We start from the raw sequence: 115,343 nt of genomic DNA, 5'->3' as shown, positions 1-115,343 counted from the left end.
TCAGCGCCTGTCGGCCGCTGAAAGTGCGGTGCTCGACCTCCGTCACGAACTTGCGCGCCTCGCCGTCCCTGAGGATGTGCAGCCGGCCTTCGCCGACGACCACCTCCAACTCGCCCGCCGTGAAGGTCCCGACGAAAACCACCTTCTTCGCATTCTGCGAGATGTTGATGAAACCCCCGGCGCCGGCAAGACGCGGACCGAACTTGGAGACGTTGAGGTTGCCCTGGCGATCCGCCTGCGCCAAGCCGAGGAAGGCGATGTCCAGCCCCCCGCCGTCATAGAAATCGAACTGGCTGGGCTGGTCGATGACGGCTTGGGTATTGATGGCTGCCCCGAAACTCAGTCCACCCGCAGGGATACCGCCGATCACCCCCGGCTCCGCAGTGAGCGTCACGAGATCGATAACGCGCTCCTCGGCCGCGACGCTGGCGATGCCTTCCGGCATGCCGATCCCCAGGTTCACGACCGCGTCGCTCCTCAGTTCCATCGCCGCACGACGGGCGATGACCTTGCGTTCGCTCATCGGCATCGGGGCCACGACCGACATCGGCACCCGAACCTCCCCGGAATAGGCCGGATTGTAGGGCTCGATGAAGGTCTGCATGTGGTACTCCGGCTTCTCTGCAACGACAACGCAATCGACGAGCAGCCCGGGAATCTGCACCTGCCGGGCGTTCAATGAGCCACGCTCGGCGAGCCGTTCGACTTGCGCGATAACGATTCCGCCGGAGTTCCTCGCCGCCATCGCAATCGCGCGCGCCTCCAGCGTGAGCGCCTCCTTCTCCATCGTGATGTTGCCGTCCGGGTCGGCCGTCGTCCCGCGAATGATTCCGACGTCGATCGGGAAGGCCTTGTAGAAGAGGTATTCCTCGCCGTCGATTTCCATCAGCCGGACCCTATCCTCGGTCGTGCGCGCATTGAGCTTTCCGCCCCCGAAGCGCGGGTCGACGAAGGTGCCCAAGCCGACGTGCGTCAGCGTGCCGGGCTTGCCGGCGGCGATATCGCGGAACAGATGGCTGATCACCCCCTGCGGCAGATTCCAGGCCTCGATGCGGTTGGCCACCGCGAGTTGCTGGAGCTTCGGCACCAGCCCCCAGTGGCCGCCGATGACATGGCTCACCAAGCCCTCGTGGCCCAGGTGGTTGAGGCCGCGCTCCTTGCCGTCACCCTGACCGGCGGCATACACCAGGGTCAGGTTGCGGGGACTACCGAGCCCCCAGGGGCCGGCTTGCGCGCCCTCGAGAAAGCGCTGTTCCAGCGCCACGGCGATGTTTTCGGGAAATCCGATCCCGACGAAGCCGCCGGTGGCGACGATGTCGCCGTCGCGGATCAATCTCACCGCGTCCTGCGCGGACATTACCTTGCCGCTGTCAGTCATGGCCATGTTCCGTCTCCTCAGACGATGCCCGTCAGATAGAAGGTCGTGATGACCACGAATACCGCCAGGGTCTTGATCACCGTGATCGCGAAGATGTCCTTGTAGGCCACTTTGTGGGTGAGGCCGGTGACCGCCAGCAAGGTGATGACGGCACCGTTGTGCGGCAGCGTGTCCATGCCACCGCTCGCCATCGAGGCCACGCGATGCAGCACTTCCAGCGGAATCCCGGCGGCGTGCGCGTTGCTGATGAAAGTCTCGGCCATGGCCGCCAGCGCGATGCTCATCCCCCCGGAAGCCGAACCCGTGATGCCGGCCAGCGACGTCACGGTGATCGCTTCGTTGACGAGCGGATTGGGAACGGAGCCGAGCGTCCTGGCGACGACCAGGAAGCCGGTGAGCGCCGCGATGATCGCTCCGAACCCATACTCCGAGGCCGTGTTCATCGCAGCGAGCAGCGAGCCCGCGACCGCCGACTTGGATCCGTCCGCAAATCGCGGCACGACCGTCTTCCACGCGAAGGCCATCACAGTGAGGATGCCGACCAACAGCGCGCCCTCGACCGCCCAGATCGCAGCAACCTTCGACACCTCCTGCACCACCGGGGCCGCCTTGCCGATCACGGCCGGCACGAAGGAATGCGAGCTGCCGTAAAACTGCGGAATCGCGAGGGTGAAGAGCTTGTTCATGACGCCCACCATCACGAGCGGCAGGATCGCGACCGCCGGATGCGCCAGCTTCTCGTGGTCGAAGGGTTCCGGCTCATTCACGAGGTTCGTGCCATAACCCTCGTTGTTCGCCAGTGCCTTGCGCCGCTGCCATTCCAGGTACGCGAGGCCGGTCGCGAGGATGAACACGGCACCGGTCACGCCGAGCCAGGGAGCGGCCCAGGTGTCGGTCTTGAAGAAGGTGGTCGGGATGATGTTCTGAATCTGCGGCGTGCCGGGCAGGGAATCCATCGTGAAGGTGAAGGCCCCCAGCGCGATCGTGCCGGGAATCAGACGCTTGGGGATGCCGCTCTGGCGGAACATCTCGGCGGCGAAGGGATAGACCGCGAACACGACGACGAACAGCGATACGCCGCCGTAGGTCAGGATCGCGCAGACCAGCACGATGGACAGCATCGCGCGCTCTGCACCCACCATCCGGATCACCGAGCTGACGATCGCTTTCGAGAAGCCGGACAGCTCGATCACCTTGCCGAATACTGCCCCAAGCAGGAAGACCGGAAAGTAGAGCTTCACGAAGCCCACCATCTTGTCCATGAAGAGCCCGGTGAACATCGGCGGGACCAGCGCGGGATCGGTGAGCAGCACGGCCCCGAGGGCCGCCACCGGTGCGAAGAGGATGACGCTATAGCCGCGGTACGCGACGAACATCAGGAAGCACAGCGCTCCCAGGACGATGAGGAAATCCATGAATTTGTCTCCTTGTTTTGGGGGTGCAGCGGGAGACATAACGCAGGGAGCGTGCCACTGATATTAACTGATTGAATAATAGGCAAAACGCGCTTTATGGCGCGTTTTCATCACGGCTGGGGTGTCCGCCCGGGCAGACAGGGCGTCTGCCGTGGCGGACACCCGGAGCGTAAAGGGCATCAGCCGACCGGCTGTGTATCCAAGCCCAGCGCCGCGATCTTCTCGTAGAGCGCCGCCCGCGAGATACCGAGCGTCTTCGCCGCCTGAGCCTTGTTCCCGCCGTGACTGCGCAAGGCAGTGTGGATCGCGCGCCGCTCGGCCTCGGCAACCGCTTCAGAGAGGCTGACGGCTGCTGTCGCCGGTACGTTCTCCGGACTGGCGACCTTCCGCGGTGCGGGCATCACCCGCTCCAGATCCTCGACATCCAGGACTTCGCTGTCGGTCATCAACACCGCCCGCTCCAGCACGTTCGAGAGTTCCCGCACGTTGCCGGGCCAGTCGTGCCGCTCCAGACGCTCGATCGCGGCCGGCGTGATGCCGACCACCGGCAGCCCCTGATGGCGACACGTCGCGTCCAGCAGATGCTCGGCAAGCACCCGCAGATCCTCCGGACGCTCCCGCAGGGGGGGCGGCACCAGCGTGATGACATTGAGGCGGTAGTACAGGTCGGCACGGAAAGCGCCTTCCGCGACCATGCGCTCCAGATCGCGGCTGGTGGCCGCAATGACCCGCACATCGACCTGAATGAGCTGGTTCGAGCCCACCGGCTCAACCTCTTGCTCCTGCAGCGTCCGCAGCAACTTCGCCTGGAGCGCGAGCGACATGTCGCCAACCTCGTCGAGGAAGAGCGTCCCGCCGTCGGCCAGCTTGAACTTGCCGTCGCGCCCCCTGCGATCGGCGCCCGTGTACGCCCCGGGCGCCACCCCGAAGAACTCCGCCTCCAGCAAGGTCTCCGGTACGGCCGCGATATTCACCGCGATGAACGGACCATGGGCGCGCGGGCTCGCGGAATGGATGGCGTGGGCGAGCAACTCCTTGCCGGTGCCGGTCTCCCCCAGGATCAGTACCGGGGCCAGCGCGCGCGACGCCCGCCGCGCGGCCTGCTTCACGGCCTGGCAGCGCTCGCCGATCCCGACGAAACTCGAAAACGTGTACTTCGTGCGCCGCGCTTCGGCCAGCCTGCGCTGGGCCTGAGCCAGATCTTCCCGCAGCCGCTGATAGCGCGACACGACCGGTGCCAGGTGCCGCGGATCGTCGTAGAGGATGAAGCCCACCCCGCCGATCACCTTGCCGTGGTCGTCTCGCAGCGGCAGCCGCGTGACCACGAAGGCTTCCTTGCCGAAATCCATGATGTCCAGCATGATCGGCCGCCCGGTTTCCACGACCTGCCGCATCTGGCTATTGGGGATCACTTCCTCGACCGGCCGCCCGATCGCGCGGGACGGATCGTCGATTCCGAGGTGAAGCGGATAGCGGTCGTTCATCCACACGACGCGCGCCTGCGCATCGACAACGACGACGCCCTCGCACAAATCGGCGAAGTGCGCGAGCAATGAGCGCGTCGCCAACTCGCGCAGTTGTGCGCTGTCCGCCGCCACGTCCTTGCCATCCCGGCGCCGGCCCTCGATCCCCTGCAGCATCCTCGTCCCCAACCCGATTCTGATTATGTTTTTATCTTAGCTCCTCATACGCGCCCTTGAGTGCGGGATCTCTCTCGCTCGATGCCAACTAGGGTGCGCGGCCCGTCGCCGCGCCGAAGGCATGTTTCACCAATCCGCTGGCGCGGACCTGGAAGGCGTCGCCGAATGCTCCGAGCGTCCGCGCGAAGAGGGCAGCCCAGAAGCCCGCGAGCCTGCGTTCGACGAAGACGTGAATCGCATAGGCCACGATGAACACCGCCGCGAGGATCAGTGGATAGACCATCGCGCGGTTGCCGTCATCGGCGAAGCGGGACAAGAGCATGTAGCCGAAGTGGGCATGGATAAGGTAGATGGGGTAAGTCAGCCCGCCGGCGAGCTTTGAGCCCGGCAGTTTGAGCTTTAGTCCGGTTCCAGAGCTCAGGAAAACGAAGAACAGGAACTGGCAGACGACGATCGCGGCGATCACGATTGCCGAGAATTCCACGCCCTTGTTGATCGTGAGACTCGCCGCCTTGCCGGCCGAAAAGGAGACGCACAGCACCAGGCTGACGATCAGCGCCGCAAGCGACGCCCTGCTCTTCTCTTCCATCTGCAACGCGAACAGCGCACCAGCCGCGAAATAGCAGTAATACGCCGACGCATAGGGGAGCTTTTCGAGGCCGACCAGCCGCATCACGAGGATGTAGAACGGCCACAAGAGCAACAAGCGATTGAGCTTCGACTGCAGGCCCGCCGCGAGCAGGAGGAAGACGGCGAAATAGAAGCTCCATTCGTACTGCAGCGTCCAGTACACGCCGTCGACAAAGGGCTGGCCGAGCGGCTTCGGCAGCATCGTGAGATTGACCAGCACCTGCGGGAGCGTGACGGACATCTTTTCGCCGCCCCAGAACGACGCGAACAACGCAGTGAAAGGCACCGCGGCCCAGAAGGCGGGAAACAGCCTCACCGCGCGCGAAGTCAGGAATTCGCCGGCCGTCTTGTCCCTTGCGGAAAAGAAGATGACAAAGCCGCTGATCATGAAGAAGAACTCGACGCCCAGAAAGCCGTACTTGGCGAAGGAGACGAGTTCCGGCACATGGCTGATCGATGTGACCTTGCCGTTGCTGATTCCGTTGAAGAAGTAGTGGTACGCGACGACAGCCAGCCCTGCGCCGAATCGTGCGTAATCGAGCAGTTCGAGTCTCTTCATCGGCGGCTCCCGTTACACGGGCGCCTCGGTCTCCGGGCTTTACGGTACATCAACGACACACATTACCGGAGCACGATTCGCCCTTACAGGCATGGAACTTAGCAGAAGGCGGTAGGCGCCTCTCCCGCTTGGCGTTTCAAGATTTATCGAGTGCAGAAGGCGTCGCAAATGGCGGAAGGCTGCGCCACGTCCAGCTTGCATCGGCGACACGAGGCGGATTGCGCTCGCCTTCGCCGCAAACAATTCTTTCCGCGCCGATCCCCTTGGCTGCACGCGCGCAGGCCATACTTCTTTTATGCGTTCAATGAGCACAGCCAACCCGGACCGTCGTCCTGACCTCCCGACGCGAGGATGCGCAGCGTTTTTCGACTTCGACGGCACGCTCGTGGATCTGGCGCCGACGCCGGAAGAGATCGTCGTTGCGCCCGGCCTGCCGCAGTTGCTTGCCGACCTGCGCCACCAGCTAGTGGGCGCGGTGGCGGTCGTCAGCGGTCGACCGGTGACCGCGATCGACGCCTACCTCTCGCCGCAGCGCTTTTGCAGCGCTGGCGTGCACGGGGCCGAATGGCGCGGCCCGGACGAGGAAATCCATCGCATGCCGGCACCGCGGCTGGACGCGGTCTACGAACCACTCGAAGCGCTGCGCATGCGGTTTCCGGCCCTTCGAGTCGAGCGCAAACCCGGAGCGATCGCCCTGCACTATCGCCAGGCCCCCGAGCTGGAAGCCGTCTGCCTGGATGCGATGCACGCAGCGCTCGAGCGCGTCGAGGGGATGGTTCTACTGGGCGGCAAGTTCGTGATCGAGCTCAAGCCGCAAGGCGCCAGCAAGGCAGCAGCGGTGCGGCGCTTCATGGAACAGGCGCCCTTCAAGTACCGTCGTCCATGGTTCTTCGGCGATGACGTCACCGACGAAGGCGCCTTCGAAGCAGTACGCGTCGCTGGCGGCGTGACGATAAAAGTGGGCCCGGGCGAGACCATCGCCGACTATCGCCTGGACGCCGCGAGCGACGTCCTGCGCTGGATCGATCATGCCATCAGGCATCTTGAAGCCGCATCGAGCGAAGGAGCGCCGTGAGCCGACTCGTCCTCGTTTCCAACCGCCTCGCAGATCCGCGCAAGCCAGCAGCAGGCGGCCTGGCTGTCGCGCTCGGCGATGCCCTGGCGGCATCTGGCGGGCTGTGGTTCGGCGCGGATCATGAAGTCATCGAGGACGGAGATCCTCGCGCCGGCGAGTTGCGGGTGCAACGCGCGGGCCGCGTGACGCTGGTCACGGTCAAAGTCGCGCGCGGGGACTACGAACGCTATTACCGCGGCTACGCCAACGGCGTCCTATGGCCCGTCTTCCACTACCGGCTCGACCTGGCCCAGTTCGATGCCGGCCACATGGATGCCTATCGGCGCGTCAATCGCCTTTTCGCGCAGAAGCTGCAGCCATTGCTGCAACCCGACGATGTGATCTGGGTGCACGACTACCACCTGATCCCGCTCGCGGCCGAGCTGCGTGCACTCGGCTGCCAGCAGCGCATCGGCTTCTTCCTCCACATTCCGTTGCCGCCGCCGCTGATCCTCGCGGCGATTCCTGCCCACGAGTGGCTGATGCAGGCGCTCTTCGCCTACGATCTGGTCGGCCTGCAAAGCGAAGCCGATCTGAATCATTTGCGCAGCTACCTCAGCTCTGAGGCGCGCGCCGAGGTGTTCTCGAGTCATCGCTTCGGCGCCTTCAATCGAGTGCTGCGCGCGGGGGCCTTCCCGATCGGTCTGGACGTCGACGCCTTCGCCGCGCTGACGCAGGGCGCGGCGGCGCGAAAGACCCTGGCGACGATGCGCGAGCAGTACGCCCACCGTCGCCTGCTGGTCGGGGTCGATCGGCTCGACTATTCCAAAGGCCTACCGCAACGCCTGCGAGCGATTCGTACCCTGCTCGAACGCCATCCCGAGACACGCTACAGCGCGACACTGATCCAGATCGCAGCGCCCTCACGCGAGGAGGTGGACGCCTACGGCGACATCCGCCGTGAGCTGGAGGGGCTGGCCGGGGCGATCAACGGCGACTTCGGCGATCTGGACTGGATGCCGATCCGCTACCTGCACCGCACCGTCGCGCGGAACCGCATTCCCGGCCTCTACCGCGCCAGCGCCGTCGCGCTCGTCACGCCACTGCGCGACGGCATGAACCTGGTGGCCAAGGAGTACGTCGTCGCGCAGGATTCGGCAGATCCGGGCGTCCTGGTACTGTCGCGCTTCGCCGGCGCCGCCGAGCAACTGACCGACGCGCTGCTCGTCAATCCCTATGATACGGAAGGCACCGCCGAAGCGATCCGCCGCGCCCTGGTGATGCCGCTGGAAGAGCGTCGGCAGCGCCACGAACGCCTGCTGGCAAAGATTCGGCGCTACGATGTCCATTGGTGGAGCAAGACCTTTCTCGACAGCCTGCTCGAGGCACACCCCTGACGCCTTGCGGACTTGATCGCCACCTATTCGGCGCCGGCGTGCGGAAGCAGCCGGTCGAACTCCCGCTTCACCACCGCGTAGCATTCACAGGCCCGTGCTTCCAGCCCCGGCCGGTCGAGCACGGTGATGTGGCCCCGCCGATATTCGATCACACCCGCCTTCTGCAGGTTGCCGGCCGATTCCGTGACCCCTTCGCGACGCACGCCGAGCATGTGGGCGATCATCTCCTGGGTCATGATCAGCTCGTTCGCGGGCAAACGATCGAGGGTCAGCAGCAGCCAGCGGCAGAGCTTCTGCTCGAGCGAATGATGGCGATTGCACACCGCCGTCTGTGCAATCTGGGTCATCAGCGCCTGGGTATAGCGCAGCAGCAGATCATGCAGCGCGCCGGAACGTCGCCCGCCGACCCGCTCGAGCTCATCCTTCAGCGCCTGTGCCTGCAAGCGGTAGGCGTGCCCCGCGCTTTGCACCAGGCCCCGGCTGGGTGTCGTCTCGCCGCCCATGAACAAGGAGACACCGACCATGCCCTCGTTGCCGACCAAGGCGATCTCGGTCGTCGCGCCGCTTTCCATCACGTAGATCAGGGACACCACCGCATCGGTCGGGAAATAGACGTACTGCATCGGAGCCCCCGACTCGTAAAGCACGCAGCCGAGGGGCAGCTCGACCAGCTCCAGCTGCGGAAGCAGGCGCATGGACTCGTTCGCCGGGAGCGCGGCGAGAAGGTGGTTCTGCTGCGGCGCTTCAGAAGTCGTCATCGGGCCACCTCGCACTGATCGACTGCGCCCCTTGAGTCTAAACCATCGACGCGGCCGTGGATGACGATTCGCTATGTGCGCCAGCAGACAGACGGCAAGTAAGCCTTCCCCTAGGATCGCCCCATCCGGGCCCCAACCGTGAACGCTTCGTACCGTGACCGCAGTCGAGTCCGGCAAGCAATCGCCCGATGATCACGGCGGCAACCGTATTCCCGCGCCCTGTCGCGACCCGCCGTATCGCCACCTCTTCCGGCCTCATCGGGCGCTGCCGGACCCGCACTGCAGCTCGATCCCTTGAGCGCGCACCGCGGCAGAAGCATCGGCAATCGCACTTGCCGACGCAGCCATCTTTACCCCACCGCGCTCATTTCCCGCTCGCGTACCGGACGCGCCCGGCCGCTCCTGCCAAAACACAGGAATCGACCATGAATGCACGGCGTTCGCCGATCGGCACCATACAGCCCAACGACACTTCCGATAGCACGGGCGGCCGCACTTGCCCGCGCTGCAAAGGTTCCGTGTACCGCATCCCGCGCCGCCTCATCGATCTGCTCCTGAGCACCGTCGTGCCGACGCACCGCTACCGCTGCGACACGATGGGCTGCAATTGGGAAGGCAATCTGCGCGTGGCGCGCGACTTCCGAAAGAGTCGTGGTCGCGAAAAATCACAGGCCCGAGGGTATCGATGAATCCCGTCCCGGCCGCACCGGCCGCCATCGCCCGGCCGACGCCGCAGGAGTTCGCGCTTTCGGGGGCCTGGACTGCACGCGGGATGGGCGCAATCGCCGTACAACTCTCCAGCCTGGCGACCCCCGCCGGCGAGGAACTGATCGTCGATGGGGCGCGCATCGAGGCGCTCGATACGGCAGGCGCCTGGGTGCTGCAAAGCCTGCTGCAGCAGCTGCGCATGGCAGGCAGTGCCGTCGAGCTGCGCGACTTGCGCCCGGAATTCGCCGCACTGCTCGAAGCGATGCAGCATGAAATGGGCGAGTCGGAACGCAGCCTGCCGCCGCGCGCCCACGCGCCCTCTATGCTTGCAGCGCTCGGCCGACAGGTCGTAGCCGCTGCGGAACAGGGCCTTGCGTTGCTCAGCTTCGTCGGTGAATGTGCGCTCGCGCTCCGCCAATGCATCGCGCACCCGACACGCTTCCGCTGGCGACCGATCCTGTACAACGTGCGTACGGCCGGATTCGACGCCCTGCCCATCGTCGGCCTGCTGTCCTTCCTGCTCGGCGTCGTCGTCGCCTATCAGGGCGCGAACCAGCTGAGGCAGTACGGCGCCAACATCTTCGTTGCCGACCTCGTCGGCTTGTCGATGCTGCGCGAATTCGCCCCCCTGATCACGGCCATCATCGTCGCCGGTCGCTCGGGTTCGGCCTACGCCGCGCAGATCGGCACGATGGCGGTGACCGAGGAGATCGACGCGATGCGCACGCTCGGTATCCCGCCGCTGGAAATGCTGGTGTTCCCCAAGTTCTTTGCGCTCCTCATCGCGCTGCCGCTGCTGACCGTGTTCGCCGACGTGCTCGGCGTGTTCGGGGGCATGTTCATGGCCGGCCCGACACTCGGCGTGGGCCTGGACGACTTTCTCGACCGTCTCGTCAAAGCCGTCAGCGTCACCTCCTACCTGATCGGCGTCGGGAAGGCGCCGGTGTTCGCCGCCATCATCGTCGTGGTCGGCTGCTTCCAGGGCTTCCGCACGCACGGCGGTGCCGACAGCGTCGGGCGACAGACCACACGTAGCGTCGTGCAATCGATCTTCCTCGTGATCGTCGCCGACGCCCTGTTTTCCGTCGCCTTCAGCGCATTGGATCTTTGACATGCCCTCCCCGAGATCAAGCGACGAATCCGTCATCGAGATCAGCAAGGTGTCGACGCGTTTCGGCGACCACGTCGTGCATTCGGAGCTCGACCTCGACGTGCGGCGCGGCGAGATCTTCGCGCTGATCGGCGGCAGCGGTTCCGGCAAGTCGACGCTGCTGCGCGAGATGATCCTGCTGCAGCGTCCCGACTCGGGCTCCATCCGCGTGCTGGGCGTCGACCTGGACAAGATTGCGGATGGCGACGTCGACCGCGACGCGCTCGCGCTGCGCCAGCGCTGGGGCGTGATGTTCCAGCATGGCGGCCTGTTCGGATCGCTGACGGTGCATGAAAACATCGGATTGCCCTTGCGCGAGCACACCGAACTCGACGACGCGCTGATCGACGAGATCGCCGCCTGGAAACTCGCGATGACCGGGCTCGCGCCGGAAGTCGGCGCGCAATACCCGTCCGAACTCAGCGGCGGCATGATGAAACGGGCCTCGCTGGCCCGCGCGCTGGCGCTCGACCCGGAGCTGCTGTTCCTCGACGAACCGACTGCCGGCCTCGACCCGGAAAGCGCCGGCGAAGTCGACCGGCTCGTGCGCAAGCTGCGCGACCGCTTCGGTCTGACAATCGTCATGATCACCCACGATCTCGATCTCTTGTGGCAACTGGCCGACCGCGTGGCTGTCCTGGGCGACGGCACGGTGCAAGGCACCGGCTCGATGTCCGAGCTCGCGCAATCGGACAAGCCCACCATCCGCAAATTCTTCGAGGGCCCGCGCGGCCGCGCGGCGCACGCGCAAGACGAGCAAAACGGGACGGCATCATGGAAAGCAAAGTGAACTACGCGGTCGTCGGCGCGTTCGTGCTCGTCCTCGGGGTCGTGCTCGTGGCGGTCGTGCTGTGGCTTGCCTCGGGCGGCGCCTTCCAGAAGAAATACGACCCCTATCTCGCGGTCGAGGACGAGTCCGTGGCCGGTCTCAACCTGAATGCGCCGGTCAAATACAACGGCGTCGACGTCGGCAGAGTACGGCAGATCCAGCTCGATCCACGCGACCCGAACCGGGTGATCCTGACCTTCGCCATCGAACGCGGCACCCCCATCAAGGAGGACACCGTCGCGGTGCTGAAGACGCAGGGCCTCACGGGCATTGCCTATGTCGAGCTCAGCGGCGGCACGCCGAGTGCGCCGCTCCTTCGCGCCACTGCCGGAAATCGGTATCCGGTGATCCGCACCACGCCCTCGCTCGCCGCGCGGCTGGAGAACGTGCTCACCTCCGTGCTGGCGAAGCTCGACAGCACCTCAAACAGCATCAATGCCCTCCTCAGCGACGAAAACCGGGCCGCGTTCTCGAGCGCGCTGGCTGACATCGCGACCGTCGCGCGCACCATTGCGGCCCGCAAGGAGGCGCTCGACGCAAGCATTGCCCGCGCGGCCACCACCTTCGAAAACAGCGCACGCGCCGCGGCAAAGGCCGGCCCCGTGATCGAACGCATCGGCCGCAGCGCCGCGGCCGTCGAGAAGATGGGCGACGAGGTCGCCCGCACCAGCGCCAGCGCCGGAAAGACGGTCGACACCGTGGGAACCGATCTGAAGCGCTTCAGCGAGGAAACGCTGCCCGAACTCGAACGCCTGCTCGGGGAACTCAGTGTGCTGTCGGGCTCGCTACGGCGGCTCAGCGAGCAAACCGAGCGCAACCCGAACGGGATCCTGTTCGGCCGCACGCCGGTGCCGGACGGGCCGGGAGAGTCGGCAACAACAACACCAACGGGACAACCACAACGATGATCCGCTTATCCGACAAACGATCGCGGCGCACTTGCGCGCTTGCTCTGTTGCTGGCGCTCGCCCCAGGATGCAGCGCGCTACGCCAGACGGCCGCCCCCCCGCCAGGATTCTATTCGCTCGACGACGCCCACCTCGAAGCGCGCTCACCATCGGCCTCCCCGGCGACGTTTTCGATCGACAAGCCCACCCTCATCGTCAACCCGCCGCATGCGGCATCGGGTTTCGACAGCCAGCGCATCATCTATGTCCGCGAACCCCACAAACTCGAATACTTTGCCCGTAGCGAATGGGTCGATACCCCTGCGCGCATGCTCGCTCCGCTGATCGTCTCCGCGGTCGAGACCCGGGGGGGGGCGTTCCGCGCCGTCCTGCTGACGCCCAGCGCGGCGACGGGTGATCTTCGCCTCGACACCGAGATCACACGGCTGCAGCACGATTTCACCAGCCAGCCGAGTCGCGTCCGTTTCACGCTGCGCGCCAACCTCGTCGACAACCGGTCGCGGCGAGTATTGGCATTGCACGAATTTGACGAAACCGTTGCCGCTGCGAGCGAGACACCCTACGGCGGCGTCATTGCCGCCAATCTCGCCGTGCAGACCGTGCTCGAGCAGCTTGCGCGATTCTGTGCCGACGCGGCGGCGAACTGGCACCGGTCGGGGGCGGAAGCGCCGAAGGCCACCGAAGACGGGGCAACATTCTCACCAACGGGCGCAAATTCGAGGATCGACACAAGATGAAAGCCACCCTCATGACCGGAGTCGTATTGATCGTCCTGGGCGCAGCCGCGCTGGGCTATGACCATTTCAGCTATACGACGACCGAGAATATTCTTCAGATCGGACCGATCTCGGCAACCGCCGAAGAGAAGCATACGGTCTCGATTCCGCCCCTTGTCGGCTGGCTGCTGATCGGCGGCGGCGTGTGCGTGATCGCGATTGCCACGTTATCGAAGAAGGACTGAAAAGGAGACATCCCATGACGGCCATATTGAGAAGCGGATTAGCGGCGCTCGGCATTCTTGTCGCCACGCAGGCGGCCGCGCAGATCACCTTTTACGGGCGAGAGGATTTCGAAGGCCGCTCTTTCACGACCGAAGAACAGATCCGCAACTTCGAAGGCACCGGCTTCAACGACCGCGCCTCGTCGGTCATCGTCCAGGGCGGCCGATGGGAAGTCTGCGAGGACGTCGGCTTCAGCGGCCGCTGTGTCGTCCTGCGCCCCGGCCAATACCCGTCGCTCGCCGAAATGGGCCTGAACAATCGCGTGTCGTCCGTACGCACTGCGGGCAGGGACCGCGACCGTAATGAGGCCCCACAGATCACCTTCTACTCACATGAAGACTTTCGAGGCGAGTCCTTCAGCACCGACGAACAGATCAACAACCTCAGGCGCAAAGGCTTCAACGACCGCGCCTCGTCGATCATCGTTTTCAGCGGCCGATGGGAAGTCTGCGAGGACGAGCGCTTCAACGGCCGCTGCGCCGTCCTGCGGCCCGGCCGATACCCTTCCCTGGCCGCGATGGGCTTGAACAACAGCGTGACCTCCGTGCGCGTGGCGAGCAGGAACGCGTATCTCGACGACCGCCGTCGCGCACCGGGTCCCGCCAGCTACCAAGACTATCGCCGGCGTGATGACGAGCGCCTGTACGAGGCGGACGTGCTGGCCGTGCGCGCCGTGGTCGGCCCGCCCGAGCAGCGATGCTGGGTCGAGCGCAGGGAAGTCGTTCAGGATCGGAACGATGCCAGCGCGCCGGGCGCCATCGCCGGTGCCGTCATCGGCGGCATCCTTGGCCACCAGATCGGCGACGGACGCGGCCGGGACTTCGCCACGGCCGGCGGTGCCGTCGCCGGAGCCGTGGTGGGCGCCAACGTCGGTCGCAACTACGGCGACAGGGAAGTCCGCACCCAGGACGTGCGGCGCTGCGCCAACGTGCCCAGCCAGGCCCGACCCGACTACTGGGACGTCACCTACAACTTCCAGGGACAGGATCATCGCGTCCAGATGACCGCGCCTCCCGGACGCACCATCACCGTCAACGAACGCGGCGAACCGCGGGAATGAGAAAAGCCTAGCGTTTTGAGGCGTTAGGCTCGATTGGGATGGGTCGCGGCCCTGCCCCTCACGGCCTGGCGAGCGCGTTGGCGACGTGGAAGCCCGACGCGCCCGACAGGCCCGGGCCGGGGTGGGTCGAGGCGCCGATCTGGTAGAGGTTCTTCACCGCCGTCGCGTGGTTCTTCACGCCACGCAGCGGGCGCCAGAACATGTACTGGTCGATGCTGCATTCGCCGGAATAAGGATCGCCGCCCACGAGGTTGATGTTCATCGCCTCCAGATCGGCGGGCGAGATCACCTTGCGGCCGAGGATGCTCGACTCCAGACCCGGCGCCTGACGGGCGATTCTCGCGACGATGCGGTCGGCGTAGCGTTCGGCGACGTCGATGTTCCAGCGGCCGTCGGCGGGGGCCGCGATTTCACCGGCGGCGTCGCCCTTGATGTGCCGCGGGCACTCCGGCAGTTGCACCCACAGCACCCACTGGCCCGCGGGCGCGCGCGACGGATCGACGGCGCAGGGCTGGGCGACACAAATCGTCCCTTCGGCGGGCAGCAGGCCGCGCTCGGCTTCATTGACGGCGCGCGAAACGCCGTCGAGGCCGTCGGTGAGATGCAGGTAGATCACGTCGCGCAAGTGCGCTTCCGGCCACTGCGGAGGCGCCGACAGCGCCAAGTGGATCTGCATGTTGCCCTTGCCGTAGCGGTATTCGGCGGCCTGGCGGCGCAAGGGCTCGGGGGCGCTGCCGTTCCTGAGGAGCCGCCCGTAGAGCTGGGTCGGGGTGACGTTGGCGACCACCTGCTTCGCTTCGAATACCCGTCCGTCCGCGAGCCGCACGCCGCGTGCCTTGCCGTCTTCGACGAGGATTTCCTCGACGTCGGCGCCGCTGTGGAATTCGCCGCCTCGGGATTCGATGTAGGCGCGGAAGGCATCGACGGTCCGTGCATTGCCGCCCTGCACGATGGGCAGGCCGACCGCTTCCAGCGTGAAGGCGACGACCTTCGCCATCAGCGCGGACAGTGCGCTCTCCGGTCCGAGCCCGGTATGGAGGACCCAGGGCGCCAGCAGCGCCTTCGTCACGGGTGAACGAAATTGTGTTTCCAGCCAGGCGCGGCAGCTTTGCATCGCGGGACCGAAGAAGGCGACCGTCTCGTGCGCCCCCTGCTTCCACAGGCGCCCCGCCATCGTCTTGCCGACCTGCGTGCTCCACAGCTCGTTGCCGAGGAGCGCGAAGATCAACGGCGAGTTCTGCTCGACGAAGCTCATCGCGTTGCCATACGCGTCGCCGTCCCCGGTGGCGAGTGCGTTCATCGCCCGCACGTTGGCGTCGCGCGAGGTGTGCAGCACGAGCGAGCGGCCGTCCGGCAGCAGCACGCCGGTGGGGGTGGCGTTATTGCCGTACGCGAGGCCGCGCTCGTGCAGCACGTCCTTGAGTTCCGCGTAGCCGGGCGAGGTGACGAAGAGCGGATGGGCCGTGGACATCGTGTCGTGGAGGAAGCCCGGGACGGTCAAGTGCTCGCTGCGGATGCAGCCGCCCAGCACCGCGTCGCGCTCCAGCACGAGGACTTTCTTGCCCCGCTTCGCCAGCAGTCCGGCACACACGAGTGAGTTGATGCCGCTGCCGATGATGAGGACGTCGGACTTGCTCATCGCCCGCTCCTCAGGCCGCCGCGGCGGCCATCGCCCGCAGCAGGCCAGCGAAGGGCTGCGCGGCCTCCGTTTCCGGTGTCGCGTAACGGCCGCGGTAGAAGAGCAAGGGCGGACGCTCCTGGGTGCTGAAGCGCTGCACCCGTCCGACGAGGATCACGTGGTCGCCGCCGTCGTAACGGAACTCCATGCTGCATTCGAAGACCGCGGCGCAGCCAGACAGCAGCGGTACGCCGCCGAAGCCCTCGCGCGGTGTGGCACCGGCGAACTTGTCGGCGCCGGCGCGGGCGAAGCAATTGGAGAGTTCCTGCTGGTCGCTTGCGAGCACGTGGACGGCGAAGGCCGGGTGGGTTTCGAAGGCGGCGAGGCTGTACGACTTCTTCGCGAGGCTCCACAGGATCAACGGCGGATCGAGGGACAGCGAGCTGAAGCTGTTGACGGTGACGCCGACCGGTTGGTGCTGCGCGTCGCGCGTGGTGACGACGGTGACGCCGGTGGCGAAGTGGCCCAGCGCGTCGCGGAATTGACGGGGATCGGTCATTTCGGGTCTCCTTCTGAAGGGCCGCCTTAGAAGCGGATGCCCAGGCTTGCCGACAGCCAGTGCTGGCCCATGTAGGGATCGGTGATGCCATCCGGCGCGGGGCCGCTGCCGTCGACCCGCTCCTTCAGGGACTTCGCGTAGGCGAACGAGAGTTCCTTGTCCTTGGCGAGCAACCAGCTCGCACCCACGGTGTAGTGGCGGCGATTGGCGGACGGCGCGAGCACGCCGAGGAAGGTGTCGCGACGGTCGAGGATCTGCGTGCCGTGGCTGTACCCCGCGCGCAGCGTTAGGGCTTCGTTGAGCGCGTACGCGACGCCGACGCGCCACACGGTCTGATCCTTCCAGCCGAAGCCCGGCGTCTTGCCCGGCTGCACCTGCGTGACGCCGTCGTTGCCGAGGGCAGGGACGTCGCTCCAGTTGATCCGCAGCACGTCGGCGCCGAGGGTCAGCGGGCCGCTGCGGTAACCGATGCCGACGCCGTAATGCTCGGGCACATTCAGGTCGCCCTTGCCCGGCAGCAGACCGTCGAATTCGTTCATGCGCCCCATGTCGATCTTGCTCGACCAGGTGGCGCCGAGGCTCAGCGCAGGGGTGATCTGCCCGATCCAGCCCAGCGTCATGCCCGCACCGGTCGATTCGTCGGTGCCCTGCGGCAGGCCGAGTCCGGCAGGGCCGCCGATGCTCAGCTTCTGGCGCGCCAGCAGCAGTCCGAGGCCGACCGAGTGCACGTCGTTCAGCCGGTGCGCCAGGCTCGTCGTGATGACCATCTGCTTGAGCTCGGAGCGCGGACCTGCGATGCCGCCGATGTTGGCGTCGTTGTCGTAGTCGGTACCGACGCCGTTGCCGACGACCGACACGCCGAGCGAGGTGTCGTCGCGCAGCATGTAGTTGTAGCCCAATTGCGGGATCAGGTAGAGGCTGCGGTCGTGGCTGCCGTCGTAATCGACGCCGGCGAAACGGGCGCCGTTGTCGACCTTCAAGAGCGCTGCGCCGAGGTCGAGACGCGCACCGACCGCGACCATGCCGGCCGGGTTGTTCGCGCCGACGAGCGCGTCCTGCGGCAGCGCGATCGAGACGCCGCCCATGCCTTCGGCCTTGACGCCATAGCCGTGCGGGAAGGTGCCTTGGGTTGCCAGGGCGGGGATCGCGACCGAGATCGTGCCCAGTGCCGCGACGCATTTTGCTGCTTTCTTTTTTGCAGCGTGTCTTGTCGTTTTCATCCTGCTCTCTCCGTTCGGGGTACTGCGGCGCTCAGGCCGCGACGCTCAGCTCGGCGGCGATCAGCTCTTCGGCGCGCGCCTCGTCGAACCAGTACTCGGCGAAGTCGCGGGGATCGTTGAACCCGTTGGCGATGCGGTAGGCGAGCGAGGGCGACTGCTGGGCGGCCGCGAGCAGCTTCACGATGTAGGCCGGAGGCGGGAAAAGCAGGCTGTTGGTCCAGCGGACGACCTTTTCGGCGTAGCCGTCGTAGAGCGTGTCGAAGGTCCGGTTCATCCAGGCTTCGTCGAAGCCGCCGCGGCCGCGCGCGAGGATCGCGTCGAAGTAGTGCTTGGCGCTCTTCGTCGCGTTGTTCGAGCCCTGGCCGGTGATCGGGTCGTTGACGAGGATGGCATCGCCCAGACCCATCACCTTGCGGCCGGACGGCAGGGTCAACACCGCATTGCGGACGGTCGGCGTGATGCGGCCGGCGATGAGGCCGTTCGCGTCGGTGAGCTGGCAGTCGCGGCTGCGCTCGTATTCCCAGGGGACGAAGGTCCGGAGGATCTCCAGGCTCTTCTCGAGATGCTGCTCGGGCGTCTTCACGTCGCCCCAGCAGTCCATCGGGCCGCCAGGCACGCCTTCGAAGACCATGATGTCGCAGGCCTGGGTGTCCGAGCTACCCTGGGTGGTTAGCGCCGGGAACACGAAGTACTCTCCGACGCCAGGGATCAGGTTGAAGTTGATGCTTTCCTGGCGGTCGTGGCGCTTCATCCCGGTAACGTAGGTCAGCGCGAGCTGGCGCATCGGCTGGCGCACCGGCGAGCGCGCGTCGTTGCGACCGAAGAGATTGACGATCTCGCCCTTGCCGCCTGCGAGCAGGACCAGTTCGTGGCGCGCCGCGAGCGCTTCGAGCTCGGGGATATCGACATTCTCGATGCGCAATTCGCCGCCGCGCCGCTCGAACTCCTTCATCCAGCCAGGCATCTTCACGCGCTGGTCGATGGACTGGCCGCAGGCGTAGAGGCTCGCGTTCCAGTCGACGGCCGGCCGGCCGGCCGGGCCGGGAATGGAGAGATTCACGCCGGTGACTTTCGGACAGGCGGCTTCCCACTGCGCCATCTTCCAGCCGCGCTCGATCTGCAGCGCAGGATCGAACATGAACTGCGAGGAGAGCACCTTGCCACTCCAGACCTCTTGGGCCGTCCGATTGGTGACGAGCGTCACCTCGTAGCCCTGGTCGAGCAGCGCCGTCCCGAGCAGCAGCCCGGCCTGTCCCGCGCCGACGATGGCAATGCTGCGGCCGCCATTATTGTTTGTCATGCGTGTCTCCTTTGGTTTGGGTAGCTTTTGAAAGCGTTGTTGTTATCGAGGCCGGATCAGCCGGTCAGGCGCGGAATCGCGGGCGTCGCCGCCTCCGGCCCGAGCGCGCCGTAACCGCCGTCGCAGGCGTACTCGGCGCCGGTCACGAAGCTGGCGTTCTCGGAAAGCAGGAAGGTGACGACCTGGGCGACTTCCTCGGGCAGGCCGAGCCGGCCGAGGATGTGGTAGTCGGCGGCGACGCGGTCGGCCTTTGCCTTGTCGTTGCCGGAGAGCGCGGCGATGGCCGAGGACCAGGTCCAGCCCGGTGCAACCGCATTGACGCGGATGCGGTCGGCGGCAAGGTCGAGCGCCGCGTTGCGGGTGAGCTGGACGATCGCGGCCTTGCCGACGGGATAGAGCCAGCGGCCGGTTTGTGCCGCGGCCGCCGAGATCGACGAGAAATTAACGACCGCCCCGCCGCCGCGCCGGACCATCTCGGGGCGGCAGGCCTGGATCATCATCGCGGCGCCGACGACATTCACGTCGAGCGAGGCCAGCCACTCCGCCCGGCTCGACGCGCCGCCGTTATCGACGTAGCTGCACGCGCAATTGACGAGGAAATCGACGCCGCCGAAGCGCTCGACCGCCGCCGCGACACAGGCCGTGATCTGCGCGTCGTCGGTGATGTCGGTCGCCTGGAAGAGCGCCGCCGGCCCCAGCTCCCGCCCGACCTTCCGGCCGGTTTCGGCGTTGATGTCGGCGATGACGACCTTCGCCCCGCGCTGGACGAGGTCCGCCGCAACGGCCTCGCCGATCATGGTTGCCCCGCCGGTGATGACGGCAACCTTCCCTTCGATGCCTTTCATGTCTCGCTCCGTTGTGTGTGCAGCAACGGGCTCAGTTTCGCGATCGGAGGGATCCAGCTCTATCCGGAATCCGCGCTCGTCGTATCCGAAAAACGCGGAGTTCAAATGCGGACGAAAAAGACGGCTTCAGGTTGACGACGACGCGGCTCCGCCGCTGACGGAACGCCGAAAGCGATGGGACGATCCTGACGAGGATCGACGAGGATCTATTTGCTGGAGGTCCGTCAGGCGGACAGAACGGCTGACCGCGCGGTATCCGAAGGCGACTCGCCGATGCGTTCCCGGTAGTAGGCCGAGAAGCGTCCGAGGTGGTTGAAGCCGTGACGGAAGGCGATTTCGGTGATCGTTTCGGGCGAGCCCGCGAGGGCGTTCGCAACGATGGCCGAGCGGGCCTGGTCGAGACGTTTGCCGCGGAGGTAGAGCATCGGCGTCGTGCCGTAATGCTTGCGGAAGCCCTCTTCCAGAGCGCGCACGCTGAGGTGGGCGTGCTGGGCGATATCGGCGACGGTGACCAGCGCGCTACAGTCGATGTAGTCGAGCGCGCGCTGCAGTTGGCGGGAATGTGCCGGCAGGGCCGGCTTCAGCAGTCGTTCCGAATAGTTGTGCGGCTGCTGGTAGATGAGGCCGCGGATCAGGCAGTCCTCCAGCGAACTCACCGCCGGGCGGAAGCGCAGCCAGTCGATGCCGTTCTCGTCGATGTTGCGCGCGAGATCCTTGAGCATCGTGCACCACGCGCTCGTCATCCCGGCGCTCTGCCGCAACTCGACGTCGAAGCGCAGCGGCTGCTTCGGCGCTTCGCCCAGGATCTCGGTCAACCGCCGTTCGATCGAGCGCCGCGGGATCCACAACAGCAGCTGCCCGGATTCGCCGCTCCAGCGCATCCGGATCCGCTCGTCGGGATTCAGGATCACGGCCGAGCACGGATTGGACTCGACCGATTCATTGCCGGATGTCACCAGCGCGGAGCCCGTGAGCGGCAACTGGACCAAGTAAAAGCGGTCGAGGCTCCCGGGCAGGATCATTACGTCGGACCCGTAGGTCAGGTAGTTGAGTGCCGTTTCGCCCAGCTTCACCAGATTGTGGACGGTATGGAGCGGCTGCCTCGTGTCGAGCGGCTCCAGCTCGTGCGGGCAAAAGACGCGGGACACCTCCGCCCTCACCTGCTCGCGATCCGTCGAACGGAATAGCGGAAACGCGCTCAGCAACTCCCGCGAGGAAGGCGGGGCGGCTTGCGACGGGTTCACATGCACCATGGCGATGCTCTGTCTCACATTGGGGTGGGACCCATGTCTTCTATGGACATTTCCGGTCTTATCATTTTCTGCTCGGGTACTTACGAGCCTCGGATTCTCTTGGCGGAATCCTGTATTACCGTTTTACTTTATATCTAAACTTTTCCTTCAGCAACCATAACACGCAACACCGGAATTCAAACGCGTGAGTCCTTTTCGTCCGTCACGCCCTGCGCAGGGTGCAAGGCCAGCAGGTCCTTCAGCATCGTGATGAGCATGCGGGCGTTGTCTTGCCCGAAGGGCTCCAGCACCGCTTCCTGATGACGCCTCGCGCGCTCGCGCAGCGCCTCGGTGACGCGGTGGCCTTTGGCGGTGATGCGTACGACCGTCTGGCGGCGGTCCTTCAGCGCACCGGTGCGCGCGACGAGGCCCTCGGCCTCCATGCGCTGGACCACCTTGGAGAGGGTCGGCTGCTTGGTAAGCGTGAGTTCGCTGAGCACGCCGATGCTCTCGCCCGTGCTGCCCTCGAGACTCGCTAGGACCCGCCACTCGGTGATCGAGAGTCCTGTGGCTTCGACCTCGCGATGAAACTCCCGCGAAATACGGCTGCTCGCCTGGGCCAGCAAGTAAGCAAGGTAGTTATCGACGAACCGCACCGGCGCCTCTTCTCCGCTCTCGTCAAAGCTGTCCTGTGCCGAATCCTCACTCACGTCCGATCTCTCCGAGAAACCCAATAGGTGGTGGTTTCACGATAAGTGCGTCTGGCGCATGGCGCAACGGCTGCGGGTCAAGGCGGCCTTTTCCAGCCGCGACGCTACCTCTGACGTGGTGCATTGCATCAATAAGATGCGTTGCAAGAAGCTGATTTTACGCATATAAAAACATAATCCATGAAATTTCATATTTCTTCTTGACAGGAGAATCGTTCATACATAAAGTTTTCTCAACGAGACGACGTGCGATCGACGAGCCCGATCAAGAAGGCAACGCATCGCGCGATGACGCTCCGGACAACAGGAGACGCATCAATGCATCACCCCCAACAAGAGTCCTCGCGCAGTCGTGCGAGGAGCAAGGCTGCAGGCTCGCTCCGCTCGACCGAGGCGGTGCGCCATGGCTGAGCGATCGTTCAAGAAAGAGGTCCAGCAGCTGCGGATCCCCGCCGGCGAAGAGTTCCGCGGCGAGGGCATCCTCGCGATCACCAAGGCGCTGCTGCAGTCGGGTGTAGGCTATGTCGGCGGCTACCAGGGCTCGCCGATCTCGCATCTGATGGACGTGCTCGCGGACGCGAAGGAGATCCTCGAGGAGCTCGACGTCCATTTCGAGACCAGCGCTTCGGAAGCGTCCGCCGCGGCGATGCTGGCGGCGTCGGTGATGTACCCGATCCGCGGCGCGGTGACGTGGAAGTCGACGGTCGGCACCAACGTCGCCTCGGACGCGCTCGCGAACCTCGCCTCGGGCGGGGTCACGGGCGGTGCGCTGGTGATCATCGGCGAGGATTACGGCGAAGGCTCCTCGATCATGCAGGAGCGCTCGCACGCCTTCGCAATGAAATCGCAGATGTGGCTGCTCGATCCTCGGCCGAACCTGGAGTCGATCGTGAAGTCGGTCGAGGACGGGTTCGAGTTGTCGGAAGCGAGCAATACGCCGGTGATGCTGCAGGTGCGCATCCGCTCCTGCCACGTGCACGGTCGCTTCGTCACGAAGGAAAACCGTCGGCCGCGCTACACGCTCAAGGAGGCGCTCGCGAACCCGCGGCGCGACACGAGCCGCATCGTGCTGCCACCGGCGTCCTTCCAGCACGAGCACGAGAAGATCGAGCGGCGCTGGCCCGCAGCGGTCGAGTTCATCCGCGAACGCAAGCTCAACGAGGTCTTCGACGGCGATTTCGAAGAGGTTGGGCTGATCCTGCAAGGCGGGCTCTACAACGGCGTGATCCGTGCGCTGCAGTTGCTCGGGCTCGCCGACAGTTTCGGCAACAGCCGCATCCCGCTCTACGTGATGAACGTCACCTACCCGGTGATCGACGAGGAAGTGGTCGCGTTCTGCCAGGGCAAGCGCGCGGTGCTCATGCTCGAGGAAGGCCAGCCCGACTACATCGAGCAGAACCTGCACGCGATCCTGCGGAAGAACCGCGTCGACACGCTCCTGTCCGGCAAGGACGTGCTACCGATGGCCGGCGAATACTCGACCGCGGCGATGAAGGCGGGCATCGAGGCTTTCCTGAAGGCGCAGTTGCCGGAAGCGCTCGCGACCCACGCGCCGGTCGCGGTCGACGAGGCGGCCACCACGGCCGCTGCGAAACCGAAAGCCGCCGCGGTGCCGATCACCTTCCACCCCAAGGTCAAGGCGCTCGCGGAGGTCGTGCCGCCGCGTCCGGCCGGCTTCTGCACGGGCTGCCCGGAACGGCCGATCTTTGCCGCGATGAAGCTCGCGCAACAGGACCTCGGCGAACACCACGTCTCGTGCGACATCGGCTGTCACCTCTTCTCGATCCTGCCGCCGTTCAATCTTGGCGCGACGACGATGGGCTACGGCTTGGGCGCGGCGTCGAGTTCGGCCTTCAACGTGAAGTCCGGCAAGCGCTCGATCTCGGTGATGGGCGACGGCGGCTTCTGGCACAACGGGCTCACGTCAGGCATCGCCAACGCGGTGTTCAACAAGAACGACGGCGTGATCGTCATCGTCGACAACTACTACTCGTCGGCGACCGGCGGCCAGGACATCCTCTCCTCGCGCGCCGACAACCCCGACCGCGCGACGAAAAACCCGATCGAGGCCGCGATCCGCGGCGCGGGCGTGAAGTGGGTGCGCACGATCGACCGTACCTACGACGTCGCTCGCGTGCGCGACACGCTCGAAGAGGCGCTGACGACGACGACCGACGGCCCCAAAGTCATCATCGCCCAGTCCGAGTGCATGCTGAACCGCCAGCGCCGCGAGAAGCCGCTCTTCGCGCAGAAGGTCAAGGCGGGCGAGCGGGCGGTGAAGGAGCGCTTCGGCGTCGATCCGGATGTGTGCACGGGCGACCACGCCTGCATCCGCTTGTCCGGCTGCCCGTCGCTCTCCGTCAAGGACAGCGGCGATCCGCTGAAGGAAGACCCGGTCGCGCACGTCGACAACAGCTGCGTCGGCTGCGGCAACTGCGGTGAAGTCGCCGAAGCCGCGGTGTTGTGCCCGTCCTTCTATCGCGCCGACATCATCCACAACCCGAGCGGCACCGACCGTTTTCTCGCCAAAGTGCGCGGCGCAGTGATCGGCTGGCTGCAGCGGCGGCGTGCCGCGCGCCTCGCTCGTTTCGCCCTGTGAGAGAGCAAGCCGACATGAACCAGACCCTTCTTCACCCGGGCACCCCCATCAAGATCGCCGTCCTCGCGATGGGCGGCCAGGGCGGCGGTGTGCTCGCCGACTGGATCGTCGAGCTGGCCGAGCACGCCGGCTGGTGGGCGCAGACCACCTCGGTGCCGGGCGTCGCCCAGCGCACCGGGGCGACGATCTACTACCTCGAACTGCTGCCGGAGTCGGCCGCCGCGGCGGCGGGCCGGCCGCCGATCCTCGCGATGATGCCCACGCCCGGCGACATCGACCTGGTGGTGGCCGCCGAGCTGATGGAAGCGGGTCGCGCGATGCAGCGCGGTCTCGTGACGCCCGAGCGCAGCACCCTGATCACCTCGACGCACCGCAGTTACTCGGTGACCGAGAAGGCCGCACTCGGCAATGGCATCGGCGACCCGAACACGGTGCTCGACGCGGGCCGCGAGGCGGCGAAGCGGCTGATCGCCCTCGACCTGCAGGCCTTGGCAGAGCAGGCCGGCAGCGTGATCTCGGCGAGCCTCTTCGGCGCGATCGCCGGATCGGGCGCGCTGCCTTTCGGTCGCGAGGCTTTCGAGGCAACGATCCGCGGCGGCAGCAAGGGGGTGGAGCCCAGCCTGCGCGCCTTCGCGCTCGGCTTCGAGGCCGCCGCCCAGGCGCCAGCTGTGCCCGCGGCGATCGACACGCGCCGTCCGTCGGTGACGGTGCCCGACCACGCCGCGCATCCTGAGGTGCAGCGGCTGCTCGGGAAGATCAAGGCGGAGTTTCCGCCCGTCACCCATGGCCTGCTGGTCGCCGGCGTGCGGCGCCTGATCGACTACCAGGACGTCGCCTACGCCGCCGAATACGTGCAGAAATGCGCCGAGCTGCGTGCCCTCGACGAACGCCATGGCGGCACCATGAAAGGATGGGCGCTGACCCAGGCCGCCGCCCACCGCCTCGCGGTCGCGATGAGCTACGACGACGTGATCCGGGTCGCCGATCTCAAGACCCGCGGCAGCCGCTTCGCTCGCGTGCGCGAGGAGGTTGGCGCCAAGGCGGACCAGCTCGTCTACACGACGGAGTTCATGCATCCGCGGCTCGAGGAAATCTGCGGCACGCTGCCGGCCGGGCTCGGCCGTTGGCTGGAACACTCGAAGACGATCGGCGGTTTCGTCAAACGCAAGATGGAGCACGGCCGCCGGGTGCAAAGCGGCACGCTGACGTGGTTCCTCGCACTCTACACCGTGGCCGGCCTGCGCCGCTTCCGCCGCAGTCTCCTGCGCCACGAGATCGAAACCGCGCAGCAGCGCGAATGGCTCGGACGCGTCGTGCGCCTTGCCGAGACCGGCGACTACGACCTCGCCGTCGAAATACTGCACTGCCGCCGCATCGTCAAGGGCTACAGCGGCACGCACGATCGCGGCGACAAGCGCTTCGCGGCGCTGATGCAGGCCGCGGACGAGCTCGCCGGCCGGGCACAGGCGGCCGCCACACTGCACAAGCTGCTCGAAGCGGCGATGGCCGACGAGCAGGGCCGCGAACTCGATGCCCAGCTCGCGATGCTGCTCCGGCACCACGCGGCCGGCAGTCCGCCGATGGCTCGCCAAGCTGCCTGATCCGCGAAGACGGACGCAACACGACAAAAATGGAGGAGACGAAAATGCCGGAACTGGAACTCACGATCACCGCGATCACGGCGGAAACGCCGCTGATCCGCAGCCTTCACCTGCGGGCACCGGGCGGAAGTGGACTCCCTGCCTTCACCCCCGGCGCCCACCTGCAGGTGAGCATTCCCGGCCTCGCCGATCCGCGCTGCTATTCGCTCGTCTCCTTCGACCCGGATGCAGCCGCCTTCGACGCGCCCCTCGCCTATCGCCTCGGCATCCGCCTTGAGGATGGCAGCCGCGGCGGCTCGCGCCATATGCACCAACTTGCCGTGGGCGATACCGTCCGGGTGGCGGGCCCAAAGAACGATTTCCCCCTGCACGCTGCCGAGCCGGGCGAGCGCCCCATCGTGCTCGTCGCCGGCGGCATCGGCATCACGCCGATCGCGGCGATGGCGGCTTCGCTGCAGGCGGCCGGCCGTCCCTACGTGCTGCATTACAGCGGCCGCAGCCGCGAGCAGCTCGCCTACGTCGATGAGCTGTCGGCGCTCGCCGGCGACGCGCTTTTCGTGCATGCCGACGACGATGCCGCCAGCCGCCTCGACATCAGCTCCCTCCTCGACGGTCTCGACCCGGCCCAGCACCTCTATGTGTGCGGTCCCAAGGGAATGATCGACGCCGTGATCGAAGGCGCCCGGACGCGCGGCTGGCCACCCGAACGCGTGCATTTCGAACTCTTCGCCACCGCAGCGCCGATCGCGGGTGATCAGGCTTTCGAAGTGACGCTCGCGCAATCCGGAAAGGTGCTCACCATCCCGGCCGACAAGACCATCCTCGACGTGCTGGAGGCCGAAGGCTGCGACCCGATGTACGACTGCAAGCGCGGCGAATGCGGCGTGTGCACGTGCGCGGTGCTGGAAGGCGTGCCGGAGCACCGCGACTACTTCCTGTCCGACGCCGAGAAGGCGGGCGGCAAGTTGATCCAGATCTGCATCTCGCGGGCGAAATCGCCGCGTCTGGTGCTCGATCTCTAAACAAGAAGGGGGACAGCAATGAGCCAATACCGCGGCAATCCGGACGCTATCCGTGCGCTCGTGCGCGACACCGAGGTGCACAAGGACACCTACATCGACCAGGAGCTCTTCGAGCTGGAGATGGAGCACCTGTTCGCCAACACCTGGGTGTATGTCGGCCATGCGAGCCAGGTCCCGAACAAGGGCGACTACTACACGACGACCGTCGGCACCGAGCCGGTGGTGATGGTGCGCCACAGCGATGACAGCGTCCGCGTGCTCTACAACCGCTGTCCGCACAAGGGCGTGAAGGTCGCGGGCGAGGGCTGCGGCAACACCGGGAAGTTCTTCCGCTGCCCCTATCACGCCTGGACCTTCAAGACCGACGGCAGCCTGCTCGCGATCCCGCTGAAGAAGGGCTACGAGAACACCGGCTTCGAAAGCTGCGAGGCGCGTGAGGGCATGGCCCCGGTGCGCAACGTCAAGGTCTACCGCGACTTCGTGTTCTGCCGGCTGAACCCGGGCGGCCCGAGCTTCGAGGAGTACTTCGGCCAGTCGCTCTCCACCATCGACAACATGGTCGATCGCTCGCCCGAGGGCAGACTCGAAGTCGCCGGCGGCGTGCTGCGCTACATGCACAACTGCAACTGGAAGATGCTGGTCGATAACCAGACCGACACCTGCCACCCGATGGTCGCCCACGAATCCTCCGCCGGCACTGCGGTACGCGTCTGGAACGAGGCGCCGGAAGGCACGCCCAAGCCGATGGCGGTCGAACTCTTCGCCCCCTTCATGTCGCCCTATGAATTCTTCGAAGGCATGGGCATCCGCGTGTGGGAGAACGGCCACGGCCACACTGGCGTGAGCAACTCGATCCACGCCGCCTACTCCGCCGTCCCCGGCTACTGGGACCAGATGGTCGCCGCCTACGGCGAAGACCGCGCCCACCAGATCCTCAACGACGTCCGCCACAACACGGTGTACTGGCCGAACATCATGATCAAGGGACCGATCCAGACCCTGCGCCTGTTCAAGCCGATCGCCGTCGACAAGACCCTGGTCGAGTCCTGGACCTTCCGCCTCGTCGGCGCGCCGGACATGCTGCTGGAGCGCACCACCATGTACAACCGCCTGATCAATGCACCCACGTCGGTGGTCGGCCATGACGACCTCGAAGTGTACGAGCGTGCGCAGGAAGGCCTGCATTCCCGCGGCCGCGACTGGATCAACATCGGCCGTCTCTACGACCCGGCCGAAAAGGATCGCAAGAACGTCGTGACCAACGGCACCAACGAGATGCAGATGCGCGCCCAGTTCCGCGCATGGCTCCAGTACATGACCGAAAGCATCTAGGAAGTGGACGAGGCAAGGGATGGGTGCGGCGTTTGTGGAGCCGGGCGAGGACTGTCTGAGCCCGAAGGGCGAGTTCCGCAGCCCGACGGAACAAACGCCGCACCCGTCCCGATCTCCCGCACCGCCTTCGACCGACTCCGACTGAGCGACGCCCGCCGACACGCGCACAAGGACAATACGATGACCCCGATCACCGCCCAGACCCTCACGGACTTCGTCTACGCCGAAGCCCGCATGCTCGATGAACAGCGTTTCGACGACTGGCTCGACCTCTTCACCGACGACGCCTACTACTGGATGCCGCTCGCGCACGACCAGCAGGATCCCCGGCTCCACACCTCGCTGCTGTACGAAGACAAACTGCTGCTGCGCGTACGCATCGAACGCCTCGCCGGCCAGCGCACCTTCTCGCAACAACCCAAGAGCCGCTGCCACCACCTGCTGCAGGCGCCGACCATCGAATCCAGCGATCCGGCCAAGGGCGAGCACGTGGTCCGCACCGCCTTCCACTACGTCGAAACCCGGCAGGACAAGCAGACGCTCTACGTCGGCTGGACCACGCATCACCTCGTCGAGGCCGACGGCGCCCTCAAGATCCGCCTCAAGCGCGTCGATCTCGTGAACTGCGATGCGGCCTTCGGCAACATCCAGCTCTTCATGTAAGCCGGAGAACGCCTTGGCAAACACCGTCCACCAGGCCTTCTCCCTCGCCGCGGAGCGCTGGGCGAAGCAGCCCTTCCTCGGCATCCTGCCGGAGACATCCGAAATCTACGGCATCGCCGCCGGCGAACTGCGCTACGCCGACGCCGCCGAACGCATCGAATCGCTGCGCGCCGCCTACGCCGCCGCCGGCTATGGCCACGGTCACCGGGTCGGCCTGCTGCTCGAAAACCGCCCGGCCTTCTTCCTGCACTGGTTCGCACTCAACGCGCTCGGTGTCTCGGTCGTGCCGATCAACCCCGACCTGCGCGCCGCCGAGCTCGAATACCTGATCGGCCACTCGGAGATCGCCCTCGCCGTCGCACTGCCGCAGCGCCACGCGGATCTGCTCGCCGCCGCCGATGCGGCCCGGCGCCCGTTCAAAGTGATGGCAGCCGAGGACGCGCCGCCGCCCGCCGCCTTCCCGGCACCGCTCGGGGACACCGCGCCGCACGAACTCACAGAGTGCGCGCTGCTCTACACCTCGGGCACCACCGGCCGGCCCAAGGGCTGCATCCTGCCGAACCGCTACTTCCTGCACGCCGGCCACTGGTACGCCACCGTCGGCGGGCTCGCGACGCTGCAACCCGGCAAGGAACGCATGATCACGCCGCTGCCGCTCGTGCACATGAACGCGATGGCCTACTCGGCGATGGCGATGGTGATGACGGGCGGCTGCCTGATCCCGCTCGATCGTTTCCACCCGAAGAGCTGGTGGGCGAGCGTGCGCGAGTCGCGCGCGACGGTCGTCCATTACCTCGGCGTGATGCCGGCCATGCTGATGAAGGCCGAGCCCAACCCCGCAGACCGCGATCACTGCGTGCGTTTCGGCTTCGGTGCGGGCGTGGATCGCACCCTGCACGGCGCGTTCGAGCAACGCTTCGGCTTCCCGCTGCTGGAAGCCTGGGCGATGACCGAGACCGGGGCCGGCGCGGTGATCATCGCGAACCGGGAGCCGCGCCAGATCGGCACGTCCTGCTTCGGCAAGGAAGGAGAAGACGTGCAGGTGCGCATCGTCAAGGATGACGGCGCAGGCAAGGTCAATGAGGCCGGCCCCGACGAACAGGGCGAGTTGCTCGTGCGTCACGCGGGCGACGACCCGCGCTACGGTTTTCTCGCGGGCTACCTGAAGGATGAGGCCGCGACCGACGAAGCCTGGGCGGGCGGCTGGTTCCACACCGGCGACATCGTGCGCCGCGACGCCGACGGCTACCTGCACTTCGTCGACCGCAAGAAGAACGTCATCCGCCGCAGCGGCGAGAACATCGCCGCGGTGGAAGTCGAGGCCGAGCTGCAGCAGCATCCGCTGGTGAAGTCGGTCGCCGTCGCGGCCGTGCCTGACGCGGTGCGCGGCGACGAGGTGATGGCACTCGTCGTCCCGCACGAGCCCCCCGCCGACCACGGCGCGATGGAAGCGGCCGCGGCCGAGCTCGTCGCCTGGACGCTGTCGCGGCTCGCGTACTACAAGGCGCCCGGCTACGTCGCCTTCGTCGAGGCGCTGCCGCTCACGACGACCAACAAGATCCAGCGCGGCGAGTTGAAGACCCTCGCCCCGACGCTCGTCGGCGGCCCGGCCTGCGTGAACACCTGCGCGATGAAGAAACGCCAGGGGGAATCCAAGTGAGCCTCACCCTCCCCCCGCGCCCCCGGCTCGGCTACGACGGCGTCGTGGCTGCGGTGCCGGTCACGATCCCCTACGTGCGCTACTCGACCCACAGCGCACACTGGTGGCTCGGTCGCGCGCTGGCCGAACTGATCCGCGGCGCCGGCCTCGCCAAGAGCGATGTCGACGGTGTCTGCGTCTCCAGCTTCACCCTCGGGCCGGACACTGCGGTCGGCCTCATGCAGCATCTGGGCATGAGTCCGCGCTGGCTCGACCACATACCGATGGGCGGCGCCTCCGGTGTCGTCGCGCTGCGCCGGGCCGCGCGCGCCGTGCAGGCGGGCGACGCGGAGATCGTCGCCTGCATCGCCGGCGACACCAACCACGTGGATTCCTTCCGCAACACGGTCAGCCAGTTCTCGCGCTTTGCGCAGGACGCGGTCTATCCCTACGGCGCGGGCGGCCCCAACGCGAGCTTCGCGCTGCTCACCGACCACTACATGCATCAGTACGGTGCCACGCGCGAGGACTTCGGCAAGCTCTGCGTCGCCCAGCGCGACAACGCGCTGAAGAACCCGCACGCGCTGATGAAGAAGCCGCTGACGCTGGCCCAGTACCTGGAAGCGCGGCCGATCACCGACCCGATCCATCTCTTCGACTGTGTAATGCCCTGCGCGGGCGCCGAAGGCTATCTTGTCATGACGGAAGAGCGCGCCCGCGCGCTGAAGCTGCCCATGGTGCGCATCCGCTCGACGATCGAGCGCCACAACGCCTTCCCCGAAGATCCGATCCAGTTCCGCGGCGGCTGGGCGATGGACCGCGACGCGCTGTACGAGCACGCCGGCGTGGCGCCCGCCGACGTCGACTTCGTCGAGACCTACGACGACTACCCGGTGATCAACATGCTGCAGTTCGAGGACCTCGGCTTCTGCGCCAAGGGCGAAGGGCCCACCTTCGTGCGCGAACATCGCTTCACCATTGACGGGTCGTTTCCCTTCAACACCTCGGGCGGCCAGCTGTCGGTCGGCCAGGCGGGGGCGGCCGGCGGCTATCTCGGGCTGGTGCAGGCGCTACGCCAGCTCACCGGCCGCGCGGGCGACACCCAGGTACAAGGCGCCCGCATCGGCCTGGTCTCCGGCTTCGGCATGATCAACTACGACCGCGGCCTGTGCTCGGGCGCGGCGGTCCTCGAACGGGGAGATGTGCGATGACCGAGCCGCTCGCCAAACCGAAAAAAAAGAACCCCGTCCAGCGGACCCGGCTCGCCACCCTGCCGCCGGGGCCGCGCAGCCGCGCCGCACTCGGCCTCACGCGCGCCGCAGCCGAAGGCGTGTTCGAGCTGCAGGTGTGCGCCGACTGCAACGCGGTCCAGTACCCGCCGCGCGAGGTCTGCGGCAGCTGTTTGTCGGAACGACTCGACTGGAAGCCCGTAGACAACCACGGCGAACTGATCGCAACGACGACCTTGCGCCACAGCAACGACCTCTACTTCCGCGAACGCCTGCCCTGGCGCGTCGGCACCGTGAAGATGAACGCCGGCCCCTCGGTGGTCGCCCACGTGCATGAGGACTGCAGCGAACCGGGCGAAGGCGACGTCCGCGTGCGCCTCGCGCTCAAACTCGACCGCAGCGGCCAGGCGGTGCTGCACGCGCTTCCCGAAAAGGACACCCCGAACATGAATGATTCCCCGCAGCTGCGCGAATCCACCTGCGATCCGGAATTCCGCCGCGTGCTGGTCACCGACGGCAAGTCGGCCGTCGGCATGGGGGTGGCCAAGGCGATGCTGGAGGCTGGCGCCAGCACGGTCTTCCTCTGCGATTCCTCGACCTGGAAGACGGTGCCGGCCTTCGACGCCCTGGTTGCATCCGACGAACGCATCCAGGCCGTCGAACTCGACGTCACCGACACCGACTCCGTCGACCGCCTCGCGGCCTCGATTGGCGGCAAGGTCGACATCCTCGTGAATACCGCGGCTCACATGCGCGACGGCGGCATCGTCGGCCGCAAGGACATCAACCTCGCCCGCGACGCGATGGAGGTGAACGTGCTCGGGCTGATGCGCCTCGCCCAGGCCTTCGGTCCCGGCATGAGCTTTCGCGCTGCGGACGGCACGAATAACGCCGTCGCCTGGGTGAACGTCTTGTCGATCCACGCCTTCGCCGCCCTGCCCGAGCGCGGCGCCTGGTCGGCCTCGATAGCGGCGGCGCTGTCGGCGTCCCAGACCTTGCGCGCCGAACTGCGCGGCGCCGGTGTGCGCGTGATGAACGTCTTTCCCGGCCCCATCGACGAGGAATGGGAACAGCTCACCCCGCCGCCCAAGCTCGCGCCCTCCGCAGTGGCGAAGGCCATCGTCAAAGGCCTGCAGGAGGGCCTGGAGGACGTCTATGTTGGCGACATCGCGGAAGAACTCCGCGCCCGCCTGCGCGAGAACCGCAAGGCCGTCGAGCGCGAGTTGGGTGACTCAGTTGGCAACTGAGTGGACACCTGAGTCGGCCAGTAACTCCCCCCCCCCGGAGAACAAAGAACATGACCAACCCCATCCCGAATCCCATCCTGAGCCAATTCCTCGCCGAACTGCTGTCGGGCCGACTGAAACTGGTCGACCTCACGCAGACGCTGACCCCGGAATTCCCGATCATCCAGCTCCCGCCCGAGTTCGGCCAGCCCTGGCCCTTCCGCATCGAGGAAATCTCCCGCTATGACGAGCGCGGCCCAGCGTGGTACTGGAACAACTTCTCGATGTCCGAGCACACCGGCACCCACTTCGACGCGCCGATCCATTGGGTGAGCGGCAAGGACCTGCCGGACAACGCCGTCGATTCGCTGCCGATCGAGCACTGCATCGCCGCCGCCTGCGTGATCGACGTGTCGCAGGAAGCCGCCGCCAACCCGGACTTCCTGCTGACGATCGAGCACGTCAAGGCCTGGGAAGACAAGCATGGCAGCATCCCCGAGCGCTCGTGGGTGCTGCTGCGCACCGACTGGTCGAAGCGGACCACGCCGAAGGAATATCTCAACATGGCGGCGGACGGGGCTCACTCGCCCGGACCGGACGCCGAGGTCGTGCCCTGGCTGATCCGCGAGCGCAAGGTGCACGGCTTCGGCACCGAATCGATCGGCACCGATGCCGGCCAGGCGCATCACCTGAACCCGCCCTACCCCTGCCACTACTACATGCACGGCAACAGCCGCTACGGCCTGCAGTGCCTCACCAATCTCGACCAACTGCCGGCCCAGGGGGCCGTGATCTTCGCCGCGCCGCTGAAGATCCGCAACGGTTCAGGCAGCCCCTTGCGCGTGCTCGCGCTGACCCCCGCGCAGTAGGAGCCCGACCATGAGCGAACGACAGGTCGCAGTGGTCACCGGCGGCTCCGCGGGTATCGGTGCGGACATCTGCAGGCGCATGCTCGACGACGGCTACGACGTGGTGTCGATGGCGCGGCGAGCGCCGGACTGGAGTCACCCCCGCCTCACGACCGTGCAGGTGGATCTGCTCGACGCCGCCGCCACCGAACAGGCGGCGCAAGACATCGCGCGCGATTTCCCGGTGAGCCATTTCATCCACAACGCCGGAGTCATCTGGCCGAAACCCCTCGGCGAGGTCAGCCTGGACGAGCTTCAGGGCCTGACCCAGATCCACCTCGGCGCGGCGATTAGCCTGATGCAGGCGATCCTTCCCGGCATGGTCGAACGCCGCTTCGGCCGCGTCGTGCTGATGTCTTCACGCGGCGCGCTCGGGCTGCAGACCCGCACCGCCTACTCCGCGACCAAGGCCGGCATGATCGGCATGGCGCGCACCTGGGCGTTGGAGCTCGCGCCGAAGGGCATCACCGTGAACGTGGTGGCGCCCGGCCCGATCCAGACCGACATGTACTACGCCGTCATCGAAGCGGGCAGCGAACGCGAAAAGGCGCTCGCCGACTCGATCCCGGTCAGGCGCATCGGCCGCGCCGACGACGTCACCCGCGCGGTGATGTTCTTCGCCGATCCGGCCAACAGTTTCGTCACCGGCCAGACGCTCTATGTCTGCGGCGGTGCGAGCGTCGGCACGATCACGATCTGAATAACAACAATAACGACTCTTTCCGCAGCAAGACTACCCCAACGGAGCCCACCATGATGCTGAAGAAAATCCCGGCCGTGATCGCCCTCGCCGCTGTCGCCTCCTTCACCGGCAGCGCACTGGCGCAGGTCAAGATCGGCGTAGTTGCGTCCTCCACCGGCCCGACCGCGCTGGTCGGCATTCCGCAGAAGAACACCGTGCCGCTGCTGCCGACCAAAATCGGCGACCTCAACGTCGAGTACATCCCGCTCGACGACGCATCCGACTCCACGGCTTCCGTTACCGCGGTGAAGAAGCTGATCAGCGAAAACAACGTGGATGCCATCATCGGACCATCGGGCTCGCCCAATGCGATGGGCGCCATCCAGTTCGTCGCCGAAGCCGGCGTGCCGATGCTGGCTCCCGTCGGCACCGCCGCCGTCGTGCTACCGATGACGGACCAGAAGAAGTGGGTGTTCAAGACCACCCAGAACGACGACATCATCGCTAAAGCCTTGGTCGAGCACATGGCGAGCCACGGCGTGAAGACGCTCGGCCTGATCGGCACCGCCGACCCTTACGGCGAAAACTGGGCCAAGGTGATGGGCGCCCTGACCGAAAAGGCGGGCATCAGGATCGTCGCCAACGAGAAGTTCCAGCGGACCGACAGCTCAGTCACCGGTCAGGCGCTCAAGGTCTTCGGCGCCAAGCCTGATGCGGTGCTGGTGACCGCTCCCGGCGGACCCTCGGTCCTGCCGCAGATCACGCTGTACGACATGGGCTACAAGGGCCAGATGTACCAGACGCACGGCGCGGCGCTGCCCGACTTCCTGAAGCTCGGCGGCAAGAAGGTCGAAGGCACCGTCCTCGCCGCGAGCCTGATGCTGGTGCTGCCCGAAATGCCCGATAGCAACCCATCCAAGAAGGTCGCCGCGGACTACATCGCCGCCTACGAGAAGCTGAACGGTTCCAAGCCCGCCACCTTCGGCGCGAACGTGTATGACGCTGGCCTGTTGCTGCAGCAGGCGATTCCAAGCGCGGCGAAGAAGGCGAAGCCGGGAACCAAGGAATTCCGCGCCGCGCTCCGCGACGCGCTCGAGCAGACGAGGGATCTGGTCGCCACCCAGGGCGTCTACACCATGACCCGCGAAGATCACAGCGGCTTCGACGAGCGCGGCCGGGAGATGATCACCGTCAGGAACGGCAACTGGGCGCTCCTGAAATAGACAGGAAAATATTAGATGTCAATTATTCACCCGGGCGCTACAATCCGGACTGAATGGGGCGGCCCAGCCGCCTCTTCATCCCCTTCCAATCGACATAGCGCCATGTCCAAGAAAGCCCTGCAAGTCGCCCAGGTTTCCGAAACCGAGTCCTCCGAGTCGATCGAGGCGCTCCCCACCGGGGACCACCTGGCATTGCGCCTCTGGCTGCGGCTGCTTGCGTGCCACAACCTGATGGAAGGGGAATTGCGGACGCGGCTGCGTGACGATTTCGAAACGACGCTGCCGCGCTTCGACCTCATGTCGCAGCTCTATCGCTACCCCGAAGGCCTGCGGATGCGCGCCGTGTCGCAGCTTCTGATGGTCACGGGCGGCAACGTCACCGGGCTCACCGACAACTTGGTGAAGGAAGGCCTGGTCGAGCGCCGCGAGGACCCAACCGACCGGCGCGCCTACTTCATCGCGCTGACGCCGGCCGGCAGAGCACAGTTCGCCAAGATGGCCGTGGCGCACGAGCAATGGGTGATGTCGCTCTTCTCGGCGATGGACGAAACCGACCAGCAACAGCTCTGCAAGCTGCTCGGCAAGCTCAAGAGCAGGCTCGTGGAAGCGCGCGCTGCGGCCTGATTTCAGCCGCTGCGCCCAGCCAGGGCGTCAGATTCTGTAAGGCGGAAAAGCGCAGCGCCTTCCGCCGGACGTCGCATCCGGGAGGCGCGGCGCGCATTCGCGCATGATGCCTGCGGCTCATTCCGCCCCACGCAAGCTGCACCACCCATTCCACGATAAGTCCGGATCGAACCCCGTCAATTCTTGTTGACTTGATTGTTTAGATCTGAAATATTCTCATCTAAACGTTGCAGCAAAATCGGACGTCTTGAACCTCGGTTACGAGGGATCGAGCACCCGTCACCACACGAGACAGGAGATAAGCATGCGCATCGTATGTTTGGGCGGAGGCCCGGCCGGACTGTACTTCTCGATCCTGATGAAGAAGGCGAACCCGGAGCACGACATCACCGTGATCGACCGCAACGCCGCCGACAACACCTTCGGCTGGGGCGTCGTCTTCTCCGACCAGACCATGGACGGCTTCCGCGACGCGGACGCGAAGGTCGTCGAGGAGATCGAGGCCAACTTCCACCACTGGGACGACATCGACGTCTTCTTCAAGGACCGCAAGATCACCTCGGGCGGCCACGGCTTCTGCGGCATCGCCCGCCTCAAGCTGCTCGAGATCTTCCAGCGCCGCGCGGCGGAACTTGGCGTCAACATGATCTGGGAACAGGAGATCAAGGACCCGGACGAATACGCCCGCGATTACGACCTCGTGATCGGCTCCGACGGCGTCTTCTCGGCAACCCGCCGCAAGCACGAAGAGCACTTCAATCCGCGCATCGACCAGCGCAAGTGCCGCTTCATCTGGCTCGGCACCAAGAAGAAGCTCGACGCCTTCACCTTCGCGTTCAAAGAGACCGAATGGGGCTGGTTCAACCTGCACGCCTACCGTTTCAACGAAGAGTGGTCCACCTTCATCGTCGAGACGCCGGAAGAAACCTGGCTCAAGGCCGGCATGGACAAGTTCGAGCAGGACGAGTCCATCGCCTTCTGCGAGAAGCTTTTCGCCGACCTGCTCGACGGCCACAAGCTGATCTCAAACGCCCGCCATCTGCGCGGCTCGGCGATGTGGCAGAAGTTCAATCGCGTACTGTGCGAGCGCTGGTACAAGGACAACATCGTGCTGCTGGGGGACGCTGCGCATACGGCGCATTTCTCGATCGGCTCGGGCACCAAACTCGCGATGGAAGACGCGATCTCGCTCGTCAAGGTGCTCAACAGCAGCGACGGCACGGTGCCCGAGCGCCTCGCCCGCTACCAGGCCGAGCGCGAGATCGAGGCGCTCAAGCTGCAGAGCGCGGCGCGCAACCGCATGACCTGGTTCGAGAACATCGAAAGCTACGTGCACATGGCGCCCGAGCAGTTCGCCTTCTCGCTCCTCACCGGCAGCCAGCGCGTCGGACACGCCAACCAGAAGCTGCGCGATGCCGCCTATGTCGAAGGAGTGGATCGCTGGGTCGCGCAGCAGGCCGGCGTCCCGCAGGACCCGAGCCGGCCGCCCGTACCGCCGATGTTCACGCCCTTCAAGCTGCGCGGCATGACGCTCTCCAACCGCGTCGTCGTCTCCCCGATGTGCACCTACTCGGCCACCGACGGCATGCCCAACGACTTCCACTTCCAGCACTACACGACCCGCGGCCTGGGCGGCGCAGCGCTGGTGATGACGGAGATGACCTGCATCTCCCCCGAAGCCCGCATCACCCCGGGATGCGCGGGCATCTGGAACGACGTGCAGGTCTCGGCTTGGAAGCGGATCGTCGATTTCGTCCATGCCAACAGCAACGCCAAGATGGGCTTGCAGATCGGCCACGCCGGCCGCAAGGGCTCGACCAAGCTGTCGTGGGAAGGTATCGACCAGCCGCTCGAATCCGGCAACTGGCCGCTCATCGCGCCCTCGCCGCTGCCGCTGATCGCCGGCGTATCCCAAGTGCCGCGCGAGATGACCCGCGTCGACATGGATCAGGTGAAGGCCGATTTCGTCGCCGCCACGCTGCGTGCCCAGGCCGCGGGCTTCGACCTCGTCGAGTTCCACGCCGCTCACGGCTACCTGATGTCGTCCTTCATCTCGCCGCTGACCAACCAGCGCCAGGATGAATACGGCGGCAGCCTGGAGAACCGTTGCCGCTATCCGCTGGAAGTCTTCCAGGCGATGCGCGCCGTGTGGCCCGCCGACAAGCCGATGTCGGTCCGCATCTCGGCCCACGACTGGGTGCCCGGCGGCACGACGCCCGAGGATGCGGTCGAGATTGCGCGCCTCTTCAAGGACGCCGGCGCCGACATCGTGCATGTGTCGTCGGGCCAGGTCAGCAAGAACGAGCAGCCGGTCTATGGCCGCATGTTCCAGGTGCCGTTCTCCGACAAGATCCGCAACGAAGTCCATGTGCCGACGATCACCGTGGGCAACATCTTCGAAGCCGATCACGTCAATACGATCATCGCCGCCGGCCGTGCGGATCTCTGCGCGCTCGCCCGTCCGCATCTTTCCGATCCGGCTTGGACGCTGCATGCGGCGGCCGAGCAAGGTTACTTCGACGTCACCTGGCCCAAGCAATACGTCGGCGGCAAGGTCCAGCTCGAACGCAACCTCGGCCGTGCCGCGCAAATCGCGCTGAACGCCTGACCGATCCGAGGACACGATGATGCCCCCCTCCCCCAACGACAACACGGTCCTGCCGCTCGCCGGCCGCCACGCGGTCGTGACCGGTGCCAACGGCGGCATCGGCGAAGCGATCTGCCACGAGCTCGCCCGACACGGCGCCACCGTCACCCTGCTGGCCCGGGATCGCACAAGCCTCGAAGCCGCCCGCGACCGGCTGCCCGGCAGCGGCCACGGCATTGCCGTCGCCGACATCACCGACCACGTCGCCGTCAACGCCGCCATCGCGGACGCTGTGGCGGCGCGCGGCCCGGTCATGCTGCTGGTCAACAACGCCGGCGCTGCCAAGAGTGCGCCATTCACCAAGACCGATCCGGCGCAGTGGAAGCAGATGCTCGACGTCAACCTGACCGGCACCTACAACTGCATCCACGCCGTGCTGCCGGGCATGATCGAAGCCCGTTGGGGGCGTATCGTCAATATCGCCAGCACGGCGGGCCTGCACGGCTACGCCTACGTCGCGTCCTACTGCGCCGCCAAGCACGGCGTCATCGGCCTGACGCGCGCGCTGGCGCTGGAAGTCGCCAAGCGCGGCGTCACCGTCAATGCCGTCTGCCCCGGCTACACGGACACGCCGCTGCTCGCCGGCGCCGTCGACAACATCGTCGCCAAGACCGGCCGCAGCGTCGACGAGGCCAAGTTCGAGCTCGCCGCAACCAATCCCCAGGGCCGCCTCGTCCAGCCGACCGAAGTCGCCAATGCCGTCGCGTGGCTGTGCCTGCCCGGCGCGGAAGCGATCCACGGCCAGTCCATCGCCGTCGCCGGCGGCGAAGTGATGTAAGCACCCCCACCCCAACAGGATAAGGAAAACATCATGGCCGAACTTTCGATGCGTGATCACAAGCGCCCCTTCAAGGACTACCGCGCGACCCACTTCAAGTGGACGTGCAGCGACGACGGGCGCGTCGGCACCATCACGCTGAACCGCCCGGACAAGAAGAATCCGCTGACCTTCGATTCCTACGCCGAACTGCGCGACCTCTTCCGCGACCTGACTTACGCCACGGACGTGCGCAGCGTGGTCGTCACCGGCGAGGGCGGCAACTTCTGCTCCGGCGGCGACGTGTTCGAGATCATCGAGCCGCTGACGCGGATGTCGATGCCCGAACTGCTCGAATTCACCCGCATGACCGGCGACCTCGTCAAGGCGATCCGCCGTGCTCCGCAGCCCGTGATTTCGGCGATCGAAGGCATCTGCGCCGGCGCCGGTGCGATGGTGGCGCTGGCGTCCGACTTCCGCCTCGGCACGCCCGGCACGAAGACCGCCTTCCTCTTCACGCGCGTCGGCCTCGCCGGTGCGGACATGGGCGCTTGCGGCCTGCTGCCGCGCATGATCGGCCAGGGACGCGCCAACGAGCTGCTGATGACCGGCCGCAGCATGAGCGCCGACGAGGGCGCCGCCTGGGGCTTCTTCAACAGCCTGCATTCCGCGCAGGAGCTGCTCGGCAAGGCCCACGAACTTGCCCACAGCCTCGCCGACGGCCCATGGTTCGCCCACACCGTGACCAAGACGATGATCAATCAGGAATGGGCGATGGGCATCGACGAAATGATCGAGTCCGAAGCGCAAGCCCAGGCCATCTGCATGATGACCGGCGACTTCCGCCGCGCCTTCGACGCCTTCGCGGCCAAGCGCAAGCCGGCCTTCGAAGGGAACTGAGAGGCCCGACATGGACCGCTCCCTCCTCGACCTTCCCTTCTTCGGACCCGAGCACCGGCAGCTCTCCGATGCCCTCCTCGACTGGGCATCGGCGCTGCCGGCGATCGACCACCACGATACCGACAACGCCTGCCGGCAGCTCGTGCGCCAGCTCGGCCGCGCCGGCTTCCTGCGCTACTGCGTGCCGGCCGAGTTCGGCGGCGCCCTGCCCGAGCTCGATTCCCGCTCGCTGTGCATCGCCCGCGAGACCCTCGCCTACCACGATGGCCTCGCCGATTTCGCGTTCGCGATGCAGGGCCTCGGCACGGGCGCGATCACGCTCGCGGGCACGCCGGAGATGAAACGCCGCGTGCTGCCGAAGGTCGCGGCCGGGGAATGGATCGCCGCCTTCGCGCTGACCGAACCGCTCGCCGGGTCGGACGTCGGCGCGATGAGCTGCGGGGCGCGCCTCGACGGCGATCACTACGTCATCAATGGCGAGAAGACCTGGATCTCCAACGGCGGCATCGCCGACGTCTACTGCCTCTTCGCCCGTACCGGTGAGGCGCCGGGAACACGCGGGATCTCGGCCTTCGTGATCACCCCCGACATGCCCGGCTTCGAAGTCGCGGAGCGCCTCGAAGTCATCGCACCCCATCCCCTCGCCCGCCTGCGCTTCACCGACATGCGGGTGCCGGTCGCCAATCGCCTCGGCGCACCTGGCGAAGGCTTCAAGGTCGCGATGCGCACGCTCGACATCTTCCGCGCGTCGGTCGGCGCGGCGGCTCAAGGCTTCGCCCGCCGGGCCCTCGACGAGGCGCTTGCCTACGTCCGCAACCGCCCGATGTTCGGCCAGACGCTTGCGGACTTTCAGATCACGCAAGCGAAACTCGGCGAGATGGCGACCGACATCGACGCGGCGGCACTCCTCACCGCCCGCGCCGCCTGGCGCCGCGACGTGCAGAAGCTGCCGACGACCCGCGAGGCCGCGATGGCGAAGATGACCGCCACCGAAAACGCCCAGCGCGTCATCGACGCCGCCGTCCAGATGCATGGAGGCCAGGGCGTGCGCATCGGCGTCGTCGTCGAATCGCTGTACCGCGAGATCCGCGCGCTGCGCATCTACGAGGGCGCGACCGAAGTGCAGAAGCTCATCGTCGCGCGCGAGCTCCTCAAGGGCTGACATCAGTGCCTCGTCGCGACGTCCCTGGAGACGCATCGCTCCATTCCGTGGCCGGAGGACATCCGCCAGGCCATCACCCGCTTCAAGGAGACATCATGAGCAACAAAGTCATTCAACCGGAAGGCTGGATCGCCCCCAAGGGCTACGCCAACGGCATCGAGGCACGGGGGCGCCAGGTTTTCGTCGGGGGCCAGATCGGCTGGAACGCCGAGTGCAAGTTCGAATCCGACGACCTCGTCGACCAGATCCGCCAGACCCTGCAGAACTGCGTCGACGTCGTCCGCGCGGCCGGCGGGGGCCCGGAGCACATCGTGCGCATGACTTGGTACCTCAAGGACAAGAAGGAATACGTCGCCCGGCTCAAGGACATCGGCGTCGTCTATCGCGACGTCGTCGGCCGCAACTACCCGGCGATGAGCGCGATCCAGATCGCCGACCTGGTCGAGGACCAGGCCAAGGTCGAGATCGAAGTCACGGCCGTCATCCCGGACTGAGCCAACCGAACCGACCGAGCGAAGCCATGACGCATTACCTCGCCGACGAATCGCTGCTGTTGGTCGCCGGGCCGGCGGAAGGCGTGCTCGAAATCACGCTCAACCGCCCGCAGGCCCGCAACGCGCTCTCCACGCCGCTGCTCCGCGCGCTGGTCGCCCTGCTCGACACCGCCGAGGCGGACGAGGCCGTGCGCTGCGTCGTCCTCACCGGCGGCCCGCGCATCTTTGCGGCCGGCGCCGACCTCGCGGAAATGGCCGCGAAGGACATGCAGGCCGTGCTGCTCGAAGAGCGTCCCCGCCTCTTCGCCGCGGTCGCCCGCTTCCCCAAGCCCGTCGTCGCGGCCATCTGCGGCTACGCGCTGGGCGGCGGCTGCGAGCTCGCGATGCACGCCGACATCCTCATCGCGGGCGAATCCGCCCAGTTCGGCCAGCCCGAGATCAACCTCGGCATCATTCCCGGCGCCGGCGGCACGCAGCGGCTGACCCGCGCGGTCGGCAAGTCAGTCGCGATGAAGCTCGTGCTCGCCGGCGAATTCCTCGGCACCCGCGAAGCGCTGGCCGCCGGACTGGTCGCCGAAGTCACGGCGGACGACGCCTGCCTGCCGCGCGCCCGCGAACTCGCGCACAAGATCGCGAGCAAGGCTCCGCTTGCGGTGCGTCTCGCAAAGGAATCGGTGCTTCAGGCCTTCGAAACCCCGCTCACCACCGGCCTCATGACGGAGCGGCGGAATTTCGTCCTCCTCGCCGGCACCGAAGACCGCCGGGAAGGCATCGACGCCTTCCTCGAAAAACGCACGCCCCACTGGAAAGGCCGCTAGCCCCGATATTCACCGGACCAGCCCGCGATCCAGAGACGAGTCACGTCTTCATACGATCTGCAAGCCACGGCGGTCAGATCCCTCTTGGACCGCTGGCCTTCGCGGGTGCTGACGAGTCGATGGAATATCCGGACTTGAGCCACTGCTAAGCCACCGCCCCCCAACGGAGATCCCATGACTAACCCTTTGCCCCCTTCCTGCCCGGTTTCCGTCATCGGCAGCGGCGCGATGGGCAGCGGCATCGCTCAGGTCGCCGCCCGCGCAGGCCATCCGGTCCGGCTGTTCGACGCCCGTCCCGGCGCCGCTGCCTCGGCCGTCGATGCCGTCTGCCAGCGGTTGTCGACGCTCGCCGCCAAGGGCAAGCTGTCCACGGACGAGGCTAGAGCAGCAGCTTCGCGACTGTCCGCCGCCGCGAGTCTCGCCGACCTCGCCGACAGCGGACTCGTCATCGAGGCCATCGTCGAAGACCTCGAAGCGAAGCGCGGCCTCTTCCGCGAACTCGAAGCGCTGGTCGGCGCGGACTGCCTGTTCGCGACCAACACCTCGTCGATCTCGGTCACCGCAATCGCCGCTGGGCTGCACAACCCGCGCCGCCTTGCCGGCATGCACTTCTTCAATCCCGCGCCAGTAATGGCGCTGGTGGAGATCGTGTCCGGCCTCGCGACCGACCGCGCTACTGCGGACACGCTCTTCGCGACCGCCACCGCCTGGGGCAAGACGCCAGTGCACGCGAAGTCGACACCCGGCTTCATCGTCAATCGCGTCGCCCGCCCCTACTACTCTGAAGCCCTGCGCCTGCTGCACGAGTGCGTCACCGACATCGTGACCCTCGACGCGCTGATGCGCGACGCCGCCGGCTTCCGGATGGGCCCCTTCGAGCTGATGGACCTCATCGGGCTCGACGTCAATTTCGCGGTCACGAATTCCATCTGGCAGGCCTTCTTCAACGATCCACGCTACACGCCTTCGCAGATCCAACAGGAGTATGTCGCCGCCGGCTGGCTGGGGCGCAAGACCGGGCGGGGCTTCCACGACTACGAAGACGGCGTCGTCAAGCCGGATCCCGAGACTGCCGCGGCCCTGCCGCCGCCAGCGGGCATCGTGCTGCATGGCACCTCGCCCCTCGCCGAAGCGCTCGCCCAACGCCTGACGGCCCGGGACGTCCCCTTCACCCGCGAAGCACAAGCGAACGACGGACGGGTTGCGACCGCCGGGAAGGCGCGCCTGTATGTCACCGACGGTCGCTCGGCCACCCGCCGGGCCGCTGAGACCGGCACTGCCGATACCGTCGTCGTGGACCTCGCATCGAATTACGCAACGACATCGCGCCTCGCAGTCGCCATGGCCGAGACATGCGACAACGAGGCCGCCGATGCTTCCGTCGCCTTGTTGCAAGCCGCCGGGATCGCCGTCTCGCACCTGCGCGACGCCCCCGGGCTGCCCGTCATGCGTACCGTCGCGATGCTCGCCAACGAAGCGAGCGACGCCGTCAACCAGGGCGTCGCCAACGCTGCAGCCATCGACACCGCAATGCGCCTCGGCGTCGGCTACCCGCGCGGCCCACTGGAATGGGCCGACGCGATCGGGCTGCCGACGATCCGCACCGTGCTCGCGAACCTCGCTGACGCCTACGGCGAAGACCGGTACCGCATCTCCCCCCTCATCGAACAGCGCTATTACGCTGCAGGAACCGGACAGCCCTGACCGAAGCCTATATCTGCAACGCCGTCCGCCCCTGGCGCTTCATCAACCCGGAGATGAAAAAGCGGTTCGGCACCCATTCGATGCTCGAGACGGCCGACAAGGTCGCCGCACGCAGCCGTGCGACCTCTTCCCGCGTCCCGGCGATTGCCGACGGTTCGCTTCTCTCAACCCATCGGTGATTCGACAGACCCAACACCGGCCCACGACCTGTTGGACACGACCCACCGTTTGGCCTCCGCGAGCGCGCCTTCAGCCGGATCGGAGCGGTTGAACATTTTTATGTTATTTCAACCTCTTACACGTTCTCTCGGTGCTCATGACGACGCCTGGCCCGCTTTCTGCAACGGCAGTGGCGAGCGCAGCATCCCGCTCGCACCCACTGAGACATGACTCATACTTCGGGAGAACCGCCATGGCCCACCTCATCATCCACGACTTGCCCGCCACCGAAAACCTCGACGCCAAGGCGATGAGCGCCGTGCGCGGCGGCATATGGGACTATTCCAACCGGCTCGGCATGCTCGGCCAGATGCTGGAGGACCGGCAGGATCGCAATTACGGCGATCCTTTCCATCCGAAGACCCTCGACGCGGCGGCCCATCAGGCGCTTGAGGGCTGGGTCTCGGTTCCTTGAAATGAGGGGCAGATGGCCGGTCGCCGGCGGCGGCCCTGCGGCAACCGCCTCCTGCTATTCCGGCAGCCCTGCCCTTCGCAGACCGTCCGTCAGGATGGCAAGATTCTCCGGGCGGTGGATCGGCAGCCAATCAGTGAGACTGGACAGGCGCAGCCCGGGATCAAGCTCACGCAGCTGCTCCATCGCGCGCCGCGCTTCGGCGCGCCGCCCCGCCAGCGCGTGACTTGCGGCGAGGATCGCAGCCACCAGCAACAGACTGGGCAATTCCCGCAAGGCCTTCTCCGCCCAAGAGGAAGCGGCGTCGAAGCGCCCCATGAAGAGATGCGCGGCCGCCATGCCGGCCTGCATCTTATACAGCTCGGGGTCGAGCGGGCTCAGACGCATCGCGTGTGTCAGATGCTCGATGGCTTCTTCCGTTTCGCCGTGCCAGAGTCTGAGGAATGCGCCGAGGAACCACGCGGCCGCCAGGTTGGGATTGAGCACCAGTGCCTTGTCCAGCAAGGCGATACCTCCGGGGAGGTCGCCCGCAAGATGCCCGAGCGCATGCCCGCAGCGGGTAAGCGCGACCGCGTCGTCCTTGCCCAGCTCGACGGCGCGGCGGGTGAGCCGCACCCCCTCGGCTGTCTCCCGCGGGTGGTCGCTCATCCAGCCGTTGATCTTACGCCAGCAATGACACCATCCCGCCATCGCGTAAGCCGACGCGAAATCGGGATCGAATTCGATGGCCTTGTGGAAGAGCGGCAGCGCCAGGTCGATGGCCTCCCGGCTTCCGTGATGCAGCCAGGCCATTCCGCGCAGATAGTAGTCGTAGGCGTCGAGGCTTTCGGTCGGCTTGTGGCGCGCACGCTCGATCTCCGCACGTTCGAGCTGGGGCGCGATCGCGCCGACCACGGTCTCGGTGATCTGGTCCTGCAGCGCGAAGATGTCTCCGAGCACCCCTTCGAAGCGGCCGGCCCAATGGTGCGCGCCGGTCGTCGCATCGATCAGCTGTCCGGTGATGCGCACACGATTGTCAGCCTTGCGCCAGCTGCCTTCGAGCACGTAGCGAACGCCCAACTCGCGGCCGACCTGCTTCACATCGACCGCACGCCCCTTGTAAGTAAAGCTCGAGTTGCGGGCGACGACGAAGAGCCAGCGATACTGGGACAAGGCGCCGATGATGTCCTCGACGACGCCGTCGGCGAGATAGTCCTGCTCCGCGTCCCCACTCAGATTCACGAACGGCAGGACGGCAATGGACGGCTTGGCCGGCAGGGCGGGCGCGGCCGTCGGAAGTTCGACGGATTGGGCGAACTCTCCGCCTTCGGACGCCCCGGCTTCTCTCAACTCGGCGACGAAGCGGAATCCCTTGCGCGCAACGGTTCGAATCACACGCTGCTGCTGGCCGTCGTCGCCGACGGCCTTGCGCACGGCGTTGATGTGACTCGCCAGGGTCGATTCCGAAACGATGCGGCCACCCCATACAGCATCGATCAGGTCGTCTCTGGTGACGACGCGCTCACGATGCTCAACCAGATACGCCAGCAGGTCGAAGACTTTGGGTGCAGTCGCAACGATCCCGGACGCCCGCGAGAGTTCCCGCCGGTCCAGGTCGAGCACGCAGTCGTTAAACACGCGAAGCATTCAGGGCAACAAGCATCCAAGCGAAATTCAAGGAAAACCCAAGGCGTCGACAAAGCCTTCCCGACCGCCACCGAGCACACTGCATCCATCGATTCGGCGCCGGCGGCCTTACCGGCCCGAACATTGTAAGCGGGCCCCGTCGCACCGGCCCGAGATGTTTCCACAACCGGCTCAGCCGCTCGTCGGCCCAAGCATAAAAGGAGCACCCATCATGACCCAACGCATCGACTACCAGAAGCAATCCCCCGAGCTCTTCAAAAAGCTGCTCGCATTCAGCATGGCCCTCAACGAGTCCGCGATCGAGCAGCCGATCCGTCATCTCGTGGATATCAGGGCATCGCAGATCAACGGCTGCGCGTTCTGCGTCGATATGCACGTCAAGGAAGCGACGATGCACGGCGAGCGCCCGCTCAGGCTGCATCACGTCGCCATCTGGCGCGAGTCGACACTGTTCAGCGCCCGCGAACGGGCGGCCCTGGAATGGACCGAAGCCCTGACCCGGATTTCTGCCGACGGCGTGCCCGACGAAGTCTATGAGCGTGTCCGCACGCAGCTATCCGAGAAGGAGTTGTCCGATCTGACCTTCATCGTGATGTCGATCAATGCCTGGAACCGGGTCAGTGTCGGCTTCCGGGTCGTGCCAGGTTCATACGACAAGGCCTTCGGCCTGGACAAGTCCGGCCTGTCCTGATCAGGCATCCGCCCCGCCCCCTACCCAGGAGTACACATGCTGAAACTCAGAGCCCTCGCCGTCGCGCTACTGTGGGCAGCCGGCGCCGCCCACGCACAACAGCCACCGCCCGAGGCACACGTGACGCCGCTGATGACCAAGGCACTCGCCGACTATCCGGGCAAGGAAGCGACGGTCATCACGGTCGACTATCCCCCCGGCGGAGAGAGCGCTGTGCATCGTCACAACGCCCACGCCTTCGTCTATGTGCTCGAGGGTTCGATCGTGATGGGAGTGCGCGGCGGCAAGACCGTCACGCTGACTCCGGGCCAGACCTTCTACGAAGGCCCGGACGATATCCACACGGTATCGCGCAACGCCAGCCGTACCGAACCCGCCAAGTTCCTCGTCGTTCTGATGAAGAAGAGTGGCGAACCGATCGTGACGCCGGTGCATTGACGCTGGAGGACTCGACAGCGCGAGTCGCGAGCGCACGAGGTTGTCGCCCGATTCGACGTCTCGGGTTCTGCAGTCCAAACTAGCATCTTTTCGTTTATATCTAAACTTTTTCTATCTATATCTTTCATGTCTTGACTTTATCTCTGCGCTGGCCAACACTGCCATCAAAACAACGCGATGCGGCGCCCCGACCGGAAGGCCAGGCGCACGCGGATGCGCATCCCCCAAGGAGAGACCATGGCCCGCAGTGCCCACACCGACCGCTTCGTCATCGACAACCTGCCGCCGCCCGAACAGTGGCCGGATCTCGTCTTCGAACGGCCGGAGCTACAGTTTCCCGAGCAGCTCAATGCCACGACGCAATTGCTCGACCGGGCCGTCGCCGAAGGCCATGGCGAGCGCCCGGCGGTGCTGGGCAAGGGCATCCGATGGACCTACCGCGAGCTCCAGGAGCAGGTGAACCGCCTCGCCCACGTGCTCGTCGAAGACATGGAACTGGAACCGGGCAACCGGGTGCTGCTGCGCGGCGCGAACACACCCTGGCTTGCCGCAGCCTGGCTCGCCGTCTGGAAGGCGGGCGGCGTCGCCGTCGGCACGATGCCTTTGCTGCGCGCGAAGGAACTCAAGGACATCGTGACGCTCGGGCGCGTGAGCCACGCGCTGTGCGATGCGAACCTCGCCGAGGAGCTCGAGATCACCCGCGCGGACTGCCCGATGCTGCGCGAGGTGCTGTACTACGGCGAAGGCTCGGATCTCCCGACGCGGCTTGCCGGCAAATCCGCGCATTTCGACGCTGTCGACACCGCCGCAACCGATCCGGCGCTGATCGGCTTCACGTCCGGCACGACGGGCGTCCCCAAGGGCACGATCCACTTTCACCGCGACGTGATGGCGATGTGCGAGGTCTTCCCCCGCCACTGCCTCAAGCCTGGGCAGGACGACGTCTTCATCGGCACGCCGCCGCTCGCCTTCACCTTCGGCCTCGGCTGCCTGCTGTGCTTTCCGCTGTGGGCCCGGGGGAGCACGGTGCTAATGGAGAAGCTCGCCCCCGAAGCGCTGATCGGCGCCACCAGGGAATATGGCGCCACGATCTGCGTGACTTCGCCGACCGGCTATCGCCAGATGGCAGCGCTCGTCGGACAGCACGCCGTTCCGAGCCTGAAGAAATGCGTCTCCGCGGGCGAAGCGCTGCCGACCGACACCCGGGAGCGCTGGCGCGAAGCGACCGGCATCCAGATCCACGACGGCATCGGCGGCACCGAGATGATCCACATCTACATCGCCTCCGGTCCCGAGGACTATCGCCCCGGCGCGGTCGGCAAGCTGCTGCCGGGTTACCGCGGCATGATCGTCGACGACGACATGAATCCCCTGCCCCCGGGTGAAGTCGGCAAGCTCGCGATCAAGGGGCCGACCGGCTGCCGCTACCTCGCCGATCCGCGCCAGAAGAACTACGTGCGCGATGGCTGGAACCTGCCCGGCGACGCCTTCCACATGGACGAGGACGGCTACTTCTACTACCACGCGCGCATCGACGACATCATCGTGACCTCGGGCTACAACGTCTCCAGCCCCGAGGTCGAGTGGGCCCTGCTCGCCCACCCGGCGGTCGCCGAATGCGGCGTGATCGGTGCGCCCGATCCGGACCGCGGCCAGATCATCAAGGCCTTCGTCGTGCTGAAACCGGGCCATTTCGGCACCGACGCGATGACGAAAACCCTGCAGGACTTCGTCAAGCAGACCGTCGCGCCCTACAAGTACCCGCGCGCGATCCGTTACGTCGAGACGCTGCCGCGAACGGAGACCGGCAAGCTCCAGCGCTTCCGGCTGAAGGATCTCGGCTGAACGATCCGGCCAACGGCCAGCGACGAGTATCCGGTTGCCCGGGAAAGACGGTAATCGCACCAGCCCCGGAGCAATCCGGGGCGGGTTTGATGAGCCGGGTGCTCCATCGGCTCGACGCGAGGCCCGCCCGCGACCCGGCTCAGTCCAAGATCCCCAGCAGCCGCGCGCGATCCACGGCATGCCGGCGGTTCGCGGCGTTGAGCTTGGCCAGCAGGTTCCGCATATGCCACTTGATCGTCTCGGGACCGACGTCGAGGATGTGGGCGATTTCCTTGTTCGTGCGCCCATGCGCCAATGCGGAGAGGATTTCCATTTCCCGTGCCGACAGTTGCGCGGGACGCTGGTTCGTCGCGGGCGTTTTCGGCGCCGCGGCCCTGGGCACCCATCCGACGCGGCAACGCTCCGTGACGCGTTCGACGAACCGCGGCGACACGCCGGCGGCGGCGCCGCAGCCCGAGCGGTCGAGTTCCGGCAACACATCCAGCGCCGCTGGCCAGTCGTCCGCCAGCACGCGCACGAGGCCGAAGGATTCGGCGAGACTGAGCGCCTCTGCGAGCAGGCGCGGGGCCTCGTCGTCGTCGCGAAGGCTGCTTGCGCGCACGATGCGCACCGCGATCTGGTCGCGCCCGCGCCTCAGCCGGGCCGCGATCTCGGCCGCGTGATCAAGCGCGGCAAACGCGACGGTATCGTCGTGCTCGAGCAGGGCGACACGCGCCGCCGCAATCTCGCGGATCATCCGCAGCTCCGCCTCGAGCCCTTGGTCGGCGCGGCCCGGGTCGGTCACGATCGCGTCGAGGCCGTTCATCAGCATCCGGCACGACATGAGCCGGTTGCGGATCGCGTGCTGTCGGATCTGTTCGCCGAGGCTCGCGGCAACGAGGCGAGGCTGGCCACGCACCTCGCCGATCGCGGCGAGGCTGTTGAGTGCGTCGAAGGCCTTGCCTTCGCTGCCCTTCTGGCTCTCGTAGCGCGCGAGCGTCAGGTAGGCGAGGATCACCGCGTCCGGCAGCGCCGCCTGCTCGATCAGGTCGAGGCGATTTGCGAGCAGCGCGCGCGCCTCGTCCTCGGCGCCGAGCTCCCAGTTCGCCGCAGCGAGCCCCGCGGCGTGGATCGCGGCCGGCATCGAACGCCATCCCGTCACGCTTTCCGCGCGTTCGAGCGCCGCGCCGAAGACGCCTGCGGCTTCCTTCGCCTGACCTTCGATCAGGTAGCTGAGCCCGACCGCGAACGCACCGTAGATCGAATCGTAGAAACTGCGCGCCACCCGGCCGTGGCCATCGGAGATCTGCTGGTAGTAGCGCGCGCGCTCCGGGAACCCGCTGTGGATCGCGATAAAGGACAGCGTGTTGCAGTAGAGCGGACCGAGTGCGGGGTCGTAGGTGTCGATGCAGCCGCGCGCGCGCTGGTAGTCGTCACAATGGATCGCCGCGGCGGAACGCACGATGTTCGCCTGCAGCACGACCTCGGGCGTCACACCCGGTCGCGCCAGGATCACGTCGGTGAGGCGCTCAGCGTCCTGCGGCCGGTAGCACAGCGCGCACGCCCAGGCGGCGGTGAGCTGGATGCCTTCGCGCCGCGCGATCTCCTCCGCGGGCAGGCGGTCGAGCCACGCAAGCACCTCGACGATGCGCCCCTGCACGCCGAGGTAGCGCACGCGCTTCTCGATCCAGTCCATCGCCTCGGCGCGCAGGCCGCCGAGAAAGGCGTGCTCGGCGGCGTGCTCGAGCATGTCGTGCGCTGCAAACCACTCGGCGGCCTTCGCATGCAGCGCGCTGCGTTCGCGCGGCGACAGCTCCGCGGCGAGGCTCGCGAGGTACTCACGGAACAGCGGATGCATGCGGTAGACGTCGCCGCCATCGACGGAGGTCACCAGCCCGGTCTGCTGTTCGAGCCGGACGAGGATTTCGGCCGCGTCCACGCCGCCCCCGAGCGCCGCGCACAGCCCCGGGTGCAGGGTTTCGAGCAGGGACGCGCGCACCAGCATCGCGACCGCCCGTTCGTCGAGAGTTTCGAGCACGAATTGCGAGAAATAGCGCGCCACGTCGCCGGTCGCGCCGGACAGACTCGCCACCGTACCGGCGATGTCGCTGCGCCGGGCCATCGCCGAGGTCACGATCTGCAGCGCCATCGGCCAGCCTTCGGTGCGCTCGTGCAGGCGTGCGCAGGTCTCGATGTCGACCTCGTCGCCAAGGCGCCGGCGCAGGAAGCCGACCGTGTCCTCGAGCCGCAGACGCAGGTCCTCGGTGACGAACTGGGTGTAGAGCCCATGCGCGCGCAGCTCCTCGACCGGGAACGGAGGGTCGGTCCGCGAGCTGACCACGACGTGGAAGTTGGGCGGCGCGTTCGTCACGAGGTAGTAGATGAAGTCGATCGCATCGCGGTCTGCGAGCTGGTGCAGGTCGTCGATCAGGAGCCAGGTCGGGCGGTAGAGGTCGTGCATCTGCACGAGCAGTTCGCTCGCGGCCCACAGATCCGCACCCGCCTGTCCTACCTGGTCGAAGGCGCGCGCGGGCATTTCGAGCCCAAGGGCAGTACTCACCGACGCGATGATCGCGGGTGCGACACTCGCCCGGTCGTCGCTGGCCTCGATCGTGAGCCACGCGACGGCGGCACCGGGCGCGAGGAGTTCGCGCCGCAGCTGCACGAGCAGCGAAGTCTTGCCGAACCCGGCGAGCGAAGTCACCGCGACCAGCGGCTGCTCGACCGCTTCGCGCAGCCGCGCGAGCAGCCGCGGCGGGGCGACCGCCTGTCGCGCCGAATGGGGCGGCATCGTCTTCAGCGCGAGACGATAGGGGACCGCGGTGGCGATCTTCTTCATCGGCGTTCGGTGGGTCTGCCGTGACGGCGCCTATTCACCCCGAAACCAAATACTGTTCGGGCTAAGCTCGTCGAAGGGCTCAACGCTAGCGTTGGCGCAGGCCTCATCGCGGAGTCAATAGAAGCCGGCACGATCGCCGACCGCATCGGGCGCGGCACCGCCGCAGGCCGCCTCGCCCGCGCGAAAGCGCTCCACCGCCTGGTTGAATTCGGCGATCGATTCGGCGCTCACCTTCGTGCCGCACTCGTAGCAAGTGTCGTTGATGCGGTCGAACCAGCGGCAGCCGCACTGCTCGCACGCGAGTTCGGGCGCGCCGGCGGGATTGTGGAAGATCATCGGCATGCTCCGAGGAAGGCGAGGCCGAGCGTGTCGAGGAATTCCTCGTAGCCCGCGTCCTGCAATTCGAATTTCGTGCGTAGCACGAAGAACATGATATGCCCCTGCCGGATCAGTCGTTTGATCAGCGACAAGGTGTCACCGCCGAGGCTCGCGCGCATCGCTTCGAGCGCCGCGTCGTCCGCGACGAAGAGCAGATCCACGCGCGCTTCCTGGAACCCCGAATAGCGCATGACGCCGGCCGACATGCCGTTGCCATCGTTGATCCATTTCATCATCGGCACCTCGCCCGCGGCCTCGACCAGCCCGGCAACATGCTTGCCGGGCTGGATGCCCGAGCCGCTCCGCGGCACGAAGCCGACCGACGAGCCTTCGACCATGTCGGTGAAGAGCACGCTGTACCGATCCAGCATGCCCTGCCAGGGCGCCAGATCGCCGAAGCAATCCTCGGTGGTGACGAGTTCGTCTGCTTCCAGTTCAACCTGCATGCTTGCCTCCGTCAGTTTCCCGCCGATTGCTCTCGGCAGGGATGGAAAGACACTCTGCGCCCATCGCCGGTGCCGGCTGGCAAAAGCGCCCGAGACGGTCACGGATGTCCGCAGGGATAGCCACCGACTTCATTGCCTCCAGGTCCATCGTGACGAGCGTTTGCCGGGCCCTCAGGCGCAGCTCCTCGCCGACCCGTCCCTGCACGTCGAGACCGATGGAGCGCTCGCCGATGCGCGTGACGGTCAGTCCGAGCACCAGCGTGTCGCCGAGCGTACTCGGCCGTGTGAAGGTGCAGTCCATGCGCACCGTCGGAATTCCGAGCCGGCGGGTCATGATCATGTCCGCGAACGAGGTGCCGAGACCGTCTGTGAGCCAGTCCTCGACGAGCCCGTTGAGGAGGACGAAGTACTGCGGATAGAACACGATGCCTGCCGGGTCGCAATGCGCGAAGCGCACCAGCACCTCGCGCTCGAACATCGCCGGGCGCGCTGGAGCGGACGTCCTCGCTCCGGCGTCGCCGACGAATGCAATCGCGTTGCTGAGGTCTGTCATCGTCATGTCTCCTGTGCGCGTGGTCATGGGCTCAATGTATCCACGCGCCGCTGCAGCCGCCCCCCCCACCCGGTATTGCTCCGCCCCTCACGGTGTCTTCGTGAAATCCGGCTTGCGCTTCTCCTGGAAGGCCGTGATGCCCTCGCGGGCAGCGGCGGTGCAGGCGCTGTCGCCCCAGGCCAGGTAGCCGATCTCCAGCGCCTCCTCGAAGGTCGGCGCGGCCGCCGCGGCCTCGACGGCCCGCTCGAGGATGCGGATGACCTCCGCACTGAGCGGCTGGCCACTGGCGGCGACCGGAGCAATGGGGTCGAGCCGCGCGATCTGCACTTCCCCGTCGGGGATGCCCCCCACCTTGCCGTCGAGCGCCTTGACCCGCGCGACGGCTGCCTCGATGAGCTCCGGATAGTCGCGCGCGAGGCCGTCGACGACGCCCAGCTCGAACGCCTTCGTCGCTTTCAGTCGCTCGGCGCGGCGCAGCATGCCGTGGAATTCGGCGGACGCCTGCGGCCAGCGGCGATACGGCACGACCATCGCGCCGATGCCGTGGACGATGCCGAGCGTGATCTCGGGCATCTGCATCCACGCGCTCGCCAGCGCGACGATGCCATGGCAGCGCATCGCCAGCTCGAAGCCGCCTCCGAGCGCCATGCCGTTGATCGCCGCGACGACCGGCTTCTTCATGCGGTCGAGGTGCACGAGCAGGCGCGAACAGTCGCGGGCGTACTGCGCGGACGCTGGGGCATCGCCGAGCATGTTCACGAAGCGCCCGATGTCGCCGCCGGCGCAGAACGCGCGGTTGCCATATCCCGCGAGGACGAAGCCCGCCACGGCGGGATCGTGTTCGAAGCGCCGGATGACGGAGAGGATCTCGTCGGTCAATTCGTCGTGCAGCGCGTTCAAAGCTTCGGGACGGCGCAGCGTAATCACCTTGACATCGCCGATGTCGTCGACGAGCACATGGCGCAGGAAATCCTGGTAGTCCGCGAGCGGCTTCTGCGCGCCGGGCATGCCGCGGCGCTCGTCGCAGAAGCGCGCGAGCACGCGGCTGGCCTCGGCCTCGCCGAGATCGCGCATCAACTCCAGCGGCCCCTTCTTGAACCCGAGAGCCTGACGGCAGCCGAAATCGAGATCGGCCGGCTCGCCGATGTTGCGGTCGAGGATGTCCACGGTCTGCGAGAACAGCACGCCTAGCAAACGTTCACGCACGATCGCCGCCGTACTGTCCGCGACGCTGACGGGCCTTCCGGGGGGCACCGTCAGCCAGCGGTCGACCGAGCGGAACACCGGTGCCGGCCGGTAATGCTCGCCTTCGAGTTCGGCCTGCAGCGTGTTCGTCTCGGTGATGATGGGATTGCCGTTGGCGAGGTTCAGCACGAAGAACGGCCCCGCATGGACGAACTCGCCGGCCACGCTGTCGATCTCGGCGGCAGTGGCGCGGTCGAGCAGCAGTCCTGCCTCGTTGCACCAGTTGTCGAAGATGCGGTCGAGCATGAAGCACGCGACGTCGTCGGTGACGAGCGGGACCTTTCCGGTCGTGCAGAAGACCCAGCGCAGGTATTCGACGACAGCAGGATCGGTGCGCGCCCAGCGGACGACTTCGACGACCGGATTGCGCCAGGCCGGCGCGAAGAAGTGCGTGACGGTGGCGCGCTCGGGATGCTTCAGCGCGGAGAAGATCTGCGCGGCCGGCAGCGAGCTCGTGTTCGACGTGATCAGCGCGTCCGGAGCGACGACCGCCTCGACGTCGGCGAAGATGCGGCGTTTCAATGCCAGGTTCTCGGTCGCCGCCTCCAGTACCCAGTCCGCTTCGGCGAGGTCCTTGTAGTCGAGCGTGCCGACGACACCGGCCGTGACCGCGGCCGCTTCGGCCTCGCTCATCTTGCCTTTCGCGACCGCCTTCGCCGCGTAGTCGGCGAAGCGCTGCAGCGCACGGTCGAGAGCCGCCTGGGCGACGTCGACGAGGATCAGCTTCAAACCCGGCAATGCGCTCTTGAGGTAATAGCCGATGTCGGGGCCTATCGTGCCCGCGCCGATTATCGCGACGGTGCGAGGCAGTGGGCGTTGCGGCGTGACGAGCAGCGGATTGGCGAAACGGGTGACCATCAGGGAACCTCCTTCGGTAGTCTCAAGCGGCGCACCGTCTTTGCGGCGCGCATCCTTATCGGTCGGCAACATAGCGCCGGCCGGCGAACTCCTCTGGGGCACCCGTCAGGGTGGTCGGCGCTGTCCTGCCGCCGTTTGTCTTTTAATGTATACAGTATTCAGTACATTCAGGAAAAAAAGCAACTGCTTCGGCGCCGCATGGCACGGGCCGTGACACGATCAACGGCTACTTTCAGGAAGACGGCGGAGATTTCGTCCCGACGCCGGGGGATTCCACACCGCGCCGCAGCATATCCACCGCGGCCGCGGCGATCTCGTCGGTCGAGCGCCGGCCTTCGCGATACCAGACGTGAACCCAGTTGAGGAAACTGAGGAGCATCAGCCGTAGCAGGCTGCGGTCGGCACCGAGTGCGAGCGGCAAGTCCTCGATGAGCCCACGGTAGACGTTCTCATAAGCTTCGCGCAGCGGCCGGATTTTGGCGAAGAGTTCAGGATTGCCCGTCATCGCAAGGCTGTGGCCGGTGACGCGGTCGATGTAGGTGCCGCTGGTGATGGCCCCGGTGTGCACCTGGCAAACGCGGGTAAGTCGCTCCCACGGGTCGCTCGCACTGGCCAGAGCCTGGGCGACGGCGGCCATCAGGCGTCGGAAGCCTTCCCCGTGCACGGCGAGATACAGCTCATCCTTCGAAGCGAAATAGTGGTAGATCGACCCGGGCAGAAGACCGACACGGCTGGCGATGTCACGGATGGAAGTGCTGTCGTAGCCCTGCTCCGCAAAGAGCGCCGCAGCCGCGTCGAGGATCACCTGACGACGGTCGAGCGGCTCGACCGTGTCGGCATCACCGGCAACGAGCTGCGCGGCGAGCGCTCCCCGCTTCAGCAATCCCCGCTGCGTATCGGTAAGCGCCCCGACGCCCTCACGGGAGGACTGCGCGATCGCCCGCAATCGCTTCACGGTAGTCTCGAGATCGTGCTTCTGCCATATGTAACGCACCCCCGACGGGGAAATGGCAAACCCCTCGCGCCGCAGGCGCGCGGAGACCGCGGCCTGGCCCAGCCCGGGCTCCTCGCGCGCGAGGCGGAGGATCGCGGCTTCGACGTCCGGGCCGCGGCGCGCTTCTTCATGGCAGGCATCCAGGCTCATGCGCATCACCCAATTGATTGGATATCCATCATAGCCAAGCCGTCCGCGCGGCTGCAAACTGCAGCGTCCTGCGCGGCGGACAGTCCGACCGCGGGATCGGAGAATTCCCGGCGGAAGCTCGTTCCCCTCCGACGATGCAAAGAACAACTTTACACCCTTAAAAATACTGTATACAGTACACATCAACTCGAAGGCCGCCACAGACAACGCACCATCAAAGGCTCCAGGAAAATGGTCTCAACACTTCAGCCGGTCGAACGCCCCCTCGCCCTCGGTGAACGGGTCTATCACACCTTGCGCGAGCACCTGCGCAGCGGCCAGATCGTCGCCGGCCAGCCACTGCAGGAAGTCCAGCTCGCCGAAAAGCTCGGCGTCTCGCGTACCCCCGTGCGCGAAGCACTGCGGCGCCTCGCGACCGAAGGACTGCTCGTGTCGGACAACCGCAGCTTCGTCGTGCCGGCGCTGACGCTGCAGGACGTCAACGACATCTACGAGATCCGCTTCCTCATCGAACCGGCCGCGATTCGCAGCATCGCCCCATTTACGCGCTCGTCCGCGCACCGCCGCGGCATCGAGGACGCGCTGACTGCGATCGTCCGTGCGCACAAGGCGGGCGACGCCGCAGCGTTCCGCGAGGCAACGATCTGCTTTCGCGCGGCGTGGCTCGCGCTGGTGCCGAATCCGCGGCTCGTGCGAATCGTCGAACAGTACGCGGACCACATGCAGCGCATTCGCACCCTGACGCTGGATGATCCGCAAATCCGCACGATCGTGCTGCGTGGCCTGAACCGCATCTCGTCCGCGCTCGCCGCGGGTGACGGCGACACCGCGGCGAGCGCGATGCTCGAACACCTCGTCGAGGCGAAGCGCGCGTTCATCACCGCCGTCGGCCTCAACGATGACGGCCCGCCGTGACCGGCGCATTCGCTGACCGCAGGCCAAAAGAATAAATACCGGAGACCGCAGACGATGACCCGCTACACGGCCGAAATTCCATACGGCGCCTACTGGAGCACGCCCTTCGCGCGCTGGCAGGGCAGCTTCGCGTCGCTGCACAGCGTGCGCTTCGCCGCGCACGTCGCGAAGAGCGAGCTCGCGAAGCGGGACATCGATCCGCAGGTGATCGATTACGGCGTGCTCGGGTTCTCGGTGCCGCAGCCGCATGCGTTCTACGGCCTGCCGTGGCTCACGGGCCTCATCGGCGCGACGCGCGCGGGCGGCCCGACGATGATGCAGGCCTGCGCGACGGGCGTCCGCACCCTGCTCGCCGCGGCGCAGGAGATCGAGGCCGGCATGGCCGAGGTCGCGCTTGCGGTCAACTGCGACCGCACCTCGAACGGCCCCCACCTCTATTACCCGAATCCGCGCGGGCCTGGCGGTACGGGCGCATCCGAGAACTGGGTGCTCGACAATTTCGGCTGCGACCCGCTCGGCGGACACTCGATGCTGCAGACCGCGGAGAACGTCGCCGCGAAGCATCGCGTCACGACCTCGCAGCAACACGAACTCGTGCTGCGGCGCGAGGATCAGTACGGCGAGGCACTGAAGGATGATTCCGCCTTCCTGCGCCGCTTCATGACGCTACCCTTCGACGTGCCGAGCGCCGATTTCCGCAAGACCGCTGGCACGCTCGACGGCGACGAGGGTGTGTCGCGCTCCACCGCCGAGGGCCTCGCGAAACTGAAGCCGGCCGCCGAGGGCGGGACGGTCACGTTCGGCGCCCAGACGCATCCGGCAGACGGAAACGCAGGGATCCTCGTCACGACGCCCGAGCGGGCGAAAGCGCTGTCGAAGAATCCGGCGATCGCCGTGCGGCTTCACGGCTTCGGACTCGCTCGCACTGAGCTCGCGCACATGCCCGAGGCGATGATTCCCGCTGCGCGGCGCGCGCTCGACCAGGCCGGCCGCGGCATCACCGACATGACGGCGATCAAGACCCACAACCCGTTCGCGGTGAACGACATCGTCTTCGCCCGCGAGACCGGCGCAAACCTGGAGACGATGAACAACTACGGCTGCTCGCTGGTCTGGGGACATCCTCAGGCGCCAATGGGTACCCGCGCGGTCATCGAGCTCATCGAGGAGCTGGCGCTGCGCGGTGGAGGTTACGGCCTCTTCACCGGCTGCGCCGCGGGCGACACGGCGATGGCGGTGGTCATCGAGGTCGGCGACCGATAGACCTTGCAAGCGCGCAGCCCCGTCGAAGGGAGACGCCGCGCAAGGCAGTAAAGGACGACGCACACCTCTCCCCACGGGGAGAGACGAGAGGCGCAAAAGCGCCCGGACGCAGCATCCCCAACCGGATTCGAACGAGTCAGAAGAGGCGCGCAAAGCGCCCATGACCGAACTTGGAGGAGGAATGGGGATGGACCTGTCCGAATGGATCGTCCGTCAGGCCGGGCTTACGCCCGACAAGACGGCGATTCGCTTCCCGCAGCGCGAGCTGACGTACGCGGCCTTCGCCGCCGAGATCGAGCAACTCGCGTCGGCGCTCCACGCGTCCGGCGTCGAGCGTGGCGACTGCGTCGCGTTTCTCGGCTACAACCGCCCGGAAACGCTCGCAGCGCTGTTCGCCAGCGCGCGCCTGGGCGCGCTCTTCATGCCGCTGAACTGGCGGCTGGCGGGGCCTGAGCACCGGCAATTGCTCGCCGACTGCCCGCCCAAGGTGCTGCTCGCGGAGCCGCGCTTCATCGAGCAGATCGACGCCTTCCGCGATGAACTCGGCGCGGTGGCGCTCGTCGCGTTCGGCGCCCCGCCGCGGGGCTGGATCGCCTTCGACGACCTGCTGCGGCGCGGCGGCACGCCTGTGCCGCAGGACCCGCGGGTCGGTCCCGATACACCGCTGCTGATCTGCTACACATCGGGCACCACCGGCAAGGCGAAGGGCGCGCTCCTGACCCAGGACGCGCTGGCGTGGAACGCCGCGAACAGCGCGGATCTGCACGGACTCACGAGCGAGGACCGCATCCTCACGACGCTGCCGCTGTTCCACGTTGGCGGGCTGAACAACCAGACCACGCCCGCGCTGTCGCGCGGCTGCACCGTCCTCCTGCACCCGCGCTTCGACGTCGATGCCACCTTCGACGCAATCAAGCGCGAGCACATCACGCTGACCGTGCTCGTGCCCGCGCAGATCGAGGCGATGGTGGCGCACCCGCGCTGGCCGAAGGCGGATCTCTCCAGCCTGCGAATGATCACGACGGGTTCGACGGTCGTGCCCGATCGGCTCTTCCGCGCGGTGCACGAACGCGGCATTCCGCTCGTGCAGATCTACGGATCGACCGAAACCAGCCCGATCGCCGCCTACGTAAAGGTCGCTGACGCGTTCACGCACGCCGGCGCCGCCGGACGTCCGGCGCGCCACTGCAGTGTTCGCGTTTCGGGCGAAGGCGGCGCGGACGCGAAGACGGGCGTCAGCGGCGAGATCCTCGTGCGCGGGCCGAACGTGATGGCGGGCTACTGGAACAATCCGCAGGCGACCTCCGATGCCCTGCGGGACGGCTGGTTCCACACCGGCGACATGGGTCACTTCGATGCCGACGGGTGGCTGTGGGTCGATGGCCGCAAGAAGGAAATGATCATCTCGGGCGGCGAGAACATCTATCCCGCCGAGATCGAGAACCTGCTCGCCGAGTCGCCCGAAATCGCCGAAGTCACCGTCGTCGGCCGTCCCGACGAGCGCTGGGGCGAATCGGTCGTCGCGGTCATCGTCACGCACGAGGGCTCGACACTCGATGCCGACGGCGTGCTGCGCCTGCTCGATGGGCGCATCGCCCGCTACAAGCTCCCGAAGGAAGTCGTGTTCATCGACGAACTCCCGCGCACCGCGCTCGGGAAAGTCAAGAAGGATGAAGTGCGCCGGCTGGTCGCGCGCAAAACGTTCATGGAGCAGATCTGATGACACTGAAAATCGGAATCGACGTCGGCGGCACCTTCACCGACTTCGTCGTCACACGCGACGGCGCGGAGCCGGCGATCTTCAAGACGCTGTCGACGCCGTCCGACCCGTCGATCGCGGTCGTGAACGGCCTCGCAGACATCGCGGCGAGCATGACCCCGCCGATGACGCTCGAAGCCTTCGCGCCAACGATAGCCACGATCGTGCACGGCACGACGGTGACGACGAACGCCACCCTGACCGGCAACGGCGCGAAGAGCGGCCTGTTGACGACCCAAGGCGTGCGCGACGCGCTCGAGATGCGCCGCGGCATTCGCGAGGAGCAGTACAACAACCGCTACACGAACGTGAAGCCGCTCGTGCCCCGCTTCTTGCGCGCCGGGATTCCGGGTCGGATCGATCGCGACGGCGATGAGGCTGCGGCGCTCGATCTCGACGCGGTGCGCGACGCGATCGAGCTCTTTCGCACGGAGGGCGTGCAGGCGGTGTCGATCTGCTTCATGAACTCGTTCGCGAATCCGACGCACGAGCAGGCGGCAGCCGAGCTCGTGCGCCAGGAGCTGCCGCACGCCTACCTGTCGGTGTCGACGGATCTCTTGCCGTCGATCCGCTTCTACGAGCGCGTCAGCACCACGGCGCTGAACTCCTACGTCGGACCGAAGCTGAACCACTACCTCGACCAGCTCGTAGGACGGCTCAAAAACATCGGCTTCGACGGACTGCTGCTGATCATGCAGTCGAACGGCGGCGTGATCTCGCCGCAGCTCGCGCGCGAAAAGGCCGCGCTGACGCTGCTGTCCGGCCCCGCGGGCGGGCCGGGCGCGGGCTTGCACTACGTGCGCGTGCATGGCCAGAACAAATGCATCATCACCGACATGGGCGGCACGAGCTTCGAGGCCTCGGTCGCGGTCGACGCGCCGATGATCAAGAACGACGGCGAGATCGCGCGCCACAAGATCGCGCTGCCGATGCTCGACATCCACACGATCGGCGCCGGCGGCGGCTCGATCGGCTGGCTCGACGAAGGGGGCCTGCTCCGCATGGGCCCGCAGAGCGCCGGTGCCGATCCCGGCCCGGCCTGCTACGGCAAGGGCGGCAAGCTCCCGGCGACGACCGACGCGAACGTCGTGCTCGGCTATCTCGATCCGGAGTTCTTCGCGGGCGGCAAGATGAAGCTCGACGTCGCCGCCGCGCGCGCCGCGATCGACGAACACATCGCGCAGCCGATGGGGCTTTCCGTCGAGGAGGCGGCGGCCGGCATGTACCGCGTCGCGTGCAACAACATGGCGCAGGGCGTGCGCGAGGTGACGATCAAGCGTGGCTTCGATCCGCGCGAGTTCCCCTTTATTCCGGCGGGCGGCGCCGGGCCGATCCACTCGTGCCTGATCTGCGAGGAGCTGGAAATCCCGCTGCAGATCGTGCCGCGCGAATCCTCGGTCCTGTGCGCGTTCGGCATGCTGATGAGCGAGCTGAAGCACGACTTCGTGCGCACCTTCGTGTCGCGGCTCGAAGGGCTGGACTGGGCGAAGCTCGCCGGCATCATCGACGGCATGGCGGCCGACGGCGCGCGCCAGCTCGACGAGGAGCGGATTCCCGAGGCGCGCCGCCGCTACGACGTGAAGCTCGACTGCCGCTACGTGAAGCAGTACCACGAGGTGTCGTTCGTCGTGCCGCAGCGGCTGATCCAGATGGGCGACTCCGCGGCGATCGCGTCCGCGTTCCACACCGAGCACAACCGGCTGTACGGCTACTCGCTCGAGCAGGAGAACACGCCGGTCGAGGTCATCAACGTGCGCGTGCAGGCGATCGGCATCACCGACAAGCCGGTCGCGCGCCGGGAGGAATGGGCGGGCGACGAAGCGTCGCACGCGTTGAAGGGCAAGCGCGCCGTCTATATCCCCGAGACGAAGAAGTTCCGCGAAGTGCCGGTCTATGACGGCCACCAGATGCACCACGGCAACCGCATCGAAGGGCCGGCGATGATCGAGCAGGAGACGACCGCGATCTTCGTATCGGCCTCATACGACTGCGTCATCGACGCGCTCGGCTCGTTCGCGCTGTACCAGAAAGGCCGCGCCGATCTCGTGGCGTCGTGCATTAAGGACATGAAGGAGGCGCTGGCATGAGCAAACTCAGCAACGCGAAAATCGACCCGATCCTGCTCTCGGTGTACGCGCGGACCTTCCGCTCGATCACCGACGAGATGAGCATCTCGATGGAGCAGACGACCCGCTCGCCGATCCTGTGCGAGGCGAAGGACTATGTCACCGGCCTGTACGACGGCGACGGCAACATGCTGGAACAGACCGAGAATCTGCCGATCCTCGCGTTCTCGCTCGCGCCGGTGTGCAAGTACATCAAGGAATACTTCGGCGACGACATCCACCCGGGCGACGTGATCTTCCACAACGACGTGTTCAGCCTCGGCAACCAGAACAACGACGTCGCGGTGTTCAAGCCGGTGTTCTTCGAGGGACGGCTGGTCGCCTGGACGGCGGTCAAGGGCCACCAGGCCGACATCGGCGGCAACGTTGCGGGCGGCTACAACCCGAACGCGGTCGAGGTGTGGCAGGAGGCGCTGCGCATCCCGCCGGTGAAGGTCGTCGAGAAAGGGAAGCTGCGCAAGGACGTCTGGAACCTGATCTTCGCCAACGTGCGGCTCGACATCGTCCAGCACGACATGAAGGCCGAGATGGGCGCGTGCACGGTCGGCGAGCGACGTTTCCTCGAGCTGATCTCGAAGTACGGCGTCGCGAGCTACGAATCGCACAAGCAGGCGCTGTTCGACGCGACGCGCAAGATGATGGAAGCCGAGATCGCGAAGATCCCGAACGGCCGCTACTCCGGCGAAGGCAAGGTGTTCTACGACGGGCGCCACGTCGGTTCGGAGTTCACGATCCGGGTCGACATCGAGGTGCAGGACAAGGCCATTCGCTTCGACTACTCGCGCACCGATCCGCAGACCAACGGTTTTGTTAACGGCACCTTCACGTCGAGCGCGTCGGCCACCATCCTGACCCTGCTGCAGATGGTGAACCCGGACATCCCGCACAACGAGGGCATGGTGCAGCCGATCGAGATCGTGATCCCGGAAGGCACGATCCTGAACGCGGCCTACCCGAAGGCGACGACCTTCGGCAATCACCTGTGCCCGCCCAACGCCGACGCGATCCAAAGGGCGCTCGCGCCGGTGATGCCCGAGCGCGTGACGGCCGGCTGGAACAATCTGCTCGCGTCGCTGACGACCGGCATCGACCCCAAGACCAACGAGAAATACGTCGACATCGGCTTCATGGGCCTGAAAGGCGGCTCGGGCGCAATGCTCGGCACCGACGGCTACGACCATATCGGCATGATCGACGCGTCCGGTGGCGTGCTCGACCAGGACTACGAGATGTTCGAGCAGCAGACACCGCATCGCCTGATCCGCCACGAACTGCTTGCCGACTCGGCCGGCGCCGGCGAATGGCGCGGCGGGCTCGGCGTCGAGACGATCTTCGAGATCGGCTCCAACGACACTCAGCTCGTGACCTTCGGCGACGGTGACTTCGAGCCGGCGTTCGGGCTCTTCGGCGGCGGCGAAGGGGGCTTGAACTTCATCCGCCTGCATTACCCGGACGGGCAGACCGTGGTGCCGAAGAACAAGGATCTGATCACCGGCGTACCGAAAGGCACGATCTACCACCAGGTCGCGAGCGGCGGCGGGGGCTATGGCGATCCGAAGCGGCGCGACCGCAAGCTGCTCGCCGAGGAGGTCCGCAACGGCGTGATCTCGGAGCAGGCGGCGCGCGAGAAGTACGGCTACGAGCCGGAAAAGGTCGCGTGATGGACTTCGATCTTTCCGACGAACAACGCGCGATCCGCGACACCTTCGCGCGCTTCTGCGACGAACGCATCGCCCCGCAGGCGGCCGCGCTCGATGAAGCGCGGGCCTTCCCGCGTGCGCTCTTCCGCGAGCTCGCCGAGCTCGGCTTCTTCGGCATGCGCTATCCCGAATCGGTCGGCGGGACCGGGCTCGCGCTCACCGAGTTCTGTCTCGCGCTGACCGAGGTCGCCCGCGGCTCGATGTCGCTGGCCGGGGCGGTCGCGATGCAGTCGCTGATGGGCACGAAGTTCCTGCAGCTCCTCGGCAACCCGGACATTGTCGAACGCCTCTTCAAGCCGGCGCTGCGCGGCGACAAAATCGGCGCGATCTGCATGACCGAGCCGAACGCGGGCTCCGACCTCGAGTCGATCGCGACGACCGCGACAAAGGTCGATGGCGGCTACGTGATCAACGGCCAGAAGACGTGGATCACCTCCGCGCCGCTCGCGGACTTCTTCACGGTTTTTGCGCGCGCCGGCGACGAGAAGAAGCTGACGATCTTCCTCGTCGAGAAGGAGTTCAGGGGCCTCGTCGTCGGCCGCGAGATCCACAAGATGGGGGTGTGGGCGCTGCCGACCTCGGAAGTGGCGTTCAACGACTGCTTCGTGCCGGACAGCCATCGGCTGTCGAAGGAGGAAGGCGACGGCGAAGGGCATCTGCGGAAGACGCTCGCCGAGATCCGCATCATCACCGGCGCCATGGCGCTCGGTGTCGCGCGCGCGGCGCTCGATGAAGCCGTGCGTTATGCCGGCGAGCGCCAGCAGTTCGGCAAACCGATCAACCGCTTCCAGGCGATCCAGCTCAAGCTCGCCGAGATGGCGACCGGGCTCGAAGCCGCCACCGCCCTCGTCCACCGCGCCGCATGGCTGTGCGACGCGAAGCGCCCGCACCACAAGGAGGCCGCGATGGCGAAGCTCTTCGCGACCGAGACCGCCGCCTCGATCTGTGACCAGGCCGCGCGCGTGCTCGCGTCCTACGGCTACGCGATGGAGTACCCGGTGCAGCGTTACCTGCGCGACGTGCGCTTCACGCTGATCGGCGGCGGCACCAGCGAAATCCTCAAACTCGTCATTGCGAAGGAGCTCAGCGCATGAACGACACCACACAACAACGCCGCATCCGCGTGCTGCTCGCGAAGCCCGGCCTCGACGGTCACGATCAGGGCGCAAAGGTGGTCGCGCGCGCCATGATGGACGCCGGCTTCGAGGTCATCTACACCGGCCTGCGCCAGACGCCGGAACAGGTGAGCCGCATCGCGCTCGACGAGGACGTCGACGTCATCGCGCTCTCCAGCATGGCGGGCTCGCACCTGCCCTTCTGCCGCAAGTTGAAGCCGCTGCTCGAAGCGAACGGGCTCGACGACAAGCTGTGGATGATCGGCGGCAACCTGCCGGCCCAGGACCACGACGCGCTGCGCGAGCTGGGCTTCAAGGGCATCTTCCCGACCGGTTCGAAGCTCGACGCGATTGCCGACTACATTCGGGAGAACGCCGCATGAACGACCGTGCGCAGACGACGGTGAAACGCGTCATCAACGAATCCGGCCTCGAAGTCCAGCCGCTCTACACCGCAGAGGACGTCGCGGCGAGCGGCGGCGACGCGATGATCGGCCTCCCCGGCGAATTTCCCTTCACCCGCGGCATCCACCGCGAGATGTACCGCAAGCAGCCCTGGACGATGCGCCAGTACGCGGGCTTCGGCAATCCGCAGGACACCAACCAGCGCTTCAAGTACCTGATCGCGAACGGGCAGACGGGCCTCAACGTGGCTTTCGACCTGCCGACGCAGATCGGCCTCGACTCGGACGACCCGCTCGCCCAGGGCGAGATCGGCCGCGTCGGCATGTCGGTCGACACGCTGCGCGACTTCGAGATCGCGTTCGACGGCATCGACCTCGACAAGATCACCGTGTCGATGACGATCAACGGCGCGGCGGCGATCGCGATCGCGATGTACCTCGCGATGGCCGAGAAGCGCGGCTACGACGTGAAGCAGCTGCGCGGCACGGCGCAGAACGACATCCTCAAGGAGTTCATCGGCCGCGGCACGTGGATCTTCCCCGTCGAGCCGTCGATCAAGCTCGTGGGCGACACGATCGAGTACTGCGCGCAGCACGCGCCCAAGTACAGCCCGGTGTCGGTGTGCGGCTACCACATCCGTGAATCGGGCGCGACGCCGGCCGAGGAGATGGCCTACGCCTTCTGCATCGCCCGCGCCTATGCGGACGAGGTGATCGCACGCGGCCTGCACGTCGACGAGTTCGCCGGGCGCCTGTCGTACAACTTCAACATCTTCGGCAACCTGTTCGAACAGGTCTGCAAGTTCCGCGCGGGTCGCAGCCTGTGGGCCAAGATCATGAAGGAGGAGTACAAGGCCGAGAAGCCCGGCTCGATGTGGCTGCGCATGATCGCGGCCGGGGGCGGCGGCGGCCTCACCTTCGAGCAGCCCGAGCTCAACATCGTGCGCGGCGCCTACTACGCGCTGATCAGCGCGCTCTCGGGCACGCAGACGATGGCGCTGTGCTCGTACGACGAGGCCTACACGATCCCCACGGAGTATTCCGCCCGCATCTCGCTGCGCACCATGCAGATCCTCATCGCGGAGATGGGCCTCACCGAGACGGTCGATCCGCTCGGCGGCTCGTACTACGTCGAGACGATGACGAACCAGATGCGCGAAAAGATGGAGCAGATCATTGCCGAGACCGACGCGCAGGGCGGCATCGTCAAGCTGGTGTCCGAAGGCGCGATCCAGGCCAAGGTGTCCGCGCAGGCGTACCGGATGCAGCGCGACATCGAGAGCGGCAAGTTCCCGAAGGTCGGCGTCAATTGCTACCGCAATGACCAGGAGGACGAGCATCCGGTCGAATTCCACCCTTACAACGAGGACGACGCACGCGTGCAGATCGAGTCGCTGAACGGCGTGCGCGCCGAACGCGATGCAGCGCGGGTGACGCGCGCGCTTGCCGCGGTGGGCGATGCGGCGCGGGCCGGCACGAACGTCATGCCGGCGATCGTCGAGGCGGTGAAGGCCTACGCGAGCGTCGGGGAGATCACGCAGGAACTGGTGAAAGTGTTCGGACGGTACCAGGAACCGATCCGCTTCTGAGGAACGATCAATGACAGCAATCGAAAGATATGCCGCGCCGCAGAGCCTCGACGAGGCGCTCGGCATCCTGCAACAGGGCGACGTGACGATACTGGCCGGCGGCACCGACCTGATGCTACAGACGAAAGTCGGACGCATCGCGTTCAAGCCGACGCTGATGAACATCGGCCGTGTCGCGGGACTGAAGGGCGTCACGGTCGATGGCCAGCACCTGCGCATCGGTGCGCTCACCACGATCAGCGAGCTCCTCCGCGATCCGCTCGTCGCGCAGCACGCACCGGTGCTCGCCGAGGCCTGCGATCACTTCGCGAGCGACCAGATCCGCAATGCCGGTACGCTCGGCGGCAACATCAACAACGCCTCGCCCGCGGGTGACACCCTCGTGCCGCTGATCGTGCTCGACGCGGAAGTCGAGCTCGCATCGAAGCCGAACGGCTCGGTGGCGACGCGCCGCCTGCCGCTCGCCGAGTTCTTCACCGGCCCGGGCAGGACCAAGCGCAACGCGAACGAGCTGCTGACCGCCGTGCGCATCCCGCTGCCAAAGCCGGGTCACGTCGCGCGCTTCTACAAGTTCGGCACGCGCCCCGCGCTCGACATCTCGACGATCTCGATCGGCATCGCCGGCATCAAGCGCGACGGCATGCTCACCGACACCCGCGTCGCCTTCGGCGCGGTCGCCCCGACGCCGTTGCGCGCGCCGCGCACCGAAGCCGCGCTCGAAGGCCGCCGTCTCGACGCCGGAGCGATCGAAGCCGCCGCCGACGCCGCGCGCGACGAGGTGAACCCGATCGACGATATCCGCGCGAGCGCCTGGTACCGCAAGGAACTGATCCATAACATGACCAAGAGGATGCTCGACCATGTCGCTCAAGCATGACATCGAATTCACTCTGAACGGCGTCACACAAAGGCTCGCCGTCGACGTCACGATGAACGCGCTCGACATGCTGCGCGACGTCGTCGGGCTGACCGGCACGAAGTACGGCTGTGGCGAGGGCGAGTGCGGCGCGTGCACGATCCGCGTCGATGGCGAGACGCGCAATTCCTGCCTGATGTTCGCCGTCGATTTCGACGGCCGCGATATCGTCACGATCGAAGGCCTCGCCGCCGACCCGAAGGCCGACGCGCTGCGCGAGTCTTTCGTCGAACACGGTGCGGTGCAGTGCGGTTTCTGCACGCCCGGCATGGTGATGCAGGCGTCCCACATCCTCGACACGCATCCCGATGCCGACGCGGAAGCAATCAAGCGCGGCCTCGAAGGCAACCTATGCCGCTGCACCGGCTACAAGAAGATCGTCGACGCAGTCGAATCCGCCTGCTGCGGCGGGCGATGAGGAGAACGACAGCATGAATGTCGCAGAAAAACCCGTCATCACGGCCGAATCCCTGATCGGCCAGCGCATCCAGAAGAAGGACGCACCCGAAAAGGCCGCCGGCAAGACGCGCTACATCCAGGACATGATCGTGCCGGGCATGCTGCACGCGAAAATCCTGCGTTCGTCGCGCGTGCATGCCAAGATCAAGAGCATCGACACCTCGGCCGCGAAGGCGCTGCCGGGCGTGCATGTCGTCCTCACCGCGGCCGACGTGCCCGACCAGCAGCCGATCGGCGTCGCACGCGACCACCTGCCGCTGAAGGGCGAACGCGTGCGCAGCCTGCGCGACGAGATCGCCGCGGTCGCCGCGGACAGCGAGGAGATCGCCGAAGCGGCCTTGCGCCTGATCCGCGTCGAATACGAGGATCTGCCGATCATCGCCACGCCCGAGGACGCGATCAAGCCCGGCGCGCCGCTGATCCACCCTGCCCCGCTCGACGCCGAGGGCCGCCCCCAGGCGCTGCCGCCGAAGACGCCGATCGCATTCGCCGGCAAGGCGGACAACATCGCGATGCGCTTCGACTACACGCACGGCGACATCACGCAGGCCGAAGCCGAATCCGACGTGGTGGTCGAGGACACCTTCCAGCTGCATTACGTGACGCACTGCTGCATGGGCGTGTCGGGCGTCATCGCCGAGTTCGACGCCTCCGGCAACCTGCTGATGTACTCGAACACGCAGGTGCCCTTCCTGCACAAGCGCGAGTTCGCCGAATACCTGAGCATCGACCCGAGCCGCGTGCGCATCATCCAGCCGCCCATCGGCGGTGGCTTCGGCTCCAAGCTCGACATCTATCCGTTCGAGGTCATCTCCATCTTCCTCGCGCGCGCGGCCAAACGCCCCGTGAAAATGGTCTTTACGCGCGAAGAAGAATTCCTCGCGTCGCCGACGCGCCAGCCCGTGCTGCTGACGTTGCGCTCCGGCTGCAGGAAGGACGGCACGCTGACCTTCCGCCAGGTGCATACGCTGCACGACAACGGCGCCTACACGTCCTGGGGCGCGACGACGCCCTTCGTGATGATGCAGACCTTCTCGTCGCTGTACCGCGTGCCGGCCTGCGACTACCACACGACGGTGGTCTACACGAACAACCCATACGCCGGCTCCTTCCGCGGCTACGGCAACCTGCAGGCGACCTTCGCCATCGAGCAGCACATGGACATGCTGGCCGAGAAGATCGGTATGGACCCGCTCGATTTCCGCATGAAGAACGCGCAGGACGCCGGTGAAGTCACCGGCCAGGGCATGAGCTTCAAGAGCTGCGGCTTCAAGGAATGCCTGACGACGGCGGCCGATCGCAGCGACTACCGGAAGAAGCACGCCGACAACCTCGCCAATCGCGACGCGCCCGGACCGGTGAAACGCGGCGTCGGCATCGCGTCGATGCTGCACGTCGGCGGCGGCGCGAAGATCTACCCGTCGGACGGTTGCGGCACGATCCTGAAGCTCGACGATTTCGCGAACGTCACGCTGATCACCGGCGCGTCCGAGATCGGTCAGGGCTCGGAGACGGTGCTGTCGCAGCTCGTCTGCGAGGAGCTGGGGCTGCCGATCTCGGCGGTCACCGTCGTCAATAACGACACCGCGATCACCCCGTGGGACGTCGGCGTGCATGCGAGCCGCACGACCTTCATCGCCGGCAACTCGGCGATCGGTGCGGCGCGCAAGGCCAAGGCGAAGATCGTCGCGGCGGCCGCGAAGAAGCACGGCTGCGACGAGGCGGCGCTGGATCTGCGCGGCGGCTTCGTCGTCGTCGCCGAGACCGGCGAGCCCGTGGTCGAGCTCGCGCGCCTGATGCGGAACCTGCACTTCTCGGACAAGGCCGAGCTCGTGATGACGACCTTCTATTACGAGCCGCCGAGCGTGCATCAGGACAAGGCGTTCAAGGGCGACGTGTCGGCTGCGTACGCGTGGGCGGCGCAGGTGGTCGAAGTCGAGGTCGATACCGACACCGGCATCGTGAAGATGACGAAAGTCACCGGCACGCACGACGTCGGCCGCGTGCTCAACCGCCTCGGCCTCGAAGGCCAGATCGAAGGCGGTGTCGTCATGGGTCAGGGCTACGCGCTGACCGAGAACCTGATCGTCGAGAACGGCATCACGCGCAACCCGAACTTCCGCGACTACAAGCTCGTGACCGCGCCCGAGATCCCCGAAATGGACATCACCTTCGTCGAGTCGATGGATGGCGAAGGCCCGCAGGGTGCCAAGGGCGTTGGCGAAGCGCCGTCAATCTGCATCGCCGCGGCGGCCGCGAACGCGATCTACAACGCGACCGGGGTGCGCATCTTCGGCCTGCCCTTCACACCGGAAGCGGTGTACCGGGCCTTGCGCGGCGCCGCGCCGAAACCCCTTTGGCAAGCGTGGAAACCGGAATGAAGCGGCGAACCGTACTCTCGATGGAGCAGGCGCTGTCGATGCCCTACGCGACGCTGCGCTTCGCGCAGCTCGGCTGGCGCGTGATCCGCCTCGAATCCACCCCGTCCGGCGAAGGCCTGCCCGGCGACCCCAACCGCTACATCGGCGGCAAGGTCGCCGACGACGATCGGCGCACCTACTTCATCGCGCCGAACGTCGGCAAGGAGGCGATCGCGCTCAACCTCAAGGAGCCCGACGGCCAGGCGCTGTTGAGGCGCCTCCTCGTCGAGCTCGACGTCGACGTGTTCTGCTGCAACACGGTGCCGCGCCGCTACAAACAGCTCGGCATCGACTACGCAACGCTCGCCGCCGCGAAGCCCGACCTGATCTGGGCAGGCATCTCGGCGATGGGGCCGGACTACCCGGATGCGCCCGGCTACGACCCGGTGATCCAGGCGATGGCGGGCTACATGGAGCTCACCGGCCCCGCCGACGGCCCGCCGACGCTCGCCGGCGTCCCGATCATCGACCTCAAGGCGGGCGACGAGGTCTATGCGAACGTGATGATGGCGCTGCTCGAGCGCGCCGAGAGCGGCAAGGGCACGCGCATCGACGTGTCCATGCTGCAGGCCGCGGCGTCGTGGCTCATCACGACCCTGCCGCTGCTCGATTTCGACTGCCAGCCGTCCGAGATCACGCGCTGCGGCAACGAGCACCGCAAGTTCATCCCGACCAACGTCTATCCGACTGCCGACGGCTTCATCTACATGGCGATCGGCAGCGACGTGCAGTGGAAGCGCCTGTGCGAGATTCCGAAGTTCGCATCGATCGGCAACGCCGTACGCACGACCAACGAAGGTCGTGCCCGCGAGCGCGAGGCGATCCACCGTGACGTCGCGGCCGTCACGCGCGGCCATCCAACCGCCGAGATCGTCGCCGACTTCCGCGATGCCACGATCCCCCACGCGCCGATCCATGACATCCCGGCGGTGCGCGACATGGAAGCGATCCGGCGACGGCTGACAACGACGCGCATGCCCGGCGGCAAGCTCGTGCATATGCAGCCGATGGCGGTCGACGTTCCCGTTGCCGACGGCGGCGAACTGCCTTTTGCGCCGCGTTACGGCCAGCATACGGATGCCGTGCTGCGCGAGGCCGGATGCAGCGACGACGAGATCGGGCTGCTCCATGCGCGAGGGATCGTCGCCGGCTGAGCCCCGGCCCCAGATCATCGTCATGCGGCGCCCCACCGGGAGGGGCGCTGCCTTCGACTCACGAACCCCGGAAACCATCGACGGCGAGAGGAGCGCGCGGATCCGATCCGTACGCGCGACAAGAGGTCCTTGTGGTGCACACCGTAGGAGACATCAGAACATGAAAATGCTTGGCATTCGATTGGCGCTGTCCGGACTCGTCCTGGCGGCATCGCTGTCGGCGCACGCCCAGGTGAAGATCGGCGTCGTGTCGTCGGCGACCGGACCGACCGCGCTGGTCGGCATTCCGCAGAAGAACACCGTGGCGCTGCTGCCGGCGAAGATCGGCGACCTCAGCGTCGAGTACATCGCGCTCGACGACGCGAGCGATCCCACCGCCTCCGTCACCGCCGTGAAGAAGCTGATCTCGGAGCACAACGTCGATGCGATCATCGGCCCCTCGGGATCACCCAACGCGATGGGCGTGATCCAGTTCGTCGCCGAGGCGGGCGTGCCGCTGCTCGCGCCCGTCGGCACCGCCGCCGTTGTGAGCCCGATGGACGACAAGAAAAAGTGGGTCTTCAAGACCACGCAGAACGACGACATCATCGCCACCGCGCTGGTCGAGCACATGGTGAAGTCCGGCGTGAAGACGGTCGGTTTCATCGGGCTGGGCGACCCCTACGGCGAGAACTGGTACAAGGTGTTCTCGGCGCTCGCGGAAAAGAACGGCATGAAGATCGTCGCCAACGAGCGCTTCCAGCGTCAGGATGCGTCGGTCACCGGCCAGAGCCTGAAGATCCTCGGCGCGAAACCCGACGCGGTGCTCGTCGCCGCCGCCGGCGGCCCCGCGGTGCTGCCGCAGACCACGCTCGTCGAGCAGGGCTACAAGGGCCAGATCTACCAGACCCACGGCGCCGCCCTGCCCGACTTCCTCAAGCTCGGCGGCAAGAAGGTCGAGGGCACGATCCTCGCCGCGAGCCTGATGCTGGTGCTGCCCGAGATCGCCGACAGCCATCCGTCGAAGAAGATCGCCGCCGACTACATCGCCGCCTACGAAAAGGCCCATGGCACCAAGCCCGCGACCTTCGGCGCCAACGTCTTCGACGCCGGCCTGCTGCTGCAGCAGGCGATCCCCGCCGCTGCGAAGATCGCGAAACCGGGGACCAAGGAGTTTCGCGCGGCGCTGCGCGACAGCCTCGAGCAGACCCACGAGCTCGTCGGCACCCAGGGCATCTACAACATGACCCGTCAGGATCACAGCGGCTTCGACGAGCGCGGCCGCGTGCTCATCGCCGTCAGGGACGGCGGCTGGACGCTGGCGAAGTAAGCCGACGCAGACAAGGCCACAACGGGTCCGCGTCACGGAACCTCCGTGCGCGGGCCGTCATCGTCCGGCCGGGCAAAGCCCTGCACGTATGGAAGAAATGTTTGCCGCACCCATCCCACCTTTGACGTCGGACAGAAACTCCGCCGCGTATCGCCCCTAGACTGAAGTCGTTCAAACAATTGCACGACAAACAAAATGTCCGCGACCGCGTCCCGCGTGTTTCCCGCAGCGCTTTGGGTAAGCGCGTTTCGCCCCTTCTTCCTGCTCGGCACGCTGTACGCGCCGCTGCTGATGGGCGCCTGGCTCGGCGCGTGGCTCGGCTGGTGGAGCGGACCCGTAGGCGGCATGCCAACCGCGCTGTGGCACGGTCACGAGATGATCTTCGGTTTCTCGACCGCGATCATCCTCGGCATCGTGCTGACCGCGCTGCCGAGCTGGGCCGGCACCGAGGAAATTCACGGCACTCGTCTCGCGCTGATCGTCGCCGCATGGCTCGCGGGCCGGCTCGCCTTCTGGGGGCTGCCGCTGCTGCCCGCCGGCGTCGCGGCTGTGGCCGACTGCATGCTGTTTCCGCTGGTCTTCGCGACCGTCGCGCCGCAACTGATGCGCGCGACTAACCGCCTGTACTTGCTACTGCTGCCGGTTCTCGCCGCCTTCTTCACCGGCAACCTCGCGTTTCATCTCGGCATCGGCGCGGGCAATCCCGCCTTCGCCACGGTCGCGCTGCACGGCGGCGTCTATACGATCCTCACGCTGTACGTGCTCAAGGGCGGCGTGCTGACGCCGATCTTCACGGGAAATGCGCTGCGCGAGAAAGGGCGCGGAGAACCGGCACCGTTCCGGATGTGGCTCGACGTCAGCGCCGTCGGCCTCGTCGTCGCGCTCGCCGCGCTCGACCTCGCCGGCGCGCCGGCCCGATGGGTCGGCCTCGCCGCCCTCACCTGCACCCTCGTCCACGCCTGGCGCGTCGGCCGTTGGCAAGGCTGGCGCGTGGCCGACGTCCCCCTCCTCGTCGTCATGCATCTCGGCTTCGCCTGGCTGATCCTCGCCTTCGCGCTCAAGACACTCGCGGCGCTCACCGGCCTCGTTCCCGGCACCGCATGGCTGCACGCCTTCACGGTCGGGAGCCTCGGCATGATGATGCTCGGCCTGATGACCCGCGTAAGCCTCCGCCACACCGGCCGGCCCCTCGCGCTACCGGCTGCGATGCGCCTTGCCTGCGCGATTGTATTCATCGCCGCGATCGCACGGCTCGCGCTTTCGACGCCTGAAGCGCGTCCGGCCGCGATCACTGCGGCCGCGGTGCTGTGGGCGGGGGCTTTCGCAATCTACTTGTCCAGGTTCGGGGCGCTGCTGGCCAGACCGAGCCTTCCGCGCAAGGGCGGTGGTCTCAACAATTGAAGTCGGGAACCGGTACTCCGCTCCGGGCGAGTGAAGCGGCGATCCTTCCGTTGACAGCGACTGGCAAGTCGTCGGCCTGAACGGCCATTGACCTTATGGCCTGAGTCGGGCAGCAATGTGCCGGTCTCCCGCCGTTCAGCCGCTGCTGACGATCAATCGCCGCTTCTGCGGCCGATGAACTCGAACTTTCGACCCTGAGCCGGCCTTCGCCGATGGAGACTTCCATCATATCGATCGGTAATAACAGCCTGCCACCGGCCTCCAGACCGTCGCTCACCTATTCAGTGTCAAGAAAGCAGGTTTGTAAAGAAAAATTTCGCGGAGTACCATCGTAAGAATATGGTTTTCTCATGAGGGTGCAGTGGCAAAGTCTGTCAAACCCAGTGGCAGCGAGACGTTTAGCGGATTGCCTGCACCTACCCCCTGGCCGGGAGCGAACGCTCGATTGCTCGGTTTGGGTGTTGGTTTACCCATCGCGCCTCTTGTTCGTCTGGCGCAATTCAGTGCTGCGGAGTTTGAGCGATTTACGCTCGAATGGGCTTCTGATTACCTTTCTAAGCAAAAGTACGTTAACGAACTTCAGCAGCGGGGAGGGGCAGGCGATAAAGGGCGAGACATTGTTGTGTGGCTTGACCCGTCAAATACCCCGCCTCGGCGGTGGCTGCTGTACCAATGCAAGCACTACGACGCCAACCTGGGACTTCCAAAGGCCGGCGGCGAAATTGCTAAGGTGCTTTTCTATACTTTCAATGGCGACTTCACAGCGCCAGAAGAATACTATTTCGTAACGCACAGAGGTGTAACGTCACCTTTTCAAGATCTTCTTGATAATCCAGACAATCTCAAGAAGGCAATCCTTTTTGGCTGGACAGAGTATTCCAAAGCGGTTACCACAAGGCACGACATCCCACTCACAGCGGAACTCAGAAAGCACATCGAAGCGTTCGATTTCAGCATTTTTCGTGCAAAACAGCCGCATGATTTGCTTGAAGAACACAGCAGGACCCGATTTCATCTCACGGTCTTTGGCGCACCTCTTATTGAGCGTCCTGCCCCAGAGAATCCGCCGTCAGCAGTCGCCCCCATGGAAACCATATATATCGAGCAACTGTACCGCGTAATCGGGCACGATATTGCCACCCATGTTCAAGACATCTCCGATTTTCAGCATAGCGCAGGGCACGTAAAACTTTTCGAACGATCTCGGGTTACCTTTTACTGCGCGGAAGGGTTGAAAGAGCTTGCGAGGGACCAGATGGCCAACCAAGCATTCTTCAAGACCCTCCTGGACGAATTTGATAATGGGCTGTACTACACATACTCTGATCAAGAGGGGACGCCATTTGCCCGTCTGAAAAGTACCGTGAAGGCCGCGCAAGCACTGCAGCTGGGTTCGCATCCGCTCGCGGTTCACGTGACTAGTAAAGATCGTGAAGGTATATGCCACCAAATGGCCAATGAGAAGGTGATTGACTGGTGCAACCCATGACTGGAGCTTCCGAAGCGCCCAACCACTTCCGCACAAGACCCTTTAACTCGTCCTTGGAATACGGGTTTCGTGCACTTTTCATTTTGAATGCAGCAGACGGCGCAGCAATGGACCTTCAGAGGATGGTTTCTTACGACTACCTCATCGTGCACAGCGGAGACGTCCGCGGCGGCCCTGAGAGTCTCCACCCAGCTGTGCCTCATCGAGGAACAGAGCTCCTCGTGAAGCGCAGTTCAATTCATGCAGGGCTTAATCAGATGCTTTCAAGAGAATTGATAGAGGTTGCCTTTGCTCCGGAGGGCATTCTGTATCGAGCCTCCGAATTGACCGGACGATTCTTGCAGCTTTTGGTGTCTTCCTACGCGCTTGAACTTGCGAAACGTGCACGGTGGGTTACAAATATGTTCGGTTACCTCTCAAACGATGAGCTTGCCACATTCATGGCAACAAACGTGGAGTATTGGGGTGCCGAATTTGACCGTCTGACTGCGGTGGACTTACTGGACTTGTAACAATGCTTTGGATAAGAAAAATACTTTTACGCGGTAGCAGTGTTGAAGACGCTTGCGTTGAATTCGATAGTGGCGCGAACATCCTGGCGGGCGAGTCAGATACAGGAAAGAGTTTCCTCATTAGCTGCCTCGATTATATTTTTGGCGCGGAAAGACTAAAAAAGCACCTCAAAGAGGCGGCGGCCTACACACACCTTTTTGTGGAGTTCGAGAATTCCGATAAAAAGGTGCTCACGCTAGAACGTGCCTTGGCGGGGGGGAGTCTGCTGGCTCATAACGTTCAAATCGACGACATCCGTGAAAAAGGCGAAGTGATTGCTCCTGTCCGCAAAGGCAAGAGCCGCGGTCCGGACGTTACCTCTGTACTCTTCCCGTTCGCGCAGATTAAAGAAGCTAGATTACGCAAAAATGCGCGTGGAGAGACGCAACGCTGCTCTATTCGCACACTCGCGCCCCTCTTTCTAGTCGACGAAGTTTCTATCATAGACGAACACTCGCCCGTAACGGGGAGACCTAGCTATGACGACACCGCTCGCAAGCGGATGTTTTCATACCTGCTCACCGGCATTGACGATGACGGCATTGCGGCTGCGGAAAAGGATGAGATCGTGAAAGCTCGGCTTCAGGCGAAGCTTGAAGTTGTGCAAGAGTTGATTCGTCCGCTTGAGGAGCGATTTGGAACAATCGCCGATAGCGTTCCGATAGCGCACTCACCTGACGATGAGCTTGATGATGTGATTGTTTCGTTGACTGAAGAGGTGGAAGCAGCAACGGCAGCGATTTCTCGTTTACACCAGGACGCACAGACGGCGACGGCGCTCACCTTAAGGGCTGAGTCCCAATTGCTTGGGGTAGCTGAGATCCAATCGAGGTACGAGCTCCTTGGAGAACGGTACCGCTCCGACCTGAAACGCTTGGATTTTCTAGCGGAAGGATCTCACTACTTCGACTCCCTCCAGGAAGTTCCTTGTCCACTTTGCGAGCAAAATATTGCTCCTCCCCATCTCCACAGCGAAGGAGGGCATGCTCTGATAAGTGGCCATGAAATACGGAGGTCTGCTGCGGCGGAAGCTGCAAAAATTCATGCGTACTTGGCTGACCTGCAGAAGGCGATGGGCAGTGTGGAACAAAGAAAAGATGAACTTGAGCAGGAGAAGAGCGAGGCCTACGCGACGCTCTCGATTCTTCAGGAAGACCTCACGCGTAACTTGACTCCTCAGTTGGCAAACACAGCTGGTCATCTCGAATCACTGCTTGAGCATCGTGCCGAAAGGGACGCTGAACGTTCAGAATTTAGAAGGTGGACAGACCTGCGGGCACTCCAAAGGAACCTCCAAGAATCGCTTGCCGATAGCGCTCAGCCGAAGCTCGAATGGGGCGGACTTTCTTCCCTATCTTTGGGTCAGCTTTGCACAGAAATTGAAGCGGTCTTGACCGAATGGAAGTGGAGTTCATCCCCCCGAGTTTTCTTCGATGAAGAGGAATACGACATCGTGGTTGATGGGCAACCCCGTCAATCCCACGGCAAAGGCGTCCGGGCAGTACTATATTCGGCATTTATCATTGGCCTCATCAGGTACTGCGCTAATAACGGGAAGCCACACCCAGGTGTAGTGGTTATTGACTCGCCGCTGACTAGTTACAAGAAGAAAGGCGCGGCGGCTGTGTCGGGCGCGGATGGTCCGGTTTCAGCAGGCGTCGAAGAGGGATTCTGGCATTCACTCAACCGGCTGCCGAAGACTTTGCAGATTATTGTTATTGAAAACAAAGAACCGCCGGCTTCAGTGGCGGAAGAGGTTCATTACGAGTGGTTTGCGGGTGAAAACGCTGAGGTTGAAGAACGCGCTGCACTAATCCCACCTCCGGGCCGATTCTGAAATTCACGCGTATGTGGTCACAGGTGTGACTGCATTTAGAGGCGTAAAAAGGTTGGCATTAGACGGGCAGGTAACGGTGGACGGAAACACCAAATCTGAATCGCCCCCGGAATTGGTCGAGGCCGGTTGGTTTAAGTCATGCCATCGGTGCCGCCTGTGTGACGAGATGCCGGTAGTAGTTTGCCTCAGCCTCTGCAGGTGAGATATACCAAATGGGTTGGGGCAGCCGGTGGTGATTGAACCACGACACCCATTCCAGCATGCCAGCTCCACTTCCTCCTTGGTTTTCCAGGGCGCTCGGCGATGAATGACTTCGGCCTTGTAAAGTCCGTTGATCGTCTCGGCCAAAGGGTTGCCTACCCCTGAAAATCGTCATATTCATGCAGCCGTCGAGTTTTGCATCACCCTGCTAACTAAGAAACCAGCCAATGAACGTAAACAACACTTCCTCACTTCAGCAGATTATTCCATCAACACTGGACTCGTGGGCAGAGGGCATTCGTCACGCGAGAGACCGCTCTATGAAATCGGGGCGTTTGAGCAAATTCAAATCCCTTCATGATGAGCAAGCGTACCGTGCAGCGTACTTCTGTGAACTTGCCCGTTTAATAAAGGACCTTGGTCTTTGCAATGCCTTTGAGCGATCAGCTCTAAGCATTGAACCTACACATCCAGTTCCTCCATCGCGGCTAGGAGGCCAAATTTCAAAGCTACCCGGATTGGAACGCCTCGGGGCCAAGCATGCAGAGCTAAAGTTGTCGCTCATGTCCTTGCCTATGGTTGCCACTTTCGCCCCTGAGTCGGAGGCGCCCACGCTAATGAGGGGACCTCTACGTTCGCCGTTGTACCTTCTCGATCCACTTTATGGGTTTGTATACTTCCTACGGCGCGATGGAAAATACCACAATCATTGTTTCGCCATAGATTTTTGGCAGTCTCGCCTTAAGTCGATGCCAAAGGGATTGTCGACAACACTATGGAAAAATCGCTCAGACAACATGCTCTCGGGCGGCGCACTTTCTGGAAGAACGCTTTTTTCAGACTTGATTCCGGTAGAACTGGATCCGCTCAGAAGAAGTCAAGTTCCGGAAATTGTCGTTCACACGGAATCGGATCTTCTTGAAATAGTCGCCACGCTCAAAGCAGGCTCAATCAAGAGCCCAAACGTGCAACTATGGTTTCGCGGACAGAGCACCGACTATCAGGTCCCCAATCGCCAAGAATTGGTTCGCATCGGAATTACACCGTATTCAAATATCTCAGAATCAAACCTCACCCCATCCCTTTACCGCAAATACGATACTTACCTCGAGCGGCCTGAATCATTTGAGAGGCTACTGATGGAGTTGGCGCAGTGGGTTGATGTCGCCAAGCAATTAATTCCAGAAGATCCGTTGTTAGCCAGCGCATTTAGTCGCAGTAACCCTCATGCCCGCTCGTCCGATGGTCTCTCCTCCTTTCAACGAGGACTGTTACTTCAACAGTATGGAGCGCCGTCTGCATATCTTGACATAACTAGTGATCCTCTCGTGGCAGCTTGGTTTGCAACGCGGCGTTGCAAGCAGAATGCTAGTGGCCAACTTACTTTTCATCGGCATGTTTGGGATACATCCGACCCGAGCACCTGGCCCACAATTTTTGTATTCCCCCTGGTCGAGGGAGTTCACCCATTTCTTGAACTAAGTTCAATTATTCCAAGTGCTGTAGCGCTACGACCACATCGGCAATCTTGCGGACTACTCGGTGGGGCTGGCAACTTGGCCCGAAACTATTGCGCTCGATACGTCGGCCTCAAGCTTCGTTTAGACCCTCGCTTCGTACTTAACCGGCCTATGGACGTATCATTTTTGTTTCCTTCGGAATCTGAAGATTTCACGCTCGCAGCTTTGAAGGGAGCTGGCCTCACCTCAGAAGAACGTCTTTATCCCGTGACGGAAGTACTAAATAAGGCGGATGCAGATTGCAGCGCTGATGAAGAGCTGGTTGGTCTGAATAAATCTTGCAGCACCTCCGCGGCCGGCTCAAACTGACGGGTCGAGCGGTCACCAACGCTGGCCACCGCTTCGCGATTTATTGTTGTCGTCGGTTCAGCCGCCGCTAACAGGTTGACCTGGGCGTTAAACATCTTAAGTCTAGGATAGATTTCATGGATATCGATGTACCAGCGTCTGTTCCGCTAATCTCTGCATCAATAGGCGCTATCTCAGCGCTGGTCGGGGTAGCCCTGTCGTTCGGTCGGGATTGGTTTGTTCAAAAGCTTAAGGACGGCCAACAGCGTATTTTTGTCGCCCTTCGTCTCGCCGCAGAGTTAGAAGATTTCGCGGCAAGGTGCGCTCAAGCTGCTTCTGACTATGGTGAGCCTGAAATGCAGTCTCACGGTCAAGAAGAGTATATTCCTCGCTATCCAACGCCAGAGCTCACAATCGACTATGCCGGTTATGAATGGAGGCTGATTCCAAAAGACTTGTTGATGCGTATTCTTGAATTACCTCATATGGTGCAGCGTGCTCATCTAATTTTGGCGGAGGTGAATGAACACGTCGCAGGCCCTCCGTATTACGAAGAGTATTACTCAGAGAGAAGTCTCCGATTCGGTCAGCTTGGAATCAGAGCGTTAGAAGTTGCACGAGACCTCAGAGTCCGGCACGGTGCGCCGGCTTCTATTCCTTCGATTGATCCGGAAGATGCATACGACATTACGAATCACCTGCATCAGATTGTTTTCGATGTAAAAAAATCTAGGCGCGCCTCCGAATCTTCTGTCTGAGTCGCCGCGTCTTTCGGAGACTAGTCTGATCGTCGGCTCGGCGATGTAAACCTGCCATACGCTGCATGGTCGCTAGATGACCGATTTGGCCGACCACCCGCCCCTCGCATAGAGACTCTCGCTCCGGCTCTTCTCCGATCAAGCTGCGCTGGCGCCCGACGAGCCAGCTGCGCCAGATGAGCGTCTCAGCCGCCGTCGAGGGCGATCGTCAGGGCTTCGAACGGGATCATCACGCAGCCGTGGCGGCTGCGGTATCCCTGCACCGGCGTGAACAGCGCGATCTCGTCGGCTCCCTCGGGCGTTCCGGACACCTCGCCCCCGGCGAGCATCGCCGCCACGCGCGCGCGCAGCCGGTCGACCTCCTCCGGTGTGCGGCCGAGCGCATGCAGCCCGAGCAGCGACGCCGATGCACGGCACAGGAGGCAACCCTTGACCTCGTGCGCGATCGCCGCGATGTGGCCTTCGACGAGTTCGACGTCCATTCGCACGCGGTCGCCGCACACCGGGCTGTCGCGCAGCGCTGAACCAGTCGGGGCAATCAGGCGGCCGGCGCCGTGGGCGGCCTCGGCGAGGGCGCGGATCTGTTTGTTGTAGAGGGCTTCGATCATCGGACTGGAGCCGTCGCGCTTCGGTTTGCAGTGTGGGCGGCAATTCGCTCAGGATTGCGGGTGCCGTCGTTGTCGGGGTTCGCGTCGTCGCCCTCCTCGGGCGCACTGCGGATCAGGCCGCCGACGCCCATGCGCATGATGTCCTCGCGAGTCGGGGGGATGCCGGCCATCAGGCGCGGCAGGACGAGGTCGAGGCCGTTGCTCTTTCGGGAGCGCCCGCAGCCGGGCAGGATCACGACGGGCACGGCGCCGATGTGACCGAGCACGAGCATGTTGCCGGGCTCAACCGGCATGCCGAAGTGGTCGATCGTGCCGCCGACCGCCGTTACGGCCCCGGGGGCGATGTCCTTGCGGTCCTTGGCGACGGTGGCGCCACACACCAGCACGAGCTCGCAGCCGGCCGCGAGCGCCTGATGCAGCATGGATTCGAGAGCGTCGCGGCGGTGGGGGCCGCGCAGCGCGAGCGTGAGCCGGCCGCCGAGCGCTTCGACCCGGCTGCCCGTCACCTTTACCGTCGCCGCGAAGATCGAGTCCTTCATGCCCGGCAGTTCGGTCTGGATCAACGCGGCACGGCAGGGCTTTAGTTCGGCGACGGTGATTGGCGGGGTGCCGGACGCGATCTCGCGGCACGCATCGAGCAGGCGCCGCGGCACGGCGAAAGGGATGATCTTGACGGTGGCGACGACCTGACCGGGATGCACGACCGCATGGCGCGGGAGGGTGCCGACCGCGATAGCCTCGTCGAGCAGGTTCATCCGGTCGATGCGTTCGGCGTCGATGCGCAGCACGCCGGGTACCGACGCGTGTAGGTTGCAGCGGCCGGCGCGCGGTGCGCGTGTTTCCGTATTCGCGCCGATGAGCATCGCGGCCAGTTCGTCGGCGGCGACGTCCTCGGCGACGTCGTCCGGATCGAGCCGCGCGCCGGTGACCGTCGAGAAACCCTCGTCATCAAGCAGACCGAGATCGAGCGCTGACAACACGCGGCCCTTCTTGAGCGTCCGCGCGCCGAACTTCAACGTGTGGGCGAGCATCACGCCTTGGGCGGTGGCCAGGGGAAATTCGTCGAAGATCATCGTTGGTACCTCATCTGGATCACCTCGGCGAGGATCGCAACCGCGATCTCGGCCGGTGCGCGACCGCCGAGGTCGAGGCCGACGGGCGCACGGATGCGCGGAATCGCATCGGCAAGACCTGCCTCCGTGAGCCGCGCGACGCGTTTTGAGTGGGTGCGCGTGCTGCCGAGCGAGCCGATGTAGAACGCGGGACTCGTGAGCGCGATCGCCAGCGCGGGATCGTCGAGCTTGGGGTCGTGCGTGAGCGTGATGATTGCGGTTTGTGCGTCGGGCTTCAGGCGTTCGAGCGCCTCGTCGGGCCATTCCGTTGATACCTCGACGTTCGGCAGTCGTTCGGGCGTCGCAAACGCGCGGCGCGGGTCGACGACCACGACGTCGAAGCCGGCAATCGCGGCCATTGGCGCCAGGGCCTGAGTTATGTGCACGGCGCCCACAATGATCATGCGCGGCGCGCCGACGTGGCAGCGGGCGAAGAGCGCGCCCTCGCTGGCCCCCTCGCGCGAGGCAAGCGGACCGCTGCGGTTGGCGGAGAGGCGCGCGCGCGTCTCGGCGAGCTGGAGGTCATCGAGCGGGAGCTCACCCACGACAGCGTCGTCGAAGACCAGCGCGTGTGCACCGCCGGCGAGCCGGGTGACGAGCGCGACCGGGCGCTTTGCACGACGCGCTGCCAGGAGGGGCGCGAACAAAGCGTCATCGACGCGTTCGACCAGCACCTCCACGCGCCCGCCGCACGCCAGACCGACTTCCCACGCCTGCTCGTCGCTGACGCCGAATTCCAGCAGTCGGGCCTTGCCGTCGGCGATCGAATCCTGCGCCTCGCCGATGACCGCGCCCTCGATGCAGCCGCCGGACACGGAACCGACGAAGGCGCTCCCCTGCTCCACCGCGAGGTGGCTGCCCTCGGGTCGGGGCGACGAACCCCATGTGCGAACGACCGTCGCAAGCGCGACCCCGCGGCCGTCTGCCCTCCAACGCTCGATCTGGGCGAAGAGCTGGTCATCCGTCGCCGGTGCGGAGGGGGTGGACGGGGCGACAGCGCTCACCGATTTCAGGCGTCGACCGACGCCCGACGCCCGTGCATGTTGGTCGATGCAGTCGGCCAGCGCGGCCACGCCCTCGCCGTTCGTCGCGACCGTCGTCAGCACCGGCACCTCCCAGCCGTGGCCGCTTGCGCCGCGCGCTTCGAGGTCGCGGACCGTGGCCGAGGCGACCGGCGAATCGCCCTTGTTCACGACCAGGATGTCGGCGATCTCGAGCACGCCGGCCTTGATCGCCTGCACCTCGTCGCCGAGGCCTGGCGCGCACACGACGACGCGCGTGTCGGCGAGGCGTGCGACTTCGACTTCGGACTGGCCGACGCCGACGGTCTCGACGATAACGACATCGAAGCCGGCCGCGTCGAAGAGGTCCACCGCGTGCGCAGTCTTCCGGGACAGGCCCCCGAGTTGGCCGCGCGACGACAGCGAGCGGATGAATACGCGTTCGTCACCACCATGTGTGCCCATGCGCACGCGGTCGCCGAGCAGCGCACCGCCGCTCACTGGACTGGAGGGGTCGACGGCGACAACCGCGATGCGCTTGCCGCGCGCGAGCAGCTCGCCAAGCAAGGCATCGATCAGGGTCGACTTGCCGGCGCCAGGCGCCCCAGTGATGCCCAAGACGTGGGCGCACCCGACCCGGTCGGCCAGCGAAGCGAGCAAGGCGTCGGCGCCGGGTAGATCGTTCTCGATTGCGGTCAATGCACGCGCGATCGCCGGACGTGAACCGGCAGCAATGGCATCGGGGAGCGGGCCTGTCGAATGCATTGGATGCCCTCAATCAGTGGGAGACCCCATTATGTTTCGTGCCCGCATCTTCCGGGGGGTTTCCGTGTATCGGATTCATACGTGAGCCACCTTCCGGTCAGTGCCGCGGAAACACGAGTCCGAAATCCTCGACGAAGTCCGCGAGGCCGGCGGCCTCCAGCCCGTCGAGAGACCTCAGCATGTAGGGATGGAGCTTGCCGCGGCGCACGAGAACAGGCACCTCCGCGAGGCCCTGCTCCAGCACCGCCGCGAGCGCATCGCTGTCGGCGACGAGCAGCATCGCGACGTCGGCGTCGAAATCTCCGCAGAAATCGCGCAGCGCGACGCTCGCCCCGCGCGATGTCCCCTGCCATACGAGCACCCGGCCGCGGCGCGCGGAAAAATCGTCCTTCGTCAGCACGCCGACGGAGGCCTCGGCGGCGGCGAGATCCTCGCGGTCCAGCATCGCCTTCCACGCGGCGCAGTCGAGCACCGTAACGGCCGTCTCCATCGCGCGCTCCTAGGCGGGCAACATCGCGGTCACTTCGATCTCGATCTTCGCGCCGTGCTCGACGAAGCCGGCGACCTGCAAGGCCGTCATCGCCGGGAAATGTTTGCCGATCAGCTCGCGATAGACCGCGCCGATCTCGGCGAGGCGAGCGTTGTACTCCGCCGCGTCGCCGAGATACCAGTTCATGCGCACGATGTTCGACGGCCGCGCGTCGGCCTGCGCGAGGATCGCGACGATGTTGGTCAGCGCCTGGCGGACCTGCCCGACGAGATCGTCGGTCTGGAACTTCTCGTTCTCGTCCCAGCCGACCTGACCGGCGACGAACACCATGCGGCCGCTAGTGACGACCCCGTTCGAATAGCCCTTCGGGCGAACCCAGCCGGGCGGTTGCAGGAATTGCATGTCTCGTTCTCCTTGTTAGATCCGCACACCGAGCCGATATCCCTCGTGGATCGCCGCATCCAGTCCGCGCGCGATGACCGCGTCGCCGGCGCCGTGCAGTTCGTCCACCATCCACTGGAATTCGTGGAAGAGGTCGTGGTTCGCCTTGCGCGGCCCGGACACGATCACCGTGTCGGCTTCGACGAAGGTCTCCTCGCCTTTCGCGCTGCGCACCATTGCCCCTTCCGTGGTGACGCCGGCGAGCACCGAGGACGTCAGGGTGCGGATCTCGAGTTCCTCGATCCACGCGGAGTGGCGCCACTTGAAGGACGGCATGACGTCCCCGGCGATGCGCTTGTCCTCCTCGACTATGACCACCTCGTGGCCCTGCTTGCATAACGACTCGGCCAGCGTGAGGCCGATCTTGCCCGCCCCGACCATGACGATGCGCTTGCCCGGCTGCACCTTTCCGGTCGCGACGTCGAGCGCATCGACCAGCTTGTCGTGTCCGGGGATGTGGCGGTAGGCGTTCATGTCGGTGCGCGAGCCCGCGGCGACGATGCAGACGTCGTACTGGTGCAGGATGCTGCGCATGAACTTGGCGTTGGCCTCGGTGTTGAAGCGCACGTCGATCTCCATCTTGCGCGCCATCGTTTCGTAGTAGCGCACGACCGACATCAGGTCGTCGGGGCGCGCGAGGTCGTTGGACGCGTAGCCGACGAGGCTGCCACCGATGCGGTCGCCCTTCTCGAATACCGTGACGTCGTGGCCGCGGCGCTTCGCCGTGATCGCGGCCTCCATGCCGGCGGGACCGGCGCCGATGATCATGATCTTCTTCTTCACCGCCGCGGGCGTGACGTGATATTCCGGCTCCACCTCGTGGCCGAGCGTGGGGTTCATCGCGCAGGTGTAGGGCAGGTCGCGGAAGAGCCGCGACAGGCAGTTGAGCGAGCCGATGCAGCGGCGCACCTCGTCCAGCCGGTCTTCGGCCGCCTTGTGCAGCAGCTCCGGGTCGGCGAGCATCGGGCGACACACTTCCCAATAGTCGAAGATGCCGTCGGCAATGCACTGGTTCGCCATCACGGGGTCCGGCAGGCGGTTGCCGAAGGTGATCAGCGTGTTCGGGAACAGCTTCTTCGCCTTCGCCGAGAGGTAGTTCCAGTGGCCCGGCTGCACGTCGCGGCCGATCGACGATTCGGGCGCTTCCTGCCAGCCGACCGTCACCGAGATCATGTCGACGCCGCAGTCGACTGCCTGCTGCATCAGTTCGAAGCACTCGTCCTCGCTGTTGCCACCCCAGCGGTCCATCAGCTCCGCACCGTTCAGGCGCACGACGAGCGGATGTTCGGGAGTGGCCTGCTTGATCGAGTCGATCAGCTCGCGCATGAAGCGGCCGCGGTTCTCGATCGAGCCGCCGTATTCGTCGGTGCGCTGGTTGGTGAAGCGCGAGTTGAAGTTCGCGAGCAGGTAGCCCATGAAGCTGGTGACTTCGGTGCCGTCGAAGCCGGCGCGGATCGCGCGCTTGGCGGCGTCGGCGTGCTGCATGACGATCGCGCGGATCTGCTCCTTCGTCAGCTCGCGCGGCGGGCGGAAGTGCGGCAGCGTCTGCGGCACGACGGACGGCTGGATGCAGTAGCCGAGGTCGATGCCACCGTAGCGGCCAGCGTGCAGGATCTGCTGGATCGCGACCGCGCCGTTGTCGTGGATGTACTGCGCGATGGTCTCGAACTGCGGCAGGAACTTGTCGTCGAAGATCGCGACCTGACGGAAGTAGGCCTTGCCCTCGCCGAGCGGATCGGGATACGCGCCCTGGTTGGTGATGATGCCGGCGCCGGTGCCGGCGATGACGCGCGTCCGGGCGAGCTCGCGCGGGGTGATGTAGCCGTCGCGGGTGTTGTAGTTCGACACGCAGCAGGCGCCGTACTTGACCATGTTCTTGGTCTCGTACTTGCCGATTTTGCCGGGCTTGAACAGGTGGGGCAGCTTGAGCTCGCCGGGTCGCTTCATCGTTGTCTCCTCGTCAATTTGGTGTAGCTGGAAGGCTGTTCTGATCGTTGTTCAATCGTCGGTCGGCCGTTTCAGGCGGTGACCGCGCTGCGCGGCGCCTGCACCGGCGGCAGCGTCGCGATGAATTCCCGCAGGCTTTCGCCCCGCATCTCGCGGATGCACCCGAGCACGTCGCCCAGCGACGACGCACACACGCAGGAACAGGCTGCGGGAAAGGTGAAACCGCTGCTTTCGGGGATTTCCCCTTTCACCAAGGCTTCCTCTTCCTGGAGCGCCTGAACCAAGGCCATCACGTTTCCCAGTGCCGTCATGTTGTTCTCCTCGAACGAAGCGGCTCGGATCGCCGAAGCCGTTGTACGTGGAGTCAATGTATCGGGGCGCTTTCGGCGAATCCCCCCCCACCCGGTATGGGTCGGATAAGCAGGATTCGTTTGATGCGAAAGACCTGGAAATCACGCGCACAAGCGCACTCCTCCCGCCTGCGCGGGCAAGTCCAAATGCATATTCAGACCGTCATGGTTGGATCAGGCGAGCGCCCTCTCCCGCGTTCGCGACGGGGATTCGCCGAACCGCGCCTTGTACGCGTTCGCGAAATGGCCCAAGTGGTGGAAGCCCCAGTGGGTCGCGATACAGGTGACGGTCCTGTCGGCCGAGCTCGGGTCGCGCAGCTCGTCGTGCACGCGCTGCATGCGCACCGATTTCAGGTAGGCCATCGGCGTGGTGTTCCTGAACTCGCGAAAACCCGCGAACAGCGCGCTCGTGCTGACATTCGCGTGCGCGGCGAGATCGCCGACGGTCAGATCCTGGTCGGCGTGCCCGTCGATGTATTCCTCGACGCGGCGGACATGGCGCGGCGCGATCGACTGCGATGGGCTCAGGAGTTCGTCGCGATAGTTGTTCGGCTGGATCATCAGCAGCGTGGTGACGAGCAGGTGCTCGATCTGCGCCGCAGCGAGCGAGGAGGCGAGCATCGGCGACTGATGCTCCAGTTCCGACATCAGATAGGACACCAGCGCCTGCCAGCTCACGCCGCCCTGGCTCGACATCGTGAGCCCGAGCCCGAATTCGAGCGGCTTGCGCAGCGGATGGCCGAGATGCTGCGCGCAGACGTTTTCCAGCAGCTGACGGTCGATCTTGACCATGAGCTGGTCGCACTCGTCGTAGATGGTCTCGGTCAGCGGCAGCGTTGGCGTGACGACCGATGCGAGGTCCGGCGTGGAGTGGATCTTCTGTTCACCGCAGCAGACGTCGGCGTGTCCCGAAATCGGCATCATCACGAGAAGGAAATCGTGCAGGCAGCCCGCGTCGATCGCGACGGTAGCCCCATAACCCAAGCGGTTGACCGACACGCCGCGGATGGGCGCGTGCTGCATGCGGGTGTTCACCCGGCTGTCGCAGCCGGCGAACTTCAGCGCGTGCGGGCAGAACACGCCCGCGACGCGGTTCCGAGCCTCGTCGAGATCCTGCGTGTGGAAAAGCGTGAAGCGGGAGAGCGCATCGCGCCCTCCCAGCGACGTCATCAGCGCCTGGGTCATGGTTCTCCTCCGGTGTGGGTTCCGTGCCTTTTTTGTCGGTGCAAGGCATCGGAACGAGTGCGGACGCGTGCGGTCTGCGCCGTCGTCGCGTCCTGGTCAGCGTCTATCGTCGAACCTCCTTTCGGGACACTGTATACAGTATCCCTCTATAACCTTATGCATAGTAGGCCTATGCAGATCGGCCGTTACTGATCCAGGTCAACTGCCATCGAATCAGATGGATGGCAAACTATCCGCTTCCCCTCACGCGCTCGCATCCCGGCGAGTTCGCGCAGCACCTGCGCCTGCTCCGCGACGTGGTGCTCGATGTGCGCGATCTGCGCAGGGTCGAGGTGCCGGAACTTGCCGAGCAGCTTCAGGTAATCGGTGACCGGCAGCGGATCGTCGATGTCGCGCGAGAGCGTCAGCCCCTGCTCGCGGCGGTACTCCCACAGCACCGCGAAGTTCGTCTCCACGGCCTTGCGCGCGACCTCGATGTTGCTCTCCGACGGGAAGCGCCAGCCCGACGTGCAGGGCGAATACAGGTGCAGGTACGCGAAGCCGCGTTCAGACGCGTCGAGCGCCGCCTCCAGCTTCGCGTAGAAGTCCTCCATGAACGCGGTGGAGGCCGTCGCAACGTATTCGCAGCCGTGCCACATCATCAGCAGCGGCAGGTTCTTGGCGTCCTGCGCCTTGCCGCGGGCACTGTCTCCGATTGGCGTCGTCGCCGTCCACGCACCGTAGGTGGTGCTGCCCGAGCGCTGCGCGCCGGTATTCATGTAGCCCTCGTTGTCGACGCAGACGAAGAGGATCTGTTCGCCGCGCTCGGCCGCGCCCGACAGGGACTGGAAGCCGACGTCGCCCGCGCCGCCGTCGCCGGCGAGCGCGAGCGCCGTCACATTGCGGCCCTTGCGTTTGTGCTGGCGACGGATGCCAGTGAGCATCGACGCGGTGTTCGTCAGCAGCGGATGGAAGACCGGCACCTTGCAACCGAGCATGCCGTTGTAGCCGACCGAGCCCATGCCCGGGATGCAGCCGGGCGGCGTCGCGAGCACGGTATTCGGGCCGACGCGACGCAGCGTGTGGCGCATGATGAGTTCGGTGTTGCAGCCCTGGCAGCCGCCCAGGCCCGGCACGAACAGGTCTTCGAGCTCGCCCCAGCGGTTGTAAACATTCGCCGCCGTCACGTAACGCAGCGCGCCGCGCGTACACGCGGAAACGCATTGCGGAGCACCCGCGCATTGGTCGCATTTGACGACGTGGTGTTCGTCAGCGCTGAACGCGATGCCACCAAAGGTGCAACCGGCGGTGCAGATCAGGCAGTTCACGCAGCGTTCCGCGTCCCACGCGACGATGCCATCGTCGCCCTTGGCGAGCGCGGCGGCGGGACATACAGACGCGCAGCGCGGATCGCCGCACTGACGGCATTGCGCGACGCCCCAGTGGCCCGCCTCCTCATCGCGGACGATGCGAATTCGGGATTGGGCGATGTTTTCAACCGTGGATTTGGCGCTCACGCAGGCTTTCATGCAGTCGCCGCAGCCGTCGCAGCGCGCCGCGTCGAAGGCAATGGTCGGGGTGGCACTCATCGGCTCATCTCCACAGTCCGGACATCAAGGCCCGCGCGGTGTCTTGCGGGTTTTCGAGCAGCGCGTCGAGGTGGGCGCCGATCTCGACGCGGCGCAGGATCAGCTCCCACATGATTCCCGGGTCGAACAGCACGTCGACGCCGAAAATGCCTTGCAGCCGGCCGTCGCGCAGTACGAGCTTGAGATAGCCGCGGGCGCCCTCCCCGCCCCGCACGAGCACGTCCCACTCCGGTCCGGCCTGCTCGGGGGCGTCGCGTCCAACGGAGAGCGCACGGCGACCGAAGAAGCCGTAGGTGTTCAGCGACACGCCGCCGGGATAGGGACGCAGCGTCGGATCGCCCGCCATGCTCATGCCGGCGGTGCGGCCCTGTTCGACGGCGTCGGGCAGGATGCCGCCGGCCGGCGTGCCGTCGCCGAAGAAGCTCGGCGTCTGCACAACGTCGCCGGCAGCCCAAACGTTGTCCGCGGCGGTGCGCATGAACTCGTCGACCACGATGCCGCGCTCGACGGAGACGCCCGAGCCGGCGAGATACGACACCTCCGGCCGCACCCCTGCCGCGACGAGCAGCAGGTCGGCGTCGCGCGCCTCGCTGCCGTCGAGCAGCACCCTACAGCCCTCGTCGCGCGCCGCGACCTGTTTGACACGCCGGCTGGTCAGCACCTCGACGCCCTTGTCGCGGAACACCGCTTCGATACGGGCCGCGGCCGCGGCGTCGAAGTAGCCGGGCAGCACCTGCCCGCGCATCTCGACGATCGTCACCCGGGCGCCGGCGCGGACGAGATTCTCGGCGGCGTGCATGCCGACCAGCCCCGCGCCGAGGACGACCGCGCTCCCCGCCGAACGGCCCGCCTTACTTGCAACATCGCGCAGCGCGAGCGCGTCGTCGAGCGTGCGCAGCACGTGAAATCTCACGTCCGACAAGCCCTCGATCGGCGGAAGCGCGGGCGCGGCGCCGGTCGCGAGCAGCAGCTTGCCGTATCCGATCTCGCGGCCGTCGGCGAGGCGCAGCCGGGCGTTCGCGGTGTCGAGCGCGGCGGCGGCCGCCTGCTGCCGGTAATCGACGCGCTGCGCGTCGAACCAGCTCCGTTCACGCAGCGCGATGCGATCCTCTGAGCACTTCCCTGAGACCACGTAGGGCAGCACCGTGGGCGACACCGGCAGCCGCGCCTCGCGGTCGAGCACCGCAATGCTGCCGTCCGCATCGTGCGCCCGGATCGCCCGCAGCGCCTCGAGGCCGGCGTGGCTCGCACCGAGCACGACATAGTCGAACTGTTCCATTCATCGATCCTCGGCGTTGAGCCACACGGGCTCGCGCGGACAGGGGGCATCCAGGAGCTTCGCGGTTTCGGCAATCGCGCGCTCGAAATGCGTCTGCGTCAGGTCGGCCCCGGCAAGGCCGCCGATCAGCGACAAGCAGGGGATGCGATTGCGGCAGTGCTGCAGCGCCGCCAGCGTCTCCTGATGCACGGGGCCGCTGTTCCAGCCGTAAGACACGGCGCGGTCCACGACGCCGACCGCGCGCACCTTGTCGAGCGCCGCGACCATCGCATCGAGCGGGAACGGCCGCAGCGTCTTGATGCGGATGAGGCCGACGCGTTCGCCCCGGTCGCGTGCGGCATCGACGGCATCCTTCGCGGCGCCCGCCATGCTGCCGATCGTCACGAGTGCGTAGTCGGCGCCGTCGAGCCGGTATTCCTCGACCAGCGGCGCGTAGCGGCGGCCGAAGCGGCGCGCCCATTCCTCGTGCACATCGACGATCACGCGCAGCGCGTTCTGCATGCCTTCGCAATGCCCGCGCCGGTAGCCGACGAAGAGCGCCGGCCCCGGCCCGGTCGCGCCGCCAGTCAGCGGATCGACGCCCATCGGCCGGTCGGGGTCGAGCGCGGCGTGCCAATTCACGTCCGGCGCACCGAGGAAGTCGTCGACCTCGGCCTGGTCCGGCAGCTCGATGCGGACAATGCCGTTCGACAGGTAGTTGCCGTCGTGATTGACGTTGACGGGCAGCATCACCGAGCGGTCCTCGGCGATGCGGTAGGCCATGACGATGGTGTCGAGCACCTCCTGCACCGTCTCGCAGAAGAGCTGCACCCAGCCGACCTCGCGCACCGTCATCGCATCCTGCTGGCCGCCCCACACGCACTGCGGCGTAATGCCGTCGCGGTTGACGATGGACATGACGATCGGCAGGCGCAGGTTGGGCGTGCGGAAATACGGCTCGAACATGAAGGCGAGGCCCTGGCCGCAGCTCGCGGTGTAGGTGCGCGCGCCAGCCAGCGCCGCGCCGTGCAGCACCGACAGCACGCTGTGCTCGCCCTCCGCCTCGACGAGCTCGGCATCAAGCACGCCGTCGGCGACGAACTGCGCGACGTACTCGGCGAGCGAGGACTGCGGCGTGATCGGATACACCGCAACCATGTCCGGCCGCGACAGCACCACACCCCACGCCGCTGCCTCGTTGCCGTCGCAGACGAGGACCTTCGGCTCCTTCTTCGTGACCGCGGCGTCGCAGGCGGGGGCGTTCCGGCCACTCGCAGGCTCGGCGACCAACGCAGTCATCTCGGCGACCTCGTTCATGTCATTCCCCCGTTCATTCCTCTTCCGCCACCATCGAGATCGCACGCTGCGGGCATTCGCGGGCGCAGATGCCGCAGCCCTTGCAGGTGGCGAGGTTCATGTCGAACCAGCCGGCGCGCTCGACGACGCACTGCACTGGGCAGTACAGCCAGCACACGGCGCATTTCACGCACTTGCGGCGGTCGACGACCGGGCGCAGCGACCGCCAGTCGCCCGGCAGCATGCGGCTGTATTCGGTCGCGATCGGGCACAGGGTCTTGGGGATCGCGCTCGCGTCGAAGAGCGGCTGCGCCTGCTTCTTCATGCCGCCTCCCGTCGAGCGATGGCATGGACGACGGTGCGCGCGTAACCCAGCGCCAGCGCTCGCTTGTTTTGCGCCAGGCCGCCGTCGCGGAAACTCGTCTCTTCGAGCGCCCTGGCGAGCGCGTCGAGCGACACGAGGCCGGTCGCGCGCGCTAATGCACCGAGCATGACCGTGTTGGTGATCGGTCGCCCGAACACCTCGCGCGCGATCCCCACCGCGTCGCACACGGCGACCGTCGCCACCGAAGCCGGCACCGCGATGTCCTGCGGCGCGAGGCTGCTCGCCTGCACCAAGGTGCCGCCGTCGTGCAGTCCGGCAAAGATGTCGACGACACGCGGCAGGGACGAGTCGATGCAGACGACGCAGTCCGGTTCGTAGATGTTGGTCATCGCCCGCATCGGCGTCTCCGACGCGCGCAGGTAGGCCGCGACCGGCGCACCCCGGCGCTCGAAGCCGAACTGCGGCACAGCGACGACGTGCTTTCCCTCCGCGACGAGCGCCTTCGCGAGTATTCCCGCGGCGAGCACCGTCCCCTGGCCGCCGCGTCCGTGCAATCGCACCTCGAACATACGGCCTCCGTCAGGCCGGCACGAGCGCGAGCACGCGCAGGGGGCTGCCTGAGCCGCCGACGAGCTTCAGCGGCGACGCGACGACGACGGCCCCGGTGGGTGGCAGGCGGTCGAGGTTCGCGAGGCTCGCGAGCCCGAATTTGCCGTTGCCCTGCATGATGTGGTGCGTCCAGAACGGCGGATCGAAGCTGTGCGCCTGGCCGGCGTCCGTGCCGACCGTCTCGACGCCGACGCCCAGCACGTCGCGTTCGAGCGCGAGGAGTTCGGTCGCGCCGCGGTCGAAACCGGGCGAATGCGGACCATCGTCCCGGCAGTTCAGGAATTCGGCGACGCCGACGCGCTTCGACCAGTCGCTGCGGAGCAGCACCCAGGACTTCGGCGGGATGCGCCCGTGCGTCGCCTCCCACGCGAGCACCGCGTCGCGCGTCACGAGGTGGTCCGGGTTCGCCGCGGCCTCGCGGCTGATGTCGATGACGCACGCGGGACCGACGAAGCGCTCGGCCGGGATCGTGTCGAGCGTGTTGTCGGCGCGGTCCTTGCCGCTGACCCAGTGCACGGGCGCATCGAAATGCGTGCCGGTGTGCTCGCCCATGCGGATCGTGCGCCAGTACCACGCGGGCCCCTTGTCGTCGTACTGCGAGATCGTCTCGAAGCTCACGCCCGGCGAGTTCGCGAACGGCGGGGGCAGCCCCAGCACCGGCGTGTCGGGACCGAGCGGCTGCGTCAGGTCGACGACCCCGATCGTGCCGCGGGCGAGTTCCGCGGCGAGCTGCGTCAGGACATTGCCATTGGCGGTCATGCTTCTCTCCTCAGTCATCCATCGTGAAAGGCACTGCCGCAGCGCCGGCGTGCGCGGACTCGTGCCTGACGGCGCCGTCGCGGATGCGTTGCGGGTGGGAATAGACGGTCGCGGAAGCGTCGCGGACGAAACCGCACAGCGTGATGCCGACGCGTTCGGCGAGCGCGATCGCGAGCGAGGTCGGCGCGGACACGGCAGCCACGAGCTCGAAGCCCGCCCGCGCCGCCTTCGCGACCATCTCGTAGCTCAAGCGCGAGGACAGCACCACGCCGCAGCCGGCAAGCGGTACCTCGCGCAGCAGGCATTCGCCGATCGCCTTGTCGAGCGCGTTGTGGCGGCCGAGATCCTCCGCGACGGCGACGACGCCGCCGCTGGGCGAGAACACCGCCGCGGCGTGCGCACCACCGGTCGTGCGGAAGAGGCGTTGCCGGCGCTGCATCGTCGCCATCAGCGCACTGAGCTCCGGCGCCGCGAGGCGCAGCCGTGTCCCGACCGGTGCGAAGTCGTCGAGACTGTCCTCGATCGCTTCCCGCCCGCCGCACACGCCGCACGAACTCGTGACGACCACGTCGCGCCGCTTCACCACGACGCGCTCGGGCGCCTTGAGCCGCATGCGCACGACGTTACGGCGGTCGGGGCACACGGCCATCGTCGCGATATCCGCGAGACCGCCGATGATCCCTTCCGAATATGCGAAGCCCGCCGCCAGCGCAAGCCGCTCGGGCACCCTCTCGGACACGACGTCGTCGCCGAGCACGCCCTCCCCGCTGACGAAGCCCGCCGCTGCGTCATTGCCGTCGGTCGATGTCCACATCAGCGTGTAGCGTCCGACGCCTTCGACGTCGATCGTCAGCGCGTCCTCGTCGATGACGCGGCAGGTTGCCTCGCCGCGGGAGTCCTCGCCCGACAGCCGGACCGCCGATACCGTCCGGCTCCCGCTCGCCTGCCACAGACGCGCAATGCTCGTATGCATCGGATGTCTCGTCGGCGCGGATCAGTGGCGGAACCGGTACGCCAAGCTCAGCGCCGGGTCGTAGCTCCCGGCCTTGAACATCAGCACGCGAAACGCGTAATAGCCGGCGAGCTCGAGGCCGGCGACCGCGAGCATCCACGCGAAGTCCGGGGGCGCGGCGAGCATCATCAGCGCGGAGAAGACGAAGCCCACCCCGATCACGAGCGGCACGAACCAGCGCGCGAAGCCACCCTGCAGCAGCAGCGCAACCGATTGCCGCCCCGCTTCGGACGCGTGGCGCGCGCCATGCAGCAGGCTCAGCACCGTGACCAGCCCGTAGAGCATCAGCGCGACCGCGAGCACCTGAAGCAGCCGCACGGTGTCGGGGCGCTCCGCAAGGAAAGGCGCGTCGAAGCCCAGCACGAGCGTCAGCAGCACGCCGTTCAGCAGCGCATAGGTCAGGCTCGCGATCGGCATCAGCCCACCGCTCCACAGTGCGATCGCCGTCGAGTGCGACATGGCGAAGCCCTGGTAGATCATGATGACGAAGCACGCCGCGAGCGCGAGCGCGGCGACGAGCTGCGACACCCCGGCGGGAAGCACGCCGGCACGCAGGTCGATGAGGTGCAGCGCCCCGGCGACGACGAACAGCACGATCGCCGCCAGCCCGCGGCTCACCCACGAGCTGCGCACCTTCGTCAGCGCGCGCCACCCGCGCAGCGGCTGCCCGAGGTGCAGGATGTGCCCGCCGGCCTTGCCGAAGAGCACCATGACGAGGCCGGCGAACATGCCGAGCGTGAAATCGAAAAACTGCGCGACGAAGTACAGGCCGGCGCCGGCCTCCCCGAAGAAGAACGCCGTGGCCATCTGCACGCCCCACGCCTTCTGCAGGCCGACGCCGACGCGGAACGTGCCGTCCGCGATCCGGTTGCTCGCGATCATGTTGTTCCCCTTCAGTCGATGTAGAAGACGCGCGGGTTGGTGTTCTTCTCCGGCAGCGGCTGGCGCCCGCGGCGCTCCAGGATCAGCTGCCGCGGCCGACTCGTCGGGTCGTCGAGATCGCCGAAGATGCGCGCCTCGGTCGGACAGGTCGCGACGCACGCGGGGAGCTGCCCGGCGTCGACCCGTTCATGACAGAACGTGCATTTGACGACCGTGCCCACCGTGAAGCGCCCGATACCCTGCTCCTCGAAGGGCGTCATCCGCCCGCCGCCGAACAGCCCCTCTTTCAGCATCTCCGGCTCGAGCCGTGTGCGCTGGTCGTACGGGCACGCGACGATGCAGGTGCCGCAACCGATGCATTTGTTGCGATCGACCATGACGATGCCGTCGGGACGGGTGTAGGTCGCACCCGTCGGACAGGCGCGCTCGCACGGCGCATCCTCGCAGTGGTTGCAGATCGTCGGCACGTAGCTGCGCGTGACGTCCGGGTATTCGCCGACCTCCTCCGACAGCGTCTTCGTGAAGAACACGCCGTCGGGCAGGCTGTTCTCCTGCTTGCACGCGACCGCGCAGGCGTTGCAGCCGATGCATCGGCGCAGATCGAAAACCATCCCCCACTTGGCCATCAGTGCGCCCTCCCCTTGCTGAACACCGAGTTGCCGGCGGCGATCTCCGCCGGCACGGAAGCGAGCTTCGTCAGCCTGACCTTGGCGACCGTCTCCGGCTGTCCGCTGCACGCGTCGGTGTGCCGCAGGTTCGCCGGCAGCAGCTGGTTGAAGTTGCCGCCGCCGTGGCGCACGCCGGTGTTCTGCGTCGCGACACGCGTAAGTGCATTCGACACGCACACCGCATCGGGATGGACGCCTTCGGACAGCCCGATCTTCGCGACGATCGAGCCGTACGGCGACTCGATGCGCACGATGTCGCCCTCGTCCAGCCTTCGTTCGCGCGCCGTCTTCGGGTTCAGCAGCACCGCGGTATGCACCGGGTCCTTGAACACGATGTCGTTGATCCAGGGATTGCCGATGCTCTCGCCGAAGTTGATCTGGATGTCCTTGAAGGTGATCGCGTACAGGTCGAAGTCAGCCGGCTCCAGATGCACCGGATCGGGCACCGCCGTCGGCAGCGGCTGGTAGTCGCCCCACTCCCACTCGTGGCGGAACGGGACATCGGCCGCCTCCATCTTCTGGCGCAGCGTGTCCCGTGCGCGGACGATGTCCTCGAGGTAGAAATGCAGCCGCATCCCGTCCCAGGGCCGGTACCACTTGTCGGGGCGGCGCGGCGTCACCGCGTGGCCGTGCTCCACGTACCAGTCGAGATCCTGGCCGTTCCACAGCTTCCCCTTGCGCTCGGCGATCTCGCGGTCGCTGTACTTGCGATTCGGTTCGAGCAGCAGCTCCGGCTTCTGGTGGAAGCCGTTGACGAAGTTGAGGATGCCATTCCAGGTCTCGAGCAAGCCCAACCGCTCGGAGATCTCGTAGAAGATCTCTTCCTCGCTCTTCGTGTCGTACAGCGGCGGCGTCGCGGGCTGACGCAGGCACATGCCCTCGTGGTGCGGGGGCTCGATCATCGTCATGTTCCACGACTCGAGCAGGTCGTGCGACGGCAGGATCACGTCGGCCCACTCGTTCGATTCGTTGGGCAGGATGTCGACCGCGACGATGAAGCGCATCGAGCGGAGCAGCGCGTACCACTGCTCGCGGTCGCCCGGCAGGTTCCACAGCGGGTTCGAGTGACACATCAGCAGCGTGTCGGGCCGGTAGTCGAGGCCGAACTTCTCGGCGTTCGCGAGCGTGTGCTGCGTCAGGTGCCCGGGGTCGACACCGATCGGGAAGAAGCCCATCAAGTGCGTCTCGTTGGGCGGCCACGAGAACGGCACCTCGGGGTGCAGCTGGTGCGGCATCGTCTGCATCATGCCGTTCTCGCCGGGCTGGATCTGCCCGCAGCCGCCGCGGATGTCCTGCATCTGGTCGTCGAGCGTGACCCCGACGTGCCCCCCCGGCGCGTCGATCCCCCCGACGAGGAAATTCACCAGCTTGAACGCATGGTTCGCCATCGCGCTGTACTTGTGGCCCTGCGCGCCGCGGTAGTAGTTGTACGCGGCGGGGCGCAGCGGCAGCATGCGGCCGTCGATCTCGATGAAGGAGCCGATCTGCGCCGCCTTCGCGAACTCGCGCGCGATGCGCCGCGTCGTCGCCGCCGGCACGGTCGTCAGCGTCTCCATCTGCTCCGGCGAGCATTCGGCGAGGATGTCCTTGAACTTCTGGAACGCCGGCCGGCAGGGCTTGCCCTCGACCGTGTAGGTGCCTTCCAGCGCGACCTCCTTGATCTCCGGGTCGTCCCACAGTCGCGCGCAGTTGTCGACGGCGTCCCACACGTAGATCCTGCCTTCGCCATTGCGCACGAAGTACCCGTCCGGCCCGACGAGGTACGGGGCGTTGGTGTCCTTCTTCAGGAATTTCGCGTCGTACAGCTTCTCGGCGACGAGCACGTGGGCGAGGCCCAGCGCGAACTGGCGATCGGTCGCCGGGCGGATCGGCACCCACTCGTTCGCCTTCGCGGCGCCGATCGACAGCCGCGGCTCGACGACGACGACGCGCATGTTGCGCTCCACGCGTGCCTTCGCGACGTGGTTCGCCTGGGCCGCGGTGTGCAGGTGCGAAGAAAAGCCGTCGCCGCCGCCGTTGTTGATCCAGTAGTTGCAGTAATTGACGTCGTTCGCGGCGGCGAAGGCGGCATGGATGAAGCCGTTCATCGGGTGGTAGCCGCCGCCGCAGAAGTTGCCGACCGACGACAGGTAGTTTGCGTTGCCTAGCGCCGCGGGCCACGCCCACAGGAAGAGCTTCTGGAAGTCGTTGATCGCCGGCATCAGCTTGCGCGGGTCCTCCTCCAGCGTCTTCCTGAGCTCGCGGCCGACGAGGTCCAGCGCCTCGTCCCACCCGATCGGCGCCCACTTCGGATCGACGCCGGGCCCCTTCTCCGGATTCGTGCGCCGCAGCGGCGTCCTGAAGCGCGCCGGATCGTAGTGCCGAAGGATCGCCGCGTTGCCCTTCGGGCACAGCCGCCCGTTGTTGCTCGGGCTGGTGGGGTTGCCCTCGATCTTGTTGATGACGCCGTCCTCGGTGACGTGGATCCGCGTCGTACAGGAGTGGATGCACATCTTGCAGCTCGAATTGAGCCACTTGCCCGGTTTCATCGAGTTCTGCACCGGCTGCGTGAGAGTCTCCATTACCGCTCCTCGGTGGAATTGCGCGCCTGCTTCGAGCATTCAAATTACGGCACGCCCGCCCGTCCAACTATCCCGCGATTACGACGGCTATCCCCGGAATGGCGATGTTTGCGAGGACGGCGGGCGGGCACGATGCAAGGAAAAAGGGGCGCTCCCGGGCGCCCCTGACAGCCTCGCGTCGCGACCTCAGCTACCGCGCATGAACTGCACCGAGAACAGCTTCGTCGGGCTCATCTCCTGGTCGAGGTGCACCTTGAACTTGCCGGTCGAGCAATGCTTGGCCTGCACGTCGATGATGCTGAAGCCGTCGTTGATCGCCACGCCGCGACCGGCGTTCTTCGGCATGTGGCTCTCCGAATCCGTGTAGGCGATGATGAAGGTCTTCCACAGCTCGCCCTTGCGGTCGTAGATCTCGTTCAAGCTCAGCGCGTAGGTCTCGGCATCGACGTAATGCACGCGCTTGCTGATGACGTGGTCGGGATTGACCGGCACCGACTCGATCACGTAGGTCTTGCGCAGCTGCCACGTCACGTTCGGGAAGCACGCCCCTTCGCCGCCGAAGTCGATGAACTTGAAGTCGGCCTCCTTCGGCTCCTCGGCGAGCTTCTGCTTGTTGTGCGCGTAGAAGGGCACCAGCAGGTCGCGCGTGCCCTTGTATTCCCACTTCATGTCGCGCATGCGGCCGTTGTAGCCCTCGAAGTCCTCGACCATCAGGTCGGAGCCGAGGAAGGGGTCGGTGACCTGGTTCGACGCGAGGCGGCGCACGCGGCGCTGGAAGCCGAGGTACAGATACACCTCGTCGAGCTTCGCGTCGTCGGAGAAGCGGCTGATCAGGAGCTGCGTGTCCTTCAGGTCCTGCGGCTCATGCACCTTTAGGTAGCCCGAGCGCAGCAGCTGCGAGGGGTTCGGTTCGACTTCCGGGCGCGGCTCCTGGTCGACGCGATGCTTCCACTGGATGATGTGGTACTCCTGCTTCAGCGTGCGCTCGACCTTGCCGCTCGCCATGTTCTTGTATTCCATGTACCACGGCCAGATCGTGTAGCTGTCGCCGATGCGGTTGTTGTGCTGGAAGTTCCAGAACACCTTCTCGCCGGCGCGCGGGTCCTTCGCGTCGGGCTCCTGCGGGAAGGGCCGGCCGGCAACGAAGCCGACTAGATCTCCGACGTTCGCCCCAAGCGACACCTTGTTGAGGTTCTTGCGCGTCGCGTCGATGTAGTTCTTGCTGATCCCGAACGAGTAGGTCTCACCCACCGCGAGCGTCGTCTGCCCGCTCTTGATGAACTGCGCCATGCTGGGGATGAGCGCCCCCTTCGCGGCCTCGACGTTGCTCTTGTCGATGACCGTGCCCGGTTTTACGCCCGCCACCGTCGGCACGCCGCTCTTGTATGGACCGAAGCTCTTGTCGACGTCCGCCTCGGTCGCGGCCTGCGCCGTGCCGATCGCGCCGGCCGCCAGCAGCATCGATGTCATTGTCCTCATCTTCATTGTCGTCCTCCTCCGGATTAGAATTTGTACTGCAGCACGAACTGCAACTCGTCTTCCTGCTGTGCCATGCCGATCGGGCCCGCACGGAAGCGGCCGAGCGGCTCGAAGCCGCCCAGCCCCAGCGAGCCGTCGTTCGGCCCCTGCCCCGGCGAGGCGGAGAACGGATGGAAGGGGTTGCAGGTGCGGCAGTCGTCGAACTTGCGCGCGCCGTGGCCGACCTTGACGTTGGCGCCGACGGTGAGCTTGAGCCTGTCGCTGAAGAGCCAGTCGATCGATGGCGCGATCGCGGTCGCGTTGGCCTTGACGTCATGCGCCATGATCACCTGCGGGCTCACGCGGTCGTTCATATAGAAGCCCTTGAAGAGCAGTGTGAAGATGTTGTTGTCCTTCCAGTCCGGCATGCCGACCTTGCCCAGCGGACGCTGCTCGAGTTCGTGGTCGAGCAGGTGCTGGCCGAAGAGCTGCGCCGAAATCAGGAACGCACGCGTCTTGTTGAGGAAGGGGATGAAGGTCGGGCGGTCCCAGCCGATCACGTAGCGGAACACGCGCGATTCGGAGAACAGGCGCTTGCGCAGGCCGTTCGGGAACTCCTCGCCCTCGGTCAGCGCGGCCTCCAGCCGGAACACCGACTTGATCGAATCCACCTGCAGGTCCATCGATCCGCCGATCAGGTTCACGCGCGGGAAATGCACGTCGAATGCGATCAGGTAGGGATAGGGATGCGGTTGCGGCTGCGTGTCGACGGCGCCGACCGGGTCGAAGGGATTGCGCGCCGGAATGCCGCCGCGCAGCGAAGGCAGCTGCGAGCGGTAGGTCAGCGCGTTGAGCGAGAAGCCGACGCCGCTTTTCTGGCCTTCGAGCTTGACGCCCAGCTGGGTGTTCGACAGCGACCAGCTCGGCAGATGCGCCTTGCGGATACCGATCTGGTTCGGGCCGAAGTCGGTCGCCGCGAGCCCCGGCAGCCCGAGGTTCGCGAAGTTCGCGACCGTGCCGCCGTTGTCCCACAGGTTCTTCATGCCGCGCATGAAACAGCCCGCGTCGAGGATCACGTTCGGGCTGCCGCACTGGCCGATGTTGTGCGGCCGGAACTTGTCGAAGTTCCACACGACGGCGAAGTTCAGGTCGTCGAAGGTCTCCGTCGCGCCGGCGCGGTACTCGGCCTGCATGATCCACATTGGAATGCGGATGTCCTGGAGCTCGTCGTAGATGTTGTTGCGCGAGTAATCGACCGGATTGATGACGTCGAGCACGCGGAAGAGGTCGGTGCGTCCCCACACCACCTGCTGCTTGCCGACCTTCATGAACAGGCTCGAACCGTCGTCGAAGGGCACGGAGCCGGTGACGTACGCCTCGCGGATGAAGTCCCAGCGGTCGTTGAACTCGGGCGACTCCAGTTCCTGTCGGCTCGCATCGAGATAATCCTTGATGCAGCCGCGCGAGTCCTTGTCGCACGGGCGCACTGGCACCGCGAACGCGACCCCGCCGTCGGTACGATGCAGGTGTTCGCCCAGCACGGCGAGCCCCTCGTTGGGGTTGTAGCGCGGCGCCGACGGGTCGGTCGAGTTGAAGCCGAAGGCGCCGCCGCCGGGCAGGCCCGCGAGTCCCGCGGTGAGCGGATTCGTCGGACTCCCGAGGCCACCGCCGTGCGGCACGCTCGAACCGGGGATGCCCACGGTGTTCTCCAGCTGAACTGCACCGCCGGCCTTGTTCCCGTAGGTGTCTTCGTTGAGGCGATAGACGCCGTCGAACGTGCCGCGCAGCTTCAGGTTCACGCCCACGTCGTCGAACGCGCCGCGCCGGCCGAGCTGGCGGTCGATGTCGATCTTCAGCGTATTGCGGAACTTCGACAGCCCGACATCGCGGCGCGCGAAGGTCGCGTTCTCATAGACCACGTCGACGCGCGCCTCCTCGTTCGGGATGTCGCCCGCCGCTGCGCCCCCCGTGTGCGCGACGCCGACGGCAAGCGTCAGCATGCCGGCGGCAAGCGGTGCGTTGCGGCTATCCTTCTTTGCGGATTTCCTCACCTTCGTCCTCCCCTCGTTGTTGTCGGCGCCCGCGCGTTCGCGCTCACGCCACCTGCAGCACACCGTCTTCGTCGAGCCGCGCCTTCGTGATGAAGGCCGGCTTGAACACCACGACCCATGCCGGCATCAGCAGCATCGCGGCGAGTGCGTTGAGTACCAGCATCAGCGTCAGCAGCAGCGCGGAATCCGCCTGGAAGCGCAGATCGGACAGGAGGACCCACATGATCACGCCCGCGATCAGCGTCACCGCGGTGAACACCACCGCGAAGCCCGTCGTGCCCGCCGCCGTGCGCACCGCCCGGCCGAGGTCGCCGCACGCGGCCATCTCCTCGCGGATGCGGTTCATGATGTATATCGCATAGTCGATGCCGACGCCGATGCCGACCGCGATGACCGGTACGGTATTGACGTTGATGCCGATGCCCTTGGCGCCCATGTACGCGTAGGTCATCACCGTGGCGAACAGCATCGGCAGCACCATCAGCCAGCCCGCATGGAGCGAGCCGTAGGACAGCGTCACGAAGACGAACGCCAGCGCGAGCACGAGCGGCACGATCAGCCGGTTGTCGTCATCGACGGCGTCGTTGATCGCGGCATTGACGCCGATGGCGCCGCCGCCCAGACGCAGCTCGAAGCCATCGACCGCGCCGACCTTCGCGATGCCCTGCTCGGCCACCTGCACCGCGCGCCGGATCGTGTCCGCCTGCTTGTCCTTGTAGTAGAAGACGAGGTTCGCATCGCGCTCGTCGGCATCGAGGAACTCGGCGAGCGCGCCGGGGATCGGGCTCGCCGCCATGTAGGCGAAGAGCAGCCCGCCGACCGCCGAGGCCGACTCGGGGATCTGGTTCCAGCGGGGATCGGTGTTGTGGATGAGGCCATTGACCGCGCGCACGAGGCCCGGCAACGCCTTGGTGCCGCCGAGTGCCGGGTCGAGCAGCATGTGGTGCTGGAAGCGCTCGATCGCGCGCAACACCTCGGGCCGCTTCAGCCCGCCTTTCTCCGCAGTGCGCGCGACGATGTAGAGCTCCTCGGAGCCGGGAAAGCGCGCATTGATCGCGCGCGACGACACGTTGTAGTCGTGGTCCGGATACAGCAGCGGCGACCCCGCCTCGGCCTCGCCGATCTTTACGCGCGAGGCGAGCACGCCGCCGCCGACGAACAGCACCGCGGCGATCGCGAGCACCGAGGCGGCCGTGCGTCGGCTCCCGACCGCGCCGAACGTCCGCTCGACGGCCGCGTGCGCCCAGCCGCGGCGGTTCTCGGTATTGCGCGGCGCCGGCAGCAGCCACAGCAGCAAGGGCACGACCAGCAGCACCGTGAAGAACACCGAGAACGCCCAGAAGCCGGCGTAGTAGCCGAGTTTCGTATTGATCGGCGCGGCGCCGAGCGCCAGCACGGCGATTCCGATCGCATCGACCGAGATCGCGAGCGAACCCGGCCGGAACAGATCCTCGAACGCCGCGCGGGCCGCCACGCGCCCGTCGCGACTCGTCGCGAGCTCGGCGTAGTAGCGCTCGACGAGCTGGATGCTGTGCGACATCGCGCGCGCGGCGATCAGGAACGGGATCACGAGCGACAGCGGATCGAGATTCCAACCCATCCTCGACACGAAGCCCAGGCCCCAGATCGACGACAGCGCGATGCCGACGAGCGGCAGCGCGACGCCGTAGAAGCGGCGGAAATGCGCGACCAGCAAGCCCACCATCAGCAACAACGTGAAGAGGAAGATCTGCAGGATCTGCGGCAGATAGGTGTACACCCAGCCGATCAGCACGGGCTGGCCGGTGGCGTGGATCCTGGTGCCGGCAGCCTGCTCCTTCGCGCGCACCGCCTGCAGCTCGGCGAAGATCTTCTCGTAGTCGATCGCGCCGGCTTCGTTCATCTGCGCCTTCACAAGCGCCGCCTTCGCGTCGGGCGACACGAGCAGGCCGTAGATGCGCGGGTTGGCGCGCACCTCCTTGCCGAACGCGTCGAGCTCGTCGGCTGTCAGCGCGGGGCGCTGCGGGTCGTAGTACGGCTGGGAGCGCATCTCGCCGTCCTCGGTCAGCCAGATCTTCCGTGACGTGCGGTGCGTGAGACTGGAGACGAGGTTGTGATTGACGCCCGACAGGCTATCGACGGCCTGGGTGACGCGGTGGATCAGCGCGAGCGTGTCGTTCGTGAAGATCGTGCCGTCCTCGACCTCGATCGCGACGACGATCTGGTTCGCGCCGCCGAAGGTGTCGCGGATCTCGTTGTGCAGGCGGATGAAGGCGTGGCGCTGGGGCAGCAGGTCGCCGAACTCGGTGTGCATCTTCAGCGCCGGAATCTGCAGCGCGAAGTACGCGGTGACCGCCAGGATCGCGGCGAGCACGAGGCGCGGGAACGCGAAGATCTTCAGTTCGAGCTGGTGCAGCGCGTGGGTGAAGTGATGTCGCACGGCCTCTCCTTACTTCGGCATTGCAGGGATCGGGGAAACGATGTCGAGCGTGCCGGCGCCACCCGCGACGAGCAGGCCTCGCCCCGCGAGCGAGAAGCCGCTGCGCAGGTAGGGCGCCGGGCGGCCTTCCACCGGCTGCCAATGGCCGTCGTCGAGCGCCAGCACCAGCCCGTTCGCGCCCAGCGCGTACACGCGGTCCTCGTGGCGGGCGAGGCCGTACATCGGTGCGCCGGTCGGATTCGGCTGCTTCTGCCAGCTCGCGCCGCCGTCGGTGGTGTGCAGGATCGTGCCGGCGAGCCCGCTGACCCAGCCGGTCTGCGCATCGGTGAAGAGCGCGCCGTATGGATAGAAATCGTTCGGGATCGGCGTGCCCGCCTGCCAGCTGGCGCCGCCGTCCTGCGTCGTCAGGAAGCTGCCGAATTCGCCGGTGATGACGCCGTGCCGCTCGTCGACGAACTGCACCGTCGTGAACATCTGGTCCTCGCCGAGCGAGGCGTCGCGCCACGTCGCGCCCCGGTCGGCGCTCGACAGGATCGCGCTCTCGCTGCCGACGACCCACACCTGCCCGTTCGGGTCGCACGCGACCGCGAGCGGTGTCGCCTCGCTCGTGATCGGGCGTGCGGTCCAGCCGCTCGCCGTGGCGTCGGCGATCCACACGCGGCGGCCGAAATCGAGCGCGACGAAGCCGCCGTCCGGACACACCGCGGCGCCGATCAGCGATGCGCCGGCATCGACGACCTGTCGCGTCCAGCTCTTGCCGGCATCCGCAGACGACACGACGACGCCGTTCGCACCGACCGCGACGAGCACGCTCGAATTCGCCACGGCGGCCTGGAACTGGTCGGAACGCAGCACCGGCGCGCTCTGCGTCGCGGCGACGTCGGCGAGGTTCGCCGATGCACTGCAGCCTGCGAGCCCGGCGTGCGCGAGTGCGAGCGGCACAATCCGGGTAAGTAATCGGTGAATCCGAGCCATGAAGTCCCCTTGCGGTCAGCAATGGCTTCCCGTGTCCGGGGAAGCGAATCCGTCGTTTGGGGTTGGATGTCCCGAACCGCAGGCCGAACCTGCGCGGGATGCGTCATGCGACTGTGGCCGATGCGGGTCCGGCTCTGTGATCGGGAAGAGGGTTCCCGACGTCACGCGATGTAGGGAAATTAAGCACTTCCGGGGGGAGTCGCTATCCGGGGAATGCGGCGCATATCCGCGAACTGCGGATCGTTTTGTGACTCGTCGCGCAGGCGGTTGCTGGCCGCGGCAGAGCATCGCCTCACGCAGAAACGATGCGGCCGCCCGGAGGCGGCCGCCGACGCAGGAAACGTCGCAGCTCAGCTTCGGCGCAGCGTGCCGTAATCGCGGACGCCCTTCTCCAGGATGCCCTTCAACACCTTCTCCGGCGTGATCGGCGCCTCGGTGAACTGGATCCCGATCGCATGGAAGATCGCGTTGGCCACCGCGCCGACCGGGCTCACGAGCCCCGACTCGCCGACGCTCTTCGCGCCGAAGGGGCCGATCGGATCGGCGTCCTCGACGAGGATCGTCGTGATCTTCGGCATATCCTCCGGGCCGAACATCTTGTAGTCCGTGAAGCTGTTGTTCTGCACTCGCCCCTTGGCGTCGTAGTCGATCTCCTCGCTCAGCACGAAACCGAGGCCCTGCTGGATGCCGCCTTCGAGCTGCCCTTCGACCGCGGCCGGATTGATCGCGCGGCCGATGTCGTGCGCATTGACGAGCTCGATCACCCGCACCTCGCCGGTCTCGGTGTCGACTTCGACCTCGGCGAACGACGCGCCGAAGGGTGGCGAGTTGTGCGGCGCGAAGAAGCTCACGTAGCCCTGGATCTGCCCGGGCACCCCGCCTGGTTCGCCGGTCATGGGGTCGACGAAGTGATACACGCCGGCGCGCGTGATCGCCTCGGCCTCGATGCCCCGCGCCGGGTCCGCCTTCACGAAGATCCGCTTGTTGCGGATGTCGAGCTGGTCGGCGGGAACGCCGAGCTGCAGCGACGCGCGCTCGAAGAGCTGGCGCTTCGCCTCCTCGCACGCCTTCTTCACCGCCGCGCCGCCCACGTAGATCGTGCGGCTCGCATGCGCGCCGATGTCGAAGCCAGCGACGTCCGACGTGCCGCCCGACAGCTGCACGTGCTCGAACGGGAAGCCGAGCGTCTCGGCGGCGATCTGCTTCAGCGCCGTGTGCGAGCCCTGCCCCATGTCCGAGCACGCGAACAGGACCTCGGCGGTCGCGTCCTCGTTGAGCTTCACGGTGCAGGCGGTGTGTTCCAGCAGCATCGGCATCGCGCCGCTGGTGTGGTTCATGACAGCCACCCCCACCCCACGGCGGATCGTCCCCTCCTGCTTCGCGTACTTGCGCCGCTTCTCGGTCCAGCCGATCGCCGCTGCGCCGCGGTCGAGGCACTCGTCCAGCGCGCACGACGGATAGGTGACGCCAGGACACCAGCCGTCGTCGCCAACGCCCTTGTGCCATTTCTTGCGCCATTCCACCGGGTCGGCGCCGAGCTCGGCGCAGCCGCGGTCGATCAGTTGTTCGAGCACGAAGTTCGTCTGCGGATTGCCGTAGCCCCGGTAAGCGCCGGTCAGGCCCTGGTTCGTGAAGTAGGACTCGCCGCGGTAGCGCAGCGCCGGGAAACGGTACATGCCGCCGAGCCACGCGCCGGCCGTGAAGGCCGTGCCGGAGGCGTCGAGGTAGTAGCCGCCCTTGTAGTTCTCGAAGCGCGCGTCACACGCCACGGGGGTGCCGTCGCGCTTGAAGCCTATCCTCATCCAGTACTTGCCCGGGTGCCGGCTCGGCGAGATCACCCAGTCCTCCTCGCGCAGCGTCTGCAGCTTCACCGGATGGCCGGGCACCGCCAGCGCCATCGCGCAGGCCTGCGGCTCCGAGATCATGCCGAGGCGCGTGCCGAAGCCGCCGCCGATCACGGTCGGAACGATCTTCATGAGATTCATCGGCAGGTCGAAGAGCTTCGCGAGCTTGCGCTGCACGAGCTTGGGCATCTGCGACGAGGTCCAGCACGTGAGCCGCCCGCCGCTGTCAACCTTCGCGACGTACGCGTGCGGCTCCATCTGGCATTGCTTCTGTTTCGGGACGTAGAACGCGTCCTCGACGACGACGTCCGCGTCCCGCATCGCCCCCTCGACATCGCCGCCGCCGAGCGCGTGGTTCGGGAACATCGCCTCGGGCAGCTGGAACGCCAAGTTGCCGGGCTTTTCCGGCGTGAACTGCACCGCCCCGGGCGCCCGCGAAGCCTCCGCGGTCAGGTACACCGGCAGCGGCTCGTATTCGACGACGATCTTCGCGGCGGCGCGCTCGGCCGCCTCTTCGGAGCGCGCGATGATTCCGCAGATCGCATCGCCCTGGAATTTCACGTGCTCGGTGAAGATGGGCTGGTCGTCGATGTCGCCGAGCATGTCGTGCATCGACTCGGACACCATCAGATCCAGCACCGACGAGTTGTAGCGCTTCGCCGTCACGTCCTTCGGCCCGATCACGCGCACGACGCCCGGCGAAGCCGCTGCCGCCGAAAGATCCAGCCGCTTCACGCGCGCGTGGGCATGTTCCCAGCAGCGCACCACCTTGCCGTACAGCATTCCCGGCAGCTGGATGTCGGCCGCGTACTGCGCCTGCCCGGTCGCCTTGTCGCGCACATCCACACGCGGCGCATTGGTGCCGACGATCGTTTGCTCGCTCATTGCACGACCTCCTTGCAGGGTTGCGCTTGCGCCGCCGCTCGGCCGGGCATCGTCTGTGCCGCTTTCTTCACCGCCTTCACGATCTTCTCGTAGCCGGTGCAGCGGCAGATGTTGCCCTCCAGCGCGTGGCGGATCTCGGCCTCGCTCGGATCGGGATTCTTCGCGAGCAGGCTCGCCGTCTTCATGACCATGCCCGGCGTGCAATAGCCGCACTGGATCGCGGCCTCGTCGACGAAGGCCTGCTGGATATGGTCGAGCCGGCCGAAATCGGCCCGACCCGCGGCCGTCGTGATGCGCTTGCCGTCCATCGTCGCGGCGAGCGTCAGGCAGGAATTGACCGCCTTGTCCTCGACGAGCACGGTGCAGGCGCCGCATTCGCCCGTGCCGCAGCCGTATTTCGTCTCCGTCATGCCGAGCTCGTCGCGCAACACGTCGAGCAAGGTGCGATTCACGGCGACGTTCAGCTTGTATGCCTCGCCGTTGATATGGAGGGTGATGTCCCGGTTCTTCATTCTGGTCTCCTCGTCTTCTTGCGCCGTGGGCTCAGGCGGCCCCGCAGGCTTCCTGGATCGCGCGCTTGAGCAGCACGCCCGACACCTGCCTGCGGTACTCCGCGGTCGAGCGCTTGTCGTCGATGGGGCTGATCTCCCCGGGCACGGACGCCGCGACGCGTTGCAGCACCTCCGCGGTCAGCTCCTGGCCCTTCAGCAGCGTCTCCGTCTTGGTCAGGCGCAGCGGCGTGGGCGCGACGCAGCCCATGGCGAGGCGGGCATCGATGCAAGTGTTGCCCGACATCTCCAGACGGACGGCCACGTTGAGCTTGGCCAGATCCTCGCTCATGCGGGTCATGCGCTTGAAGGCCGAGCGCGAGCCGGCGACGGGCGGCGGCAAGACCAGTTCGACGGCGAGTTCGTCGGGCTGGCGCGCGGTGACGCCGTACGACAGCCAGAAGTCGTCGATGTCGACCTCGCGCCTGCCGCCCGGGCCGTGCAGCACGACGGCGCCGCCGAGCGCGTAGATCGCGCAGCTGCAGTCACCGGCGGGGGACGCGCGCAGCAGGTTGCCCAGCACCGTGGCGGTGTTGCGCACCTGCCCGGTCGCGAAGGTCTGCGCGGCGTTCCAGAGGGCACGGTAATGCTGTTTCACCTCCGGCTGCGCGAGCAACTCGGCCACCGTCGCCTTGGCGCCGATGCGCAGGCCCTTTTCCGGATCGAACAGCACGTAGCCGAGACCCGGAACGTTCTCGAGGCTCATCACGAATTCAGGCAACTTCGCGGGCGGCTGCGCGAACTTCATCGCGACCATGACGTCGGTGCCGCCGGCCATCACGGTGATCCGGTCGCGATGCGTCGATAGCAGCGCGACCGCGTCGGGGATGCTCTGAGGAAGTAACAGGTCAAAATCCGGCAATATTCGACTGCTCATGGAAGACACTCCTTCGCGAGAGGCAAGTGGGGTGGATCGGACGGCACGGGTGGTCCCCGAACTCCCGTATTGATACGGCGAGGGAAGGGGGACGGCTATCCGCGAGCTGCGGGTCCTATCCCCAGAGTTCGGAAACTTCGCTTCGACGCGAACGGCGCGAGTCGCCCATACCACGTGGGGGGGACGCCGCCGGCGGCGCATGGCTATAGTCACCTCACGTTCCACCGCATCGACGCTGCGTCGATTCACACGAGGAGAAACGCCATGGCTTCCCGATACGATCCGATGGTCTCGCTGATGGATTCCGAGGGTGACGACACCGATGTGGCGGGCATTCCGTTTCCCGCCCGGCACTGCACCGGGACGCTGGACTTCCCGGCCATGCCGGACGGCGATTCCTTCCTCGGCGAAGTCCTGGCATTCATCCGCAGCACGGCCGAGCGAGCCGGCGGCAGCGACCCGGCGTCCCGAGCCTGACACCGGGCAAGCGGCGCTTGGGTGACAATGACGTCAAGGACTACAGAAACCGTCCCCGTCGCCCTCCGGCGCGATCTCGCCCAGGCGCGCGCCGATTTCCCCATCCTGCGCACGCGCGTGAATGGTCAGCCCCTGACCTACCTCGACAACGCGGCGACGACCCAGAAACCCGACGCGGTCATCGATGCCGAGGCGGATTTCTACCGCACTGCCAACGCCAACGTGCACCGCGGCGTGCATGCCCTGAGCCAGCGTGCGACGGACGCCCACGAGGGCGCGCGCCACAAGGTCCGGTCGTTCATCAATGCGCGTGCCGATGCCGAAGTCATCTTCGTGCGCGGCACGACGGAGGCGATCAACCTCGTCGCGCAAGGCTTTGCAGAGCCGCGCCTCGCTGCCGGCGACGAAGTCATCGTGAGCGCGATGGAACACCATTCCAACATCGTGCCGTGGCAGATGGCGTGCCGCCGCACCATGATCCGTTCGGTGAGCTTCGACACGACCGAGTACAACGAGCTGCCCTACCGCCTGGAAGCCGGCACGCCGCACATTGCGGGCGTCGTCGGACTGGGCGCGGCGCTCGACTACGTGAGCGCGATCGGCATCGAACGCATCGCCGCCCACGAACGGGCGCTGCTGCAGAACGCGACGCGACAGCTCGCGGGCGCATCGTCGGCACCACCGCGGAAAAGGCCGGCGTCCTGTCCTTCACGCTCGACGGCATCCATCCGCACGACATCGGCACGATGCCTCGACGATTGCGGGATCGCCGTCCGCGCCGGCCACCATTGCGCGATGCCGCTGATGCAGCGGCTCGGCCTCACCGGCACCGCACGCGCATCCTTCGCGCTGTACAACACGCACGACGATGTGGAGCGGCTCGTCACGGGCATCCGGCAAGCCTTGTCTTTGCTGGTGTCTAGCCGTTGACGAACGCTCGATACCGTCAAGTTTACCGTCACCCCGCGGATCCTCCGCCCGACTTCCTCCAGTGCATCGTTCCATCATTCGAGTGCGCCGGCATAACGGGTATCAGCGAAGGGTTAATGACCAAGAGTCGAAGGATTACGCTAGTGCGGAGCGAAGCTCTGGAACAATCCGGAACAAATCGGCTACCAACCCGTAATCGGCCACCTGGAAGATCGGCGCTTCGGGGTCCTTGTTGATCGCGACGATCACCTTGGAGTCCTTCATGCCAGCGAGGTGCTGGATGGCGCCGGAGATGCCGACCGCGATGTAGAGCTGCGGCGCGACGATCTTGCCGGTCTGGCCGACTTGATAGTCGTTCGGCACGTAGCCGGCGTCGACCGCGGCGCGCGAGGCACCGAGGGCTGCGCCGAGGGCGTCGGCGAGCGGCTCGAGCAGCGCGTGGTAGTTCTCGCCGCTGCCGAGGCCACGGCCGCCGGAAACGATGATCTTCGCGGCGCCGAGCTCGGGGCGGGCGCTCTTCGTCAGCTCGCGCCCCTTGAGGGTCGTGAGGCCCAGATCGGGACCGGCGCCCAGCGCTTCGACGGCGGCCGCACCACCCTGCCCGGCCGCTTCAAACGCGGTCGTGCGCACGGTGATGACTTTCACGGCATCGGCCGACTTGACGGTCGCCATCGCGTTGCCGGCGTAGATCGGGCGCACGAAGGTGTCGGCGCCTTCAACGGCGACGATATCGGAGATCTGCGCCACGTCGAGGAGAGCGGCCACGCGCGGGGCGACGTTCTTGCCGTTGGCGGTGGCGGGGGCGAGGATGTGGCTGTAGCCGGCCGCATTGGCGACGACGAGCGCCGCAATGTTCTCGGCGGTCTGGCCTTCGTAGTGGGCGGCGTCGGCGACGCGCACCTTGGCGACGCCGGCGATCTTCGCGGCCTCGGCCGCGGCAGCGCCGCAGTTCGCGCCGGCCACCAGCACGTGGACTTCGGCTCCGAGCTTCGC

At 66.0% G+C, this 115,343-nt stretch carries 98 protein-coding genes and 1 pseudogene (1 of these 99 running past the window's edge); 53 read left to right on the top strand and 46 right to left on the bottom strand.

Going from position 1 to position 115,343, the window contains the following annotated elements:
- From VJ673_RS19745 to VJ673_RS19730, 4 genes are all read right to left on the bottom strand, one after another.
- Positions 1-1,378, bottom strand: the 5' portion of a protein-coding gene (locus tag VJ673_RS19745; RefSeq protein WP_324127880.1) for an acyl CoA:acetate/3-ketoacid CoA transferase. 278 nt of this gene lie to the left of the window's left edge; the window shows 1,378 of its 1,656 coding nt (coding positions 1-1,378); it begins with the start codon at positions 1,376-1,378; its stop codon lies beyond the left edge, outside the window.
- 17 nt (positions 1,379-1,395) lie between these two features.
- Positions 1,396-2,793: a GntP family permease gene (locus VJ673_RS19740; RefSeq protein WP_324127878.1), complete on the bottom strand. Its 1,398-nt coding sequence runs from the start codon at positions 2,791-2,793 to the stop codon at positions 1,396-1,398.
- A 179-nt stretch (positions 2,794-2,972) separates the two neighbouring features.
- Positions 2,973-4,433 (bottom strand): sigma-54 interaction domain-containing protein, encoded by a 1,461-nt coding sequence (locus tag VJ673_RS19735; RefSeq protein ID WP_324127877.1) that lies wholly within the window; start codon positions 4,431-4,433, stop codon positions 2,973-2,975.
- Positions 4,434-4,521: 88 nt separating this feature from the next.
- A complete protein-coding gene (locus VJ673_RS19730; RefSeq protein ID WP_324127876.1) occupies positions 4,522-5,622 on the bottom strand; it encodes an acyltransferase family protein in 1,101 nt (366 codons plus the stop codon).
- Positions 5,623-5,926: 304 nt separating this feature from the next.
- On the opposite strand from VJ673_RS19730, the gene otsB reads away from it, so the two are divergent.
- On the top strand, positions 5,927-6,697 hold the full coding sequence (gene otsB, locus VJ673_RS19725) for a trehalose-phosphatase (protein ID WP_324127875.1): 771 nt from the start codon (positions 5,927-5,929) through the stop codon (positions 6,695-6,697).
- Positions 6,694-8,073 carry an alpha,alpha-trehalose-phosphate synthase (UDP-forming) gene (locus tag VJ673_RS19720; RefSeq protein ID WP_324127874.1) on the top strand — a complete coding sequence of 460 codons (1,380 nt, stop codon included), beginning with the start codon at positions 6,694-6,696 and terminating at the stop codon, positions 8,071-8,073. Before otsB ends, VJ673_RS19720 begins: the two co-directional genes overlap by 4 nt.
- Positions 8,074-8,096: 23 nt before the next feature.
- Here the strand turns inward: VJ673_RS19720 and VJ673_RS19715 are convergent, their stop codons facing one another.
- The gene (locus VJ673_RS19715; protein ID WP_324127873.1) at positions 8,097-8,831 is read right to left on the bottom strand and encodes a Crp/Fnr family transcriptional regulator; all 735 of its coding nucleotides are present in this window, start codon (positions 8,829-8,831) and stop codon (positions 8,097-8,099) included.
- Between the two features lie 425 nt (positions 8,832-9,256).
- On the opposite strand from VJ673_RS19715, the gene VJ673_RS19710 reads away from it, so the two are divergent.
- From VJ673_RS19710 to VJ673_RS19680, 7 genes are read left to right on the top strand one after another with little or no spacing between them, the layout of a single operon-like run.
- Positions 9,257-9,520 carry a hypothetical protein gene (locus VJ673_RS19710; protein ID WP_324127872.1) on the top strand — a complete coding sequence of 88 codons (264 nt, stop codon included), beginning with the start codon at positions 9,257-9,259 and terminating at the stop codon, positions 9,518-9,520.
- Positions 9,517-10,650 carry an ABC transporter permease gene (locus tag VJ673_RS19705; protein WP_324127871.1) on the top strand — a complete coding sequence of 378 codons (1,134 nt, stop codon included), beginning with the start codon at positions 9,517-9,519 and terminating at the stop codon, positions 10,648-10,650. The genes VJ673_RS19710 and VJ673_RS19705 overlap by 4 nt, the downstream gene beginning before the upstream one ends.
- Position 10,651: 1 nt before the next feature.
- Positions 10,652-11,479 carry an ABC transporter ATP-binding protein gene (locus tag VJ673_RS19700; protein ID WP_324127870.1) on the top strand — a complete coding sequence of 276 codons (828 nt, stop codon included), beginning with the start codon at positions 10,652-10,654 and terminating at the stop codon, positions 11,477-11,479.
- A complete protein-coding gene (locus VJ673_RS19695) occupies positions 11,464-12,426 on the top strand; it encodes an MlaD family protein (protein ID WP_324127869.1) in 963 nt (320 codons plus the stop codon). The genes VJ673_RS19700 and VJ673_RS19695 overlap by 16 nt, the downstream gene beginning before the upstream one ends.
- Positions 12,427-12,473: 47 nt before the next feature.
- Positions 12,474-13,163, top strand: a complete 690-nt coding sequence (locus VJ673_RS19690; protein ID WP_324127868.1) for an ABC-type transport auxiliary lipoprotein family protein — start codon at positions 12,474-12,476, stop codon at positions 13,161-13,163.
- Entirely contained in the window at positions 13,160-13,387 is a 228-nt protein-coding gene (locus tag VJ673_RS19685) for a hypothetical protein (RefSeq protein ID WP_324127867.1), read from the top strand. The genes VJ673_RS19690 and VJ673_RS19685 overlap by 4 nt, the downstream gene beginning before the upstream one ends.
- Before the next feature lie 14 nt (positions 13,388-13,401).
- Complete coding sequence (locus VJ673_RS19680; RefSeq protein WP_324127866.1) at positions 13,402-14,487, top strand: beta/gamma crystallin-related protein; 1,086 nt, start codon at positions 13,402-13,404, stop codon at positions 14,485-14,487.
- Between the two features lie 58 nt (positions 14,488-14,545).
- Here the strand turns inward: VJ673_RS19680 and VJ673_RS19675 are convergent, their stop codons facing one another.
- From VJ673_RS19675 to VJ673_RS19645, 7 genes are all read right to left on the bottom strand, one after another.
- Positions 14,546-16,126 carry a phytoene desaturase family protein gene (locus VJ673_RS19675; protein ID WP_324127865.1) on the bottom strand — a complete coding sequence of 527 codons (1,581 nt, stop codon included), beginning with the start codon at positions 16,124-16,126 and terminating at the stop codon, positions 14,546-14,548.
- Between the two features lie 10 nt (positions 16,127-16,136).
- Positions 16,137-16,664, bottom strand: coding sequence for a flavin reductase family protein (locus VJ673_RS19670; protein ID WP_324127864.1), 528 nt, complete (start codon positions 16,662-16,664; stop codon positions 16,137-16,139).
- A gap of 26 nt (positions 16,665-16,690) precedes the next feature.
- Positions 16,691-17,884, bottom strand: coding sequence for an OmpP1/FadL family transporter (locus VJ673_RS19665; RefSeq protein ID WP_324127863.1), 1,194 nt, complete (start codon positions 17,882-17,884; stop codon positions 16,691-16,693).
- Positions 17,885-17,915: 31 nt separating this feature from the next.
- The gene (locus VJ673_RS19660; protein ID WP_324127862.1) at positions 17,916-19,184 is read right to left on the bottom strand and encodes a styrene monooxygenase/indole monooxygenase family protein; all 1,269 of its coding nucleotides are present in this window, start codon (positions 19,182-19,184) and stop codon (positions 17,916-17,918) included.
- 56 nt (positions 19,185-19,240) lie between these two features.
- A complete protein-coding gene (locus VJ673_RS19655; RefSeq protein WP_324127861.1) occupies positions 19,241-20,029 on the bottom strand; it encodes an SDR family oxidoreductase in 789 nt (262 codons plus the stop codon).
- A gap of 224 nt (positions 20,030-20,253) precedes the next feature.
- Positions 20,254-21,177: an AraC family transcriptional regulator gene (locus VJ673_RS19650; protein ID WP_324127860.1), complete on the bottom strand. Its 924-nt coding sequence runs from the start codon at positions 21,175-21,177 to the stop codon at positions 20,254-20,256.
- A gap of 281 nt (positions 21,178-21,458) precedes the next feature.
- Positions 21,459-21,971, bottom strand: a complete 513-nt coding sequence (locus VJ673_RS19645; protein WP_324127859.1) for a MarR family winged helix-turn-helix transcriptional regulator — start codon at positions 21,969-21,971, stop codon at positions 21,459-21,461.
- A 403-nt stretch (positions 21,972-22,374) separates the two neighbouring features.
- On the opposite strand from VJ673_RS19645, the gene VJ673_RS19640 reads away from it, so the two are divergent.
- The 20 genes from VJ673_RS19640 (at position 22,375) to VJ673_RS19545 (ending at position 45,835) form a co-directional block, all read left to right on the top strand.
- Positions 22,375-24,570 (top strand): indolepyruvate ferredoxin oxidoreductase subunit alpha, encoded by a 2,196-nt coding sequence (locus tag VJ673_RS19640; RefSeq protein WP_324127858.1) that lies wholly within the window; start codon positions 22,375-22,377, stop codon positions 24,568-24,570.
- A gap of 14 nt (positions 24,571-24,584) precedes the next feature.
- A complete protein-coding gene (locus tag VJ673_RS19635) occupies positions 24,585-26,171 on the top strand; it encodes an indolepyruvate oxidoreductase subunit beta family protein (RefSeq protein WP_324127857.1) in 1,587 nt (528 codons plus the stop codon).
- Positions 26,172-26,215: 44 nt separating this feature from the next.
- Entirely contained in the window at positions 26,216-27,193 is a 978-nt protein-coding gene (locus VJ673_RS19630) for a PDR/VanB family oxidoreductase (protein ID WP_324127856.1), read from the top strand.
- A gap of 18 nt (positions 27,194-27,211) precedes the next feature.
- Entirely contained in the window at positions 27,212-28,525 is a 1,314-nt protein-coding gene (locus VJ673_RS19625; protein WP_324127855.1) for an aromatic ring-hydroxylating dioxygenase subunit alpha, read from the top strand.
- A gap of 180 nt (positions 28,526-28,705) precedes the next feature.
- Positions 28,706-29,188, top strand: a complete 483-nt coding sequence (locus VJ673_RS19620) for an aromatic-ring-hydroxylating dioxygenase subunit beta (protein WP_324127854.1) — start codon at positions 28,706-28,708, stop codon at positions 29,186-29,188.
- A gap of 13 nt (positions 29,189-29,201) precedes the next feature.
- Positions 29,202-30,848 (top strand): AMP-binding protein, encoded by a 1,647-nt coding sequence (locus tag VJ673_RS19615; protein WP_324127853.1) that lies wholly within the window; start codon positions 29,202-29,204, stop codon positions 30,846-30,848.
- Complete coding sequence (locus VJ673_RS19610; protein WP_324127852.1) at positions 30,845-32,038, top strand: thiolase family protein; 1,194 nt, start codon at positions 30,845-30,847, stop codon at positions 32,036-32,038. Before VJ673_RS19615 ends, VJ673_RS19610 begins: the two co-directional genes overlap by 4 nt.
- The gene (locus VJ673_RS19605) at positions 32,035-33,303 is read left to right on the top strand and encodes an SDR family NAD(P)-dependent oxidoreductase (RefSeq protein WP_324127851.1); all 1,269 of its coding nucleotides are present in this window, start codon (positions 32,035-32,037) and stop codon (positions 33,301-33,303) included. The genes VJ673_RS19610 and VJ673_RS19605 overlap by 4 nt, the downstream gene beginning before the upstream one ends.
- Positions 33,304-33,353: 50 nt before the next feature.
- Positions 33,354-34,151 carry a cyclase family protein gene (locus VJ673_RS19600; RefSeq protein ID WP_324127850.1) on the top strand — a complete coding sequence of 266 codons (798 nt, stop codon included), beginning with the start codon at positions 33,354-33,356 and terminating at the stop codon, positions 34,149-34,151.
- A 10-nt stretch (positions 34,152-34,161) separates the two neighbouring features.
- A complete protein-coding gene (locus VJ673_RS19595) occupies positions 34,162-34,890 on the top strand; it encodes an SDR family NAD(P)-dependent oxidoreductase (RefSeq protein ID WP_324127849.1) in 729 nt (242 codons plus the stop codon).
- A gap of 53 nt (positions 34,891-34,943) precedes the next feature.
- The gene (locus tag VJ673_RS19590) at positions 34,944-36,095 is read left to right on the top strand and encodes an ABC transporter substrate-binding protein (RefSeq protein WP_324127848.1); all 1,152 of its coding nucleotides are present in this window, start codon (positions 34,944-34,946) and stop codon (positions 36,093-36,095) included.
- Between the two features lie 102 nt (positions 36,096-36,197).
- A complete protein-coding gene (locus VJ673_RS19585; RefSeq protein WP_324127847.1) occupies positions 36,198-36,719 on the top strand; it encodes a MarR family winged helix-turn-helix transcriptional regulator in 522 nt (173 codons plus the stop codon).
- Positions 36,720-37,023: 304 nt separating this feature from the next.
- The gene (locus tag VJ673_RS19580) at positions 37,024-39,327 is read left to right on the top strand and encodes a bifunctional salicylyl-CoA 5-hydroxylase/oxidoreductase (protein ID WP_324127846.1); all 2,304 of its coding nucleotides are present in this window, start codon (positions 37,024-37,026) and stop codon (positions 39,325-39,327) included.
- 16 nt (positions 39,328-39,343) lie between these two features.
- Complete coding sequence (locus VJ673_RS19575) at positions 39,344-40,144, top strand: SDR family NAD(P)-dependent oxidoreductase (RefSeq protein WP_324127845.1); 801 nt, start codon at positions 39,344-39,346, stop codon at positions 40,142-40,144.
- 33 nt (positions 40,145-40,177) lie between these two features.
- A complete protein-coding gene (locus VJ673_RS19570) occupies positions 40,178-41,023 on the top strand; it encodes an enoyl-CoA hydratase family protein (RefSeq protein ID WP_324127844.1) in 846 nt (281 codons plus the stop codon).
- Between the two features lie 10 nt (positions 41,024-41,033).
- Positions 41,034-42,185, top strand: coding sequence for an acyl-CoA dehydrogenase family protein (locus tag VJ673_RS19565; protein ID WP_324127843.1), 1,152 nt, complete (start codon positions 41,034-41,036; stop codon positions 42,183-42,185).
- Between the two features lie 95 nt (positions 42,186-42,280).
- Positions 42,281-42,679 (top strand): RidA family protein, encoded by a 399-nt coding sequence (locus VJ673_RS19560; protein WP_324127842.1) that lies wholly within the window; start codon positions 42,281-42,283, stop codon positions 42,677-42,679.
- 26 nt (positions 42,680-42,705) lie between these two features.
- Positions 42,706-43,497, top strand: coding sequence for an enoyl-CoA hydratase-related protein (locus tag VJ673_RS19555; protein ID WP_324127841.1), 792 nt, complete (start codon positions 42,706-42,708; stop codon positions 43,495-43,497).
- Positions 43,498-43,671: 174 nt separating this feature from the next.
- On the top strand, positions 43,672-45,201 hold the full coding sequence (locus tag VJ673_RS19550) for a 3-hydroxyacyl-CoA dehydrogenase (protein WP_324127840.1): 1,530 nt from the start codon (positions 43,672-43,674) through the stop codon (positions 45,199-45,201).
- Positions 45,202-45,613: 412 nt separating this feature from the next.
- Entirely contained in the window at positions 45,614-45,835 is a 222-nt protein-coding gene (locus VJ673_RS19545; RefSeq protein ID WP_324127839.1) for a hypothetical protein, read from the top strand.
- Positions 45,836-45,889: 54 nt separating this feature from the next.
- Here the strand turns inward: VJ673_RS19545 and VJ673_RS19540 are convergent, their stop codons facing one another.
- Positions 45,890-47,458 carry a winged helix-turn-helix domain-containing tetratricopeptide repeat protein gene (locus VJ673_RS19540; protein ID WP_324127838.1) on the bottom strand — a complete coding sequence of 523 codons (1,569 nt, stop codon included), beginning with the start codon at positions 47,456-47,458 and terminating at the stop codon, positions 45,890-45,892.
- 211 nt (positions 47,459-47,669) lie between these two features.
- On the opposite strand from VJ673_RS19540, the gene VJ673_RS19535 reads away from it, so the two are divergent.
- The 3 genes from VJ673_RS19535 (at position 47,670) to VJ673_RS19525 (ending at position 50,432) form a co-directional block, all read left to right on the top strand.
- Entirely contained in the window at positions 47,670-48,149 is a 480-nt protein-coding gene (locus VJ673_RS19535) for a carboxymuconolactone decarboxylase family protein (protein WP_324127837.1), read from the top strand.
- A 36-nt stretch (positions 48,150-48,185) separates the two neighbouring features.
- Positions 48,186-48,587, top strand: a complete 402-nt coding sequence (locus tag VJ673_RS19530; RefSeq protein WP_324127836.1) for a cupin domain-containing protein — start codon at positions 48,186-48,188, stop codon at positions 48,585-48,587.
- Positions 48,588-48,824: 237 nt separating this feature from the next.
- Positions 48,825-50,432 carry an AMP-binding protein gene (locus VJ673_RS19525; RefSeq protein ID WP_324127835.1) on the top strand — a complete coding sequence of 536 codons (1,608 nt, stop codon included), beginning with the start codon at positions 48,825-48,827 and terminating at the stop codon, positions 50,430-50,432.
- Between the two features lie 139 nt (positions 50,433-50,571).
- Here the strand turns inward: VJ673_RS19525 and VJ673_RS19520 are convergent, their stop codons facing one another.
- The 6 genes from VJ673_RS19520 to VJ673_RS19495 form a co-directional block, all read right to left on the bottom strand.
- Entirely contained in the window at positions 50,572-53,250 is a 2,679-nt protein-coding gene (locus VJ673_RS19520; protein ID WP_324127834.1) for a LuxR C-terminal-related transcriptional regulator, read from the bottom strand.
- Positions 53,251-53,364: 114 nt separating this feature from the next.
- Entirely contained in the window at positions 53,365-53,586 is a 222-nt protein-coding gene (locus VJ673_RS19515) for a cysteine protease (protein WP_324127833.1), read from the bottom strand.
- The gene (locus VJ673_RS19510; RefSeq protein WP_324127832.1) at positions 53,583-54,074 is read right to left on the bottom strand and encodes a hypothetical protein; all 492 of its coding nucleotides are present in this window, start codon (positions 54,072-54,074) and stop codon (positions 53,583-53,585) included. Before VJ673_RS19510 ends, VJ673_RS19515 begins: the two co-directional genes overlap by 4 nt.
- Entirely contained in the window at positions 54,064-54,627 is a 564-nt protein-coding gene (locus VJ673_RS19505) for an acyl-CoA thioesterase (RefSeq protein ID WP_324127831.1), read from the bottom strand. The genes VJ673_RS19510 and VJ673_RS19505 overlap by 11 nt, the downstream gene beginning before the upstream one ends.
- A gap of 87 nt (positions 54,628-54,714) precedes the next feature.
- Entirely contained in the window at positions 54,715-56,730 is a 2,016-nt protein-coding gene (locus tag VJ673_RS19500) for a 3-hydroxyacyl-CoA dehydrogenase/enoyl-CoA hydratase family protein (RefSeq protein ID WP_324127830.1), read from the bottom strand.
- Positions 56,731-56,962: 232 nt separating this feature from the next.
- The gene (locus VJ673_RS19495) at positions 56,963-57,880 is read right to left on the bottom strand and encodes a TetR/AcrR family transcriptional regulator (protein ID WP_324127829.1); all 918 of its coding nucleotides are present in this window, start codon (positions 57,878-57,880) and stop codon (positions 56,963-56,965) included.
- Positions 57,881-58,105: 225 nt separating this feature from the next.
- Between VJ673_RS19495 and VJ673_RS19490 the strand changes: the two genes are divergently transcribed.
- From VJ673_RS19490 to VJ673_RS19410, 17 genes are all read left to right on the top strand, one after another.
- A complete protein-coding gene (locus VJ673_RS19490) occupies positions 58,106-58,789 on the top strand; it encodes a GntR family transcriptional regulator (RefSeq protein WP_324127828.1) in 684 nt (227 codons plus the stop codon).
- Positions 58,790-58,843: 54 nt separating this feature from the next.
- A complete protein-coding gene (locus VJ673_RS19485; protein WP_324127827.1) occupies positions 58,844-60,052 on the top strand; it encodes a thiolase family protein in 1,209 nt (402 codons plus the stop codon).
- Positions 60,053-60,212: 160 nt separating this feature from the next.
- Positions 60,213-61,772 (top strand): acyl-CoA synthetase, encoded by a 1,560-nt coding sequence (locus VJ673_RS19480; RefSeq protein ID WP_324127826.1) that lies wholly within the window; start codon positions 60,213-60,215, stop codon positions 61,770-61,772.
- Positions 61,772-63,898 carry a hydantoinase/oxoprolinase family protein gene (locus VJ673_RS19475; RefSeq protein ID WP_324127825.1) on the top strand — a complete coding sequence of 709 codons (2,127 nt, stop codon included), beginning with the start codon at positions 61,772-61,774 and terminating at the stop codon, positions 63,896-63,898. The genes VJ673_RS19480 and VJ673_RS19475 overlap by 1 nt, the downstream gene beginning before the upstream one ends.
- A complete protein-coding gene (locus VJ673_RS19470; protein ID WP_324127824.1) occupies positions 63,895-65,598 on the top strand; it encodes a hydantoinase B/oxoprolinase family protein in 1,704 nt (567 codons plus the stop codon). Before VJ673_RS19475 ends, VJ673_RS19470 begins: the two co-directional genes overlap by 4 nt.
- Positions 65,598-66,731: a benzylmalonyl-CoA dehydrogenase gene (gene iaaF / locus VJ673_RS19465; protein WP_324127823.1), complete on the top strand. Its 1,134-nt coding sequence runs from the start codon at positions 65,598-65,600 to the stop codon at positions 66,729-66,731. Before VJ673_RS19470 ends, iaaF begins: the two co-directional genes overlap by 1 nt.
- Positions 66,728-67,135 (top strand): cobalamin B12-binding domain-containing protein, encoded by a 408-nt coding sequence (locus tag VJ673_RS19460; RefSeq protein WP_018991581.1) that lies wholly within the window; start codon positions 66,728-66,730, stop codon positions 67,133-67,135. The genes iaaF and VJ673_RS19460 overlap by 4 nt, the downstream gene beginning before the upstream one ends.
- The gene (locus tag VJ673_RS19455; RefSeq protein WP_324127822.1) at positions 67,132-68,745 is read left to right on the top strand and encodes an acyl-CoA mutase large subunit family protein; all 1,614 of its coding nucleotides are present in this window, start codon (positions 67,132-67,134) and stop codon (positions 68,743-68,745) included. Before VJ673_RS19460 ends, VJ673_RS19455 begins: the two co-directional genes overlap by 4 nt.
- Before the next feature lie 10 nt (positions 68,746-68,755).
- Positions 68,756-69,622, top strand: a complete 867-nt coding sequence (locus tag VJ673_RS19450) for an FAD binding domain-containing protein (protein WP_324127821.1) — start codon at positions 68,756-68,758, stop codon at positions 69,620-69,622.
- Positions 69,606-70,079 (top strand): (2Fe-2S)-binding protein, encoded by a 474-nt coding sequence (locus VJ673_RS19445; RefSeq protein WP_324127820.1) that lies wholly within the window; start codon positions 69,606-69,608, stop codon positions 70,077-70,079. Before VJ673_RS19450 ends, VJ673_RS19445 begins: the two co-directional genes overlap by 17 nt.
- 13 nt (positions 70,080-70,092) lie before the next feature.
- Positions 70,093-72,501 carry a xanthine dehydrogenase family protein molybdopterin-binding subunit gene (locus VJ673_RS19440; protein ID WP_324127819.1) on the top strand — a complete coding sequence of 803 codons (2,409 nt, stop codon included), beginning with the start codon at positions 70,093-70,095 and terminating at the stop codon, positions 72,499-72,501.
- On the top strand, positions 72,498-73,694 hold the full coding sequence (locus VJ673_RS19435) for a CaiB/BaiF CoA transferase family protein (protein ID WP_324127818.1): 1,197 nt from the start codon (positions 72,498-72,500) through the stop codon (positions 73,692-73,694). Before VJ673_RS19440 ends, VJ673_RS19435 begins: the two co-directional genes overlap by 4 nt.
- A gap of 160 nt (positions 73,695-73,854) precedes the next feature.
- A complete protein-coding gene (locus VJ673_RS19430; RefSeq protein WP_324127817.1) occupies positions 73,855-75,003 on the top strand; it encodes an ABC transporter substrate-binding protein in 1,149 nt (382 codons plus the stop codon).
- 195 nt (positions 75,004-75,198) lie between these two features.
- Entirely contained in the window at positions 75,199-76,404 is a 1,206-nt protein-coding gene (locus VJ673_RS19425; RefSeq protein WP_324127816.1) for an NnrS family protein, read from the top strand.
- Positions 76,405-76,765: 361 nt separating this feature from the next.
- A complete protein-coding gene (locus tag VJ673_RS19420) occupies positions 76,766-77,893 on the top strand; it encodes an ABC-three component system protein (protein ID WP_324127815.1) in 1,128 nt (375 codons plus the stop codon).
- Positions 77,890-78,405: an ABC-three component system middle component 2 gene (locus VJ673_RS19415; RefSeq protein ID WP_324127814.1), complete on the top strand. Its 516-nt coding sequence runs from the start codon at positions 77,890-77,892 to the stop codon at positions 78,403-78,405. The genes VJ673_RS19420 and VJ673_RS19415 overlap by 4 nt, the downstream gene beginning before the upstream one ends.
- A 2-nt stretch (positions 78,406-78,407) precedes the next feature.
- Positions 78,408-80,282 carry a hypothetical protein gene (locus VJ673_RS19410; protein ID WP_324127813.1) on the top strand — a complete coding sequence of 625 codons (1,875 nt, stop codon included), beginning with the start codon at positions 78,408-78,410 and terminating at the stop codon, positions 80,280-80,282.
- Between the two features lie 136 nt (positions 80,283-80,418).
- On the opposite strand, the pseudogene VJ673_RS19405 reads toward VJ673_RS19410, so the two are convergent.
- Positions 80,419-80,636, bottom strand: a pseudogene (locus VJ673_RS19405) (IS3 family transposase); the annotation flags it as partial.
- A gap of 74 nt (positions 80,637-80,710) precedes the next feature.
- Here VJ673_RS19405 and VJ673_RS19400 point away from each other — a divergent pair.
- Together VJ673_RS19400 and VJ673_RS19395 are read left to right on the top strand one after the other, a co-directional pair.
- Complete coding sequence (locus VJ673_RS19400) at positions 80,711-82,312, top strand: FRG domain-containing protein (protein ID WP_324127812.1); 1,602 nt, start codon at positions 80,711-80,713, stop codon at positions 82,310-82,312.
- Positions 82,313-82,428: 116 nt separating this feature from the next.
- Positions 82,429-83,049, top strand: a complete 621-nt coding sequence (locus tag VJ673_RS19395; RefSeq protein WP_324127811.1) for a hypothetical protein — start codon at positions 82,429-82,431, stop codon at positions 83,047-83,049.
- Between the two features lie 185 nt (positions 83,050-83,234).
- On the opposite strand, the gene VJ673_RS19390 is transcribed toward VJ673_RS19395, so the two are convergent.
- The 25 genes from VJ673_RS19390 to VJ673_RS19270 form a co-directional block, all read right to left on the bottom strand.
- Entirely contained in the window at positions 83,235-83,657 is a 423-nt protein-coding gene (locus tag VJ673_RS19390) for an iron-sulfur cluster assembly scaffold protein (RefSeq protein ID WP_324127810.1), read from the bottom strand.
- The gene (locus VJ673_RS19385; RefSeq protein ID WP_324127809.1) at positions 83,654-84,730 is read right to left on the bottom strand and encodes a molybdopterin-binding protein; all 1,077 of its coding nucleotides are present in this window, start codon (positions 84,728-84,730) and stop codon (positions 83,654-83,656) included. The genes VJ673_RS19390 and VJ673_RS19385 overlap by 4 nt, the downstream gene beginning before the upstream one ends.
- Positions 84,727-86,535, bottom strand: coding sequence for a methylmalonyl Co-A mutase-associated GTPase MeaB (gene meaB, locus VJ673_RS19380; protein ID WP_324127808.1), 1,809 nt, complete (start codon positions 86,533-86,535; stop codon positions 84,727-84,729). Before meaB ends, VJ673_RS19385 begins: the two co-directional genes overlap by 4 nt.
- Positions 86,536-86,632: 97 nt before the next feature.
- Positions 86,633-87,025 (bottom strand): hypothetical protein, encoded by a 393-nt coding sequence (locus VJ673_RS19375; RefSeq protein ID WP_324127807.1) that lies wholly within the window; start codon positions 87,023-87,025, stop codon positions 86,633-86,635.
- A 9-nt stretch (positions 87,026-87,034) separates the two neighbouring features.
- Complete coding sequence (locus VJ673_RS19370; protein WP_324127806.1) at positions 87,035-87,427, bottom strand: RidA family protein; 393 nt, start codon at positions 87,425-87,427, stop codon at positions 87,035-87,037.
- A gap of 15 nt (positions 87,428-87,442) precedes the next feature.
- Complete coding sequence (locus tag VJ673_RS19365) at positions 87,443-89,413, bottom strand: oxidoreductase (RefSeq protein WP_324127805.1); 1,971 nt, start codon at positions 89,411-89,413, stop codon at positions 87,443-87,445.
- A 71-nt stretch (positions 89,414-89,484) separates the two neighbouring features.
- Positions 89,485-89,724: a hypothetical protein gene (locus VJ673_RS19360; RefSeq protein ID WP_324127804.1), complete on the bottom strand. Its 240-nt coding sequence runs from the start codon at positions 89,722-89,724 to the stop codon at positions 89,485-89,487.
- A 213-nt stretch (positions 89,725-89,937) separates the two neighbouring features.
- Positions 89,938-90,948 (bottom strand): AraC family transcriptional regulator, encoded by a 1,011-nt coding sequence (locus tag VJ673_RS19355; protein ID WP_324127803.1) that lies wholly within the window; start codon positions 90,946-90,948, stop codon positions 89,938-89,940.
- A gap of 185 nt (positions 90,949-91,133) precedes the next feature.
- The gene (gene padI, locus VJ673_RS19350; protein ID WP_324127802.1) at positions 91,134-92,516 is read right to left on the bottom strand and encodes an NADH-dependent phenylglyoxylate dehydrogenase subunit beta; all 1,383 of its coding nucleotides are present in this window, start codon (positions 92,514-92,516) and stop codon (positions 91,134-91,136) included.
- A 4-nt stretch (positions 92,517-92,520) separates the two neighbouring features.
- Positions 92,521-93,795: an NADH-dependent phenylglyoxylate dehydrogenase subunit epsilon gene (gene padH / locus VJ673_RS19345; protein WP_324127801.1), complete on the bottom strand. Its 1,275-nt coding sequence runs from the start codon at positions 93,793-93,795 to the stop codon at positions 92,521-92,523.
- Complete coding sequence (gene padG / locus VJ673_RS19340) at positions 93,796-95,091, bottom strand: NADH-dependent phenylglyoxylate dehydrogenase subunit alpha (RefSeq protein WP_324127800.1); 1,296 nt, start codon at positions 95,089-95,091, stop codon at positions 93,796-93,798.
- Between the two features lie 13 nt (positions 95,092-95,104).
- Complete coding sequence (padF, locus tag VJ673_RS19335) at positions 95,105-95,395, bottom strand: NADH-dependent phenylglyoxylate dehydrogenase subunit delta (RefSeq protein ID WP_324127799.1); 291 nt, start codon at positions 95,393-95,395, stop codon at positions 95,105-95,107.
- Positions 95,392-95,964, bottom strand: a complete 573-nt coding sequence (gene padE, locus VJ673_RS19330) for an NADH-dependent phenylglyoxylate dehydrogenase subunit gamma (RefSeq protein ID WP_324127798.1) — start codon at positions 95,962-95,964, stop codon at positions 95,392-95,394. The genes padF and padE overlap by 4 nt, the downstream gene beginning before the upstream one ends.
- Before the next feature lie 10 nt (positions 95,965-95,974).
- Entirely contained in the window at positions 95,975-96,763 is a 789-nt protein-coding gene (locus VJ673_RS19325; protein WP_324127797.1) for a cyclase family protein, read from the bottom strand.
- A gap of 10 nt (positions 96,764-96,773) precedes the next feature.
- On the bottom strand, positions 96,774-97,736 hold the full coding sequence (fdhD, locus tag VJ673_RS19320; RefSeq protein WP_324127796.1) for a formate dehydrogenase accessory sulfurtransferase FdhD: 963 nt from the start codon (positions 97,734-97,736) through the stop codon (positions 96,774-96,776).
- Between the two features lie 21 nt (positions 97,737-97,757).
- Positions 97,758-98,657 (bottom strand): DmsC/YnfH family molybdoenzyme membrane anchor subunit, encoded by a 900-nt coding sequence (locus VJ673_RS19315; protein WP_324127795.1) that lies wholly within the window; start codon positions 98,655-98,657, stop codon positions 97,758-97,760.
- 11 nt (positions 98,658-98,668) lie between these two features.
- Positions 98,669-99,283 (bottom strand): 4Fe-4S dicluster domain-containing protein, encoded by a 615-nt coding sequence (locus tag VJ673_RS19310; RefSeq protein ID WP_324127794.1) that lies wholly within the window; start codon positions 99,281-99,283, stop codon positions 98,669-98,671.
- Positions 99,283-101,886, bottom strand: coding sequence for a molybdopterin-dependent oxidoreductase (locus VJ673_RS19305; protein WP_324127793.1), 2,604 nt, complete (start codon positions 101,884-101,886; stop codon positions 99,283-99,285). The genes VJ673_RS19310 and VJ673_RS19305 overlap by 1 nt, the downstream gene beginning before the upstream one ends.
- A gap of 186 nt (positions 101,887-102,072) precedes the next feature.
- Complete coding sequence (locus tag VJ673_RS19300) at positions 102,073-103,371, bottom strand: DUF1329 domain-containing protein (protein ID WP_324127792.1); 1,299 nt, start codon at positions 103,369-103,371, stop codon at positions 102,073-102,075.
- Between the two features lie 17 nt (positions 103,372-103,388).
- Positions 103,389-105,395, bottom strand: coding sequence for a DUF1302 family protein (locus VJ673_RS19295; protein WP_324127791.1), 2,007 nt, complete (start codon positions 105,393-105,395; stop codon positions 103,389-103,391).
- 43 nt (positions 105,396-105,438) lie between these two features.
- Positions 105,439-107,814, bottom strand: coding sequence for an efflux RND transporter permease subunit (locus VJ673_RS19290; RefSeq protein WP_324127790.1), 2,376 nt, complete (start codon positions 107,812-107,814; stop codon positions 105,439-105,441).
- Positions 107,815-107,823: 9 nt separating this feature from the next.
- Entirely contained in the window at positions 107,824-108,789 is a 966-nt protein-coding gene (locus tag VJ673_RS19285; RefSeq protein ID WP_324127789.1) for a WD40/YVTN/BNR-like repeat-containing protein, read from the bottom strand.
- 350 nt (positions 108,790-109,139) lie between these two features.
- Positions 109,140-111,518: a xanthine dehydrogenase family protein molybdopterin-binding subunit gene (locus VJ673_RS19280; protein WP_324127788.1), complete on the bottom strand. Its 2,379-nt coding sequence runs from the start codon at positions 111,516-111,518 to the stop codon at positions 109,140-109,142.
- Positions 111,515-112,030, bottom strand: a complete 516-nt coding sequence (locus VJ673_RS19275) for a (2Fe-2S)-binding protein (RefSeq protein WP_324127787.1) — start codon at positions 112,028-112,030, stop codon at positions 111,515-111,517. The genes VJ673_RS19280 and VJ673_RS19275 overlap by 4 nt, the downstream gene beginning before the upstream one ends.
- Before the next feature lie 31 nt (positions 112,031-112,061).
- On the bottom strand, positions 112,062-112,943 hold the full coding sequence (locus VJ673_RS19270; protein ID WP_324127786.1) for an FAD binding domain-containing protein: 882 nt from the start codon (positions 112,941-112,943) through the stop codon (positions 112,062-112,064).
- Positions 112,944-113,207: 264 nt separating this feature from the next.
- On the opposite strand from VJ673_RS19270, the gene VJ673_RS19265 reads away from it, so the two are divergent.
- Both VJ673_RS19265 and VJ673_RS19260 read left to right on the top strand, forming a co-directional pair.
- On the top strand, positions 113,208-113,420 hold the full coding sequence (locus VJ673_RS19265; protein ID WP_324127785.1) for a hypothetical protein: 213 nt from the start codon (positions 113,208-113,210) through the stop codon (positions 113,418-113,420).
- Positions 113,421-113,447: 27 nt separating this feature from the next.
- Positions 113,448-114,350, top strand: a complete 903-nt coding sequence (locus tag VJ673_RS19260) for an aminotransferase class V-fold PLP-dependent enzyme (RefSeq protein ID WP_324127784.1) — start codon at positions 113,448-113,450, stop codon at positions 114,348-114,350.
- A 135-nt stretch (positions 114,351-114,485) separates the two neighbouring features.
- Here the strand turns inward: VJ673_RS19260 and VJ673_RS19255 are convergent.
- Positions 114,486-115,343: electron transfer flavoprotein subunit alpha/FixB family protein (locus tag VJ673_RS19255; protein ID WP_324127783.1), on the bottom strand; the 858-nt coding region annotated here is incomplete at its 5' end.

Source organism: Aromatoleum sp., from assembly GCF_035254505.1.
Taxonomy (GTDB): domain Bacteria; phylum Pseudomonadota; class Gammaproteobacteria; order Burkholderiales; family Rhodocyclaceae; genus Aromatoleum.
The sequence above is the reverse complement of the archived record's forward strand: the minus strand, read 5'-3'. Positions and strand labels throughout refer to the sequence as shown.

What these genes read in the sequence shown, in the direction of transcription:
- VJ673_RS19740 (WP_324127878.1), bottom strand. Translation starts at nt 2,793, where the DNA reads ATGGATTTCCTCATCGTCCTGGGAGCGCTGTGCTTCCTGATGTTCGTC.
- VJ673_RS19735 (WP_324127877.1), bottom strand. Translation starts at nt 4,433, where the DNA reads ATGCTGCAGGGGATCGAGGGCCGGCGCCGGGATGGCAAGGACGTGGCG.
- VJ673_RS19730 (WP_324127876.1), bottom strand. Translation starts at nt 5,622, where the DNA reads ATGAAGAGACTCGAACTGCTCGATTACGCACGATTCGGCGCAGGGCTG.
- otsB (WP_324127875.1), top strand. Translation starts at nt 5,927, where the DNA reads ATGAGCACAGCCAACCCGGACCGTCGTCCTGACCTCCCGACGCGAGGA.
- VJ673_RS19715 (WP_324127873.1), bottom strand. Translation starts at nt 8,831, where the DNA reads ATGACGACTTCTGAAGCGCCGCAGCAGAACCACCTTCTCGCCGCGCTC.
- VJ673_RS19710 (WP_324127872.1), top strand. Translation starts at nt 9,257, where the DNA reads ATGAATGCACGGCGTTCGCCGATCGGCACCATACAGCCCAACGACACT.
- VJ673_RS19705 (WP_324127871.1), top strand. Translation starts at nt 9,517, where the DNA reads ATGAATCCCGTCCCGGCCGCACCGGCCGCCATCGCCCGGCCGACGCCG.
- VJ673_RS19700 (WP_324127870.1), top strand. Translation starts at nt 10,652, where the DNA reads ATGCCCTCCCCGAGATCAAGCGACGAATCCGTCATCGAGATCAGCAAG.
- VJ673_RS19695 (WP_324127869.1), top strand. Translation starts at nt 11,464, where the DNA reads ATGGAAAGCAAAGTGAACTACGCGGTCGTCGGCGCGTTCGTGCTCGTC.
- VJ673_RS19685 (WP_324127867.1), top strand. Translation starts at nt 13,160, where the DNA reads ATGAAAGCCACCCTCATGACCGGAGTCGTATTGATCGTCCTGGGCGCA.
- VJ673_RS19680 (WP_324127866.1), top strand. Translation starts at nt 13,402, where the DNA reads ATGACGGCCATATTGAGAAGCGGATTAGCGGCGCTCGGCATTCTTGTC.
- VJ673_RS19675 (WP_324127865.1), bottom strand. Translation starts at nt 16,126, where the DNA reads ATGAGCAAGTCCGACGTCCTCATCATCGGCAGCGGCATCAACTCACTC.
- VJ673_RS19670 (WP_324127864.1), bottom strand. Translation starts at nt 16,664, where the DNA reads ATGACCGATCCCCGTCAATTCCGCGACGCGCTGGGCCACTTCGCCACC.
- VJ673_RS19665 (WP_324127863.1), bottom strand. Translation starts at nt 17,884, where the DNA reads ATGAAAACGACAAGACACGCTGCAAAAAAGAAAGCAGCAAAATGCGTC.
- VJ673_RS19660 (WP_324127862.1), bottom strand. Translation starts at nt 19,184, where the DNA reads ATGACAAACAATAATGGCGGCCGCAGCATTGCCATCGTCGGCGCGGGA.
- VJ673_RS19655 (WP_324127861.1), bottom strand. Translation starts at nt 20,029, where the DNA reads ATGAAAGGCATCGAAGGGAAGGTTGCCGTCATCACCGGCGGGGCAACC.
- VJ673_RS19640 (WP_324127858.1), top strand. Translation starts at nt 22,375, where the DNA reads ATGGCTGAGCGATCGTTCAAGAAAGAGGTCCAGCAGCTGCGGATCCCC.
- VJ673_RS19635 (WP_324127857.1), top strand. Translation starts at nt 24,585, where the DNA reads ATGAACCAGACCCTTCTTCACCCGGGCACCCCCATCAAGATCGCCGTC.
- VJ673_RS19630 (WP_324127856.1), top strand. Translation starts at nt 26,216, where the DNA reads ATGCCGGAACTGGAACTCACGATCACCGCGATCACGGCGGAAACGCCG.
- VJ673_RS19625 (WP_324127855.1), top strand. Translation starts at nt 27,212, where the DNA reads ATGAGCCAATACCGCGGCAATCCGGACGCTATCCGTGCGCTCGTGCGC.
- VJ673_RS19620 (WP_324127854.1), top strand. Translation starts at nt 28,706, where the DNA reads ATGACCCCGATCACCGCCCAGACCCTCACGGACTTCGTCTACGCCGAA.
- VJ673_RS19605 (WP_324127851.1), top strand. Translation starts at nt 32,035, where the DNA reads ATGACCGAGCCGCTCGCCAAACCGAAAAAAAAGAACCCCGTCCAGCGG.
- VJ673_RS19600 (WP_324127850.1), top strand. Translation starts at nt 33,354, where the DNA reads ATGACCAACCCCATCCCGAATCCCATCCTGAGCCAATTCCTCGCCGAA.
- VJ673_RS19595 (WP_324127849.1), top strand. Translation starts at nt 34,162, where the DNA reads ATGAGCGAACGACAGGTCGCAGTGGTCACCGGCGGCTCCGCGGGTATC.
- VJ673_RS19590 (WP_324127848.1), top strand. Translation starts at nt 34,944, where the DNA reads ATGATGCTGAAGAAAATCCCGGCCGTGATCGCCCTCGCCGCTGTCGCC.
- VJ673_RS19585 (WP_324127847.1), top strand. Translation starts at nt 36,198, where the DNA reads ATGTCCAAGAAAGCCCTGCAAGTCGCCCAGGTTTCCGAAACCGAGTCC.
- VJ673_RS19580 (WP_324127846.1), top strand. Translation starts at nt 37,024, where the DNA reads ATGCGCATCGTATGTTTGGGCGGAGGCCCGGCCGGACTGTACTTCTCG.
- VJ673_RS19575 (WP_324127845.1), top strand. Translation starts at nt 39,344, where the DNA reads ATGATGCCCCCCTCCCCCAACGACAACACGGTCCTGCCGCTCGCCGGC.
- VJ673_RS19570 (WP_324127844.1), top strand. Translation starts at nt 40,178, where the DNA reads ATGGCCGAACTTTCGATGCGTGATCACAAGCGCCCCTTCAAGGACTAC.
- VJ673_RS19565 (WP_324127843.1), top strand. Translation starts at nt 41,034, where the DNA reads ATGGACCGCTCCCTCCTCGACCTTCCCTTCTTCGGACCCGAGCACCGG.
- VJ673_RS19560 (WP_324127842.1), top strand. Translation starts at nt 42,281, where the DNA reads ATGAGCAACAAAGTCATTCAACCGGAAGGCTGGATCGCCCCCAAGGGC.
- VJ673_RS19555 (WP_324127841.1), top strand. Translation starts at nt 42,706, where the DNA reads ATGACGCATTACCTCGCCGACGAATCGCTGCTGTTGGTCGCCGGGCCG.
- VJ673_RS19550 (WP_324127840.1), top strand. Translation starts at nt 43,672, where the DNA reads ATGACTAACCCTTTGCCCCCTTCCTGCCCGGTTTCCGTCATCGGCAGC.
- VJ673_RS19545 (WP_324127839.1), top strand. Translation starts at nt 45,614, where the DNA reads ATGGCCCACCTCATCATCCACGACTTGCCCGCCACCGAAAACCTCGAC.
- VJ673_RS19540 (WP_324127838.1), bottom strand. Translation starts at nt 47,458, where the DNA reads ATGCTTCGCGTGTTTAACGACTGCGTGCTCGACCTGGACCGGCGGGAA.
- VJ673_RS19535 (WP_324127837.1), top strand. Translation starts at nt 47,670, where the DNA reads ATGACCCAACGCATCGACTACCAGAAGCAATCCCCCGAGCTCTTCAAA.
- VJ673_RS19530 (WP_324127836.1), top strand. Translation starts at nt 48,186, where the DNA reads ATGCTGAAACTCAGAGCCCTCGCCGTCGCGCTACTGTGGGCAGCCGGC.
- VJ673_RS19525 (WP_324127835.1), top strand. Translation starts at nt 48,825, where the DNA reads ATGGCCCGCAGTGCCCACACCGACCGCTTCGTCATCGACAACCTGCCG.
- VJ673_RS19520 (WP_324127834.1), bottom strand. Translation starts at nt 53,250, where the DNA reads ATGAAGAAGATCGCCACCGCGGTCCCCTATCGTCTCGCGCTGAAGACG.
- VJ673_RS19515 (WP_324127833.1), bottom strand. Translation starts at nt 53,586, where the DNA reads ATGATCTTCCACAATCCCGCCGGCGCGCCCGAACTCGCGTGCGAGCAG.
- VJ673_RS19510 (WP_324127832.1), bottom strand. Translation starts at nt 54,074, where the DNA reads ATGCAGGTTGAACTGGAAGCAGACGAACTCGTCACCACCGAGGATTGC.
- VJ673_RS19505 (WP_324127831.1), bottom strand. Translation starts at nt 54,627, where the DNA reads ATGACAGACCTCAGCAACGCGATTGCATTCGTCGGCGACGCCGGAGCG.
- VJ673_RS19500 (WP_324127830.1), bottom strand. Translation starts at nt 56,730, where the DNA reads ATGGTCACCCGTTTCGCCAATCCGCTGCTCGTCACGCCGCAACGCCCA.
- VJ673_RS19495 (WP_324127829.1), bottom strand. Translation starts at nt 57,880, where the DNA reads ATGCGCATGAGCCTGGATGCCTGCCATGAAGAAGCGCGCCGCGGCCCG.
- VJ673_RS19490 (WP_324127828.1), top strand. Translation starts at nt 58,106, where the DNA reads ATGGTCTCAACACTTCAGCCGGTCGAACGCCCCCTCGCCCTCGGTGAA.
- VJ673_RS19485 (WP_324127827.1), top strand. Translation starts at nt 58,844, where the DNA reads ATGACCCGCTACACGGCCGAAATTCCATACGGCGCCTACTGGAGCACG.
- VJ673_RS19480 (WP_324127826.1), top strand. Translation starts at nt 60,213, where the DNA reads ATGACCGAACTTGGAGGAGGAATGGGGATGGACCTGTCCGAATGGATC.
- VJ673_RS19475 (WP_324127825.1), top strand. Translation starts at nt 61,772, where the DNA reads ATGACACTGAAAATCGGAATCGACGTCGGCGGCACCTTCACCGACTTC.
- VJ673_RS19470 (WP_324127824.1), top strand. Translation starts at nt 63,895, where the DNA reads ATGAGCAAACTCAGCAACGCGAAAATCGACCCGATCCTGCTCTCGGTG.
- iaaF (WP_324127823.1), top strand. Translation starts at nt 65,598, where the DNA reads ATGGACTTCGATCTTTCCGACGAACAACGCGCGATCCGCGACACCTTC.
- VJ673_RS19460 (WP_018991581.1), top strand. Translation starts at nt 66,728, where the DNA reads ATGAACGACACCACACAACAACGCCGCATCCGCGTGCTGCTCGCGAAG.
- VJ673_RS19455 (WP_324127822.1), top strand. Translation starts at nt 67,132, where the DNA reads ATGAACGACCGTGCGCAGACGACGGTGAAACGCGTCATCAACGAATCC.
- VJ673_RS19450 (WP_324127821.1), top strand. Translation starts at nt 68,756, where the DNA reads ATGACAGCAATCGAAAGATATGCCGCGCCGCAGAGCCTCGACGAGGCG.
- VJ673_RS19445 (WP_324127820.1), top strand. Translation starts at nt 69,606, where the DNA reads ATGTCGCTCAAGCATGACATCGAATTCACTCTGAACGGCGTCACACAA.
- VJ673_RS19440 (WP_324127819.1), top strand. Translation starts at nt 70,093, where the DNA reads ATGAATGTCGCAGAAAAACCCGTCATCACGGCCGAATCCCTGATCGGC.
- VJ673_RS19435 (WP_324127818.1), top strand. Translation starts at nt 72,498, where the DNA reads ATGAAGCGGCGAACCGTACTCTCGATGGAGCAGGCGCTGTCGATGCCC.
- VJ673_RS19430 (WP_324127817.1), top strand. Translation starts at nt 73,855, where the DNA reads ATGAAAATGCTTGGCATTCGATTGGCGCTGTCCGGACTCGTCCTGGCG.
- VJ673_RS19425 (WP_324127816.1), top strand. Translation starts at nt 75,199, where the DNA reads ATGTCCGCGACCGCGTCCCGCGTGTTTCCCGCAGCGCTTTGGGTAAGC.
- VJ673_RS19415 (WP_324127814.1), top strand. Translation starts at nt 77,890, where the DNA reads ATGACTGGAGCTTCCGAAGCGCCCAACCACTTCCGCACAAGACCCTTT.
- VJ673_RS19410 (WP_324127813.1), top strand. Translation starts at nt 78,408, where the DNA reads ATGCTTTGGATAAGAAAAATACTTTTACGCGGTAGCAGTGTTGAAGAC.
- VJ673_RS19400 (WP_324127812.1), top strand. Translation starts at nt 80,711, where the DNA reads ATGAACGTAAACAACACTTCCTCACTTCAGCAGATTATTCCATCAACA.
- VJ673_RS19395 (WP_324127811.1), top strand. Translation starts at nt 82,429, where the DNA reads ATGGATATCGATGTACCAGCGTCTGTTCCGCTAATCTCTGCATCAATA.
- VJ673_RS19390 (WP_324127810.1), bottom strand. Translation starts at nt 83,657, where the DNA reads ATGATCGAAGCCCTCTACAACAAACAGATCCGCGCCCTCGCCGAGGCC.
- VJ673_RS19385 (WP_324127809.1), bottom strand. Translation starts at nt 84,730, where the DNA reads ATGATCTTCGACGAATTTCCCCTGGCCACCGCCCAAGGCGTGATGCTC.
- meaB (WP_324127808.1), bottom strand. Translation starts at nt 86,535, where the DNA reads ATGCATTCGACAGGCCCGCTCCCCGATGCCATTGCTGCCGGTTCACGT.
- VJ673_RS19375 (WP_324127807.1), bottom strand. Translation starts at nt 87,025, where the DNA reads ATGGAGACGGCCGTTACGGTGCTCGACTGCGCCGCGTGGAAGGCGATG.
- VJ673_RS19370 (WP_324127806.1), bottom strand. Translation starts at nt 87,427, where the DNA reads ATGCAATTCCTGCAACCGCCCGGCTGGGTTCGCCCGAAGGGCTATTCG.
- VJ673_RS19365 (WP_324127805.1), bottom strand. Translation starts at nt 89,413, where the DNA reads ATGAAGCGACCCGGCGAGCTCAAGCTGCCCCACCTGTTCAAGCCCGGC.
- VJ673_RS19360 (WP_324127804.1), bottom strand. Translation starts at nt 89,724, where the DNA reads ATGACGGCACTGGGAAACGTGATGGCCTTGGTTCAGGCGCTCCAGGAA.
- VJ673_RS19355 (WP_324127803.1), bottom strand. Translation starts at nt 90,948, where the DNA reads ATGACCCAGGCGCTGATGACGTCGCTGGGAGGGCGCGATGCGCTCTCC.
- padI (WP_324127802.1), bottom strand. Translation starts at nt 92,516, where the DNA reads ATGAGTGCCACCCCGACCATTGCCTTCGACGCGGCGCGCTGCGACGGC.
- padH (WP_324127801.1), bottom strand. Translation starts at nt 93,795, where the DNA reads ATGGAACAGTTCGACTATGTCGTGCTCGGTGCGAGCCACGCCGGCCTC.
- padG (WP_324127800.1), bottom strand. Translation starts at nt 95,091, where the DNA reads ATGAACGAGGTCGCCGAGATGACTGCGTTGGTCGCCGAGCCTGCGAGT.
- padF (WP_324127799.1), bottom strand. Translation starts at nt 95,395, where the DNA reads ATGAAGAAGCAGGCGCAGCCGCTCTTCGACGCGAGCGCGATCCCCAAG.
- padE (WP_324127798.1), bottom strand. Translation starts at nt 95,964, where the DNA reads ATGTTCGAGGTGCGATTGCACGGACGCGGCGGCCAGGGGACGGTGCTC.
- VJ673_RS19325 (WP_324127797.1), bottom strand. Translation starts at nt 96,763, where the DNA reads ATGACCGCCAATGGCAATGTCCTGACGCAGCTCGCCGCGGAACTCGCC.
- fdhD (WP_324127796.1), bottom strand. Translation starts at nt 97,736, where the DNA reads ATGCATACGAGCATTGCGCGTCTGTGGCAGGCGAGCGGGAGCCGGACG.
- VJ673_RS19315 (WP_324127795.1), bottom strand. Translation starts at nt 98,657, where the DNA reads ATGATCGCGAGCAACCGGATCGCGGACGGCACGTTCCGCGTCGGCGTC.
- VJ673_RS19310 (WP_324127794.1), bottom strand. Translation starts at nt 99,283, where the DNA reads ATGGCCAAGTGGGGGATGGTTTTCGATCTGCGCCGATGCATCGGCTGC.
- VJ673_RS19305 (WP_324127793.1), bottom strand. Translation starts at nt 101,886, where the DNA reads ATGGAGACTCTCACGCAGCCGGTGCAGAACTCGATGAAACCGGGCAAG.
- VJ673_RS19300 (WP_324127792.1), bottom strand. Translation starts at nt 103,371, where the DNA reads ATGAAGATGAGGACAATGACATCGATGCTGCTGGCGGCCGGCGCGATC.
- VJ673_RS19285 (WP_324127789.1), bottom strand. Translation starts at nt 108,789, where the DNA reads ATGGCTCGGATTCACCGATTACTTACCCGGATTGTGCCGCTCGCACTC.
- VJ673_RS19280 (WP_324127788.1), bottom strand. Translation starts at nt 111,518, where the DNA reads ATGAGCGAGCAAACGATCGTCGGCACCAATGCGCCGCGTGTGGATGTG.
- VJ673_RS19275 (WP_324127787.1), bottom strand. Translation starts at nt 112,030, where the DNA reads ATGAAGAACCGGGACATCACCCTCCATATCAACGGCGAGGCATACAAG.
- VJ673_RS19270 (WP_324127786.1), bottom strand. Translation starts at nt 112,943, where the DNA reads ATGAGCAGTCGAATATTGCCGGATTTTGACCTGTTACTTCCTCAGAGC.
- VJ673_RS19265 (WP_324127785.1), top strand. Translation starts at nt 113,208, where the DNA reads ATGGCTTCCCGATACGATCCGATGGTCTCGCTGATGGATTCCGAGGGT.
- VJ673_RS19260 (WP_324127784.1), top strand. Translation starts at nt 113,448, where the DNA reads ATGACGTCAAGGACTACAGAAACCGTCCCCGTCGCCCTCCGGCGCGAT.